At 57.4% G+C, this 115343-nt stretch carries 102 protein-coding genes (1 of these 102 only partly in view); 52 read left to right on the top strand and 50 right to left on the bottom strand.

Features of this window, described 5'->3' with window-relative positions; translation table 11 throughout:
* Positions 1 to 912: the 5' portion of a transcription termination factor Rho gene (gene rho, locus EAO82_RS13420; RefSeq protein WP_218838599.1), read on the bottom strand. 108 nt of this gene lie to the left of the window's left edge; only the first 912 of its 1020 coding nucleotides appear in the window; the start codon lies at positions 910 to 912; its stop codon lies off the left edge, out of view.
* Between the two features lie 380 nt (positions 913 to 1292).
* On the opposite strand from rho, the gene EAO82_RS13415 reads away from it, so the two are divergent.
* Positions 1293 to 1541: a site-specific integrase gene (locus EAO82_RS13415; RefSeq protein WP_096346396.1), complete on the top strand. Its 249-nt coding sequence runs from the start codon at positions 1293 to 1295 to the stop codon at positions 1539 to 1541.
* A 289-nt stretch (positions 1542 to 1830) separates the two neighbouring features.
* Here the strand turns inward: EAO82_RS13415 and rimO are convergent, their stop codons facing one another.
* Both rimO and EAO82_RS13405 read right to left on the bottom strand, forming a co-directional pair.
* Entirely contained in the window at positions 1831 to 3162 is a 1332-nt protein-coding gene (rimO, locus tag EAO82_RS13410; RefSeq protein ID WP_096346397.1) for a 30S ribosomal protein S12 methylthiotransferase RimO, read from the bottom strand.
* Between the two features lie 121 nt (positions 3163 to 3283).
* A complete protein-coding gene (locus EAO82_RS13405) occupies positions 3284 to 3706 on the bottom strand; it encodes a MerR family transcriptional regulator (RefSeq protein WP_096346398.1) in 423 nt (140 codons plus the stop codon).
* A 70-nt stretch (positions 3707 to 3776) separates the two neighbouring features.
* Here EAO82_RS13405 and EAO82_RS13400 point away from each other — a divergent pair, with 70 nt between their 5' ends.
* The gene (locus tag EAO82_RS13400; RefSeq protein ID WP_096346399.1) at positions 3777 to 4484 is read left to right on the top strand and encodes a cation transporter; all 708 of its coding nucleotides are present in this window, start codon (positions 3777 to 3779) and stop codon (positions 4482 to 4484) included.
* A gap of 60 nt (positions 4485 to 4544) precedes the next feature.
* Here the strand turns inward: EAO82_RS13400 and EAO82_RS13395 are convergent, their stop codons facing one another.
* From EAO82_RS13395 to acnB, 7 genes are all read right to left on the bottom strand, one after another.
* Positions 4545 to 6749 (bottom strand): xanthine dehydrogenase family protein molybdopterin-binding subunit, encoded by a 2205-nt coding sequence (locus tag EAO82_RS13395; protein ID WP_096346400.1) that lies wholly within the window; start codon positions 6747 to 6749, stop codon positions 4545 to 4547.
* Complete coding sequence (locus tag EAO82_RS13390) at positions 6749 to 7732, bottom strand: FAD binding domain-containing protein (protein ID WP_096346401.1); 984 nt, start codon at positions 7730 to 7732, stop codon at positions 6749 to 6751. Before EAO82_RS13390 ends, EAO82_RS13395 begins: the two co-directional genes overlap by 1 nt.
* Positions 7729 to 8268, bottom strand: a complete 540-nt coding sequence (locus EAO82_RS13385) for a (2Fe-2S)-binding protein (protein WP_096346402.1) — start codon at positions 8266 to 8268, stop codon at positions 7729 to 7731. Before EAO82_RS13385 ends, EAO82_RS13390 begins: the two co-directional genes overlap by 4 nt.
* A gap of 115 nt (positions 8269 to 8383) precedes the next feature.
* Positions 8384 to 8992: an NTP transferase domain-containing protein gene (locus EAO82_RS13380; RefSeq protein ID WP_096346403.1), complete on the bottom strand. Its 609-nt coding sequence runs from the start codon at positions 8990 to 8992 to the stop codon at positions 8384 to 8386.
* Complete coding sequence (locus EAO82_RS13375; RefSeq protein ID WP_096346404.1) at positions 8989 to 9981, bottom strand: XdhC family protein; 993 nt, start codon at positions 9979 to 9981, stop codon at positions 8989 to 8991. Before EAO82_RS13375 ends, EAO82_RS13380 begins: the two co-directional genes overlap by 4 nt.
* 342 nt (positions 9982 to 10323) lie before the next feature.
* Positions 10324 to 10542 carry a YgdI/YgdR family lipoprotein gene (locus EAO82_RS13370; RefSeq protein ID WP_149331781.1) on the bottom strand — a complete coding sequence of 73 codons (219 nt, stop codon included), beginning with the start codon at positions 10540 to 10542 and terminating at the stop codon, positions 10324 to 10326.
* 156 nt (positions 10543 to 10698) lie between these two features.
* Positions 10699 to 13308 carry a bifunctional aconitate hydratase 2/2-methylisocitrate dehydratase gene (gene acnB / locus EAO82_RS13365; protein WP_231703208.1) on the bottom strand — a complete coding sequence of 870 codons (2610 nt, stop codon included), beginning with the start codon at positions 13306 to 13308 and terminating at the stop codon, positions 10699 to 10701.
* A gap of 370 nt (positions 13309 to 13678) precedes the next feature.
* On the opposite strand from acnB, the gene EAO82_RS13360 reads away from it, so the two are divergent.
* On the top strand, positions 13679 to 14140 hold the full coding sequence (locus EAO82_RS13360) for a DUF1289 domain-containing protein (protein ID WP_096346576.1): 462 nt from the start codon (positions 13679 to 13681) through the stop codon (positions 14138 to 14140).
* A gap of 20 nt (positions 14141 to 14160) precedes the next feature.
* On the opposite strand, the gene EAO82_RS13355 is transcribed toward EAO82_RS13360, so the two are convergent.
* A complete protein-coding gene (locus EAO82_RS13355; protein ID WP_096346575.1) occupies positions 14161 to 15021 on the bottom strand; it encodes a universal stress protein in 861 nt (286 codons plus the stop codon).
* 175 nt (positions 15022 to 15196) lie between these two features.
* Between EAO82_RS13355 and EAO82_RS13350 the strand changes: the two genes are divergently transcribed.
* The 3 genes from EAO82_RS13350 to EAO82_RS13340 all read left to right on the top strand — a co-directional run bounded on the left by EAO82_RS13350 (position 15197) and on the right by EAO82_RS13340 (position 18374).
* A complete protein-coding gene (locus EAO82_RS13350) occupies positions 15197 to 15832 on the top strand; it encodes a tRNA-(ms[2]io[6]A)-hydroxylase (RefSeq protein WP_096346580.1) in 636 nt (211 codons plus the stop codon).
* Positions 15833 to 15899: 67 nt separating this feature from the next.
* Entirely contained in the window at positions 15900 to 16766 is an 867-nt protein-coding gene (locus EAO82_RS13345; RefSeq protein WP_231703207.1) for a substrate-binding periplasmic protein, read from the top strand.
* A 150-nt stretch (positions 16767 to 16916) separates the two neighbouring features.
* Complete coding sequence (locus EAO82_RS13340) at positions 16917 to 18374, top strand: PLP-dependent aminotransferase family protein (protein WP_096346574.1); 1458 nt, start codon at positions 16917 to 16919, stop codon at positions 18372 to 18374.
* 124 nt (positions 18375 to 18498) lie between these two features.
* Here EAO82_RS13340 and EAO82_RS13335 read toward each other — a convergent pair whose 3' ends face one another.
* From EAO82_RS13335 to EAO82_RS13305, 7 genes are all read right to left on the bottom strand, one after another.
* Positions 18499 to 19401 (bottom strand): hydroxymethylglutaryl-CoA lyase, encoded by a 903-nt coding sequence (locus EAO82_RS13335; protein WP_096346573.1) that lies wholly within the window; start codon positions 19399 to 19401, stop codon positions 18499 to 18501.
* The gene (locus EAO82_RS13330; RefSeq protein WP_096346572.1) at positions 19398 to 21347 is read right to left on the bottom strand and encodes an acetyl/propionyl/methylcrotonyl-CoA carboxylase subunit alpha; all 1950 of its coding nucleotides are present in this window, start codon (positions 21345 to 21347) and stop codon (positions 19398 to 19400) included. The genes EAO82_RS13335 and EAO82_RS13330 overlap by 4 nt, the downstream gene beginning before the upstream one ends.
* Before the next feature lie 7 nt (positions 21348 to 21354).
* Positions 21355 to 22155, bottom strand: coding sequence for a gamma-carboxygeranoyl-CoA hydratase (locus EAO82_RS13325; protein WP_096346571.1), 801 nt, complete (start codon positions 22153 to 22155; stop codon positions 21355 to 21357).
* Between the two features lie 145 nt (positions 22156 to 22300).
* Entirely contained in the window at positions 22301 to 23908 is a 1608-nt protein-coding gene (locus tag EAO82_RS13320; RefSeq protein WP_096346570.1) for a carboxyl transferase domain-containing protein, read from the bottom strand.
* A 63-nt stretch (positions 23909 to 23971) separates the two neighbouring features.
* Positions 23972 to 25135 carry an isovaleryl-CoA dehydrogenase gene (locus EAO82_RS13315; protein WP_096346569.1) on the bottom strand — a complete coding sequence of 388 codons (1164 nt, stop codon included), beginning with the start codon at positions 25133 to 25135 and terminating at the stop codon, positions 23972 to 23974.
* Between the two features lie 39 nt (positions 25136 to 25174).
* Complete coding sequence (locus EAO82_RS13310; RefSeq protein WP_096346568.1) at positions 25175 to 25570, bottom strand: MerR family transcriptional regulator; 396 nt, start codon at positions 25568 to 25570, stop codon at positions 25175 to 25177.
* A gap of 178 nt (positions 25571 to 25748) precedes the next feature.
* Complete coding sequence (locus EAO82_RS13305; RefSeq protein WP_096346567.1) at positions 25749 to 26690, bottom strand: LysR family transcriptional regulator; 942 nt, start codon at positions 26688 to 26690, stop codon at positions 25749 to 25751.
* A gap of 187 nt (positions 26691 to 26877) precedes the next feature.
* On the opposite strand from EAO82_RS13305, the gene EAO82_RS13300 reads away from it, so the two are divergent.
* Positions 26878 to 28086: an acyl-CoA dehydrogenase family protein gene (locus EAO82_RS13300; RefSeq protein WP_096346566.1), complete on the top strand. Its 1209-nt coding sequence runs from the start codon at positions 26878 to 26880 to the stop codon at positions 28084 to 28086.
* A gap of 77 nt (positions 28087 to 28163) precedes the next feature.
* Here the strand turns inward: EAO82_RS13300 and EAO82_RS13295 are convergent, their stop codons facing one another.
* From EAO82_RS13295 to aat, 6 genes are all read right to left on the bottom strand, one after another.
* Positions 28164 to 29261, bottom strand: coding sequence for an ABC transporter ATP-binding protein (locus EAO82_RS13295; RefSeq protein ID WP_096346565.1), 1098 nt, complete (start codon positions 29259 to 29261; stop codon positions 28164 to 28166).
* Entirely contained in the window at positions 29254 to 29928 is a 675-nt protein-coding gene (modB, locus tag EAO82_RS13290; RefSeq protein ID WP_096346564.1) for a molybdate ABC transporter permease subunit, read from the bottom strand. Before modB ends, EAO82_RS13295 begins: the two co-directional genes overlap by 8 nt.
* A gap of 8 nt (positions 29929 to 29936) precedes the next feature.
* Positions 29937 to 30722, bottom strand: coding sequence for a molybdate ABC transporter substrate-binding protein (modA, locus tag EAO82_RS13285; protein WP_096346563.1), 786 nt, complete (start codon positions 30720 to 30722; stop codon positions 29937 to 29939).
* A 167-nt stretch (positions 30723 to 30889) separates the two neighbouring features.
* Positions 30890 to 31108 carry a translation initiation factor IF-1 gene (gene infA / locus EAO82_RS13280; RefSeq protein ID WP_036989719.1) on the bottom strand — a complete coding sequence of 73 codons (219 nt, stop codon included), beginning with the start codon at positions 31106 to 31108 and terminating at the stop codon, positions 30890 to 30892.
* Positions 31109 to 31263: 155 nt separating this feature from the next.
* Positions 31264 to 31971: an arginyltransferase gene (locus EAO82_RS13275; RefSeq protein ID WP_096346562.1), complete on the bottom strand. Its 708-nt coding sequence runs from the start codon at positions 31969 to 31971 to the stop codon at positions 31264 to 31266.
* A gap of 30 nt (positions 31972 to 32001) precedes the next feature.
* Positions 32002 to 32712 (bottom strand): leucyl/phenylalanyl-tRNA--protein transferase, encoded by a 711-nt coding sequence (aat, locus tag EAO82_RS13270; protein ID WP_096346561.1) that lies wholly within the window; start codon positions 32710 to 32712, stop codon positions 32002 to 32004.
* Positions 32713 to 32948: 236 nt separating this feature from the next.
* On the opposite strand from aat, the gene EAO82_RS13265 reads away from it, so the two are divergent.
* The 11 genes from EAO82_RS13265 (at position 32949) to EAO82_RS13215 (ending at position 45169) form a co-directional block, all read left to right on the top strand.
* A complete protein-coding gene (locus EAO82_RS13265; RefSeq protein ID WP_096346560.1) occupies positions 32949 to 35366 on the top strand; it encodes a DNA translocase FtsK in 2418 nt (805 codons plus the stop codon).
* Between the two features lie 53 nt (positions 35367 to 35419).
* Entirely contained in the window at positions 35420 to 36055 is a 636-nt protein-coding gene (lolA, locus tag EAO82_RS13260) for an outer membrane lipoprotein chaperone LolA (protein WP_096346559.1), read from the top strand.
* 49 nt (positions 36056 to 36104) lie between these two features.
* Positions 36105 to 37397 (top strand): replication-associated recombination protein A, encoded by a 1293-nt coding sequence (locus tag EAO82_RS13255; protein WP_096346578.1) that lies wholly within the window; start codon positions 36105 to 36107, stop codon positions 37395 to 37397.
* On the top strand, positions 37387 to 37758 hold the full coding sequence (gene crcB / locus EAO82_RS13250) for a fluoride efflux transporter CrcB (RefSeq protein WP_096346558.1): 372 nt from the start codon (positions 37387 to 37389) through the stop codon (positions 37756 to 37758). Before EAO82_RS13255 ends, crcB begins: the two co-directional genes overlap by 11 nt.
* Before the next feature lie 38 nt (positions 37759 to 37796).
* Positions 37797 to 39080 (top strand): serine--tRNA ligase, encoded by a 1284-nt coding sequence (gene serS / locus EAO82_RS13245; protein ID WP_096346557.1) that lies wholly within the window; start codon positions 37797 to 37799, stop codon positions 39078 to 39080.
* Position 39081: 1 nt separating this feature from the next.
* Entirely contained in the window at positions 39082 to 40533 is a 1452-nt protein-coding gene (cysG, locus tag EAO82_RS13240; RefSeq protein ID WP_096346556.1) for a siroheme synthase CysG, read from the top strand.
* Between the two features lie 121 nt (positions 40534 to 40654).
* A complete protein-coding gene (locus EAO82_RS13235; RefSeq protein WP_096346555.1) occupies positions 40655 to 42529 on the top strand; it encodes a diguanylate cyclase in 1875 nt (624 codons plus the stop codon).
* Between the two features lie 47 nt (positions 42530 to 42576).
* A complete protein-coding gene (corA, locus tag EAO82_RS13230) occupies positions 42577 to 43638 on the top strand; it encodes a magnesium/cobalt transporter CorA (protein WP_096346554.1) in 1062 nt (353 codons plus the stop codon).
* Between the two features lie 59 nt (positions 43639 to 43697).
* A complete protein-coding gene (locus tag EAO82_RS13225; protein ID WP_096346553.1) occupies positions 43698 to 43919 on the top strand; it encodes a penicillin-binding protein in 222 nt (73 codons plus the stop codon).
* A gap of 27 nt (positions 43920 to 43946) precedes the next feature.
* Positions 43947 to 44651 (top strand): type 1 glutamine amidotransferase, encoded by a 705-nt coding sequence (locus tag EAO82_RS13220; RefSeq protein WP_096346552.1) that lies wholly within the window; start codon positions 43947 to 43949, stop codon positions 44649 to 44651.
* On the top strand, positions 44648 to 45169 hold the full coding sequence (locus tag EAO82_RS13215) for a lipocalin family protein (RefSeq protein WP_096346551.1): 522 nt from the start codon (positions 44648 to 44650) through the stop codon (positions 45167 to 45169). Before EAO82_RS13220 ends, EAO82_RS13215 begins: the two co-directional genes overlap by 4 nt.
* Before the next feature lie 39 nt (positions 45170 to 45208).
* Here EAO82_RS13215 and EAO82_RS13210 read toward each other — a convergent pair whose 3' ends face one another.
* Complete coding sequence (locus EAO82_RS13210; RefSeq protein WP_218838601.1) at positions 45209 to 46438, bottom strand: serine hydrolase domain-containing protein; 1230 nt, start codon at positions 46436 to 46438, stop codon at positions 45209 to 45211.
* A gap of 208 nt (positions 46439 to 46646) precedes the next feature.
* Between EAO82_RS13210 and EAO82_RS13205 the strand changes: the two genes are divergently transcribed.
* Positions 46647 to 47015, top strand: a complete 369-nt coding sequence (locus EAO82_RS13205; RefSeq protein ID WP_096346550.1) for a YkgJ family cysteine cluster protein — start codon at positions 46647 to 46649, stop codon at positions 47013 to 47015.
* Here the strand turns inward: EAO82_RS13205 and EAO82_RS13200 are convergent, their stop codons facing one another.
* The 3 genes from EAO82_RS13200 to EAO82_RS13190 are packed head-to-tail and all read right to left on the bottom strand — an operon-like array spanning position 47016 to position 50630.
* Complete coding sequence (locus tag EAO82_RS13200; protein WP_174958870.1) at positions 47016 to 48161, bottom strand: putative zinc-binding metallopeptidase; 1146 nt, start codon at positions 48159 to 48161, stop codon at positions 47016 to 47018. It lies immediately after the preceding gene.
* A 49-nt stretch (positions 48162 to 48210) separates the two neighbouring features.
* Positions 48211 to 49173: an alpha-E domain-containing protein gene (locus EAO82_RS13195; RefSeq protein ID WP_096346548.1), complete on the bottom strand. Its 963-nt coding sequence runs from the start codon at positions 49171 to 49173 to the stop codon at positions 48211 to 48213.
* Positions 49174 to 49175: 2 nt separating this feature from the next.
* Positions 49176 to 50630, bottom strand: a complete 1455-nt coding sequence (locus EAO82_RS13190) for a circularly permuted type 2 ATP-grasp protein (RefSeq protein ID WP_096346547.1) — start codon at positions 50628 to 50630, stop codon at positions 49176 to 49178.
* A gap of 255 nt (positions 50631 to 50885) precedes the next feature.
* On the opposite strand from EAO82_RS13190, the gene EAO82_RS13185 reads away from it, so the two are divergent.
* The 3 genes from EAO82_RS13185 to EAO82_RS13175 are packed head-to-tail and all read left to right on the top strand — an operon-like array spanning position 50886 to position 57795.
* A complete protein-coding gene (locus tag EAO82_RS13185) occupies positions 50886 to 54215 on the top strand; it encodes a DUF2126 domain-containing protein (protein WP_096346546.1) in 3330 nt (1109 codons plus the stop codon).
* Positions 54216 to 54274: 59 nt separating this feature from the next.
* On the top strand, positions 54275 to 56869 hold the full coding sequence (locus EAO82_RS13180) for a circularly permuted type 2 ATP-grasp protein (protein WP_096346545.1): 2595 nt from the start codon (positions 54275 to 54277) through the stop codon (positions 56867 to 56869).
* Between the two features lie 14 nt (positions 56870 to 56883).
* On the top strand, positions 56884 to 57795 hold the full coding sequence (locus tag EAO82_RS13175; RefSeq protein WP_096346544.1) for a transglutaminase N-terminal domain-containing protein: 912 nt from the start codon (positions 56884 to 56886) through the stop codon (positions 57793 to 57795).
* A gap of 420 nt (positions 57796 to 58215) precedes the next feature.
* Here the strand turns inward: EAO82_RS13175 and EAO82_RS13170 are convergent, their stop codons facing one another.
* Positions 58216 to 59880 carry an electron transfer flavoprotein-ubiquinone oxidoreductase gene (locus EAO82_RS13170; protein ID WP_096346543.1) on the bottom strand — a complete coding sequence of 555 codons (1665 nt, stop codon included), beginning with the start codon at positions 59878 to 59880 and terminating at the stop codon, positions 58216 to 58218.
* Positions 59881 to 60181: 301 nt separating this feature from the next.
* Here EAO82_RS13170 and EAO82_RS13165 point away from each other — a divergent pair, with 301 nt between their 5' ends.
* On the top strand, positions 60182 to 60931 hold the full coding sequence (locus EAO82_RS13165; protein ID WP_149332801.1) for an electron transfer flavoprotein subunit beta/FixA family protein: 750 nt from the start codon (positions 60182 to 60184) through the stop codon (positions 60929 to 60931).
* 1 nt (position 60932) lies between these two features.
* The gene (locus EAO82_RS13160; RefSeq protein ID WP_096344995.1) at positions 60933 to 61862 is read left to right on the top strand and encodes an electron transfer flavoprotein subunit alpha/FixB family protein; all 930 of its coding nucleotides are present in this window, start codon (positions 60933 to 60935) and stop codon (positions 61860 to 61862) included.
* A 497-nt stretch (positions 61863 to 62359) separates the two neighbouring features.
* On the opposite strand, the gene EAO82_RS13155 is transcribed toward EAO82_RS13160, so the two are convergent.
* Together EAO82_RS13155 and EAO82_RS13150 are read right to left on the bottom strand one after the other, a co-directional pair.
* A complete protein-coding gene (locus EAO82_RS13155; protein WP_096344996.1) occupies positions 62360 to 63082 on the bottom strand; it encodes a UDP-2,3-diacylglucosamine diphosphatase in 723 nt (240 codons plus the stop codon).
* A gap of 11 nt (positions 63083 to 63093) precedes the next feature.
* Positions 63094 to 63588, bottom strand: a complete 495-nt coding sequence (locus EAO82_RS13150; RefSeq protein WP_096344997.1) for a peptidylprolyl isomerase — start codon at positions 63586 to 63588, stop codon at positions 63094 to 63096.
* A gap of 166 nt (positions 63589 to 63754) precedes the next feature.
* Here EAO82_RS13150 and EAO82_RS13145 point away from each other — a divergent pair, with 166 nt between their 5' ends.
* The 3 genes from EAO82_RS13145 to EAO82_RS13135 are packed head-to-tail and all read left to right on the top strand — an operon-like array spanning position 63755 to position 67589.
* Complete coding sequence (locus tag EAO82_RS13145) at positions 63755 to 65422, top strand: glutamine--tRNA ligase/YqeY domain fusion protein (protein ID WP_096344998.1); 1668 nt, start codon at positions 63755 to 63757, stop codon at positions 65420 to 65422.
* On the top strand, positions 65422 to 66807 hold the full coding sequence (gene cysS / locus EAO82_RS13140) for a cysteine--tRNA ligase (RefSeq protein WP_096344999.1): 1386 nt from the start codon (positions 65422 to 65424) through the stop codon (positions 66805 to 66807). The genes EAO82_RS13145 and cysS overlap by 1 nt, the downstream gene beginning before the upstream one ends.
* 17 nt (positions 66808 to 66824) lie before the next feature.
* A complete protein-coding gene (locus EAO82_RS13135) occupies positions 66825 to 67589 on the top strand; it encodes an SDR family NAD(P)-dependent oxidoreductase (RefSeq protein WP_096345064.1) in 765 nt (254 codons plus the stop codon).
* 55 nt (positions 67590 to 67644) lie between these two features.
* Here the strand turns inward: EAO82_RS13135 and EAO82_RS13130 are convergent, their stop codons facing one another.
* Positions 67645 to 69057 carry an alanine/glycine:cation symporter family protein gene (locus EAO82_RS13130; protein ID WP_096345000.1) on the bottom strand — a complete coding sequence of 471 codons (1413 nt, stop codon included), beginning with the start codon at positions 69055 to 69057 and terminating at the stop codon, positions 67645 to 67647.
* Positions 69058 to 69267: 210 nt separating this feature from the next.
* Here EAO82_RS13130 and EAO82_RS13125 point away from each other — a divergent pair, with 210 nt between their 5' ends.
* The 5 genes from EAO82_RS13125 to EAO82_RS13105 all read left to right on the top strand — a co-directional run bounded on the left by EAO82_RS13125 (position 69268) and on the right by EAO82_RS13105 (position 74098).
* Entirely contained in the window at positions 69268 to 70092 is an 825-nt protein-coding gene (locus EAO82_RS13125) for a metal-dependent hydrolase (RefSeq protein ID WP_096345001.1), read from the top strand.
* 125 nt (positions 70093 to 70217) lie between these two features.
* Positions 70218 to 71126 (top strand): AEC family transporter, encoded by a 909-nt coding sequence (locus EAO82_RS13120; RefSeq protein ID WP_096345002.1) that lies wholly within the window; start codon positions 70218 to 70220, stop codon positions 71124 to 71126.
* A gap of 82 nt (positions 71127 to 71208) precedes the next feature.
* Positions 71209 to 72336, top strand: coding sequence for an NAD(P) transhydrogenase subunit alpha (locus EAO82_RS13115; protein WP_096345003.1), 1128 nt, complete (start codon positions 71209 to 71211; stop codon positions 72334 to 72336).
* Between the two features lie 2 nt (positions 72337 to 72338).
* Complete coding sequence (locus EAO82_RS13110; protein ID WP_096345004.1) at positions 72339 to 72671, top strand: NAD(P) transhydrogenase subunit alpha; 333 nt, start codon at positions 72339 to 72341, stop codon at positions 72669 to 72671.
* Between the two features lie 2 nt (positions 72672 to 72673).
* Complete coding sequence (locus EAO82_RS13105; protein WP_096345005.1) at positions 72674 to 74098, top strand: NAD(P)(+) transhydrogenase (Re/Si-specific) subunit beta; 1425 nt, start codon at positions 72674 to 72676, stop codon at positions 74096 to 74098.
* Positions 74099 to 74420: 322 nt separating this feature from the next.
* Here the strand turns inward: EAO82_RS13105 and EAO82_RS13100 are convergent, their stop codons facing one another.
* Positions 74421 to 75857: an aldehyde dehydrogenase family protein gene (locus EAO82_RS13100; RefSeq protein ID WP_096345006.1), complete on the bottom strand. Its 1437-nt coding sequence runs from the start codon at positions 75855 to 75857 to the stop codon at positions 74421 to 74423.
* A 271-nt stretch (positions 75858 to 76128) separates the two neighbouring features.
* Between EAO82_RS13100 and EAO82_RS13095 the strand changes: the two genes are divergently transcribed.
* The 10 genes from EAO82_RS13095 (at position 76129) to EAO82_RS13050 (ending at position 84343) form a co-directional block, all read left to right on the top strand.
* Positions 76129 to 76611: an Rrf2 family transcriptional regulator gene (locus EAO82_RS13095; protein ID WP_096345007.1), complete on the top strand. Its 483-nt coding sequence runs from the start codon at positions 76129 to 76131 to the stop codon at positions 76609 to 76611.
* 125 nt (positions 76612 to 76736) lie between these two features.
* A complete protein-coding gene (gene sufB, locus EAO82_RS13090; RefSeq protein ID WP_096345008.1) occupies positions 76737 to 78173 on the top strand; it encodes a Fe-S cluster assembly protein SufB in 1437 nt (478 codons plus the stop codon).
* A gap of 52 nt (positions 78174 to 78225) precedes the next feature.
* On the top strand, positions 78226 to 78981 hold the full coding sequence (gene sufC / locus EAO82_RS13085) for a Fe-S cluster assembly ATPase SufC (protein WP_096345009.1): 756 nt from the start codon (positions 78226 to 78228) through the stop codon (positions 78979 to 78981).
* Between the two features lie 4 nt (positions 78982 to 78985).
* Complete coding sequence (sufD, locus tag EAO82_RS13080) at positions 78986 to 80296, top strand: Fe-S cluster assembly protein SufD (protein WP_096345010.1); 1311 nt, start codon at positions 78986 to 78988, stop codon at positions 80294 to 80296.
* Positions 80289 to 81536 carry an aminotransferase class V-fold PLP-dependent enzyme gene (locus EAO82_RS13075; RefSeq protein ID WP_096345011.1) on the top strand — a complete coding sequence of 416 codons (1248 nt, stop codon included), beginning with the start codon at positions 80289 to 80291 and terminating at the stop codon, positions 81534 to 81536. The genes sufD and EAO82_RS13075 overlap by 8 nt, the downstream gene beginning before the upstream one ends.
* 31 nt (positions 81537 to 81567) lie before the next feature.
* Positions 81568 to 81924, top strand: coding sequence for a HesB/IscA family protein (locus tag EAO82_RS13070; RefSeq protein WP_096345012.1), 357 nt, complete (start codon positions 81568 to 81570; stop codon positions 81922 to 81924).
* A gap of 2 nt (positions 81925 to 81926) precedes the next feature.
* A complete protein-coding gene (gene sufT / locus EAO82_RS13065; protein ID WP_218838554.1) occupies positions 81927 to 82460 on the top strand; it encodes a putative Fe-S cluster assembly protein SufT in 534 nt (177 codons plus the stop codon).
* Positions 82461 to 82482: 22 nt separating this feature from the next.
* Positions 82483 to 82899, top strand: coding sequence for a SufE family protein (locus EAO82_RS13060; protein ID WP_096345014.1), 417 nt, complete (start codon positions 82483 to 82485; stop codon positions 82897 to 82899).
* A gap of 207 nt (positions 82900 to 83106) precedes the next feature.
* Entirely contained in the window at positions 83107 to 84111 is a 1005-nt protein-coding gene (locus tag EAO82_RS13055; RefSeq protein WP_096345015.1) for a GGDEF domain-containing protein, read from the top strand.
* A gap of 70 nt (positions 84112 to 84181) precedes the next feature.
* A complete protein-coding gene (locus EAO82_RS13050) occupies positions 84182 to 84343 on the top strand; it encodes a hypothetical protein (protein ID WP_153274294.1) in 162 nt (53 codons plus the stop codon).
* Here the strand turns inward: EAO82_RS13050 and EAO82_RS13045 are convergent.
* The gene (locus EAO82_RS13045; RefSeq protein ID WP_096345016.1) at positions 84327 to 84779 is read right to left on the bottom strand and encodes a DUF411 domain-containing protein; all 453 of its coding nucleotides are present in this window, start codon (positions 84777 to 84779) and stop codon (positions 84327 to 84329) included. The genes EAO82_RS13050 and EAO82_RS13045 overlap by 17 nt on opposite strands.
* Positions 84780 to 84908: 129 nt before the next feature.
* Here EAO82_RS13045 and EAO82_RS13040 point away from each other — a divergent pair, with 129 nt between their 5' ends.
* Positions 84909 to 85682 (top strand): CHAD domain-containing protein, encoded by a 774-nt coding sequence (locus EAO82_RS13040; protein ID WP_096345017.1) that lies wholly within the window; start codon positions 84909 to 84911, stop codon positions 85680 to 85682.
* Between the two features lie 22 nt (positions 85683 to 85704).
* Here the strand turns inward: EAO82_RS13040 and EAO82_RS13035 are convergent, their stop codons facing one another.
* The 9 genes from EAO82_RS13035 to EAO82_RS12995 all read right to left on the bottom strand — a co-directional run bounded on the left by EAO82_RS13035 (position 85705) and on the right by EAO82_RS12995 (position 96882).
* Positions 85705 to 85863 (bottom strand): YqaE/Pmp3 family membrane protein, encoded by a 159-nt coding sequence (locus EAO82_RS13035; protein ID WP_096345018.1) that lies wholly within the window; start codon positions 85861 to 85863, stop codon positions 85705 to 85707.
* Positions 85864 to 85901: 38 nt separating this feature from the next.
* A complete protein-coding gene (locus tag EAO82_RS13030) occupies positions 85902 to 87182 on the bottom strand; it encodes a benzoate/H(+) symporter BenE family transporter (protein ID WP_096345019.1) in 1281 nt (426 codons plus the stop codon).
* 123 nt (positions 87183 to 87305) lie between these two features.
* Complete coding sequence (locus tag EAO82_RS13025; protein WP_096345020.1) at positions 87306 to 88190, bottom strand: metallophosphoesterase family protein; 885 nt, start codon at positions 88188 to 88190, stop codon at positions 87306 to 87308.
* Positions 88191 to 88266: 76 nt separating this feature from the next.
* Entirely contained in the window at positions 88267 to 90246 is a 1980-nt protein-coding gene (locus EAO82_RS13020) for a PhoX family protein (protein ID WP_096345021.1), read from the bottom strand.
* Between the two features lie 3 nt (positions 90247 to 90249).
* Entirely contained in the window at positions 90250 to 91086 is an 837-nt protein-coding gene (locus EAO82_RS13015) for an energy transducer TonB (RefSeq protein ID WP_096345022.1), read from the bottom strand.
* A gap of 4 nt (positions 91087 to 91090) precedes the next feature.
* Positions 91091 to 91531 (bottom strand): protein TolR, encoded by a 441-nt coding sequence (gene tolR / locus EAO82_RS13010; protein WP_096345023.1) that lies wholly within the window; start codon positions 91529 to 91531, stop codon positions 91091 to 91093.
* Positions 91532 to 91536: 5 nt separating this feature from the next.
* A complete protein-coding gene (gene tolQ, locus EAO82_RS13005; protein ID WP_096345024.1) occupies positions 91537 to 92223 on the bottom strand; it encodes a protein TolQ in 687 nt (228 codons plus the stop codon).
* A gap of 82 nt (positions 92224 to 92305) precedes the next feature.
* Positions 92306 to 94300 (bottom strand): phytase, encoded by a 1995-nt coding sequence (locus EAO82_RS13000; protein WP_174959140.1) that lies wholly within the window; start codon positions 94298 to 94300, stop codon positions 92306 to 92308.
* Positions 94301 to 94356: 56 nt separating this feature from the next.
* Positions 94357 to 96882: a TonB-dependent receptor gene (locus tag EAO82_RS12995; RefSeq protein ID WP_096345026.1), complete on the bottom strand. Its 2526-nt coding sequence runs from the start codon at positions 96880 to 96882 to the stop codon at positions 94357 to 94359.
* 357 nt (positions 96883 to 97239) lie between these two features.
* On the opposite strand from EAO82_RS12995, the gene EAO82_RS12990 reads away from it, so the two are divergent.
* Positions 97240 to 98157, top strand: a complete 918-nt coding sequence (locus EAO82_RS12990) for a GGDEF domain-containing protein (RefSeq protein WP_096345027.1) — start codon at positions 97240 to 97242, stop codon at positions 98155 to 98157.
* Entirely contained in the window at positions 98154 to 99206 is a 1053-nt protein-coding gene (locus EAO82_RS12985; protein WP_096345028.1) for an AraC family transcriptional regulator, read from the top strand. Before EAO82_RS12990 ends, EAO82_RS12985 begins: the two co-directional genes overlap by 4 nt.
* A 54-nt stretch (positions 99207 to 99260) precedes the next feature.
* On the opposite strand, the gene EAO82_RS12980 is transcribed toward EAO82_RS12985, so the two are convergent.
* Positions 99261 to 101519: a TonB-dependent receptor domain-containing protein gene (locus EAO82_RS12980; RefSeq protein ID WP_096345029.1), complete on the bottom strand. Its 2259-nt coding sequence runs from the start codon at positions 101517 to 101519 to the stop codon at positions 99261 to 99263.
* A 281-nt stretch (positions 101520 to 101800) separates the two neighbouring features.
* On the opposite strand from EAO82_RS12980, the gene EAO82_RS12975 reads away from it, so the two are divergent.
* A complete protein-coding gene (locus EAO82_RS12975; protein WP_096345030.1) occupies positions 101801 to 102727 on the top strand; it encodes a LysR family transcriptional regulator in 927 nt (308 codons plus the stop codon).
* 7 nt (positions 102728 to 102734) lie between these two features.
* Here the strand turns inward: EAO82_RS12975 and EAO82_RS12970 are convergent, their stop codons facing one another.
* Entirely contained in the window at positions 102735 to 103553 is an 819-nt protein-coding gene (locus tag EAO82_RS12970; protein WP_096345031.1) for a pyruvate, water dikinase regulatory protein, read from the bottom strand.
* A gap of 152 nt (positions 103554 to 103705) precedes the next feature.
* Between EAO82_RS12970 and ppsA the strand changes: the two genes are divergently transcribed.
* The 6 genes from ppsA (at position 103706) to EAO82_RS12940 (ending at position 109437) form a co-directional block, all read left to right on the top strand.
* Positions 103706 to 106084 carry a phosphoenolpyruvate synthase gene (gene ppsA / locus EAO82_RS12965; RefSeq protein WP_096345065.1) on the top strand — a complete coding sequence of 793 codons (2379 nt, stop codon included), beginning with the start codon at positions 103706 to 103708 and terminating at the stop codon, positions 106082 to 106084.
* 1 nt (position 106085) lies between these two features.
* A complete protein-coding gene (gene rraA, locus EAO82_RS12960; RefSeq protein WP_096345032.1) occupies positions 106086 to 106571 on the top strand; it encodes a ribonuclease E activity regulator RraA in 486 nt (161 codons plus the stop codon).
* Between the two features lie 88 nt (positions 106572 to 106659).
* Positions 106660 to 106923 (top strand): CrfX protein, encoded by a 264-nt coding sequence (locus tag EAO82_RS12955; protein ID WP_096345033.1) that lies wholly within the window; start codon positions 106660 to 106662, stop codon positions 106921 to 106923.
* A 2-nt stretch (positions 106924 to 106925) separates the two neighbouring features.
* On the top strand, positions 106926 to 107747 hold the full coding sequence (locus EAO82_RS12950; protein WP_096345034.1) for a mechanosensitive ion channel family protein: 822 nt from the start codon (positions 106926 to 106928) through the stop codon (positions 107745 to 107747).
* Positions 107748 to 107784: 37 nt separating this feature from the next.
* Complete coding sequence (sigX, locus tag EAO82_RS12945) at positions 107785 to 108372, top strand: RNA polymerase sigma factor SigX (protein ID WP_096345035.1); 588 nt, start codon at positions 107785 to 107787, stop codon at positions 108370 to 108372.
* Between the two features lie 102 nt (positions 108373 to 108474).
* Complete coding sequence (locus tag EAO82_RS12940; protein WP_096345036.1) at positions 108475 to 109437, top strand: OmpA family protein; 963 nt, start codon at positions 108475 to 108477, stop codon at positions 109435 to 109437.
* A gap of 78 nt (positions 109438 to 109515) precedes the next feature.
* Here EAO82_RS12940 and EAO82_RS12935 read toward each other — a convergent pair whose 3' ends face one another.
* From EAO82_RS12935 to EAO82_RS12915, 5 genes are all read right to left on the bottom strand, one after another.
* Positions 109516 to 109965 carry an acyl-CoA thioesterase gene (locus EAO82_RS12935; protein WP_096345037.1) on the bottom strand — a complete coding sequence of 150 codons (450 nt, stop codon included), beginning with the start codon at positions 109963 to 109965 and terminating at the stop codon, positions 109516 to 109518.
* Between the two features lie 186 nt (positions 109966 to 110151).
* Positions 110152 to 111747 carry an isocitrate lyase gene (locus EAO82_RS12930; RefSeq protein ID WP_096345038.1) on the bottom strand — a complete coding sequence of 532 codons (1596 nt, stop codon included), beginning with the start codon at positions 111745 to 111747 and terminating at the stop codon, positions 110152 to 110154.
* Positions 111748 to 112243: 496 nt separating this feature from the next.
* On the bottom strand, positions 112244 to 113062 hold the full coding sequence (locus EAO82_RS12925; protein WP_096345039.1) for a secretin N-terminal domain-containing protein: 819 nt from the start codon (positions 113060 to 113062) through the stop codon (positions 112244 to 112246).
* Positions 113059 to 114078 (bottom strand): GNAT family N-acetyltransferase, encoded by a 1020-nt coding sequence (locus EAO82_RS12920; RefSeq protein WP_096345040.1) that lies wholly within the window; start codon positions 114076 to 114078, stop codon positions 113059 to 113061. Before EAO82_RS12920 ends, EAO82_RS12925 begins: the two co-directional genes overlap by 4 nt.
* Positions 114071 to 115243 carry a cupin domain-containing protein gene (locus tag EAO82_RS12915; protein WP_096345041.1) on the bottom strand — a complete coding sequence of 391 codons (1173 nt, stop codon included), beginning with the start codon at positions 115241 to 115243 and terminating at the stop codon, positions 114071 to 114073. Before EAO82_RS12915 ends, EAO82_RS12920 begins: the two co-directional genes overlap by 8 nt.
* Positions 115244 to 115343: the final 100 nt, after the last annotated feature.

The raw sequence follows: 115343 nt of genomic DNA, 5'->3' as shown, positions 1-115343 counted from the left end.
AAGCGCCCGGCGCAATGCTCTTATTTTGTCCAAATCTGTCGGATCTAACAGCAGCTCTTCACGGCGTGTACTGCTTTTCGAAATGTCCAGCGCGGGGAAGATTCGCTGATTCGCAACGTCCCTTGATAAAACCAGCTCCATGTTCCCCGTGCCCTTGAATTCCTCAAATATAACCTGGTCCATACGGCTGCCGGTATCAACCAAAACGGTTGCCAGAATGGTAAGCGAGCCGCCATTCTCAAGGTTTCGTGCAGAGCCAAACAACCTTCGCGGGATCTCCATCGCTCGAGCATCAACCCCGCCAGACATAGTACGACCGCTGCTCTTTCGCTCCGCATTGTGCACACGCGCAAGCCTCGTCAGAGAATCAATCACAATCATGACGTTGTGACCCTCGCCAGCTTGTTGGCGGGCAATATCAAGAAGCTCATCGGCAACGCGAGCGTGATGAGCATAGCTTTCATCCGAAGAAGAAGCGTGTACCTCAGCCGGGACGCTACGCTTGAAATCAGTGACCTCTTCGGGTCGCTCATCTATCAATAACGCGTAAAGTTTAATGTCGGGATACGCCTTTCCCACCGCCTGGCAAATATCTTTTAAAATCGTCGACTTTCCAGACCCCGGCGGTGCAACTATCAAACCTCGCTGCCCCATTCCAATCGGCGTGATCAAATCCATCGCGCGCACCGTGAGTTTTTCTGAACCTGACTCCAAGCGAATCCCCGGCGTTGGATTGATAGCCACACCGTTTAAAAAACGTTTTTGTGGATCAGCCTCAAACACAGCTTCGGCTTCCTCAGCCACTGGTTTAGCGTCTTGATTTGGGTTCCGGGTTAAGCCTAATGTCTTTCTCGTCATAGCTGTCTGATAGCTCTTGTTTGATAGATATTTTTCGAAATGGGCTGATAACACAAAAAAGCCCTAACAGATTGCTGAAGACCATTTTCGACAAAGCCAGCCCAAGGCAAAAAAGACCAGTGTGCACAAAATAGGTCTGTCCCGGTTTTTACATCCTGCATAAACGCATGTTGCCAGAAGGGCATCTGCTTTAAGGCATAACATTTATATAGTGTTCATACCGACCAATATGTCGTGATCGTTTTGTCTTTTTGAAATTTAACTCAAGCGTGCCTGGAAGTCCCGTCATCCAAAGCTCCTAGCCCAAAACTCTATTTACAACCTCCTGACAAAACGATCACTGCGCCTCATATCTCCGAAAACCGCTCAGCCTTCAATTCATTGAAATCCAATACTAAACCCCGGTTCCTCTCCCATCCCAACCTGTACGCTTTATGGATCGTTTTCGCGCGCATATGCGCGCCAAACACCTGGCTTATCGCACGGAAAAGACCTATTGCCTCAGGGTGCTTGATTTTATTCGCTTCCATGGGCGGCGCCATCCGGAGGCGATGGGTGCGGAGGAGGTCGATGCCTGGTTGAGCTATCTAGCCAATGAGCGCAACGTGGCGATCAATACCCAGAAAACAGCGCTGAACGCGGTGGCTTACCTTTACCGGCAGTTCCTTGACCGCGACTTTTAGTTAAGTCCGCTGGACAGAGGGTGAATGGTTTGGTCGTTTTTTTGAAGACGCTACCGACCCACCTGTGCACGTTGTTTTCGCGCAGGGTGTAGCCGTTTGGAATTATTTGATGCAAGAGGGATGTCCGGCGTCCATGCCTAGGAGGAGGGGTGCTGACTGTCATCCTTGCTTTGGACTGATATTGCCGCAGTTTCGCGGTGTTGCTAAGGGGTGTTCAGGCAGGGATTGGTGTTACGGGTAGGGTGCTGGCCGAGGTAAGCTCGGCCATTCCCAGGAGACGGTGAGAATATTAGATCTGTTCAGCCCAAAGATCATATTCATCAGCGTCGGTGACTCTGACGGTGATCATGTCGCCGGGCTGCAGATCCTGTTCGGTGTCTATATAGACGTTGCCGTCGATTTCCGGGGCGTCGGCCATTGAGCGGCCGATGGGGCCGTCTTCGTCTACTTCGTCGATCACTACCTGAATCACGCTGCCGATCTTCTGCTGCAGGCGCGCGCTGCTGATCACTTGCTGATGAGCCATAAAGCGTTCCCAGCGTTCTTCCTTGATCTCTTCGGGTACCGAGTCGGCTAGCAGATTGGCGGGGGCGCCTTCGACGGCGGAGTATTTGAAGCAGCCGACACGGTCGAGCTGGGCTTCGGTCAGCCAGTCGAGCAGGTACTGAAAGTCTTCTTCGGTTTCGCCGGGGAAGCCGACAATAAAGGTTGAGCGGATGGTCAGCTCGGGGCAGATCTCGCGCCATTTCTTGATGCGCGCCAGGGTCTTGTCTTCAAATGCGGGGCGTTTCATCGCCTTGAGCACTTTCGGGCTGGCGTGCTGGAAGGGGATATCCAGGTACGGCAGGATCTTGCCTTGGGCCATCAGCGGAATCAGCTCGTCCACGTGTGGGTAGGGGTAAACGTAGTGCAGGCGTACCCAGATGCCCAGTTCGCTGAGCGCTTCGCACATTTCGGTCATGCGTGATTTGACCGGGCGGCCATTCCAGAAGCCGGTGCGGTATTTGATGTCCACGCCGTAGGCGCTGGTGTCCTGGGAGATAACCAGCAGTTCCTTCACGCCGGCCTTGGCCAGGCGTTCGGCTTCACCCAGCACATCGCCAATCGGTCGGCTGACCAGTTTGCCGCGCATGCTGGGGATGATGCAGAAGCTGCAGCTGTGGTTACAGCCTTCAGATATTTTCAGGTAAGCGTAGTGACGGGGCGTGAGCTTGATGCCCTGCGGTGGTACCAGATCGATCAAGGGATTGTGATCAGCGCGGGGCGGTACGACTTCGTGCACAGCGTTGACCACTTGCTCGTACTGCTGCGGGCCGGTCACGGCCATCACGCTGGGGTGCACGTTGCGGATCACGCTCTCATCCACACCCATGCAACCGGTGACGATCACCCGGCCGTTAGCGGCGATAGCTTCGCCAATCGCATCGAGGGATTCAGCCTTGGCAGTGTCGATAAAGCCGCAGGTATTGACCACAACCACATCGGCGTCCTCATAGGAGCCAACAACGTCATAGCCTTCCATACGCAGCTGGGTGAGGATGCGTTCCGAATCAACTAACGCCTTGGGGCAGCCGAGTGATACGAACCCGACTTTGGGGTTGGTCGATGCGGAAGTAGACATATTGCTCCTCAGGGGCGCGCGGCCGTGGCCACATAATAAAGACGGCGTATTCTAGCGGCGAGGTCGCCGACTGACCAGCACAGGGTGCTGCCGCTGGTCAGGTGTGCGTAGGTGCGACACTTTACCCGCGCCCGGAGAGCGACTCGACAATCCGGCAGTCACTGATTACGCCGCCTGCGCAGCATCCGCTAAGCCGTTCCAGCTCCTGCTCCATGGCCCGCAGATCGCGCAGGCGCAGGCGTACCTGTTCCAGCTGTTCTTTGACTTTGGTATCGAGCGCGGTGCAGGGCGCTTCACTGCGGTCGGCAAGGCCGAGTAGCCCGCGAATATCTTCGATGCTAAAGCCCAACCCGCGGCTACGCCGGATAAACAACAGCCGGTCATGTTCCCTGGTGGTGTAAAGGCGATAGCCGGCGGCGCTGCGGCTCACGGTGGGCAACAGGCCCAGTCCTTCGTAGTAGCGAATGGTGACGGCCTTGGTACCGGTAGCCTTGGCAAGCTGCCCGACGGTGTATTGCGAGGTGCTATTGGATGCTGGCGGCATAGCGCTTGACCTTATAGTAACTATAACCATCACTCTAGCAGCTAATGGCAGCTTGAGAGAGGAGTAGATGATGGACAGTTGTTGCGATGACAAGGGGAGCGAACTGGCCCAACTGCGCGGTCGGCAGGCGCGGGTGCTCTATATTGTGCTGGCGATCAATGCGCTGATGTTCGTCGTGGAGTTCAGTGCCGGGTGGATACTGAGTTCCACCGCGCTGCTGGGCGACTCACTGGATATGTTCGGCGATGCGCTGGTGTATGCGATTTCGTTATTTGTGCTGCACCGTGGCACCCGCGCCCGGGTAGGCGCTGCGCTGTTCAAGAGCGGTTTTCTGCTGTTGTTCAGCTTGTTGATTATCGCTGAAGCGGTGCGCAAGAGTGTGCTGGGCGTGGTGCCGGAGGCGGGTTGGATGGGGCTTATCGGTTTTATGGCCCTTGCTGCAAATTTGAGTTGCCTGCTGCTGCTTTACACTCATCGCAGTGACGACATTAATATGAGCTCGACCTGGTTATGTTCGCGCAATGATGTGATTGCCAATCTCAGCGTGCTGGCTGCAGCCGGGCTGGTGATGTTCAGCGGATCCTTCTGGCCGGATCTGATAGTCGGGGTGTGCCTGGCGCTGCTTTATCTGCACTCTTCGGTGCAGGTTGGACGGAAGGCATGGCCGGAATGGCGGCGTGGTGATATTCCGCCTGCGGATTGCTGTGCAGGTGATGGAGAGGTTCAGGCGCAGGCTTCATCGGCCGGGTGTTGCGGTTCGAGTGCCAAGAAACCGTAGCCTTTGACTGACCGGCGACGCATGGGTCACCGGTCAGTCAAGCCAGTTCTGTGGGTAGAATTACATCAGTTTATCCAGAGTAACCGGCAGGTCGCGGACGCGTTTGCCGGTGGCGTGGAAGATGGCGTTGGATACCGCTGCGGCGACGCCGACGATACCAATTTCACCCACGCCCTTGGAGCCCAGTGCATTGACGATTTCGTCGTGTTCTTCAACGAAGATCACATCGATATCGCCAATGTCCGCCTGCACCGGGATGTGATACTCGGCAAAGTTGTGGTTCATGAAGCGGCCCAGTTGATGATCCATCTGGGTTTCTTCATGCAGGGCCTGGCCGACGCCCCAGACCACGCCGCCAACAATCTGGTTGCCTGCGGTTTTCGGATTGACGATGCGCCCAGCAGCAATGGCGCTGACTACGCGGCTAACCTTGACCATGCCGGTGTCTTCATCCACTTTCACTTCGACGAATACCGCAGAGTGCGTGCCGGTGGCGTAGCCGTCGCGCTCTTCACCGGGTTCGACACTGGCCTCGGCCTCCATCGTACCGGTTTCGACGGCGATATCTGTCAGCCTGACCTTCTGCTCGGGGTCGTTCTTGACGAACAGCCAGCCGTCGGCGAAGTCGATTTCTTCCAGCGTTTTGCCGCTGAACGGGGAAGCCGGGCTTTGCTGAACGGTATCCAACAGTTTGCGGCGCAGCTCCAGGCAGGCTTTCTGCACTGCACTGCCGACTGAAGACACAGTGAAAGAGCCGCCCTGCAATGGCGCTTCAGACATGCTTGAATCGCCCAGCTTGAACTCCACCTGCTCCATCGGGAAGCCCATTGCCTCGGCGGCGATCTGGGTCATCACGGTGTAGGTGCCGGTGCCGATATCCGTAGTCGCGCTGCTGACGATCAGCTTGCCGGTGGCGTCGATGCAGGCCTTGGCGCTGGCGGGCATTTGCATGGCTTCCCATACACCGCTGGCCATGCCCCAGCCAACCAGTTGGTGGCCATCCTGCATGCTACGCGGCTGCATAATGCGCTTGGACCAACCGAAGCGCTCGGCGCCTTGCTCGTAGCATTCACGCAGTGCCTTGCTGGAGTAGGGCTTGTCTTCATTGGCGTTGTGAGTGGTAAAGTTCTTCAGGCGCAGCTCGACCGGATCGATATTGGCGGCGTAAGCCAGTTCATCCATTGCGCATTCCAGCGCATATACGCCGATGGTCGCGCCGGGTGCGCGCATATCCAGCGGGGTATATACATCCAGCGGCACCAATTGGTAATCCAGCTCGACGTTCGGGCATTTGTAGAGCATGCCGGACCATTCGACTTCCTGCTCGGTGAAATCCTCGAAGGTAGAAGTCTGGGCGATGGCCTGGTGGTAAATCGCCTGTAGCTGACCGTCGCTTGCAGCGCCAATAGTTAGACGCTGGATGCTACGCGGGCGATAGCCGAAGGTGAACATTTGCTGACGTTTGAGCGTGACCCGCACCGAGCGCTTGAGCTTGAGCGCGGCCATGACCGCCAGCGGCAACTGATACTGCGGCCGCAGACCGGAGCCGAAGGCGCCGCCTACATAGGGCGAGAGGATGCGGATCTGGTCTTTCATGTCGAACACGTCTTCCAGATACCGCATGCAGTTCTGCACGCCCTGGGTCTTATCGTAGATTTCCAGCTTGCCATCCACCAGGTAATGCACGGTGGAGGCGTGGGGCTCCATCGGGTTGTGATGCTCGACCGGCGTGGTGTATTCGACCTCGACTTTGACTGCAGCGCTATTCAGCGCTTGCTGGGTATCGCCGCGCGGGTCGGGCAGGTCAGCCGGGGCTTCGTGCATCTGTTCGAGATTGGCCAGCAGGTCGGTGGCGTGATTTTCTTTCTCGTATTCAACCTTGATCAGGCTGCCGGCATAGCGTGCCAGCTCCAGATTCTCAGCCACAACCAGGGCTATCGGTTGGCCGCTGTAGAGGATACGGTCGTTGAATAGCGGGCGAAACGGCGAGCCGTCTGCAGCGTCATCGTCTTCATAGGGTTTATCGTAGCCGGCAATCGGCGGACGATTTTCGTGGGTCAGCACCAGCTCGACGCCGGGTACGGCTTCTGCCGCGCGGGTGTGGATATGCGCGATACGACCGCGGGCGATGGTGCTGTTGACCACGCTGCCATAGAGCAGGCCTGGCAGAGCAAATTCACTGGCGTATTGCGCCTGGCCCTGGACCTTCAGCGGACCATCTACACGGTCCAGCGGCTTGCCGACCGGGGAGGTTTTCGCGTTCATCATGCGGCTCCTTCTACGGCGTCGCTCAGCGCGCGCACAATGGCGCGGCGGGCCAGCTCGATTTTGAATTCATTGTCTTTAAAGCCGCTGGCACCGGCCAGCAACGCATCAGCCAGTTCGGCAAAGGCGGCCTTGTCTGCCGGCTTGCCGACCAATAGCGCTTCTGCTTCAGGGCTGCGCCAGGGCTTGTGGGCGACTCCGCCGAGTGCTACGCGGACGCTGCGGATCACACCGCCGTCCAGCTCCAATGCCGCCGCGACGGATACCAGTGCAAAGGCGTAGGACGCGCGGTCCCGAATCTTCAAGTAGGCATAGTGGGTGGCATAGTTTTCTGCGGGCAGCTCAATGGCGGTAATCAGCTCGCCATCCGCCATGGTGTTATCCAGCTCGGGCGCGCTGCCGGGCAGGCGATGGAAGTCGGCAAAGGTGATGCGACGTTCGCCCTGGCGACCTTTGACAATCACGGTAGCGCCCAGTGCCGCGAGCGCTACGCACATATCAGAGGGGTGCACGGCGATGCATTGGGCGCTGTGACCCAGGATCGCATGGATGCGGTTCAAACCGTCACGCGCTGGGCAGCCGGAGCCGGGCTCGCGCTTGTTGCAGGGCGTGCCGGCGTCGTAAAAGTAATAGCAGCGGGTGCGTTGCAGCAGGTTGCCACCGGTGGTGGCCATGTTGCGCAACTGCGGCGAGGCGCCGGCGAGAATGGCTTTGGACAGCAGCGGATAACGCTGTTCGATGCGTTCGTCCCAGGCCAGATCGGAATTGCTGACCAGTGCGCCGATGCGCAGGCCGCCGTCTTCAGTTTCTTCCATGTCTTTAAGCGGCAAGCGGGTGATATCGATCAACTGCTCTGGGCGCGTGACATTCTCTTTCATCAGGTCCAGCAGGTTGGTGCCGCCGGCGATATAACGGCTGTTGGCCTTGAACAGGCCGATAGCTTCATCCACACCGGCGGGGCGTGCGTATTCAAATGGGTTCATCGGCTCACCTCGCTGCTGTTGGCCAGTTGTTTGCGGGTGTCCGGCATGGCGTCCTCAATGGCCGAGAGAATATTCGGGTAGGCGCCGCAACGGCACAGATTGCCGCTCATCTGCTCACGTAATTCGTCCCGCGTCATTACGTGGCCTTCAGCGGTCATGCCGACGGCGGAGCATATCTGCCCGGGCGTACAGTAGCCGCACTGGAAAGCGTCGTGTCTGACGAAGGCGGCCTGCATCGGATGCAGCTCATCGCCGTTGGCTAGACCTTCTACCGTCGTCAGCTTGGCACCGTCATGCATGACCGCCAGGGTCAGGCAGGAGTTGATACGCGTGCCATTCAACAGCACGGTACAGGCGCCACACTGGCCGTGGTCGCAGCCTTTTTTGGTGCCGGTCAGGCCGATCTGATCGCGGAGCAGATCCAGCAAGGTGGTCCACGGGTAGACGTCGAGTTGACGGGTTTCGCCGTTGATTTCAATGCTCAGCGGGCAGGTCGCAATCGGAGTTGTGCCCTGGGGATCGGTTGTTGAACTCATGCGTGCCTCACGGTAGGAGTGGGCGCCAAAGGCGGCGCGCCGAAATTGCGCAGTGTGTGCGTCTAGAAATTACGACTGGGGGGCGAGCAATTCGTTCAGGTATTTCTGAGGGCTGTTATGGCGCAAGGCGATCAGTTGGGACATCGATATCGAGCAGTATGCCGCGGTCTTCTACGGCGATCTCCTGCACCGCAGATAGCGCGAATAGCTCCTGGGCGCCCTGGTCGCCCTGCAGTTCGCGCAGGTAGCTGGCGTAATGGCTGCCGATGATCCGAGGATGCCCGCGCCGACCCTGAAATGTAGGTGCTGCAAGAGCGTGCGGTTGAATGGCCTGGGCCATGCGCTGCCAGGTAGCTGTTTGTATGTAGGGCATATCCGCCAGAACGACCAGCCAGCCAGTGGAAGATCCGGTGGCAGCAACGGCCTGTGCCAGGCTGTGGCCCAGGCCGTTGCTGCTGATACACAGCAGCTCAATACCTAACGCCGGCGCGTGTTGCTCGGCAAACTTGAGCCGGGCTGGTTGATCATCGGGCAATACCAACACGCAGCGCTCGGTCAGGCCGGCACAGGCGCGCAGGGTGGCCAGTAATATCGGGACGGATGTACTTTCTGCATTGCTGCTGGGTGCAAGCAGCTTGTCTTCACCGCTGTGCTGGCGATAACGCTGACCCTGTCCTGCCGCGAGAATCAGGGTGCAGCCTGCGGCTGGCGTCCAGTCACTCATGCGCAGCTACGCTGTTGCTGATTGGTTTGATTTTCTCGCTCACCTGCCAGGATCGCGTTCTTGATGGCGACGACCTCGGCCATCATCGACAACGCAATTTCGGCCGGAGTACGGCTACCAATCGCCAGACCGATTGGGCCATGCAGGCGTTCAACCTTGGTGCTGGAGATGCCCAACGAGATCAGCCGCTCCTTGCGTTTGGCGCTATTGCCGCGCGAGCCAAGCGCGCCGACGTAAAAGGCATCCGACTCCAGCGCCGTGAGCAACGCCATGTCATCCAGACGCGGGTCGTGGGTCAGGGCGACGATGGCGGTGTGTGCGTCTGGCTCAATGGCCAGCACCGCGTCATCCGGCATGCCGTCAACAAAGCGCACGCCGGTCACTGGCCAATCCTGACTGTAAGCCTCCCGCGGATCGCAGATCAGCACCTCAAAGCCCAGACCTATCGCCAGATCGGCCGCGTAACGGGATAACTGGCCGGCGCCAATCATCAATATACGCCAACCAGGGCCGAAGGGCGCGCGCAGGGTTTCGCCATCAAACTGGAAGGTTTCATCTCGCGTGACCGGGTGCAGCTGCACTGCGCCGGTGGATAGTTGCAGCTCTCGACACACCCGTTGATGCTGGGTGCAGCGGGCCAGCAGGGTATCGATCCATTCGGATGAGGTGAGCGGCTCGCGCACCAGGCGCAAGGTGCCGCCACAGGGTAGACCGAAGCGTGCCGATTCCTCGCGGGTGATACCGTAGGTGATGAGTTCGCAGCCGGCAGGGGGGGCATCTGCGTCAGCCTGGCGGGCGAGTAGATCGTCTTCTATGCAGCCACCAGATACCGAGCCTTCGATACGCCCGTCGGCACGCAGCGCCAGCAATGACCCGACCGGCCGTGGCGCGCTGCCCCAGGTCTGAATGACGGTGTACAACGTCACAGCGTGACCGCGATGCAGCCAGTCACTCGCGCGCTTGAGTACTGCGAGATCTACGCTATCCACGCTGGTGCTCCGTTCAAGGGTCTTGCTACGTTCATCGTTAAACCGCTCACCGTTATTAATGCTCATGCGGAAATCGATTCCGACATGCAGCATAGGTTCGGTACCCGGCCCTTAAACCCGAAAATGGATCCCCGCGTGCGCGAGGATGACGGGGTTGCGGCCGCATCGCCACCACGATATCTGGCCGTGCCTCACTCCTGTAATCACGGCCACTTGAAGCCTCGTCATTCCCGCGCACGCGGGAATCCATTTTGACCTTCATGTCGCTGCCATTTACCCAACCGCCAAAAACAAAAAACCGCCAGCCACTGAGTGGGCGGCGGTCGAGAAGGCTGGCGAAACTCAGCGCTCCTTGATTTCCTTGACGTCAGATTGCGGGATCTGATTTTCCCGGCCCTCTTCATCTTCGTACATGATCATGCCGGTGTCTTCGTCGATCTCGGGCTTGTCCTGGCTATCGATCATGCGGCCATCGTTGGTGCTGATTACATAATCGCTGGCACAACCAACCAGAGTCAGCATACCAAGAGCGCAAATACTCGCCAGAATGGATTTCTTCATATCGTGTTCTCTCACATTAGGTTGTTCCAAATTGTCAGAATTATTGACCCAAGAGATTTTAAAACGTTCAATCGAATTGCTCTGTAGACCCTTTGGCAGGGCCTTGCAGGCATAAAAAAACCCCGCACGAGGCGGGGTTTTTGACGTGCTTTTTGCTTACAGCTGGGCGACCGGAATGGACGCTGCGGCTTTCTGGTAAGACTCGATTTCGTTGAAGTTCATGTACCGATAGATATCGGCGGACATGCTGTTGAGTTCAGCAGCGTAGCCCATGTATTCCTCAACGGTCGGCAGGCGACCCAGGATCGAAGCAACCGAAGCCAGCTCGGCAGAGGCCAGGTACACATCTGCGCCATCACCCAGACGGTTCGGGAAGTTCCGTGTGGAGGTGGACACTACGGTGGACTTGGCAGCCACACGTGCCTGGTTACCCATGCACAGCGAGCAACCGGGCATTTCCATGCGCGCGCCAGCTTTGCCGTAGATGCCATAGTAGCCTTCTTCGGTCAGCTGGAACTGATCCATCTTGGTTGGCGGAGCCAGCCACAGACGGGTCGGCAGGGCACCCTTGTTTTTCTCCAGCAGTTTACCGGCGGCGCGGAAGTGACCGATGTTGGTCATGCAGGAGCCGATGAAGACTTCATCAATCTTCTCGCCAGCTACCTGAGACAACAGACGGGCATCGTCCGGATCGTTCGGTGCACACAGAACCGGCTCTTTCACGTCGGCCAGATCGATTTCGATCACGGCGGCGTATTCGGCATCTGCATCGGCTTTCATCAGCTTCGGCTCAGCCAGCCAGGCTTCCATGGCCTGGGCGCGACGCTCCAGGGTACGTGGATCCTGATAACCGTTGGCAATCATCCAGCGCAGCAGGACGATGTTGGACTTCAGATACTCGGCAACCGACTCTTCGCTCAGGTTGATGGTACAGCCGGCAGCAGAGCGCTCGGCGGATGCATCAGACAGTTCGAAAGCCTGCTCGGCAGTCAGGTGATCCAGACCTTCGATTTCGAGAATCCGGCCAGAGAACACGTTCTTCTTGCCTTTCTTCTCGACGGTCAGGTGACCTTGCTGGATAGCGTAGTAGGGGATGGCATGCACCAGATCACGCAAGGTGATGCCAGGCTGCATCTCACCCTTGAAGCGCACCAGAACGGATTCCGGCATGTCCAGCGGCATAACGCCAGTGGCCGCAGCAAAGGCAACCAGACCGGAACCGGCCGGGAAAGAAATGCCCATCGGGAAACGGGTGTGCGAGTCGCCACCGGTGCCGACGGTGTCAGGCAGCAGCATGCGGTTCAACCAACTGTGGATGATGCCGTCACCAGGACGCAGCGCAACACCACCACGGTTGTGGATGAAGTCAGGCAGCGTGTGGTGCGTGGTCACGTCGATGGGCTTGGGGTAAGCCGCAGTGTGACAGAACGACTGCATCACCAGGTCAGCGGAGAAGCCCAGGCAAGCCAAGTCTTTCAGCTCGTCGCGGGTCATCGGGCCGGTAGTGTCCTGGGAGCCGACGGTGGTCATCTTCGGTTCGCAGTAGGTGCCAGGGCGAACGCCTTCGACGTTACAGGCTTTGCCGACCATCTTCTGCGCCAGGGTGAAACCCTTGGTGCTTGCAGCCGGTACGTCGGGCAGGCGGAACAGGTTTGCAGCGGGCAGACCCAACTCGGCGCGGGCCTTGTCGGTCAGGCCACGGCCAATGATCAACGGAATACGCCCACCGGCGCGTACTTCGTCGAGCAAAACCTGAGTCTTGAGTTCGAAAGTAGTGATGACTTCGTCAGTACCGTGCTTGCATACCTTACCGTCGTAAACATAGACGTCGATCACGTCGCCGGTGTTCATGTCGTTGACATCGAACTCGATCGGCAGAGCGCCAGCATCTTCCATGGTGTTGTAGAAGATAGGGGCGATCTTGTTACCAAAGCAGAAACCGCCTGCGCGCTTGTTCGGCACGTAAGGAACGTCGTCGCCGAAGAACCACAATACCGAGTTGGTGGCAGATTTACGCGAGGAGCCAGTACCGACCACGTCACCGACGTAAGCAACCGGGAAGCCTTTGGATTTGACCTCTTCGATCATCTTCAGCGGACCGATGGCGCCTTGCTCGTCAGGCACGATACCGTCACGGGCCATTTTCAGCATGGCCAGGGCGTGCAGTGGGATGTCAGGGCGTGACCAGGCATCCGGAGCGGGTGACAGGTCGTCGGTGTTGGTTTCGCCAGGCACCTTGAATACGCTCAGGCTGATTTTCTCGGCAACGGCGGGGCGGTTGGTGAACCATTCGCCATCGGCCCAGGATTGCAGTACTTCCTTGGCGTGGGGGTTGCCATTCTTGGCACGGTCGGCGACGTCGTGGAAGGCATCGAACATCAGCAGCGTGTGCTTGAGTTCCTTGGCAGCGGTTGCGGCCAGCTCTTCGTTATCCAGTAGCTCAACCATGGTGACGATGTTGTAGCCACCCTGCATAGTACCCAGCAGCTCAACGGCACGCAGTTTGGTCAGCAGTGGAGAGGAGACTTCGCCCTTGGCGACGGCGGACAGGAAGCCAGCCTTGACGTAGGCAGCTTCATCTACGCCCGGAGGTACACGGTTGGTTAGCAGATCGAGCAGAAACTCTTCTTCGCCAGCCGGTGGATTTTTCAGCAGGTCAACCAGACCAGCAGTTTGTTCGGCGTTCAGCGGCTGGGGCACGATGCCCTGTGCTGCGCGTTCTTCTACGTGTTTGCGATAGGCTTCAAGCACAATTATTACCCTCATCAGTCTGTTCTGCTTGTGGCGGAACGGTCATCCTCACGGACCCAGAGAAGCACTGAATAAGCATCTTTGAACAGCTTGATGAAGGGAGTTATTCAGTGCTTCCCCTTACGTGCCGGATACGGCTGGGTGCAGGCATGAGCCTGGTGCGGGTGGCGGGCAACCCGGTAACTGACCTGATGGTGGCGCGGCAGATACGGATGGGGTTGCGGTGACGCCTGACACACAGCCCTAACGGCGGGCTGATTCTACAGTAAGCGCCGGGTAAAGTTAAGCGGCCAAGTCCTATGACCTTAGTTTAAACGGCCCTGATAGAGTTCAAGTAGAGCGCCGCCTGGTTTACCCTGTGCATCCTGCCTGCTGGAGAGAGTGCATGTCTGACCCCGCCTATACCGATAAAACACCCTGCATCGGGCTGTGTTCGACCGTTTACGGCGATCAGGTATGCCGGGGCTGCAAGCGCTTCAGCCATGAAATCATCCTGTGGAATGGCTACGCCAGCGATGAGAAGGCTGCGGTATGGCAGCGCCTGGAGCAATTGCTGGAGCGGGTGGTCAATGCGCGGATCGAGATTGTATCCAGCCTGGCTCTGCATCAGGCGCTGAGCGCACGCAAGGTGGTGTATTGGGGCGAACAGCCGTTGGCGTGCCAGGCTTACCGATTGCTGACACGATGCGTGGAGGAGGGGTTGCAGGGTACCGGGTTACGATTGCGTCCGGCCTATGCCAACGTCAGTCTCAAGCAGTTGCGCGACGACATCGACCAGACTTTCTTTGATCTTTCGTTGGCCTATTACCAGCGGCATGTCACTCCCCAGCCAGGCTCCTGCGATTAAGCCTGGCTGAAGGCGAGCCGTTATTTTTCCAGAATCCTTTCCAGATGAGCCAGGGTATCTTCCGGCTTGAGCACCAGAATGTCTGAATCCAGTTGGTCGAGGATCACCTCGGCGGTATTGCCAATCAAGGCGCCGGCGATGCCCTTGCGTGCGACCGTGCCAATGACCGTGACGCTGGCGCCGATCTGCCGGGCAACCTTGGGAATCAAGGTGTCTGCCGGGCCTTCAGCAATGTGCATGTGCTCCAGATCCAGCCCGTTTGCCTCGGCGTAACGCTGAGCCTGATCGCGGTAGCGCGTGGCGATGTTTTCGCGTAACTGATAGATCGGGTCGGCCGCAGAGAGCATCGGCGCGGGGTGGGCGCTGACCAGGTGCAGCTCGCCGTTGATCATCTCGACTATGTCAGCGGCGTGGCTGACGATAGTGTCGTGCAGTACATGGTGCTGATCATCGTGATTACCCACATCCACCGCCGCCAGTACATTACCTTTCATCCAGGATGCAGTGGTTTTCACCAGCAGAACCGGGGCAGGGCAGTAGCGCAGCAGCTTCCAGTCATCCGGTGTCAGCAGCGCCTTTTTCAGCGGGTTGTCCGGCAGATGCTGCTTCACCACCAGCTCGCAGCCCTGGCTGCTCAGTACATGAATGACAGTGTCGGTCAGGTTGCTGTGCCAGGCTTGGCTGGAGGTGGCCTGCAGGCCTGCGGCCTTGAGGTCGGCACAGTGCTTGTCCAGAGTGCGCACGTGATCGTCGCGGTCTTCGCAGACCAACAAGTGCAATTCCGCATCGATGACGCCGGCTATGAGCTTGGCTCGATTGAGTGCCAGTTGATCCGTTTGGGTAGGATCGATGACGACGAGAATTCGTTTGATCGCTTGCATGGCTTTCTCCGTTACTGCGCGTGAGTTGCTATTTTGATTTCTTCCCTTAAATGTAGCCTGTTTTCGCGTGTCCGCTGTTGATATGGATCAACCCAGGTAGGTGCGTTCGCTGCAGTTGTCATGGATAATCAAACCCTTATCCCCCGTTACCGCTGCCTGGGACCTGATTACGCTGATGAATTTGCCGCAAGAATTAATTGATTTTTTGCCCTGCCGTACACCCGATGCCTGGGTTGATCAGGCGCTGGCGCATCCAGAAGAACTGTTGATTGATCACGCCAATTGCGAAAAGAAGGCGGCTTCAACGGCGCTCAACCTGATGTTTCGTTACATCGACAAACCTGTGCTGCTACAGAAAATGTCGAGGCTGGCGCGCGAGGAGCTACGGCATTTTGAGCAGGTGACTGCGCTAATGCAGAAACGCGGTGTGGTTTATCGCGGGCTGTCTGCCAGCCATTACGCCCAGCGACTACGCCAGCATGTGCGCACCGTGGAGCCCGGCAGGTTGGTGGATACGCTCATCGTTGGCGCTTTTATCGAAGCGCGCTCCTGCGAGCGTTTTGCTTGTCTGGCGCCGCATCTGGATGCCGAGCTGGGCGATTTCTATCGTTCGTTATTGAAGTCGGAAGCGCGGCATTATCAGGATTATCTGGGCCTTGCTCGGCAGTTTGCCGAGGGGCCGATTGATGACCGCATCGCCCTGTTTGCACAGCTGGAAGGTCAGGCGGTAATGGAAAATGATACCGAGTTTCGCTTTCATAGCGGCGCGCTTGATACGTCTGCGAAGCACGCGGCAGGCACAGCGCTATAAATCAGCCGTGAAGTGTCTATACTGAGGCATTGGATACGAATTCCAGACCCCCATTCAAGGAGTTCAGATGGCGATCAAGCGAACGGCCAAAGCTGGGATTCATCGCACATTAGTAATGCCCGCTTTGTTACTTGGGCTACTGAGCGCCGGCGCAGCGCAGGCGGCCAACGGCCTTTGCGAGCGTATTGTTGTCACCGGCAACCCGCAGTACCCACCGATCCTCTGGGTTGATCCCGCGGACGAAAAGCACCTCACCGGTGCTGCCGTCGAGCTGTTGGGCATGGCGTTGGAGGGTACCGGCGTCAAGGCGGAAGTGTTGAATGTTGGCCCCTGGTCCCGCGCGCAGGAAGAAGTCCGCAGCGGCCGGGTGGATATGCTCGCTGGAGCCTTTCTGACCCGTGAGCGGCTGGGGTTTATGGATTATGTTTACCCGCCCTATGTCGAAGTTCCGAGCGTGCTGTTCGTCAAGCGAGGGGAGGTGTTCCCTTACAGCGGGTGGGATGACCTGCGCGACAAGAAGGGCAGCACTCTGTTGAATAACAGCTACGGTATGGCCTTCGATACCTTTTCCCGTGACCATCTGCAGATCGACAAGGTGTCGTCCATCGAACAGTCTTTTCAGACCCTGGTGCGCGGACGCGTGGATTACGTGATTTATGAGCGCTATCAGGGATTGGCCCTGGCTCAGCAGTTGGGCATCGAGGGTGAGTTGGAAATTCTCGAAGGCTCGCTGATCAATGAACAGTTGTATTATACCCTGTCGCACAACTCGGCCTGCAATTCCCCGCAGTTGCGCGCGATTCTCGCGCAGAACATGCAGGACCTGACCAGCAAAGGTGAGCCCCGCCGACTGCTGGAAAAGTATCGGGAGCTCTGGGCTGCTCAGTTTGCCCCTGATCCCGGGTCGATCACCGAGGAGCCGTTGGCGGAATAGGTTGCTGAACAGAACAGTTTGTTTCTAATGGTTTTGCACCTGCACACTTGGTGGCTTTGCTATTCTGTACAGGCTCATTCTCGAGCAACTGTACGGTGATCACTGTTCCCTCCCTGCGTTAGGGTATCCAGTGACGCAGGGAGAGACGCCATGACCAGCCTTTTATACCAGCAGATAGCCCGTCAGCTGGCCGACGATATCCACAAAGGTTTTTATCAGCCCGGTGAGCGCGTGCCCTCGGTACGCAAGCTGAGCACGCAGAAGGGCGTCAGCCACGCCACTGTTCTGCATGCCTACGCCACTCTTGAAGACCAGGGCCTGATTCGTGCACGCCCACAGTCCGGGTATTACGTGCACCAGACCCCTGCATTGACCGCCCCGACGCCGCCCATTTCACGCGTCGAGCCGCCTTACGCGGTTACCCGTAGCGGTATTATCAGCGAGATTCTCAGCCTCTCGCGCCGCGGCGATATGATGCCGCTTGGCGCCGCAGTACCGTCCAGCGAATTTTTACCGCTGCGGGCGCTGCATCAGCAGATGAGCAAGGTCACGCGCTTTCATAGCAGGCAGGCCTATAGCTATATCTTCAGCCCGGGTTACGAGCCGTTACGGCGCCAGATTGCGATTCGCATGCGTGATGCCGGCGCGGTCGTTGAACCGTCCGAGATCGTGATTACCAACGGCTGTGTCGAAGCGCTGCAACTGTGCCTGCGCGCGCTGACCAGCCCCGGCGATCTGATTGCCAGTGAGTCGCCTAGTTATTACGGCCTGGTGCAGTTGTGCCAATTGCTGGGCTTGAAAGTCATCGAAATTCCTACCGATCCTGAGACCGGCTTGAGCCTGGAGTCGCTGGAAAAGGCTGCGGAGAAATGGCCTATCAAGGCGCTGGTGGTCACCACCCGTGCTGGCAACCCGATGGGCGCGACCATGTCTGAAAGCCGCCAGCGCAAGCTGTTGAGCATGATGGCCCAGCGCGGTATTCCGGTGGTGGAGGACGACATTTACGGCGAACTGATGTTTGACCCAGGCCGCTCTAAAGCGCTCAAGGCATTCGATTGCTCGGATACCGTGCTGTATTGCTCAAGCTTCTCCAAAACCATCTCGCCGGGTCTACGTACCGGTTGGGTGATTGCTGGCAAGCATCAGGACACCATCGAGAAGTTGCAGACCTTTACCACGCTGTCCGCCTGTAGCGTTAGCCAGATGGCGGTGGCCGCGTACCTGGAGAACGGCGGGTACGACAGACACCTGCGTTATATACGCCAGGAATACCGGCGCAATCTCAGCCATTTCCAACTGGCAGTTCAGCAGTACTTTCCTGAAGGCACGCAGATCACTCGGCCCCGCGGTGGGTTTATTCTCTGGGTCAGTCTGCCAGGTAATATCGACGCGCAGCTGTTGTTTACCCAAGCGCTGGCGCATGGCATCAGCATTGCGCCGGGTGCGGTGTTCAGTAATTCCGACCAGTTCAATCACTGTTTGCGGCTGAATTGTGGCGTGCCTTGGAATCAGGAAACCGAACGAGCGGTCATGACGCTGGGGGTTTTGGCTAAAGGTTTATTGAGCAAAAACAAAATAGTAGAGGAGGTTGGTGAGGAAGTGGCTTAAGTTTTTATTGGCTCTTTCGCGGCGGGGCCGCCGCTCCCACAGGCCGCCGCTTCTGTAGGCTTTGGCACCAGTCTGGGTAGGAGCGGCGGCCCCGCCGCGAAAACGGACCCGAATCCATCGCGGGTCAGCGCGCCGCCAATACAGCCCGCGCCACCCTCGAGCCATTCTCCCGGCCAATCACCTGGCTGATCCGCGCGCCGGCATCAACCAGCAAATCCAGATCAATCCCGGTTTCAATGCCCAGCCCGTTCAACAGGTAGAGCACGTCTTCGGTGGCCACATTGCCTGTCGCGCCCTTCGCATAGGGGCAGCCGCCCAATCCTGCGACTGAACTGTCGAATACGCTGACACCTTCAAGCAGGCTGGCATAAATATTCGCCAGCGCCTGGCCGTAGGTATCATGGAAATGCCCGGCCAAACGGTCACGGGGTACATGGGCAGCGCAGGCTTCAATCATTTTTCGCGTCGCGCCTGGCGTACCGGTGCCGATGGTGTCACCCAGCGACACCTCATAACAGCCCATGGCGTATAGATCGCGGGCGATACAGGCGACCTGGTCTGCACTGACCTCGCCTTCGTACGGGCAACCCAGTACGCAGGAGATATAACCACGCACTTTGATCCCCGCGGCCTGCGCGGCCTCAAGCACCGGTGTAAAGCGCTCAATGCTCTCAGCGATGGAGCAATTGATATTGCGCTGGGAGAACGCTTCGGAGGCGGCAGCAAATACTGCGACTTCTCGCACGCCAGCTTCCAACGCTGCTTCCAGACCCTTGAGGTTGGGGGTCAGTGCTGAATAGGACACGCCGTCACGTTGCTTAATACCCGCGAATACCTCAGCCGAGCCGGCCATTTGCGGCACCCACTTGGGAGATACAAAGCTGCCTACCTCAATATGGCTGAGCCCGGCAGCGCTCAGATCGTCAACCAGACGCACCTTGTCGGCCACGCTGATCGGCTGCGACTCATTCTGCAGGCCATCCCGCGGGCCGACGTCGACCAGAAGCACCTTTTGCGGCGTTGTCATTCACTTTCCTCCAACTCGACCAGCACGGCGCCCTCGGCGACGAGATCACCTTCGCTGCAGAACAGCGTGGTGATATTGCCTGCGTGCGGCGCACGGATGCTGTGTTCCATCTTCATCGCCTCAAGCACCAGCAACACGCTGCCCGCTTCGACCTGATCGCCCACCTGGACCATCAGGCGCACAATACTGCCATTCATCGGCGCCTGAAGACCACCGCTGTGGTGATGAGCCTGTTCTGCTTCGCTAATCGGATCGAAGGCATCGAGTTGCTGCCACTGGCCGTGCCAGCGAAGAAACACCGATTGGTCGGTGGCCAGCAGGGGGTAACGTTGGGTGACGCCATCCTGCATCACAGTCAGCATTTGCTCCGGGTAATCAAACTGACAGCCCTGCGGGATTTTCACATCCAGCTGCCGATCTTGCTCACCACAACGCAGGTGCAATCGGCTGATTGCTGGCAGGCCGCTACGCCAGCCAAGGTTCAGTGTTTGCCAAGGGGAGGGCATGGCTTGTGTTGTCCGCCTGCTCAGCAGCCAGGCGCAGCCGGCCAGAGTCCAGAAGTCATCGTCCAACGCCGGGCGATCCGGGATCAGCGCGGTTTCATGGCGAGGAATAAAGCCGGTATCCAGCTGTGCGTCGGCAAAGGCCGGGTGTTCGATAATGCGGGTCAGAAAGCTCAGGTTGGTCTGCAAGCCGGCAATGGCCGTTTCCCGCAACATGCCAAGCAGGTTGAGGCGAGCCGCTTCTCGGGTGTCACCCCAGGCAATCAGTTTCGCCAGCATCGGATCGTAGAAGGGAGAAACCTCATCGCCTTGGTCCACGCCGCTATCCATACGCCGGCCGGGTCCGTCAGCCGGTTCGCGGTAGAGTGCCAAGCGTCCGCTGGCGGGTAGAAAGCTGTTGGAGGGATCCTCGGCATACAGCCGCGCTTCGATCGCATGGCCATTGAGCGGCACCTGCGCCTGCTCCAGGGGCAGCGGTTTGCCCTGAGCAATATCCAATTGCCAGGCGACCAGGTCCTGGCCAGTGATGGCTTCCGTCACCGGGTGCTCGACCTGCAGCCGGGTATTCATTTCCATAAAATAAAAGCGCTGCTGCTCGTCCAGCAGAAACTCGACGGTGCCGGCGCCTACATAGCCAATGGCTTGGGCGGCCTTGACCGCAGCGTCGCCTATGGCGGAGCGTAACTCGGGGCTAAGACCCGGGGCGGGCGCTTCTTCAATAACTTTCTGGTGGCGGCGCTGGATCGAGCAGTCACGTTCATTCAAATGAATGCAGTGGTCATGCTGATCAGCGAATACCTGGATCTCGATATGCCGGGGCCTGATCAGATAGCGCTCAACCAGCATCCGGCTGTCGCCAAAACTGGCCTGGGCCTCACGTTGGGCGGACGCCAGCGCGTCTGCCAGGTCGGCGTCACTATCCACCACCTTCATACCTTTGCCACCGCCGCCCGCTACCGCCTTGAGCAGCACCGGATAGCCCATCGTTGCAACTTCACGGCGGAAGCACTCCAGGCTCTGGTCTTCGCCATGGTAGCCGGGCACCAACGGCACGCCAGCTTTCTCCATCAGGTTTTTCGCGGCAGATTTGCTGCCCATGGCATCGATGGCGCTGGCCGGTGGGCCGATAAAGATCAGGCCTTGGCTCTCGCAAGCCCTCGCAAAATCGGCGTTTTCGGACAAAAAGCCATAACCTGGGTGAATTGCCTGAGCCCCGGAGGTTTGTGCCGCCGCCAGAATCAGTTCGGTGCGTAGATAGCTATCCGCGGGTTTGGCGCCGCCGAGATTGATAGCCATATCCGCTTCACGCACATGTCTTGCGTGGCGGTCGATCTCGCTGTGCACGGCCACGGTACGAATGCCCATGGCCTTGGCGGTGCGCATGATGCGGCAGGCGATTTCGCCGCGGTTAGCGACCAACAACGTGGTGATGGGAGTGCTCATCGTGGGCCTATTCCTGATTCTGTTGCCAGCTTGGCTTGCGCTTGTCGAGGAAGGCGGTCAGTCCTTCCTGGCCTTCAGGGCTGACGCGCACGCGGGCGATGGAGGCTTCGGTATAGCGGCGCAGAGCGGTGGTGAGGTCACCGTGCTTGACCTCCTGCATAAGGGCTTTGGTTGCGCGCATCGCGGCAGGGCCGTTGAGTAGGAGGTTGGTAGTCCAATCTTCCACTGCTTGGTCCAAGGCGTCAGCGGGGTAGGTGGCGGCGAGCAATCCAAGCTGTTCTGCGCGCAAGCCGTCGAAGCGTTCGGCAGTCAGGGCGTAACGTCGCGCGGCACGTTCGCCAATCGCCTTGACCACATAAGGGCTGATCACCGCCGGGAGAATGCCGATACGCACTTCCGAGAGTGAAAACAGCGCGTCGTCGCTGCCGATGGCCATATCGCAGCAGCTGATCAGCCCCAACGCGCCGCCAAAGGCCGCACCTTGCACTACCGCTAATGTCGGCAGTTTCAGCTGATACAGGCTGGCCATCACCTGCGCCAGCTCGCGCGAATCATTCAGGTTGGCGTTGTAGTCCAGCCTGGCGCTTTCCTGCATCCAGGTCAGATCCGCCCCTGCGGAAAAATGCTTGCCGCGGCCGCGCAGCAGCATGAAGCGCAGCTCCGGCCGAGCTTCGACTTCGTCAAAGGCCAGCAGCAGCTCGCGAATCATCTCGGCGTTGAAGGCATTGTTTTTTTCCGGGCGATTCAGCCAGAGGGTGGCGACGCCGGTGTGGCTGTATTCGAGTTCGAGCGTGTTGAAGGCAGTCATGTCTATCCAGTGTTTGGGGGAGCTTCAAGTTGCAAGCGGCAAGCTTCAAGCTGTCCTGCGTTGGTAATGAATACGGTTCTAGTCGGTTCTGATTTTAACTTATCGCTTGCAGCTTAGAGCTTGCCGCTCGCGCCTCCGGCGCGCCCTACATCCTGAAAACACCAAAGCGCGTCGGGTTTATTGGCGCGTTCAGTGACGCAGACAGCGCAAGCCCAAGTATGTCACGGGTCTGGGCCGGGTCGATGACGCCGTCATCCCAGAGCCGGGCGCTGGAATAATACGGATGCCCCTGGCGTTCGTATTGCTCCAGAATCGGGTCGCGCAGTTGCGCCTGCTGTTCACTGGGAAAGGTACCGCCGCTGCGCTCGGCCTGTTCCTGCTTGACCTGCACCAGCACACCGGCGGCCTGTTCGGCACCCATTACCGAGATCCGCGCGTTCGGCCACATCCACAGAAAGCGCGGGTCATAGGCGCGCCCGCACATACCATAGTTGCCGGCGCCGAAGCTGCCGCCAATGATCACGGTGAATTTCGGCACCTGAGCACAGGCAACAGCGGTTACCAATTTGGCGCCGTGTTTTGCTATGCCGCCGGCTTCGTATTTCTGCCCGACCATAAAGCCGGTGATGTTCTGCAGGAACAGCAGCGGAATGCCGCGCTGGCAGGCCAGCTCAATAAAGTGCGCGCCTTTTTGCGCCGACTCGGCAAACAGAATGCCGTTGTTGGCCAGAATCGCTACTGGATGCCCATGCAAATGCGCAAAGCCGCACACCAATGTGGTGCCGTACAGCGCCTTGAATTCATCGAACTGGCTGTCATCTACCAGCCGAGCAATCACTTCACGCACGTCGAAGGGCTGTTTGGGATCCGCCGGAATTACCGCGTATAGATCTTCTGCCGGATAGCGTGGCGCGATGGTCGCGCGCAGATTCAGTTCGCCCTGTTTGCGCCAGTTAAGATTGGCGATACAGCGGCGGGCGAGGGCGAGGGCGTGTTCGTCATTCTCGGCGTAGTGGTCGGCCACACCGGAGGTTCTGCAATGCACGTCGGCGCCGCCCAGCTCTTCGGCGCTGACCACTTCTCCGGTCGCAGCCTTGACCAGCGGCGGGCCGGCGAGAAAGATCGTTGCCTGATCACGGACCATGATGGCTTCATCCGCCATCGCCGGCACATAGGCGCCACCGGCGGTGCAGGAGCCCATGACCACGGCAATCTGCGCGATACCCTGGGCGCTCATATTCGCCTGATTGAAAAAGATGCGGCCAAAATGTTCCCGGTCCGGAAAGACTTCATCCTGACGCGGGAGGTTGGCGCCACCCGAATCAACCAGATAAATACAGGGCAAGCGGTTCTGCTCGGCGATGGCCTGTGCGCGCAGGTGTTTCTTTACCGTCAGCGGATAGTAGGAACCGCCTTTGACCGTGGCATCGTTAGCGACGATCATGCATTCCACGCCCTCAACCAGACCGATACCGGCAATGATTCCGGCCGCTGGCACCTCTTCACCGTAAACCTCATGCGCGGCCAACTGTCCGATCTCCAGAAAGGGCGAGCCCGCATCCAGCAATGTATCGATACGCTGGCGCGGCAGCAGCTTGCCGCGCGACAAGTGCCGCTCTTGCGCCGTTGTGCCACCGCCTTCAGCGACCTTGCGCAAAAGGGTTTGCAGTTCATCCACCAGTCCGCGCATGGCATCACGATTCACTGAGAACTCGGCCGCCGCTGGGTTAAGCTGCGTACGCAACACACTCATCGCACCGCCTCCAAGCCTGCTCTTAACCACTTGCAGCTGATAGCTTGCCGCTTGCCGCTGGTTTTACCGTGTTTCATTAAACAGCTCCCGCCCGATCAACATCCGCCGAATCTCGCTGGTGCCAGCACCGATTTCGTAGAGCTTGGCATCGCGCAGCAGGCGTCCGGTGGGGTAATCGTTGATATAGCCATTGCCGCCAAGGATCTGGATTGCTTCCAGGGCCATCTGCGTGGCGCGCTCGGCGGTATATAGAATCACCCCGGCGGCATCCTTGCGCGTCGCTTCGCCGCGATCACAGGCCTCGGCTACCGCATACAGGTAAGCGCGGCTGGCGTTGAGTTGGGTATACATGTCGGCCACCTTGCCCTGGATCAGCTGAAACTCACCGATGCTCTGGCCAAACTGTTTGCGGTCGTGAATATAGGGCACTACTTCATCCATGCACGCCTGCATGATGCCGACCGGGCCGCCGGACAGCACAACGCGCTCGAAATCCAGACCGCTCATCAGCACCTTGACGCCAGCATTGACGCTGCCCAGCACGTTTTCTGCGGGCACTTCGACGTTGTCGAAGATCAGTTCACAGGTGTTGGAGCCGCGCATGCCGAGTTTGTCCAGTTTGGGCCCCCGGGAAAATCCGGCCCAGTCCCGTTCGACGATAAAAGCGGTGATGCCGTGCGGGCCTTTTTCCGGCTCGGTCTTGGCGTAGATCACATACACATGCGCATCCGGGCCGTTGGTGATCCACATCTTGGTGCCGTTCAGCACGTAGTTCTCGCCACGCTTCTCAGCGCGCAGTTTCATGCTCACCACATCCGAGCCGGCGCTTGGTTCACTCATCGCCAGCGCGCCGATATACTCGCCACTGATCAAACCGGGCAGGTAACGGGCTTTCTGCTCCTGGCTGCCATTGCGATTGATCTGGTTCACGCACAGATTGGAGTGTGCGCCGTAGGAGAGCCCGGCCGAGGCAGAGGCGCGGCTGATTTCTTCCATGGCCACCACATGCGCCAAGTAGCCCAGGCCGGCACCGCCGAACTCTTCGCTAACGGTAATGCCGAGCAGGCCCAGATCGCCAAAACGGCGCCACATCTCGGCGGGGAACAGGTTGTCCTTGTCGATCTGCGCGGCGCGCGGCGCCAGTTCACTGCGGCAGAAGGCCTGGACCTGCTCCCGTAGCATGTTCACGGTATCGTCCAGGCCGAAGTTCAAAGAGCTGTAATGCATGTGGTCACCTGTGCAGCATTGTTGTTGTCGGGGCGAAGCTCAAGCGCTGATCGGTTGGCCCGCGCGGGCGCTGATCAGTGCCGCGTGGCAGCGTTCTTCGGCGGTGTCGAGTTCGATCTGCATCTGCTGAATATCCAGCATCTGCTGGTCCAGTTGCGCGCGGCGCTCGGTAATCTTGTCGAGCATGGTCTGCAACTGTTTATGGTTGCCGCCGGCCGGGTCATAAAGACTGATCAGTTCACGGCACTCGGCCAGGGAGAAGCCAATGCGTTTGCCGCGCAGAATCAGCTTTAGGGTGACCTTGTCACGGGCAGCGTAGATTCTTTCCTGGCCGCGGCGCTCCGGGCTGAGCAGGCCTTGTTCTTCATAGAAACGGATCGCACGGGTGGTGATATCCAGTTCGCGGGCGAGATCGGAGATAGAGTAGCTGGTCATGGGTGGGCGATCCTTTGGTTAACCTTTACGTTAACGTAAAGAAGCGCGCGAAATCTGTCAATTGATCATTAGTGGGTAAGGACGATGCTGAAGGACGAAATTTGAACGGGGCGGCGGCAAGTGGCAAAGGCAGTCAGCAGAGCCGCAGGCTAAACACCTGCGGGCATCTGCTTGAATATTACTCGGTGGCGGCAGCTTCGCGCTCGCGCATGATCTTGCGCTCCAGCTGCTGCGACAGCTCGATGATCTGTTCACGCATCCAGCGGTTGGCCGGATCCTGGTCGGTGCTTTCGTGCCAGAACAAGTGCGTTTCGATCGGTGGCACGTCGTCGATCGGCAGCTCGGAGTAATGCAGCTGATGACGGCGGGCGAAGCGCTCGGGCACAGTCATGACCATATCGGTTGATTCCAGCACCAATGGCGCCATCTGGTAATGCTGCGAGCGCAAAACCACGCGGCGCTGCAGGCCGATTTTACCTAGCGACAGATCCACATGCCCCAGGCCATTGCGGCGGCTGGAGATATGGATGTGCGATTGACTCAAGTAGTCATCCAGAGTGATCTTGGTTTTTGCCGTCAGCGGATGGTCGCGGCGCATAACGCAGACGTAGCGATCTTCAAAGAGTTTGACGTGACGCACCTGGGTATCGGTATTCAGCGGCGCGTCGATAGCGAAATCCAGACGGCCGGCAGCCAGCTCCTTGGTCGTTTCACGGCGCTTGGTCAGGAAGCTGTCGATGTTGATATTGGCAGCCAGGCGGCGAATACGTGACGCCAGATGAGGCAAAATGACCGCCTCGGTCAAATCGGTCATGCTGATGCGGTAGGTCTTGGTCGCCTGATCAGGATTGAAGCTGCGGCTTTCCTGCACGGACACGCGCAGCAATTGCAGGGCGTGGCGCACCGGCGTAATGATGTTCTGCGCCATGGGCGTGGGTACCATGCCCTGGGCGGTTCTGACGAACAATGGATCATTGAAGGTCTCGCGCAGACGGGCGAGGGCGTTGCTCACTGCAGGTTGGGTGATGCCAACAATCTGTCCGGCGCGGGTCAGATTGGCTTCGGTATAGATGGCATCAAATACAATGAACAGGTTCAAGTCGACTTTACTGAGGTTCATCGCAACGTGTCCTTCGGTAGGGCTTCGGCAAGGTGACTCACTTCGAGACATCACCCAATCATAATAAGTGAAGTATATATTGCTTATACGGCTTTATACACGCAGAAAATAGGTTAGATAAATCGGGGAGCCTCATCTAGCATCATCAGGGTCGCTACACCATCGTCATCAAAAAAGGCCCGCAACTATGGATTTTGGATACTCACCCAAGGTTAATGACCTCCGCGAACGCGTTGACGCATTCATGCAGGAGCACGTGTTCCCCGCCGAGCACATCTTTCACCAACAGGTAAATGAAGGTGATCGCTGGCAGCCTACCGCTATTGTCGAAGAACTCAAGGTCAAGGCCCGCGCTGCTGGCCTGTGGAACCTGTTTCTTCCCGAGTCCGAGCTGGGCGCCGGCCTGACCAACCTGGAATACGCACCGCTGGCCGAGCTGATGGGCCGTTCCGGTCTGGCTTCCGAAGCCTTCAACTGCAGCGCGCCGGATACAGGCAACATGGAAACCATCGTTCGCTACGGCAACGAAGAGCAGAAAGAGCGCTGGGTCAAGCCGCTGTTGGCTGGCGAGATCCGTTCCTGCTTCGGTATGACCGAGCCGGGCGTGGCGTCTTCCGATGCAACCAACATGCAGGCCAACGCCCGTCGCGAAGGTGACGAGTGGGTTATCAATGGCCGCAAGTGGTGGACCTCCGGCGCCTGTGATCCACGCTGCAAGATCATGATCTTCATGGGTCTGACCAATCCTGATGCGCCGCGTCACCAGCAGCACTCGATGATTCTGGTACCCATGGACTCCCCCGGCCTGAAAGTGATTCGTCCGCTGCCGGTATTCGGCTATGACGATGCACCACACGGCCACGCTGAAGTGTTGCTGGAGAACGTGCGCGTTCCCTACGAAAACGTGCTGCTGGGTGAAGGTCGCGGCTTTGAAATTGCTCAGGGCCGCCTTGGGCCAGGCCGTATTCACCACTGCATGCGCTCCATCGGCGCCGCTGAGCGCGCGCTTGAGCTGATGTGCCGTCGCTCGGTTGAGCGTGAAGCGTTCGGTAAGCGTCTGGCTCAGCTGGGTGGCAACATCGACCTGATCGCTGAATCGCGTATCGAAATCAACCAGGCTCGCCTGCTGACCCTGAACGCGGCCTACATGATGGATACCGTGGGCAACAAGGTCGCGAAGAGCGACATCGCACAGATCAAGGTAGTGGCGCCGAACATTGCGCTGCGCGTGATCGACCGTGCGATCCAGATGCACGGTGGTGCTGGCGTATCGGAAGATACTCCGCTGGCACACATGTACGCCATGCAGCGTACTCTGCGTCTGGCCGATGGTCCTGATGAAGTGCACCGCGCCGCGATTGGCAAGCACGAGCTGGGCAAGTACATGGCTCGCTGATACAGCCATCGCAATAAAAAAGCCGCCCCCGGGACATCCTGGGGGCGGCTTTTTGCTTTCTGCTGGTGGTAGTTTTGTTAACCAGCAGGCTGGCGCGGCATGGCGTGAATCGTTTCACCCCGCAGCCGCACCTGGAGGCGCTGACCGACAGCCAACGCATAGCGCTGGGCGACATGCTGGGGTACGCGCATGGCCAACTCGGCGTCACCCGATTTAAGGCTGACGCGGCACTCATCACCCAACAGCAAGATACTCTGGACCATCACTTCGACAGGATTATCCAACTCGGTGCCAGGCCTTTCATTCAACGGCATCAGCAGTATGCCGGTCTCAGGTATAAACCAGTCCACCGGCTCGCCGATGGCAAGTTCATGGCAGGGCTTTGTCTTGATGCTCATGTTTTGCCAGCGCAGCAGGCTGTGGTCCGCTGTGTGGCTGATAATCTGCGCAGGAAACAGGTTACGGGCGCCCAGCAGTTGAGCCACTTGCGCGCTGGCTGGCGCCTGCAATAGCTGATTGGGTGTGCCGGTTTGCAGGCAGCTGCCGGCTGAAATGATGCACATCTGATCAGCCAACAAGGTCGCTTCCTGAACATCGTGGGTAACTAGCAGCACTGGCATGCGCAGCTCGCCGCGCAACTCTGCCAGCTCAAGGTACAGGGCCTCGCGGGTACGCCGATCCACCGCCGAGAAGGGTTCATCCAACAGCAGCACCTTGGGTTCTCGTGCTAGCGCCCGGGCCACTGCGACACGCTGTTGTTGCCCGCCGGACAGTTGGTGCGGCAGTCGATCACCCAGGCCATGCAGATGCACGCGCTCAAGCCAGGACTCGGCGATGGCCTGTCGCTGAGCGCGCGAGTGATCCTGCAAGGCTTCGATAATGTTGGCCCGGGCACTCAGGTGGGGGAATAACGCGAAGTGCTGAAAAACCATACCGATCCTGCGGGCCTGCGTGGGCAGGTTGATCTGGTTTTGGCTGTCGAACCAGGTTTCACCGGCGCACACGATGGTCCCGGCCTGTGGCTGGTATAGCCCGGCAATGCTGCGTAACAGGGTTGATTTTCCACTGCCGGAAGGGCCGATCAGTGCGGTCACTTTGCCAGGTTCGCAGCTGATCGTCGCGTTAAGCGGTATCCCGTCTTGCTGGCTCAGGCTCAGCCGTATTCCGTCAGACATGCCGTTGGCCTCGATAAAGCCGCGCCGTGGCCAGGTAGGAAAGACTGATGGCCAAAATCGAGATCAGTAGTAGAACGGCCGACATTCTGCTGGCGCCCAGATCATCAAAGGCCTGAACCCGATCATAAATGGCGATAGCGATGGTGCGGGTTTCGTCGGGAATATTGCCGCCGACCATCAGCACCACGCCAAATTCACCTAGCGTATGCGCGAACGTCAACACCAATGCGGAGAGGATGCCCGGCCATGCCAACGGCAGTTCGATGCGGCGCAGCGCGCGCCAGCGCGACATGCCGCAGCACCGAGCGGCTTCGCGCACATCACGGGGTATGGATTCGAACGCTCGCTGCATTGGCTGAATGGCAAAGGGCAAATTGAAGATGACTGAGGCGATCAGCAGGCTGCTGAAGGAGAAGGTCAGTTGCGAGCCAAACAGCGATTGCCAGAGACGCCCGACTGGTGAGTCCGCGCTCATCGCCAGCAGCAGATAAAAACCCAGCACCGTCGGTGGCAACACCAGGGGCAGGGCAAGCAAGGCTTCGACCAGAATCTTGCCGCGGAACTGGTGCCAGGCCAACGCGCGGCCGATCAGAATGCCGGCGGGCAACAGTATCACCAGCGTCCAGAACGCCAGTTCCAGCGACAGTTTGAGAGCCGACCAATCCATGGGTGTGTTTATTCTCCGCTATTCAAGTCAAAGCCGTAGCGCTTCATCACCGCCCTGGCCGCAGGCGTCTGCATATAGTGATAGAAAGCTTCGCTGACCGGGCCGGCCTTGTTCGTCAAAACCATACGCTGACGCAGGGGTTGGTGCCAAGCGGCCGGCACCAGCGCCATGCTGGTGTGTTTTTGAAGTGCCGGTGCCAAGGCCAGGGAGTAAGCCACTATGCCTGCCTGAGCGTTGCCGCTGGCGACGAACTGGGCGGCTTGGGAAACGTTTTCGCCGAGTACCAGGCGATCTTTCAGAACGTCCCAGACCCGGATATGGCGAAGCGCTTCTTCGGCACGCTGGCCGTAAGGCGCATGTTCCGGATTGGCTATCGCAAAGCGTTGAATGCTGCTGTCGACGTTCCCTTCGCGCATATCACCAAGCTGTTTGTCGGCATTGCGCGCGGCAGTATCCGGGACCACCAGGGCGAGTCGACCTAGCGCATACAGGGTGCCGGCATCTTGCGTCATGCCATTGGTTGCTAAACGCTCGACATAGGCTTCGTCCGCGGAGAGATACAGCTCGAAGGGGCCGCCCTGCATGATCTGACGGTAGAAAACACCCGATGATCCGAAGGCTAGTTTGATCCGTTGACCCGACTCCTGGGTAAAGTCCTCGGCAATCTCGGTCAGGGCAAATTGAAGATCTGATGCTGCGGCGATGACTGGGGGACTGCTGGCGGCTGAAACGGACCAGGAGATCAGAAGGCTCAATGCCGTTATCAGGGTGCGCCAGGTACTGAGTTTAAGCATAAACGCTGCCGTGGAAGGGGGAGAGGGTGGGGCGCTACCATTCTTCCACAATTTTCCGGCTTTCGGCAGACATAACAACGCCCACCCGAATGTTATTCGGATGCGATACAAGCTGGCGTTGATGTTGGCCGGGGGTGGCCAGGGCAACCGGGCAGAAACAGCCCGGATTAACGAGCGCGGTAGGTGATACGACCCTTGGTCAGGTCATAGGGCGTCAATTCAACGCGAACCTTGTCACCGGTCAGGATGCGGATGTAGTTCTTGCGCATCTTGCCTGAAATGTGGGCAGTAACAACGTGACCGTTCTCCAGTTCGACGCGGAACATGGTATTCGGCAATGTGTCTACAATGGTGCCTTCCATTTCAATACTGTCTTCTTTCGCCATTAAGGCCTCTCACATGTCGGAAAATCAGCGGGCGATTCAAGTCGTGCCCGCAAAAAAGGTGAGCAATTGTGCCTGAAAAGAGCACAACAGCCAAGTTTCATTGATAAAAACTGGTAAATATCGCTATCTGGCGGGCAATCTTGCCAAGAGTATTCTCAGTTGAGCCGCACCCAACGCTGGTTGACCAACATCTCCAGCGGGCGGTATTCGGTCTTGTAATTCATTTTCCGGCAGCCCTTGATCCAGTAGCCCAGATACACAGCATGCAATTGCTGGCGCCGCGCTTGCTCAATCTGCCAGAGAATCGCGTAACGCCCCAGGCTCCGGCGGGCGTGCTCGGGTGCGTAGAAGGTGTATACCGCGGATAGGCCGTTGTGCATCTGATCGGTCACGGCGATCGCGACCAGTTCGTTGCCCAGGCGGAATTCGTGAAACTGACTGAACGACCAGTCACGCACCAGGAAGGAAGCAAACTGCTCGCGGCTAGGTGGATACATGTCGCCGTCCCGATGACGCGACTCTATGTAACGCGCATAGAGCTGATAATTCTCTTCGGTCAGGGTGGGTGAATGCGCGCTGACGCGCAGATCACTGTTGCGCTTGAGAATGCGGGCCTGCTGACGGTTGGGAATGAAGTCGTCGACGGCAATCCGTGAGGCAATGCAGGCCGAACAAGCCTGGCAATGCGGGCGATAGAGGTGATCGCCGCTGCGCCGGAAACCCAGTTCGGACAACTGGCTGTAAGTTTCCAGATCAATCGGCTGTTGCGGATCGAGAAACAGGGTGGTTGCCCGCTGCTCCGGCAAGTAACTGCACGCATGCGGCTGCGTGGCATAAAACTTGAGGTGGGCAAGGTTAGTCATGATCGCGGGCTCTGCAAATTGCTGTATTCATTATAGGGGCAGTTTTTCACCTGATGAAGTTCCCCATGCGCTCTCGCTTCCTTCCGGGCACAGAGTGGTCAAACGCTGAATAAATTGGCTCCTGTCCAGGCTTTGAGCACCAAAGCTGAACAGGTGATCGGTGGGCATCTGACAGTCGATCAGTTCGAAACCCCAGTGTGCCAACTGGTCTGCCAGATGGATAAAGGCCATTTTGGAGGCATTGGTTCGCCGACTGAACATGGATTCGCCAAAAAAAACCCTGCCCAGCGCCAGGCCGTAGAGCCCGCCGACCAGTTGGTCAGCTTCCCAAACTTCTACCGAGTGAGCAATGCCGAGCCGGTGCAGCTCGCGGTAAGCCTGTTGCATATCCTGGGTAATCCAGGTGGCAGAGGTGTAATCTCGCGGCTCGGCGCAGCCTTGCATGACATCGGCGAAAGCGCTGTTGAGCGACACGTGAAAGTCCGTTTGCCTGAGGAATTTGCGCATGCTCCGCGATACGTGCAGTTGTGACGGCTGCAGCACCGTGCGCGGATCGGGGCACCACCAGAGCAGTGGCTGACCATCCTGATACCAGGGGAAGATGCCTGAGCGGTAGGCTTTCACCAGACGCGCAGGCGAAAGATCGCCACCAACGGCCAGCAGGCCAGGCGGGTCATCCAGCGCCAGATCAGCGGAGGGGAACTCCAGATCCTGTTCATCAAGCCAAGTCAGTTGAAGCATGTTGCGCCTGGTGGTGTTAAGCGAAAGGGTGGGTCCAGCCAATCGCCAGGTTTAAAAGGTTTATCAAGAAGCTGATATAAGTTATTGTCATTTATGAATATAGTTCCATAATACAATGGAACGCAAACTTGTTTAGGTAGTCAACCTAGCGACTTCTGGTAATCATCTGTCTTCAGTCTGTCGGCAGTGATTGTGAATTCTCCTGCCGGACTCGTACAATGACCGGCTGACCAACGATGGATACACCCGTTTTGAAGGATACCAAAGCCCGAACAGCGCTGCCCCTATGGCGTGAACAGTTAACATTGCGACTTCGCGAAGGCGCGTTGCTGGCCATGGTTGCCCTGTGTTTATACCTGTGTATGGCGCTGTTTACTTATCAGACGTCGGATCCCGGTTGGACCCGCAGTGGCGATGTGGACCAGGTTGGCAATGCTGCCGGCAGCATGGGTGCGTGGATTGCCGATGTGCTGTTACTCAGCCTTGGGTATCTGGCCTATCTGTTCCCGATCATCGTGATCGTCAAGGCCGTGCAGATGTTTCGCCGCCGTCATCTGCCGTTTATCTGGAACGGCTGGTTATTTTCCTGGCGCCTGATTGGCTTCTTCCTCACCTTGTTCGCCGGTACCGCGTTGGCTGCATTGCACGGTACGCCGCCGGAAACCTTCCCCGAAGGCGCCGAGGCGGGCGGGGTGCTGGGTGAGCTATTGTCTGATTTGTCCCAACCAGTACTTAACATGCAAGGCAGTACCTTGCTGTTCCTGACATTGTTCCTGTTCGGTTTGACGCTGTTTACCAACCTGTCCTGGTTCAAGGTGATGGAGCTGACTGGACGTATCACCCTGGATCTGCTCGATTTGCTCAAGCGTGCCTGGCACAGCTGGCGCGCCCGCCGGGCCTCTTCCGCAGTAGAGCGCGATTTGCCTGGCCGCCCGCACAAGAGCCCGCCACGCAACGAGCCGGTATTCAGCCCGGCTGAGCAGCGGCAGGCTGAAGCATCGCGGGCCCAGCGCCACGAGTCGCTTGCCAAACATGTGGCATCGCAGGAGAATCGCCAGCCGCCGGAAATCGTGCCCTTGGATACCAAGCCGGTAGAGCCGAGCGTGCGCCTGAACAAGGAAAAACAATCCAAGCTGTTCAGTGAAACAGTCGAGCCCGGTTCACTGCCGCCGATCTCGCTGCTGGATCCTGCGAGCAAGAAACAGAAGGGTTTTTCCGCCGAATCACTGGAAGGTATGTCGCGCCTGCTGGAGCTCAAGCTCAAGGACTTTGGCGTAGAGGCCGAGGTAGAGAAAGTCCAGCCAGGCCCGGTGATTACCCGTTTCGAAATTCAGCCCGCTGCTGGTGTAAAAGTCAGCAAGATTTCCAATCTGGCCAAGGATCTGGCGCGGTCGCTGGCGGTCATCAGCGTGCGCGTGGTTGAAGTCATTCCCGGCAAGACCACCGTGGGCATCGAGATTCCCAACGAGGACCGCGAAATCGTGCGGCTCTCGGAAGTACTGCAGACGCGCGAGTTCGACGAGGCTACGTCGCCGGTGACCCTGGCGCTGGGTCATGATATTGGCGGCAATCCAGTGATGGCTGACCTGGCCAAGATGCCGCACCTGCTGGTAGCTGGTACTACAGGCTCGGGTAAATCGGTGGGCGTGAACGCCATGCTGCTGAGCATACTGTTCAAGTCGCCGCCGGAAGAAGTGCGCCTGATCATGATTGACCCGAAGATGCTCGAACTGTCTATCTATGAGGGCATTCCGCATCTGTTGGCGCCGGTCGTAACCGATATGAAAGAAGCCGCTAATGCATTGCGCTGGTGCGTGGCGGAGATGGAGCGTCGCTATAAGCTGATGGCAGCGATGGGCGTGCGTAACCTTGCCGGCTATAACCGCAAGGTCAAGGATGCGGAAAAGGCCGGTACACCCCTGACTGATCCGCTGTACCGCCGCGAGTCCATGGAGGATGTCGCTCCGGAACTAGAAACGCTGCCGGTGATCGTAGTAGTGATCGACGAATTTGCTGACATGATGATGATCGTCGGCAAGAAGGTCGAAGAGTTGATTGCACGAATCGCGCAGAAGGCGCGGGCCGCCGGCATCCACCTGATCCTCGCGACCCAGCGGCCGTCGGTTGACGTCATTACCGGTCTGATCAAAGCCAACATCCCGACACGTATGGCTTTCCAGGTATCGAGCAAGATCGATTCCAGGACCATCCTTGATCAGGGTGGTGCCGAACAACTGTTGGGCCATGGCGATATGCTCTATATGCCGCCAGGGACCAGTTTGCCAGTGCGGGTGCACGGCGCTTTCGTTTCCGACGAAGAGGTTCATCGTCTGGTGGATGAATGGAAAAAACGCGGTGAGCCGAATTATATTCAGGACATCCTCGATGGCGCGGATGATGGCGCCGGTAGCGGTTTTGACACATCTGGTGGCATGGGCGGCGGTGACAGCGAAGAAGATGCGCTGTATGACGAAGCAGTACGCTTTGTCTGTGAAAGCAGAAGAGCATCGATTTCTGCCGTGCAGCGCAAGCTGAAGATCGGTTATAACCGCGCCGCAAGGATGATCGAAGCCATGGAGATGGCCGGGGTCGTAACCTCGATGAATACCAATGGCTCGCGTGAGGTCATTGCACCGCCACCGGTGCGTGACTGAGCGGGCCGACGCCCAATGAAGCTCGATAGAGCACTCGGAGAACCCACTCTGCCATGTTGAAAAGCCTTTTTCGTCACAGCCTCGCAGCGCTTTGCCTGTTCAGCCTGCCAGCCATGGTCATGGCTGACGAAGACGCTGCCGCGCAGCGCTTGAACACCTTGCTGTCTAACGCCAGCACCATGACCGCGGATTTTTCCCAGATGACCCTCAACGCCAATGGCGCGAGCATGCAGGAAACCACCGGTAATCTGGCGCTCAAGCGTCCAGGCATGTTCCGCTGGCATACCGATGCACCCGCCGAACAGGAGCTGGTATCCAACGGCCAGACAATTTGGCTCTACGATCCGGATCTGGAACAGGTGACCATCCAGGAAATGGACCAGCGTCTGACCCATACACCCGCACTGCTGCTCTCGGGCGATGTCAGCAAGCTGCAGGAAAACTTCACTATTACCTGGGAAGACTCGGGCAATGTGATCGACTTCACCTTGACGCCCAAAGTCAGTGACACGCTGTTCGACAGCCTGCGTTTGTCGTTCCGTGATGGCGTTATCAACGACATGCAGATGAGCGATGCCGTTGGCCAACGCACCAACATCCTGTTCCAGGACGTGCAGCTGAATCAGAGCATGAACGAGGAGCAGTTCACTTTCGATATTCCTGACGGGATCGACGTCATCAGTGAGTAAGGGCGGCCTGTTTCCGGAGCAAAAGTCCCATCAACCGCTGGCTGCACGCATGCGGCCGGCGAATCTGGAAGAGTACGCCGGGCAGGCGCATCTACTGGCTGCCGGCCGGCCGTTGCGCGTCGCGCTGGAGCAGGGCGCGCTGCACTCGATGATCTTCTGGGGCCCGCCCGGTGTCGGCAAGACCACACTCGCGCGCTTGATCGCCACACTGGCTGATGCGCATTTCGTTACGCTCTCGGCGGTGATGGCCGGGGTCAAGGATATTCGCCAGGCGGTAGATCTGGCGCGGCAGCAAGCCTCGCAGAATGGTCGTCAGACGATTCTGTTTGTCGACGAGGTGCATCGCTTCAACAAGGCGCAGCAAGACGCCTTTCTGCCTTATGTTGAAGACGGCACACTGCTGTTTATTGGTGCGACCACCGAAAACCCCTCGTTTGAATTGAACAATGCCTTGCTCTCACGGGCTCGGGTCTACGTGCTCAAATCCTTGGATGCCGAGGCGCTGGGCGATTTGCTCGAGCGTGCGCTGGCAGATAGCGAAAGAGGGTTGGGTAACCACCGGCTGACAATCAGCAGCGAGGCCAAGCATATCCTGCTTGAAGCTGCCGACGGTGATGCGCGCAGGGTACTGAATCTGCTGGAAATTGCCGCTGACCTGGTAGAGGACGGCGGCACCATCGATACCGCACTGGTCAGTGATCTGCTGAATGACACCCGTCGGCGCTTCGACAAGGGCGGTGAAGCCTTTTACGACCAGATTTCCGCGCTGCACAAGTCCGTGCGCGGCTCCAATCCGGATGCCTCGCTGTACTGGTTCGCGCGCATGCTCGACGGCGGTTGTGACCCACTGTATATCGCCCGCCGCGTGGTACGCATGGCCAGCGAAGATATCGGCAATGCCGATCCGCGAGCGCTGACCTTGTGCCTGAATGCCTGGGATGTGCAGGAGCGCCTGGGCAGCCCGGAGGGCGAGCTGGCGGTAGCACAGGCCATCGTCTATCTGGCCTGCGCGCCGAAGAGCAATGCGGTGTACAACGCCTTCAACGCGGCAATGAAGGACGTCGCCAGCCAGACCTCCCACGAGCCGCCGCTACACCTGCGAAACGCGCCGACCAAACTGATGAAAGAGCTGGGTTATAGCCAGGGCTATCGCTACGCGCACAATGAGCCGGAAGCCTACGCCGCCGGAGAGGATTATTTTCCTGAAGCCTTGGAGCCGAGACGTTATTATAATCCGGTCAATCGAGGGCTTGAGCTGAAGATCGGGCAAAAATTGCAGTACTTGCGCAGTCTGGATGCAGCAAGCCCGATGCAAAGGAGGCAGCCAAAGGATGTTGAGTAGCGTCGTAGCTATTGCAGTGGGTGGATCCGTCGGTGCACTGGCGCGATTCGGTGTGGCGCATTGGACCATGACTGCCTGGCCTAAGGCCTTTCCGCTCGCTACCTTTGCGGTCAACCTGATTGGTTGTCTGCTGATAGGTATACTTTACGGCCTGTGGTTGCATCGACCGGAATTTTCGCCGCTGCTGCGCCAGGGTTTGTTTATCGGTTTCCTTGGCGCCTTTACCACATTTTCGACCTTCTCCCTCGACGCCTTGCGGCTGATGGAGAACGGTGAGGCCTTATTGGCCATTGGATATATTCTGCTCAGCGTGTGCGTTTGCCTGCTCGCCACCTGGGCCGGCCTGGCACTGACTCGATAGTCACCAGGCTGCAACCCGCAACCATAAGATGATGACCCATGCTTGATGCAAAACTGGTTCGTAGCCAACCCCAATTGGTCGCTGAGCGCCTCGCCAGCCGCGGTTTTACCCTGGACGTCGCGCAGTTGGAAGCACTCGAATCGCGCCGCAAGTCGGTTCAAACCCGCACCGAAACACTGCAAGCCGAGCGTAATAGCCGCTCCAAGGCGATCGGTCACGCCAAGGCCAAAGGCGAAGATATTCAGCCTTTGCTGGCTGATGTCGAGCGCATGGGCAGCGAGCTGAACGACGCCAAACAGGAGCTGGAAAGTATTCAGGCCGAACTCGATGCCTTGATGCTGACCATGCCGAATCTGCCGGAAGAAGACGTGCCCGCCGGCAAGGATGAAGACGACAACGTCGAGATCCGCCGCTGGGGGACGCCACGCGAATTCGATTTTGCGGTCAAGGACCACGTGGCTCTGGGGGAGCAGCACGGCTATCTGGACTTTGAAACGGCGGCCAAGCTGTCGGGTGCACGTTTTGCCTTGATGCGCGGGCCTATCGCGCGCCTGCACCGGGCGCTAGCGCAATTCATGCTCGACCTGCACGTCAATGAACACGGTTATGAGGAAGTCTCTACACCTTATCTGGTGCAGGCCGAAGCGCTGCAAGGCACCGGGCAGTTGCCCAAGTTCGAGGCAGATCTGTTCAAGGTACCGCGTGGGGAAGGGCAGAGCGATCTGTATCTGATTCCTACAGCAGAAGTCACCCTGACCAATATTGTCAGCCAGAGCATTCTCGCTGCTGATCAACTGCCGATGAAAATGACCGCGCACACCGCCTGCTTTCGCAGCGAAGCCGGTTCTGCTGGCCGTGATACGCGCGGGATGATCCGTCAGCATCAGTTCGACAAGGTCGAAATGGTCCAGATAGTGCGCCCGCAGGATTCTGCCGCGGCGCTGGAAGAACTGACCGGGCATGCGGAGAACATCCTCAAGCTGCTCAATCTGCCGTATCGGGTGCTGGCCTTGTGCACCGGTGATATGGGCTTCAGCGCTACCCGTACTTATGATCTGGAAGTCTGGATTCCGACCCAGGACAAGTACCGGGAGATTTCGTCGTGCTCCAGCTGTGGCGACTTCCAGGCGCGGCGCATGCAGGCCCGCTGGCGTAATCCGGAAACCGGCAAGCCGGAGTTGGTGCATACTTTGAACGGTTCCGGCCTGGCCGTGGGTCGCACCCTGGTAGCCATTCTCGAGAACTACCAGCAGGCCGATGGCAGCATCAGCGTGCCTGAGGTGTTGCGCCCTTATATGGCTGGCCTCGAGACCATCGGCTGATATGGAATATCTACCGCTGTTTCATAACCTCCAGGGCCGCTGGGTGCTGGTCATTGGCGGGGGCGAGATTGCCCTGCGCAAATCACGGCTCCTGTCCGAATCCGGCGCCGTGTTGCGCGTGGTCGCACCGGAGATCGAGGAGCCGTTGCGTTTGCTGGTGGAGCAGGGCGGCGGTGAATGTGTGCTGCGCGGCTATCAGTCCGAGGATCTGAACGGTGTTCATCTGGTCATCGCCGCCACCGACGACGAGCCGCTTAATGCTCGCGTCTCCGCCGATGCGCAAGCACGCTTCCTGCCGGTCAATGCGGTAGATGCGCCGGATCTGTGTACGGTGATTTTCCCGGCGATTGTCGACCGCTCGCCGTTGATTATTGCCGTGTCCAGTGGCAGCCACGCGCCCGTGTTGGCCCGCTTGACCCGGGCGCGAATCGAGACGCTATTCCCGCATACCTATGGCAAGTTGGCGCAACTAGCCAAGCGATTTCGCAGTCAGGTGAAGGCCAGCTTTCCGCAGATCAATCAACGCCGGGTATTCTGGGAAAATGTGTTCCAGGGCGATATCGCCGAACGTATTTTCGCCGGCCAGGATCAGGCCGCCGAGGATCTGCTCGCAAGACGGTTGGCTGAGCAGGCCGGGCAGCATTACGTTGGTGAAGTCTATCTGGTCGGCGCCGGCCCGGGTGATCCGGACCTGCTGACCTTCCGTGCATTGCGACTGATGCAACAGGCGGATGTGGTGCTGTATGACCGTCTGGTGCCGACGGCAATCATTGATCTTTGCCGCCGCGATGCTGAGCGTATTTACGTCGGTAAAGCGCGCGCGGAGCATGCTGTGCCGCAGGAGCAGATCAACCAGTTGTTGGTGCGCCTCGCCCGCGAAGGCAAGCGCGTATTGCGGCTAAAAGGCGGCGACCCGTTTATTTTTGGGCGGGGCGGAGAAGAAATCGAAGAGTTGGCCGCGCATGGCATACCTTTCCAGGTGGTGCCGGGCATCACTGCGGCTAACGGTTGTTCGGCCTACGCAGGTATCCCCCTGACTCACCGTGATCATGCCCAGTCCGTACGCTTCGTCACCGGGCATCTGAAGGATGGCACCACCAATCTACCCTGGGCTGATCTGGTGGCGCCGGGCCAAACGCTGGTGTTCTATATGGGCCTGGTGGGGTTGCCGGATATCTGCCGGCAGCTGATCAAGCATGGTCGCGCTGCAGACACCCCCATGGCCTTGATTCAACAGGGCACAACAGCCAATCAGAAGGTGCTGATCGGCACCCTGAGCAGTTTGCCGGGCCTGGTGGAGAGCACCGAGATAAAGCCGCCGACGCTGTTGATTGTCGGCGAGGTAGTGCAGTTGCATGACCGGCTGAAATGGTTTTCTCCCGAGCAAGTGGAAGGCGAGGTGAAGGGTGTGATGAATCAAGCTGCGGGTCAGCCTGACAACGGCCAGAGTTGAACTAAAGTAGTAAGCAGGTCCGCATGGCGGTTTGATATCATGCAGCGCCCCCTGGCGCCAGCTATGATGGCAAATGTGAAATGGAGTTCTTTCCCTGTCTACTCTTGGTTTGTTGAGAACAATGAGACCTAGCTCTGGTGAGCGCACCAGCAAATCTTCCTTTGCCTGCAGAATCTGCTGGTTGTATTTCCTGCTTGCCAGTTGGTGCCTGGCATCACAGGCGGTTGCGTCGGAATTGCAGGTTGGCGGCGACAGCAGCTACGCGTTGTCAGGCCATCTGGCATCGCTTACGAACGCCGGTCCTGAATTGACTCTGGCACAGGTGCAGACGCGGCTTGATCAGTTCGATGCCGCCGAAGCTCAGTCGATTTCTGCCACCAATTTCGGTCTGACTCAGGACGAAGTATGGCTGCATCTGAACTTCAGTACGGCGGACGCTGTACCTGAGCGCTGGCTGCTTGAAGTCGCCCATGCTTCGCTGGATCGGGTCGATCTGTATTTTGCCGAACAGGATAGCGAGTACCAGTTGCAACAGGCTGGGGATCTTCTGCCGTTCTCAGCCAAGGCATTACCGCACCGTCATCATCTTTTCGAGTTGAACCTGCTGCCGGACCGGCAGTACAGCCTCTATTTGCGTGTCGCGTCTCAGGGTACGCTGTCGGTCCCGGTGACGCTGTGGCAACCTGATGCGCTCTGGGCCAGCGATCAGTTCAGCTACTCATTTCTGAGTCTGTATTACGGGCTCGCCTTAGGGTTGTTGATCTACAACCTGTTCCTGTTCTTTTCACTGCGGGAAAAGCTCTACCTGATCTATGTGCCCTTCGTCGCCTTCCTGGCGCTCGGCCAGGCGGGGCTGGCGGGGCTGGTTGGGCAATTCATCTGGCCGAACAATGCACTGCTGACTCATCTTTCGCCTACCGCCAGCGTGTCTCTTGCCGGGCTGTTTGGCGCGATATTCGTGCAGCGCTTTCTGGGCGCTACGCCGCGTAGCCTGAAGATGTATTGGGTAATGCCGGTAATAGGGCTGATTTACGCACTGACCTTCCTCTGCACGCTTTTCATATCCTATTTCTACGCAGCGCTGGTAGTGAATATCACCTCGATGATGTTCGCCGTTGCAGCGTTGATCATGGGCGGTGCGAGTCTTTATCGCCGGCATCCGGGCGCGCGCTTTTTCGTGCTAGCTTGGATATCGCTGCTGCTGAGCATTCTGGTCATGGCGTTGCACAACCTTGGCGTGCTGCCGTCCAACGCCTTTACTACCAACGCTCTGCTGTTCGGCTCTGCGGCGGAGATGTTGCTGCTGTCACTGGCGCTGGCCGACCGCATCAACAGTATCCAGCATACTCAAGACCAGGCGCAACAGGAGGCGTTGGCGGTAAATCGCACTATGCTGGGAGCCCTGCGCGACAACGAACGCCAGCTCGAAACCCGGGTGGCAGAACGTACCCTGGAGCTGGAAGCCGCTAATACGCAGTTGCAGGTGAGCAAGCAGCTGCTCGAGCAGCAGGCCAACCATGACACGCTGACCGGGCTGGCCAATCGCAAACTGCTTACCGATCGACTGGAAGGGGCGCAGTTGCGGGCCAGGCGGACCAACAGCAGTTTCGCGTTGATGATGATCGATCTGGACTGGTTCAAGGCTATCAACGACCAGCATGGACACCAGGCCGGCGACCGGGTGTTGATCGAAGTGGCTGGCAGGCTCAAGGCTGCGCTGCGCGACGTGGATACCGTGGCGCGGGTAGGGGGCGACGAATTCGTGCTGGTGATTGAGTCAGTTAGCAACCACGCGGCCCTTACCGTTATTCGAGAGAAATTGCTCCAGGCAGTGCTACAGCCGATACACCTGCACGATGAAATGTGGGTGTCGATCGGTATGAGCATCGGCGTGGCCATGTACCCTGACGACGCTCAGGACATTGATCTGCTGTACAGCGTGGCCGACCGCGCCATGTATTCTGCCAAGCCGGTGTCACCGATGAGTGTCAGATAATCTCCGCTCTGTCATGATGCGTCGACAATGATGCTGAGGGGATAGGTATGGCACGCAAGCTGGTAGTCAAGCGCGGTCGCAAAGCCGGTTCAGAGCCAGGCACGCTGATTCATATCGGCAGCCCTCGGGCGCAACCGCCCTCAATTCGGGTCATTGAGTATGACCAGCATGATATGGCTGATCGGCTTATCGACACGGCCGGCGATTACGAGGTTCGTCAGCGCGGCCAGGTTACCTGGTTGAACGTGGATGGCGTACATCAGGCGGATGTGATCGAGGCGGTTGGTCAGGCATTCAATCTGCATCCGCTGGTAATGGAAGATATCCTCAACGTTGACCAGCGGCCAAAGGTCGAGGACTACGATGGCTACCTCTACCTGGTTCTGCGCATACTGCGCTATGACGCGGCGAGCCAGGAAATCCAGTCCGAACAGGTCAGCCTGGTCCTGGGTGAGCATTTTGTTCTGTCCCTGCAGGAAGTAAAAAGCGAGATATTTGATGCGGTGCGCAATCGCCTGCGGGACGGGCGCCAGATCCGCTGCATGCCGGCCGACTATCTTGCCTATGCACTGCTCGACGCGGTGGTAGATCAGTACTTCCTTGCCCTGGAGGAACTCAGCGAGCAGATAGAAACGCTTGAGGATCAGCTGATTGAAAATCCGCAGCCGGCCAATCTCCGGCAGATTCATCACTACAAGCGGGAAATGCTCATTTTGCGCAAGGCGGTCTGGCCACTACGCGAGGTGCTCGGCCGGCTGTCCCGGGACGAGAGCCCGCTGATCAGCGCTGAAACGCGGGTGTTCTTACGCGATGTTTATGATCACACCATCCATGTCATGGATACCATAGACACGCTGCGCGAACTGCTGGTGGGATTGCTTGATCTTTACCTTTCCAGTATCAACAACCGCATGAACGAGGTGATGAAGGTGTTGACCATCATTGCCACTCTATTTATGCCTCTGACGTTTATTGCAGGTGTGTACGGGATGAATTTCGAGCTCATGCCCGAGCTTGAATGGCGCTGGGGATACCCCGCCGTGATGGCGCTGATGCTGTTGATTTCCGGCAGCCTGCTCTATTCATTCCGCCGCCGCGGCTGGATATAGACAAGCTTGCGCTTTAGACTTTAGCAATCTCAAAAGCCGCTTTCTGAGGGGATATGTTTATGAGCGACAAGATGAGCGACGATGCCCTGGCCGCGCTGAAAATTGCCTTTACCTACATGCCCAAGTCCATGGATGTTAATCGCTTCGACCATGGCGAAGACTTTCAGCGAATACTCGCCGATATCGAGCAGGTCAGAGAGATACTACTGCTCAATGATGTCGACCCTGATGAAGTCGAGGGCGAGTTACGACCGGACTCTGCACCCAATTCCTGCTATTGAAACTGTTATCCAACCTGGAGGTGACCGATGCATGCGCATTACCTGCAGCACGCCGATTTTGAACGTCTTGGCAGCATTCGCCCGTGGCTGGAAAGCCATAACTACAGTATTAGTTGCACGCGCTTGCACCGCGGCGAAGCATTGCCCGAGCTTGCCGATATTGATCTGTTGATCATTATGGGTGGCGTTATGAGCGTCAATGACGAACAAGAGCATCCCTGGCTAGTGGCGGAAAAAGCCTTTATTCGCCGGGCGATCAATGATGGCAAGGCGGTCCTGGGTGTTTGCCTGGGCGCACAACTGATCGCCAATGTGATGGGTAGTCAGGTAAGGCCCAATGCGGGGCGTGAGATCGGCTGGTTTCCTGTGCGAGCGATTAACCATCTGCAGGCGGGTGTATTCGCTTTTCCAGAGCAGATCAATGTGCTGCATTGGCACGGCGAGACTTTCGATCTGCCACCAGGGGCAGTGCAACTGGCGAGCAGCCGAGCCTGTGATAACCAGGCGTTTCAGTTAGGCGATCGGGTCATCGGTTTGCAGTGCCACCTCGAGTCCACGCCAGCGCAGGTGAAAGCCTTTGTCGAAGCAACGCCTGCGGCTGAACTGCAACCTGAACAATGGGTCCAATCTGCCGAACACCTGCTGAGCATCCCGGAGGATGAACTTGAGCGGGCGACGGAATTAATGGGCGAAGTGCTGGAATATCTGCACCGGAAAAGGAGCGGGACTTGAAGAAGATAGGATTATTGCTCGGCGTATTGGCTTTTGGCCTGGCCGGGTGCGTGAAACTGCCGGATAACGTCGAGCCGGTGACTGGCTTTGAGCCCAGCCGCTATCTTGGCACCTGGTATGAAATCGCCCGGTTGGATCATTCCTTTGAAGAGGGCCTGAGCAGAGTAACGGCGGAATACAGCCTGCGCGAAGACGGCGGCATCAAGGTGCTGAACAAGGGCTACTCGGAAGAGAAGGGCGAGTGGGAAGAGGCGGAAGGCAAGGCCTACTTTGTCGAGGATGAGCAGACCGGTTATCTGAAGGTGTCTTTCTTCGGGCCGTTCTACGGTGCTTATGGCATCTTCGGGCTGGATCAGGAGAACTATCAGTATTCCTGGGTCTCCGGCCCCAATACGGATTATCTGTGGCTGCTGGCCCGCGAGCCGCAGATCCCCGAGGAGGACAAGCAGGCGTTTGTCGAACGTGCGGCGGAACTGGGTTTCGATACCGAGGCGCTGATCTGGGTAGAGCACGAATAACCAGCCGTGCTGTGCTTCTGGCGCAGCACGGTCGACCAACTAGTCCACCAGTGCGCCATTGATGATGGCGCGCAGTTCCTGGCGTATCTGATAGCTCGACGAAGGTATCAGCTGGGTCAGGAAGATCATCAACAGGTCTTCCTGCGGATCGATAAAGAAATTGGTGCTGGCCATGCCGCCCCAACCGTATTCCCCCACCGAACCGTTGGTTTGTGACTTCGCCACATCGGTCTTCACCGAAAAACCCAGACCAAAACCGGAGCCTTCGTAGGGCGTTTCACTGAACGCACCCACGGAAACACCCGGCAGGTCCTGATTGCCTGGCAAGTGATTCATGCGCATGAACTCCAGCGTCTTGCGCCCGATGATCCTCGCGCCCTGATACTCGCCGCCGTTAGCCAGCGCCTGCGCAAAACGGTAGTAATCATCCATGCTGCTGACCAGGCCGCCGCCGCCGGACAAATAACCGTGTGCACGGGTAAACGCGGAATGCGCTGGATCGTCCTGCAAGCTGAACTGATCCCCCGGTTGGTATTGGTAACAGGCTGCCAGCCGATCAATCTTGTCGGTAGGCACGGTAAAGGCGGTATCGATCATGCCGAGGGGTTTGAACACATGTTCTGCCAGGTACTCGTCCAGGGTCATACCCGACAATACCTGAACCAGATAGCCGACCACATCGGTGGACACGGAGTAATTCCAGGCGCTGCCGGGAGAGAATTCCAGCGGCAAGCGCGATAACTCATCTACCAGCCGCTCGAGGGTATGCCCGGTGCCGCCGTCGAGTTTCAGTGCCCGATAAGCCGCGTCTACATTGGTGCGGTTCATAAAACCATAGGTCAGGCCGGACTGGTGAGTCAGCAGGTCGCGGATGCTCATCGGCCGGTCAGGTGCGGTGGTGAGAAACTGCGGGTGAATGCCGGACTTGTAGACGCGTAGCTTTGCCCACGAGGGAATGTACTTGTGCACCGGATCATCGAGTAGAAAGCGGCCCTGTTCGTACAACTGCATCAACGCAATGGAGGTGACCGGCTTGGTCATTGAATAGATACGGAACAGGGTGTCGCGTTGCACCGGCTTGTTGCGCTCCACGTCCATCAAACCCTGGGAGTGCAGGTAAGTGATTTCGCCTCGGCGGGCGACCAGGGTCATTGCGCCAGGCAGTTTGCCCGGCTGCAGATAAGCCCGGTCCAGGTGTGTAGCTATGCGCTCGAGGCGCTGGGTGTCCATTCCGGCAATCACGGTAGAGGGGGGCGTCTGGCTGTTCATGAGCTATCCATTGGCTGTACTGACAAACCTCGATCTTACCTGTTAACGCCTCGCAGGGGTGGCTGCAATGATGCTGGCTATGTCTTTTCATAAGGTAATGAATAGTGCCCGGAAAAAATACTTGTAAAAGCGCTGGAGCCCCTCTTGTGCGGCGCCTGCAGAGGTTGTACAAGTCATGGCTCCGAAGCCATGTGAGTACCGCAATTAAATGAGCCAACCTTCACCCTGTCTGAACTGCGGCGCGTGTTGCGCTACATTCAGGGTTTCGTTTTACTGGGGCGAGACGGACGACTCCCCCGACGGGCTGGTCCCGCAACATCTGACGGAACAGATCTCTCCCTTCTTGAGCTGTATGCAAGGCACCAATCAACCGATACCACGCTGCACTGCACTGATGGGGCAGGTGGGCGAAGGCGTGCGTTGCAATATTTATGAAAAGCGCTCAACGAGTTGCCGCGAGTTCGCCTGGCATGGCGAAAACGGGTTGGGCAATGAGGACTGTCAGCGGGCTCGCGCCCGACATGGGTTACCACCCTTGCCGGACGTATTGGAGCGCATTCCGATTGTGGCGGCCTGATTAGCCGACATCCGCCACGATGCTGTGCACCAGATAGAGCTTGCGCAAACTGGGGGTGGTCAGCACGAAGGGGTAGATATCGGCCTGGCCCATGCTGCGGGCCAACACGTTCAGCACACTGCTCAGCTGCACCCAGCGATTGATAAAGGCCAGGAACACCTCCTGATCGTCGTTACCTCTGGGGCAACCCTGCAAATGGCTAGCGTCGAATTCATCGATATGCAGCTTGAGAGTGTCCAGGCGGATGCCGAAATCCAGCGCCACGTTCAGCGTGTCGGTCATGTGCAGGTAATGCGCCCAGGTCTCTGCCCAGTCTTCCCAGGGATGCGACGCGGCATAGCTGCTGATAAAGGTGTGAAACCAATCTACCGGCGGGCCCTGGTAGTAATGTGTTTCCAGCGCTTGTTTGTAATCCAGGCGCTCGTCACCAAACAGGTCCCGGAATACTGGCAGCCAGGGCGTGTCCATGACCAGGCGATCCCAGTAGTAATGCCCGGACTCGTGGCGAAAATGCCCGAGCATGGTGCGGTAGGGTTCGTGCATGTTCTGCCTGACCGATTCGCGATGCGCGGGGTCAGCTTCTTCGATATTCAACGTAATCACACCGTCCATATGCCCGGTAAGCACTGCGGGGCCGTCGGGAATAGGGCGTAGCAGCTTGAAGCCGAGGCCCTGTTTCGCGTCCAGGTTTTTGGACACCGTGGGCAACCCAAGCATGGTCAGTTGGGCTATCAGCCGCCGCTTGGCTTGCTCAGTGGTAAGCCAGTAATCGGCATTGGTCGCAATGCTCAGGTCGGGGATAGTCAGGTTCAGCGCGCAGGCTACACAGTAAGGCGCGTTCTCTTCCTTGCTGACCAGCCAGTTGCATTGCGCCGCGCTCTGGCGGTGCTGGCAAAGGCTGAAGGACTGGCCTGCCAAAGGCCCGTCAGAGCGAATTACCCATTTATCGCTGTTGGGCTCCTGCTCAATGCTGCAGAGCTTGCCCTGCTCTGGATGATAGGCCAGCGCCGAACCGCAACGCAGACAAAACTGGTTGTCGAAGAACACCGTCTGGCCGCACTGGCAACGCTGCACATGGCCGTTGGGATGGTAATCAAATAACTGACTACCATCGCTGCGCTGAACCAACTGATCAAAATAGCTCATGGGTGAATATCCATGAAGGGATGCTCCGACCTGCGCCGGAGCGGGCAGGTCATTGCTCCTGTGATTGGGTTGCCTCTTCCGGTTCGGCAAAATAGGTCTTGCGAATGGCATCGTGCAATTCAGTGAAATCGATCTGGATCTCGTCCACGAATGCATGCAGCAGATCCGGCTCTGCTGCCATACGTATGATCTCTGCTTCGGCAATATGTTTCCTGCACGTTTCAACTTCTTCCAAAGCCAGCTCGTGCATCGGCAGATTCTTCAACGCAATGGCCAGACGCTCAAGGCTGCAAGCTACAGCGCGGGGGAACATCCGGTCCTGCAGAAGAAATTGCAGCACATCCGGGCCACGGATACGCAAGCGAACATGCTGACGGTACATCTGAAAACCGCTGAGTGATTTGAGCACACTCATCCACTGCAGAGTCTCGAATGGAGTCAGTTCTTCGGGACTGCGCGGGAGCAGGTTGGCCGAGCGCACGTCGATGATACGCGTGGTCATGTCCGCGCGTTCCAGCTGGCGGCCAATCATCAGGAAGGTACGAGCGGTGGTATAACTGAGCATGCCTTCGACCAGGCCATTCACCGTCTGGCAACTGCGAATCACCCGGTTGAGAAACGCGTCGCGCCGTCTTGGGGTAATTCCAGCTTCAACCTGTTCCTGAACATTGATGTATAGCTGATTGATTTCCTCCCATATTTCTCTTGGAATAACTTCACGTGTGGTTCGTAGGTTCTCCCTGGCGCCCGCCAGTGAACTGATGATCGAACCCGAATAGCGACGGTCGCCGCACATGAATGACAGCACGCTGGCTTCATCACGGGTTTCATAGTGCTCATCGAACAATTCGTCATTACCGGTGATGGCGATTATTTCTGACCAACCGAGTTTGGTGGAGCGGGGCAGGTCAAGCAGCAGGTGACTGTTGACGCTCAGCAGTCGGGCAGTGTCTTCAGCTCTTTCGATGTAGCGAGCCAACCAATAGATATTTTCCGCAACTCTTGAAAGCATAATCAGTTCCCCGCCATGTCGACGATCCAGGTGTCTTTACTGCCGCCACCCTGGGACGAGTTGACCACCAGTGAACCTTTGGTCAGGGCAACGCGGGTCAGGCCGCCGGTGGTTACCCACGGGGTCTCGCCGGAGAGGATGAAAGGACGTAGATCAACATGGCGCGGCTCAACGCCGTTTTCACACAGGGTAGGTGAGGTAGAAAGAGCCAAAGTAGGCTGGGCCATATAGTTGCGCGGATCTGCCTTGATCAATTCAGCGAACTTGTCGCGTTCCTTTTTCGTCGAGTGCGGCCCGATCAGCATGCCATAGCCGCCAGACTCATTGGCCGGTTTGACCACCAACTTGTCGAGGTTGTCGAGCACGTACTTGCGGTCGTCGTCGAACATGCACAGGTAGCTGGGTACGTTCGGCAGCAGTGGTTCCTGATCGAGATAGTACTTGATGATCGCCGGTACGAAGGCGTAGACCACCTTGTCATCGGCCACGCCAGCTCCCGGCGCGTTGGCCAGTGCGACCTTACCTTTGCGCCAGGCGCGCATCAGGCCCCTGACCCCCAGGGCTGAGTCCGGATTGAACACCTCGGGATCGATAAACAGGTCATCAACGCGGCGGTAGATCACATCTACCCGGCTCAGGCCGTCGATACGGCGCATATACACGCAGTCGTCATCACCGACCACCAGGTCGGAGCCTTCTACTACCTCAATGCCCATTTGCTGGGCAAGGTAGGCGTGCTCGTAATAGGCGGAGTTGTAGATGCCTGGCGTCAGAATGACGATACAGGGGTCATCGCCGGGGCGCGGGGACATGGAGGCGAGCATGTCATACAGCTGCGAGGTGTAATCATCCACCGGTTGGATGCGGCCGGTAGCAAACAGATCGGGCAACACCCGTTTGGTGACGTTGCGATTCTCCAGCATGTACGACACGCCAGAGGGTATACGCAGGTTGTCTTCGAGCACATAGAGCGTGCCGTCCTTGTCCCGTACCAGGTCAGAGCCGCAGATATGCGCCCAGATATTGTGCGGGGGGTGGACGCCGACGCATTGTTTGCGGAAGTTCACTGACTTGGCGAGGATTTCGGCAGGGAAGACCTTGTCCTTGATGATCTTCTGATCGTGGTAGAGGTCATCGATAAACATGTTCAGCGCCTGGACTCGCTGCTTCAAACCGGCTTCGGTCTTCTGCCATTCGGCCAGCGGTATGATGCGTGGCACGATATCGAACGGCCAGGCGCGGTCGATCATGTTGCCTTCGGTATACACCGTAAAGGTGATGCCCATCAGCTGGATGGCGACCTCAGCCGCGGTTTTATGCTCGCTGAGCTCGCGCGCGTCGAGATCGGCGAGATACTGGCAAAGCATGGCTGCTTCCGGTCTTGCCTGTCCCGAAGCAGAGATGAGTTCGTCAAAAAATCCCTTAGAGGCGTAGTCTTCCCAATTAACTTTGCTCATTAAGCCACTCTTGTGTGCTGGGGTGATGGGACGAAACGCTGCAATTGCTATACCAGACTAATACGCATTTGCTGCTTTAGCCATTAGGATTGATGTTAGTAGATATGTGCTGGTCCATGATTGTCATACTGCTGGATGGCAAAAGAGTTATCCTCAACACAGACCAGCTATATTCAAAAGAGTTTACCCAGGCCGCTTGGCACAGGCGTTGCTATGCTCTTGGGCTAACCTTGCCATTGCTTCGGGAAACGATTCATGACTATTCGTGTAGCGCTGAAACATTCCACTCGTTATGACTTCGATAGAACGGTAGCGGTTGGAGCTCACCATATTCGCCTGAAGCCCGCGCCACACTGCCGCACGCCGATTGACGCCTACAGCCTGAAAATAGAGGGTGGTCAGCACTTTATCAACTGGCAACAGGACCCCTTCGGCAATCATGTGGCCCGCGTCGTATTCCCGGACAAGATCGATCATCTGTATGTGGACGTAGAACTGGTGGTGCCGATGACGGTGGTGAATCCCTTCGATTTTTTCGTTGAGGATTACGCCGAGCAAATCCCCTTCGAATACCCCAAGGCGTTGAGCAAGGAGCTGGGCCCGTATCTGGAAAAGAACGAACCGGGCCCCTTGCTTGCGGCTTGGTTGACCACCGTCAGCAAAGAGCCCAGGTCCGTGGCGGACTTCCTGGTATCGATCAATCAACGTTTGTCGCAGGACATCGAATACCTGATCCGCATGGAGCCGGGCGTACAGAGCGCTGAGGACACCCTGACCCTGCAGCGCGGTTCATGCCGTGATTCGGCCTGGCTGCTGGTGGAGATATTTCGCCAGTTGGGTCTGGCGGCGCGCTTCGTGTCGGGCTATCTGATCCAGCTAACCGCTGATGTAAAAGCGCTAGACGGTCCCTCAGGTACCGAAGTGGACTTCACCGATCTGCACGCCTGGACCGAAGTATTCATTCCCGGCGCGGGCTGGATTGGTCTGGATCCCACCTCCGGCCTCTTTGCCGGGGAAGGGCATATTCCGTTGGCGGCGACACCAGAGCCTTCCAGCGCGGCACCTATCACCGGTGCTTCCGAGCCGTGCAAGGTTGAGTTTGATTTCAAAATGAGCGTCACGCGCGTTCATGAAGATCCGCGCGTGACCAAACCCTATACCGAAGACCAGTGGGCACGAATTGATGCGCTGGGCGATCAGGTTGATCAGCAACTTGAAGAGCTTGACGTGCGTCTGACCATGGGCGGCGAGCCCACTTTTGTATCGGTCGACGATATGGATGCACCAGAATGGACCATTGCTGCGCAAGGGCCGACCAAAAGAGGGCTCGCCGAGAAATTGCTGCGGCGTCTGCGCCCGCATTACGCGCCACATTCCTTGATGCACTACCAGCAGGGCAAATGGTATCCAGGTGAGCCTCTGCCACGCTGGGCCCTGGCCTGCTACTGGCGCCGCGACGGCAAGCCCATGTGGCAGGATGACCAGTGGCTGGCGGATGTGGAAAAGGACTACCAGTTCGGCGAAAAGGACGTGCAGCGTTTTGCCGCCGAGCTGACCAAGCGGTTGGAATTGGATGAGCGCTATCTGATTCCCTGTTTTGAAGATACCTACTATTACCTGTGGCTCGAGCAGCAACAGCCCAGCGACGTGAAACTCAGTGATCACGAACTCCAGGATGACGAGAGCCGCGCCAGACTGGTGCGGCTGCTTGAGCGCGGCCTGGACAAGATGACCGGCCTGGCGTTGCCATTGGCCCGTGATCTGAGCACCGATCGCTGGCAAAGCAGCCGCTGGCCGATCCGCCGGCAGAATCTGTATCTGGTGCCGGGCGACTCGCCCATGGGCCTGCGTCTGCCGCTTTCCGCTTTGCCGCTGCGCAAGCTTGATGAACCACAGCCGCGCTCGTTGTTCGACACGCCGCCGGCGCTGTCGGATGTGCATGGTGAGGTGGCCAGTCGCTACAGCGAAGTGCAGGCGGCCAGCAACCAGACAGACGGCCGACATCACCAGTCAGTTGGTCAGGATTGGCAGGAACAGTTGACCGACCTGAGTGAAGAGGGCGTTATCGGCACAGCGCTGTGCCTGGAAGAGCGTGACGGCAAACTGTTTATCTTCCTGCCGCCATTGGCTCAACTTGAGGAGTACCTGGAGCTGCTGGCCTCTATCGAGCAGACCGCTGCTCACCTGAAGATGCCCGTGTGCATCGAGGGTTATGCTCCGCCCTCGGATTCGCGCATCGAGAAGTTCATGATTACGCCTGATCCGGGTGTGATCGAAGTCAACGTGATGCCGGCATCCAACTGGCGCGATCTGGTCGATAATACGCATATTCTCTACGAAGAAGCGCGCCTGACCCGACTGGGCACCGAGAAATTCATGCTCGATGGTCGGCATACCGGTACTGGCGGTGGCAACCATGTCACGCTGGGCGGTAAAACGCCTGCGGATTCGCCGTTCCTGCGCCGCCCGGACTTGCTCGCCAGTATGTTGACCTTCTGGCAACACCACCCAAGCCTGTCTTACCTGTTCTCCGGGTTGTTTATCGGCCCGACCAGCCAGGCACCCCGGGTCGATGAAGCGCGTCATGAAGCTTTGTACGAGCTGGAGATCGCGCTCTCGCAGATGCCCGAAGGCGAAGTGCCCCAGCCCTGGCTGGTGGACCGCCTGCTGCGGCATTTGCTGACTGATATCACCGGCAATACCCACCGCGCGGAGTTCTGCATCGACAAGCTCTATTCGCCCGACACCGCCACCGGGCGGCTCGGTCTACTTGAGCTGCGCGGCTTCGAAATGCCACCGCATGCGCAAATGAGTCTGATGCAGCAGTTGTTGATTCGCGCGCTGGTCGCTCGCTTCTACGCCAAACCCTACCGCAAGCCACTGGTGCGCTGGGGTACAGCACTGCATGATCGCTGGATGATGCCGCATTTTATCTGGCAGGATCTACGCGATGTGATCACCGATCTGAATGCCCATGGCTTTGTCTTTGAAGCTGACTGGTTTGCACCCTTCCTGGAATTCCGCTTCCCGCATTGCGGCGAAGTGCGTTATGACGGTGTGGGTATCGAATTGCGCCAGGCTATCGAGCCTTGGCATGTGCTGGGGGAAGAGGTCAGCGGGGGCGGCACTGCCCGCTATGTGGATTCGTCAGTTGAACGTATGGAAGTGAAAGTCAGCGACTTCAATCCGTCACGCCACGTACTGACCTGCAATGGCTACAAGGTGCCATTGCAGTTTACCGGCATCCCTGGGGAGGGCGTGGCTGCAGTACGCTATCGTGCCTGGCAGCCGCCTTCGGCGATGCATCCGATGATTGAGGTACACGCGCCCCTGGTATTCGACCTGGTCGATAGCTGGAACAACCGTTCCCTGGGCGGCTGCACCTATCACGTAGTGCATCCGGCAGGGCGCAATTATGAAACCTTCCCGGTGAATGCCAATGAAGCAGAAGCTCGCCGTATGGCACGCTTCTGGTCGCATGGACATACGCAGGGAGAAATGAAACACATTGAACAGGCTCCCGGCCAGGAATACCCGCATACACTCGATCTGCGACGTGCTGCCGTGCCTGCCTCTGGTCTATAATAGTTTTTTGCTGCAGCGCACACCGGCGCTCGCTTCGAGCGCCGCTCAGGAACTAACTCATGCTGTTACCGGGTAATCTGGATCCATCGCTTAAATCGCTTCTCGGGGATTATCCCGGACATGAAGAGCATGACGAGCTGCTGGGCAGCGATCAGCAGCCGCGCAGCCATTGGCAGGCCCTTATCGAGGAGTTCTCCGCGCTGGGCCCAGACTTTCTGGTCAGCCGCAGCGAAGAAGCGCAGAACCTGCTGCATGAGAACGGTGTCACCTTCAATCCCTACGAAGACGACCCCGGCCAGCTGCGCTCCTGGCAGCTGGATTGCTTGCCCTGGGTGATCAATACCCATGAATGGCAGACTCTTGAAGCCGGGTTGAAGCAACGCAGTCGACTGTTGGAACACTTGCTCGATGATCTTTATGGTGACCGTAACGTCATCAATGAAGGGCTTTTGCCGCCGGAGCTGGTATTTACCCATCCAGGTTTCTTGTTTGCCGCTGCCGACTCGCCGTCGCAACTGGACCGCCCGCTGCTGATTTTTCATGGTACTGACCTGATCCGTGACGAGCAGGGGCAGTGGCAGGTGCTGGGCGACTGGACGCAGTCGCCGTCCGGTGCCGGCTATGCGTTGGAAAACCGTATTACCTTGGCTCGGGCGCTGCCGAGTATCTACCGGGAAGCGCCGATCAACCGTCTGGCTGGCTTCCATCAGGCCCAGCATCGCTGCCTTGCCGGTCTGGCCGGTTCCGGTCGCGAGCAGCCGAATATAGTGTTGTTGTCACCCGGCCCGGGCAGCCCCGGTTACTTCGAGCATGCCTGGCTGGCCAACTATATGAACTTTGCGCTGGTCGAGGGTGATGATCTGGTCGTGCGCGAGGGGCAGGTATCGGTACGTACGCTGGGCGGTTTGACCCAGGTTGACGTGATCGTTCGGCAGATCAATGACCCCTGGTGCGACCCGCTGGAGCTGCGCCCCGACTCCTTGCTTGGCGTGCCGGGCTTGCTGCAGGCGGCGCGCAATGGTGAAGTGCGGATTGCCAATGCCCTGGGCGCCGGGATCCTAGAGCATCCGGCACTCGCTGCGTTCCTGCCGGGTCTGTGCCAACGGCTGCTGGGTGAAACCTTGCTGTTACGCTGCCGTGAGACGCTCTGGTGCGGAAATAGCGAGGGCCTGGCGCAGGTTAACCAGTCGTTGGATGAATGGATACTGCGCGATATCAGCCAGCCCGGGAAAGTCTTCAGGGCAGGGCAGATGAGTCTGGAAGCGATCCAGGGACTGCGCCGTGATATGCAGCAGCGACCCTATCTCTTTACCGCGCAGCGACCGGTGGTGTCTTCGGTTACCCCAGGCTTTAATCCGCAGACCAGAAAGCTGGAGCGGCAACATACGACGCTGCGATTTTTCAGTCTGGTCGAGCCGGATGATCTGGGCAAGCCAGTGCACGAGCGGCATTTCCGCGTTATGCCCGGCGGGTTGGCCTGGGTTGGCGAGCCGGGCGCGCCGCTGATGCAAAGCCGCACGGTCAAGGATGTCTGGGTGCTGGCGCCGGTACCGCAACCGCATATCAGCATGTTGCGCCAGGCTCAGGGGCCAATAGTGGTCACCCGAGACGGCAAAGATCTGCCTTGCCGAGTGGCGGAGAGCCTGTTCTGGATGGGCCGCTATGGCGAACGTCTGGATACCCGTGCGCGCCTTTTGCGCGAAGCTCTGGGGCGGCTGCTGCAGGATGATCGGCACGAGAGTAGCAGTAATATTCTGCCTGACTTGCTGGCGGCGCTGGATATCAGTCTGGATCCGGAGACCCTGGAAGAGGAGCTTGATGCGGCCCGCGGTCATGCCCGGTTTTCACCTGAACACATCCTCACGCGGGATCGTCTGTTGCTGTTGTTCGCCGATGATCAGCCGGAAGGCCTGCCGATGCTTTTCGGTCATTTCGTGCGCAACAGCAGAGCAGTGCGTGACCATCTGGGTGATGACAGCTGGCGTGCGATCAACAGCCTGCGTCAGCGTTTCAACAGCATGCCCCGAACCCGTGGCGTAGTGGTTGGCCAGCGTTTGCTGGAGGCCATGGTGCTGGATCTTTCGGCGTTTTTCGGCCTGTGTAATGAAACCATGCCGCACCATTACGGCTGGCGTTTTCTGGATATGGGGCGTTTTATCGAACGCACGTTGGGCAGTCTGCAACTGCTCAAGCTGGCGCTGTTGACCGCAACTCAACCGGGTATTCCATTATGGGAAGTGGTGCTAGCGTCTACCGACAACTTCACCGTGTACCGTCGCCGCTATCGTTCCCAGCTGCATCCTGCGGCGATTCTAGACCTGCTGCTGTTCGATGAAACCAACCCACGCTCCGTCGGTTATATGCTCAAACGCTTGGAACGGCAGATCACCCGATTGCCGTCCCAGGGCAGCTCGCCTTATCGCAACCTGGAAAAGCGCCTGATCATCGAAGCGACCAGCAAGTTGCATCTGGTGGATATCAACATGCTGGCAGATCTGGAAAATTCCGAGGAAGCTCGCGAGGTGCTCAATCAGTTGCTGGATCAGTTGATTGAGCCGATGTCAGAGTTATCCAATGCCCTGTCGCACAGTCATTTCAGCCACGTGGAACCGCCTCGCCAGTTGGTCACCATGCAATACAGCAACAACTCCTAATAGGGCTTCGGCAAATGAAATACCAGTTACGCCACAGCACGCTCTATGAATACAGCGGCCCGGTCAGTCTGAGCCATAACGAGGCGCGCATTCTGCCGCGCAATCTGCCTTGGCAATGGTGTACCAACGCCAAGCTGGATATCTCACCGAATCCGGTGAGAATGCGTGAACGTATCGATTTCTTCGGTAACCGGGTGGTGTATTTTTCCCTCGAGTCGCTACATGAAGAGTTGCAGGTAAACGTCACCAGCGATATCGAAACCCGACCGCGGCCGACGCAGGATTTCTTTTCTACCATTGCCTGGGAACAGGCCGTGCGCGAAACCGCAGCTGATATTCGCTACAGCAATCGTGATTGTCTGGAAGCGCGGCTGTTCATGCTCGACTCGCCCTTTATCCATCAGCACGAAAGTCTGGCCAACTATGCGCTGAGCAGCTTTGCTGCAGGGCGCAATTTGCTGGATGCAGTGCTGGATCTCAATCAGCGCATATTCAACGAATTTGTCTACGACCCGGACTTCACCACAGTGGCTACGCCGCTCAAGGAAGTGCTCGCCAGTAGGCGCGGTGTTTGCCAGGATTTCGCTCATCTGGCCATTGGCTGCCTGCGGTCGCTGGGACTTGCCGCACGCTATATCAGCGGTTATATGGAAACCATGCCCCCAGCAGGCCAGGAAAAGTTGCTCGGCGCCGATGCTACCCATGCCTGGTTGGCGGTATTTATTCCCGGCTGGGGCTGGCTGGAGATCGATCCCACCAACGGCTGTGTACCGGATGAGCGCTACATCGTGCTCGGCTGGGGCCGGGATTTTGCCGATGTGACTCCGCTCAAGGGGGTGATGACCGGTGGTGGTGAGCATAAGCTGACAGTGGCGGTGGATGTTTTGCCGGTGCGGGAAGAGGCTTTGGTGTCCTTGCCGATTTAGAAGCGACAGGCTGCAAGCATGCATGGTCAGGGTTGGAATCATTAGGATCGTTCTGAAACCGCTTGGATTCCCGCCTGCGCGGGAATGACGTAGTCTGGTGTATCGGTACTGTTGCTGCTGCGTCGTCTTTGATACGCCGCTCTTTCAGCAACCCCAGTCATTCCCGCGCAGGCGGGAATCCAAGCGGACTGATGACCCTGTAACGGAGCATATTAAGTCCTCGAACCTGGTTCAAACTCGTTCCCAGCACCCAGCACCCAGCACCCAGCACCCAGCATCCGCCCAGCTGCTCCTCCGACCCTATCCCGTCATTCCCGCGAAAGCGGGAATCCATTTTGACTTTGCCTTTCCAGCAGCGCATAAAAAACCCGGCTCTCGCGAGCCGGGTTCTCTTCAAACTAATAGCTTCTAGCTTGCCGCTTACATATTAGGGTAGTTCGGTCCGCCAGTACCTTCAGGCGCTACCCAGTTGATGTTCTGCGAAGGATCCTTGATGTCACAGGTCTTGCAGTGAACACAGTTCTGAGCATTGATCTGGAAGCGCTTGTCGCCGTTATCAGCGGTGACGACTTCGTAAACACCGGCCGGACAGTAACGCTGAGCTGGCTCATCGTATAGCGGCAGGTTTTTCTCGATCGGAATGCTTGGGTCCTTGAGCTGCAGGTGAACAGGCTGATCTTCTTCATGGTTGGTATTGGACAGAAATACCGAAGAGAGCTTGTCGAAGCTGATCACACCATCCGGCTTCGGGTAGGCAATCTTGGGTGCGTCGGCAGCCTTTTTCATGCAGGCGTAATCCGGCGTAGTGTCGTGCAGGGTCATCGGGATCTTGCCGCCGAAGAGGTTCTGGTCGACAAAGTTGAACGCGCCACCCAGCAAAGGACCGAACTTGTGAATCGCCGGACCGAAGTTGCGTGAACCGAACAGCTCATCGTACAGCCAGCTGGACTTGAAGCCGTTGACGTAACCGGTCAGCTCATCACCACCAGTACGACCTGCTTTCAACGCGTCCAGTACCGCGTCTGCTGCGAGCATGCCGGACTTCATGGCCGTGTGGCTGCCCTTGATCTTGGCAAAGTTCAGCGTGCCCAGATCGCAACCGATCAATGCGCCACCGGGGAAGACCATTTTCGGCAGCGAGTTCAAACCACCTTTGCAGATGGCGCGGGCACCATAGGAAACGCGCTTGCCACCTTCCAGGTATTGCTTGATCACCGGGTGGTGCTTGTAACGCTGGAACTCATCGAAGGGTGACAGGTGTGGGTTACTGTAGGACAGGTCAACGATCAGGCCGACAACAATCTGATTGTCTTCGATGTGATACAGGAAGGAACCACCTGTATTTTCATTCTTGGTGATATCCAGCGGCCAGCCGGCGGTGTGCACTACCAGGCCTTCTTCGTGCTTGGCTGGGTCGATGTCCCAGATTTCCTTGATGCCGATACCGTAATGCTGGGCATCTGCGTCGGAGTCGAGATTGAAGCGCTTGATCAGCTGCTTGCCAATGTGGCCGCGGCAGCCTTCAGCGAACAAAGTGTACTTGGCACGCAGTTCCATGCCTGGAGTGTAAAAGCCTTCCTTCGGGTTGCCTTCACGATCAACGCCCAGGTCGCCCGTGAGGATGCCGGTCACTACGCCATTTTCATCGATCAGCGCTTCCTGAGCGGCAAAGCCCGGGTAGACTTCTACGCCCAGGTTCTCGGCCTGCTGAGCCATCCAGCGGCACAGATTGCCCAGGGAGATAATGTAGTTGCCTTCGTTGTGCATGGTCTTGGGTACGAACAGACCGGGCACTTTGCTTGATTTCTCTTCGCTGGTCAGCATGTAGATATCGTCACGGGTGACGGGGGTGTTCAGCGGAGCACCCAGCTCTTTCCAATCGGGGAAGAGCTCTTCCAGAGCGCGCGGCTCGAAGATTGCCCCAGAGAGGATGTGAGCGCCAACTTCGGAACCCTTCTCTACAACGCAAACGCTGACTTCCTGGCCGGTTTCGGCTGCTTGTTTCTTGATGCGACAAGCGGCGGCAAGACCAGAAGGCCCTGCGCCTACGATGACAACGTCAAACTCCATGAATTCGCGTTCCACTATGTATCTCCTACTCTAGGCCTAATCTGAATCGATTGTGTGAGTGATCTTCCGTGATCGTGTAACCCGCGAGTATAACAGCCTGCAGGGCATGCTCCAATGCATAGATATGTCTCATCAGCTTTGACAATGCGACTTTATGCGCAGATGCATGTATGCCAATATTGACCCGACGCGGTGGGCGGGGCAAGATCACGGTGCGTACATAATCTGCTGTAAAAGTCTAACTGTGAACGATTTATTTTATTTGGTCACGGTTAATTGCAATTAGTTCCAGCCATTCAATCCAAGGGAGGCTCCTGTGAAGATACTCGTCGCCGTTAAGCGCGTGGTCGATTACAACGTCAAGGTTCGCGTCAAAGCGGACAATTCCGGTGTCGATCTCGCCAACGTCAAGATGTCCATGAACCCCTTCTGCGAAATCGCCGTGGAAGAGGCCGTGCGCCTGAAAGAAAAAGGCGTTGCGACTGAAGTAATCGCCGTTTCCGTCGGCCCCGTGGCCGCCCAGGAGCAACTGCGTACTGCACTGGCTCTGGGTGCTGACCGAGCCATTCTGGTCGAGTCCGCCGATGATCTGAGCTCGCTGGCCATTGCCAAGCTGCTCAAGGCCGTTGTCGACAAGGAGCAGCCCCAGCTGGTCATCCTCGGCAAGCAGGCTATCGATTCCGACAACAACCAGACCGGCCAGATGCTGGCTGCGCTGAGCGGCTACGGCCAGGGCACCTTTGCCTCTGCTGTCGAAGTCTCCGGCGAGAGCGTCAAGGTCACCCGTGAAATCGACGGCGGCCTGCAGACCGTTGATCTGAAACTGCCAGCGATCGTCACCACTGACCTGCGCCTGAACGAGCCGCGCTACGCGTCGCTGCCGAACATCATGAAGGCCAAGAAAAAGCCGATGGAGAACCTCAAGCCGGAAGATCTCGGCGTGAGCGTGTCTTCTACCGTCAAGACCATCAAGGTCGAAGCGCCGGCTGCCCGCAGCGCGGGTATCAAGGTCAAGAGCGTCGACGAGCTGGTCGACAAACTCAAGAACGAAGCCAAGGTGATCTGAGATGACGATTCTAGTTATTGCTGAACACAACAACGCCGAACTGAATGCCGCGACGCTGAACACCCTGGCTGCCGCTAAAGCAATAGGTGGTGATATCGACGTACTGGTCGCTGGCGAAGGCTGCTCTGCCGTCGCTGATCAAGTCGCCAAGGCCGAAGGCGTGACCAAGGTCCTGCTGGCGGACAACGCAGCCTACGGCCACCAGTTGCCGGAAAACCTGGCGCTGCTGATTGCCGAAGTGGGCAAGAGCCACAGCCACATCCTCTGCGCTGCCAGCACCAACGGCAAGAACTACGCCCCGCGCGTTGCTGCGCTGCTGGACGTGGATCAGATCTCCGAGATCATTGCGGTCGATAGCGCTGATACCTTCAAGCGCCCGATCTATGCCGGTAACGCGATTGCCACCGTGCAGTCCAGCGCCTCGGTCAAGGTCATCACCGTGCGTGCCACCGGCTTTGACGCCGTGGCGGCCGAAGGCGGTAGCGCCAGCGTAGAAGCGGTTTCCAGCGTCCAGGATGCCGGTGTATCGAGCTTTGTTGGCGAAGAGCTGGCCAAGTCCGACCGTCCCGAACTGGCCGGTGCCAAGATCGTCATCTCCGGCGGCCGTGGCATGCAGAACGGTGACAACTTCAAGCACCTGTACTCGCTGGCCGACAAGCTCGGCGCCGCTGTGGGCGCTTCGCGTGCTGCGGTAGACGCAGGCTTCGTACCCAACGACATGCAGGTCGGTCAGACCGGCAAGATCGTCGCGCCGAACCTGTATATCGCTGTCGGTATCTCCGGTGCGATTCAGCACTTGGCCGGTATGAAGGACTCCAAGGTGATCGTCGCGATCAACAAGGACGAAGAAGCGCCGATCTTCTCGGTAGCTGATTACGGTCTGGTAGCGGATCTGTTTGAAGCGATTCCGGAGTTGGAAAGCAAGGTTTAAAGGTAGCTTCAAGCGGCAAGCTTTAAGCTGCAAGCCTTAAGAAAACCCCGGTTCGCGAGAGCCGGGGTTTTTTGTGGGCTGTTGGAAAGTCAAAGTCAAAATGGATTCCCGCTTTCGCGGGAATGACGAGATTGGGGTGGGTTTGTGGGCGTAAGGGCTAGCCTGAACGATTCGGACAGGAGTGTAGGTTGGGTTCTGTGATTCTGGACATGAGTCCGCTTGGATTCCCGCCTGCGCGGGAATGACGGAGGTGTTGAAAATGTGGAGGAGTTGGGCGGGACAGTAAGAAAGGCGTAGCAGGATAATACCGATATCCCAAACTACGTCATTACCGCGAAAGCGGGAATCCATTTGGCTTTTCAGACCCATACCCGGGGCGGGAAAAGTCTGACTCGATTTTGAATGCTTGTAACTTGCGGCTTGCCGCTCCCACAGCGTCATTCCCGCGCAGGCGGGAATCCATTTTGACCTTCGTCCCGGATCATTAAACCACCGACCTAAAGCGGAAAACTCTCCAGTCGCTTGCCATCCTCATCGACCTCCAATACCCAGCCAGCCTTGTCCCAATCCCCGAGCACAATCCTCTCGGCCGGCTCGCCATCAATCATCAAGGTATGCACCGCGGGTCTATGGGTGTGGCCGTGAATCAGGGTGCGTACCTGATGCTCGCGCATCACCTGCGCTACCTGACCGAGATTGACGTCGGTAATGTCGCTGGGTTTCTGGCGGGTTTGAATCTGGCTTTCCGAGCGTAGCTTGCGGCCGATCTTGTGGCGCTGCTTGAGCGACAGATTACGCAGAATAAACAGGCTCAGCGGGTTGCGCAGCAGGCGGCGCATCTTCATGTAGCCCAGGTCATCAATGCACAGGCTGTCGCCATGCATCAGCAGCACGCGCTCGCCATTGAGGTTGGCGACATAGGGATCGGGGAGCAGGGTGCAGCGGGCGGCGCGGCAAAAGCGTTTGCCGATCAGAAAATCGCGGTTGCCATGCATCACAAACACTTTAACCCCGGACTCAGCCAGTTCGGCAAGCACGCTGATTACCTGGGCGGCTAGAGGGTTAGGGTCATCGTCACCGAGCCAGACTTCAAAAAAATCGCCGAGAATATACAGCTCGTCGGCCTGGCGGGCACGATGTTCCAGGCAATACAGAAACGCCCGGGTGATGTCCGGGCGTTCTGTTTCAAGATGCAGGTCTGAAATAAACAGATAGCGCATCAGTAGCGGCTTTACTCGGTCAGTTCGGCGCGTTCGATGATCACATCGTCAGCGGGAACGTCCTGATGGCCGGCGCGCATGGTAGTGGGAACGGCCTTGATCTTGTTGACCACGTCCATACCTTCAACCACCTTGCCGAATACCGTGTAACCCCAGCCTTGGACAGTAGGCGCGCTGTGGTTGAGGAAGCCGTTGTCAGCCACGTTGATAAAGAACTGCGCGCTGGCGGAATGTGGCTCCATGGTACGGGCCATGGCGACGGTGCCCATAGCGTTGGCTACGCCATTGTCGGCCTCGTTCTTGATAGGCGCGCGGGCTTCTTTCTGCTTCATGCCTGGTTCAAAACCGCCGCCCTGAACCATGAAGTTGGAGATGACGCGGTGGAAGATGGTGTTGTCGTAATGACCGTCACGCACGTACTGCTCGAAGTTTGCGACAGTTTCCGGCGCCTTGTCGGCAAAGAGTTCCAGGGTGATGACACCGTGGTTGGTATGCAGCTTGACCATGTAAGGCAATCCTCGGACAAATAAAGTTGAATGAATCCAGCGACTGAGGCACAGACCACGTTCAGGCGCTTGACACTTTGCGGTATGATAAGCGTTTTGGCCACTATGGCCTAGCCAAAATCCGTGATGCCCGATGGCGTCACCCGTAACGAGCCTCGCACACCTTATGAACAAACCGGAAACTACCGCACCCGCCCACTTCCTCAGGCAGATCGTTCGGGCTGACCTGGAAAGCGGCAAGCACAGCAAAATAGTGACCCGTTTCCCGCCTGAGCCAAACGGCTATTTGCACATTGGTCATGCCAAATCCATCTGCCTGAACTTCGGCCTGGCCCAGGAGTTCGGTGGTGACTGTCATTTGCGCTTCGATGATACCAACCCGGCCAAGGAAGAGCAGGAATACATCGATGCGATCAAGCAGGATGTGGAGTGGCTGGGTTTCCAGTGGGCTGGCAACGTGCGCTACGCCTCGGATTATTTCGACCAATTGCATGCCTGGGCCATCGAGCTGATCAAGTCTGGCAAGGCCTACGTTTGTGATCTGACGCCGGAACAGGCGCGCGAATACCGCGGCAATCTGACCGAGCCGGGCCGCAACAGCCCGTTCCGTGATCGCGCTGTGGATGAAAACCTGGATCTGTTCGCGCGCATGACAGCGGGTGAGTTTGCCGATGGTGCCAAGGTGCTGCGGGCGAAGATCGACATGGCTGCGCCGAACATGAACCTGCGTGATCCGATCCTGTATCGCATTCGCCATGCGCATCATCACCAGACCGGTGACAAGTGGTGCGTGTACCCCAGCTATGACTTTACCCATGGTCAGTCGGATGCGCTGGAAGGGGTTACCCACTCCATCTGTACTCTGGAATTCGAAGATCACCGGCCGTTGTATGAATGGTGCCTGAACAACCTGCCGGTGCCGGCCACGCCGCGTCAGTACGAATTCGCGCGCCTGAATCTGAATTACACCGTGACCAGCAAGCGCAAGCTCAAGCAATTGGTCGACGAAGGTCATGTGGATGGCTGGGATGATCCGCGCATGTCGACCCTGAGCGCGTTCCGTCGCCGTGGTTATACACCCGGCTCGCTGCGCGAATTCTGTGAGCGTATCGGTGTGACGCGCTCCGATGCAGTCGTGGATATGGGCGTGCTCGAGTTCTGTATCCGTGAAGATCTGGATGCCAGCGCGCCGCGCGCCATGTGCGTGCTGCGTCCGTTGAAAGTGACTATCACCAATTACCCGGAAGGCCAGACCGAGCAGCTGCATCTGCCGCGTCATCCCAAAGACGATATGGGCGTACGCGAGCTGCCGTTCAGCCGCGAGCTGTATATCGATCAGGACGACTTCATGGTCGAGCCGCCCAAGGGCTACAAGCGCCTGGTGCCAGGCGGCGAAGTGCGCTTGCGCGGCAGTTACGTGATCCGTGCCGATGAGGCGGTGACCGACGAGCAGGGCAATATCGTTGAGCTGTTGTGCTCATACGACCCGGAAACGCTGGGCAAGAACCCCGAAGGTCGTAAGGTCAAGGGCGTTATCCATTGGGTGCCTGCAGCGCAAAGCGTCGAATGCGAAGTGCGGTTGTACGACCGCCTGTTCCGTGCGCCGAATCCGGACAAGAACGAGGAGGGTAATACCTTCCTGGAAAACATCAATCCTGATTCTCTGGTGGTGCTCAAGGGCTGTCGCGCCGAACCGTCATTGGCGAGCGCCGAAGCGGAAGAGCGCTTCCAGTTCGAGCGTGAAGGCTATTTCTGTGTTGATCGCAAGGATTCCAGACCGGGCCAGCCGGTATTCAATCGTACCGTGACACTCAGAGACTCCTGGGGCCAATAATGACGCTGTCGATCTACAACACCCTGAGCAAGACCAAAGCGCCACTCAAGCCGCTGGAAGACAACCACGTACGCCTGTATGTGTGCGGCATGACCGTGTATGACTACTGCCATATCGGTCACGCCCGGGTGATGGTGGCCTTTGACGTGGTCGCCCGCTGGTTGCGCTTTCGCGGTTACAAGCTGACCTACGTGCGCAATATCACTGATATTGACGACAAGATCATTCGCCGCGCCAACGAGAACGGTGAAAGCTTCCTCGACCTGACCGGCCGCATGATCGCTGCCATGCACGAGGACGAGGCGCGGCTGAATGTGCTGCGCCCGGACATGGAGCCCAAGGCCAGCGATCATGTGCCGGGTATGCATGCGATGATTCAGACGCTGATCGACAAGGGCTACGCCTACGCGCCGGGCAACGGTGATGTTTACTATCGGGTCGCCAAGTTCGTGGGCTACGGCAAGCTGTCGCGCAAGAAAATTGAAGACCTGCGCATCGGTGCGCGGGTGGAAGTTGATGAGGCCAAGGAAGACCCACTGGATTTCGTGCTCTGGAAGGGCGTGAAGCCCGGTGAGCCGAGCTGGGCATCGCCCTGGGGCGATGGGCGTCCGGGTTGGCACATCGAATGTTCGGTGATGTCCAATTGCTGCCTGGGCGACACCTTCGATATTCACGGTGGAGGGCCGGACCTGGTGTTCCCGCACCATGAAAACGAGATCGCCCAGAGTGAAGCGGCCAACGAAAAGCCCTACGCCATGGCCTGGATGCATGCCGGTGCGGTCCGGGTAGACGGCGAGAAGATGTCCAAATCACTGGGCAACTTTTTCACCATTCGCGAGGTATTGGAGAAATATCACCCGGAAGTGGTGCGTTATTTGCTGGTCTCCAGCCACTATCGCAGCGCGATCAATTACTCCGAAGACAACCTCAAGGAAGCCAAGGGTGCGTTGGAGCGTTTCTATCACGCACTGAAAGGCTTGCCCCAGGCGCCTGCCGCTGGCGGCGAGGCTTTTGTCGAGCGCTTTGGCGCGGCCATGGATGATGACTTCAACAGCCCTGAAGCCTGCGCGGTCCTGTTTGATATGGTCCGCGAGGTTAACCGCCTCAAGGACACAGACATGGAGGCAGCGGCTGGCCTGGCTGCGCGCCTGCGTGAATTGGCCGAAAGTCTGGGCCTGCTGCAGCTGGAGCCGGATACCTTCCTGCGTGCCGGCGCCGAGGGCCGGGTAGATGCCGACGCTGTTGAGCTGCTGATCAAGCAACGCCTGCAGGCACGCGCGGACAAGAACTGGGCCGAATCAGACCGTATTCGTGACGAACTGACTGCGATGGGTGTGGTACTGGAAGATGGCAAGGGCGGTACTACCTGGCGACTGGCGGACTGACTGTGGCGACGCACAATATGCAAGGCAAGGTAGCACTGGTCACCGGTGCCGGGAGTGCCGAGGGCATTGGTTTCGCTACCGCGCGGTTGCTGTTCGAGGCGGGTGCCAGTCTGGTGCTGACCTCGACCACCAACCGGATATTTGATCGCCAGCGAGCGCTGGATGACAGTGGTGAGCGCTGTCTGGCGCACGTCGCCGATCTGACAGATGCCGATCAGGTGGAGGAATTGGTCCAGCGGGCAATGCAGCAGTTTGGCCGCATCGATATCCTGATCAACAATGCCGGGATGACCCAGACCGGTGTCGACACACCGCTACCCGAACTGTTTCATAAACTGCCCTTTCTGCAATGGCAGCGCGAATTCGATCTGAACCTGAATACCTGCTTTCACGTAACCCGCGCGGTGCTGCCGCATATGCTGCAAAGCGGCTACGGGCGCATAGTGAATATTGCATCGGTCACCGGGCCCCTGGTGACTTTCCCCGGCACCGCCGGTTACAGCGCAGCTAAATCCGGCATGGTCGGGTTAACGCGTGCGGTGGCGCATGAAGTAGCAGGGCAGGGTGTAACGGTGAACGCCGTGGCGCCAGGCTGGATAGCGACTCATTCCAGTCAGCCGGAGGAAATCGCAGCGGGTTTGCATACGCCGGTAGGGCGGCCAGGCACGCCGGAGGAAATCGCGCGTGTGGTGGTGTTCTTGGCAAGTGAAGGTTGCAGCTATCTGACCGGGCAAATGCTGGTGGTGGATGGCGGTAACAGCCTGCGGGAAATCAAGGGCTGAACTCTTTCCTTGAGTTCAGGTTCGGTGAGTTCGCCCTTGATTCCCGTTACTTAGCTTAACGCCAGATATCGTTCTTGATCTTTTCTTTCAGTTCGGGGTAGTCGGTTGCCTTGAACTTCGGCACCACCCCTGCCTTGCGCTGCGCCATATAATCCTTGGTCAGCTTCACTACGGTGCCAGAGAGCATCACGATAGCGATCAGGTTGATGGTTGCCATCAGGCCCATGGACGCATCCGCGGCATTGAACACCGTGGCCACCGCCTGCATCGCGCCCCAGATCACCATGCCCAGTGCCGCCACTCGCAATACGGTAAGGCCGGCAGTGTTACCGACGCCGAGAAAGATCATCGCGTTTTCGGCATAGGAGTAATTGGCAACGATTGAGGTGAAGGCAAAAAACAGGATCGCAATGGCGATAAAGTAAGTACCCGCAACACCGATATGCGACTCCATGGCTTGCTGGGTCAGTTGGGTGCCGGTAATGCCGGAGCCAGGCTCAAGCACGCCGGACAGCAGAATCATCACCGCGGTGGCGGTACAGATGACGATGGTGTCGATAAAGACACCCATCGCCTGCACCAGACCTTGTGATGACGGATGATGCGGGGCGGGTGTGGCCGTCGCAGCGACGTTGGGCGCAGAACCCATGCCCGCTTCGTTGGAAAACAGACCGCGCTTGATGCCGTTGAGCATCGCCGCAGTAACGGAGCCTGCCGCGCCACCTGCTGCTTCTTCAAGGCCGAAGGCACTCTTGACGATCATCGCCAGGACGCCGGGCACCTCGGTAAAGTGCAACGCCATGACCACCAGCGCCATCAGCACATAGGCGGCTGCCATGAAAGGCACAATCAATTCGGCGAAGCGTGCAATTGAGCGCAGCCCACCAAAGATGACCAGTCCGGCGAAAAAAGCAATTGCCAAACCGACCCACATTTTCGAGAAGCCGAAAGCACCTTCCATGGCATCTGCGATGGAATTGGCCTGTACCGCGTTGAATACCAACCCGAAGGAAATGATCAGGCAGACGGAAAATATGCCACCAGCCCAAGGCGCCTTGAGGCCACTGGAAATATAAAAAGCCGGGCCCCCGCGGTACTGGCCCTTGCCATCACGGACCTTGTACAGCTGCGCCAGGGTGCTTTCCGAGTAGGCTGTGGCCATACCCACCAATGCGACCATCCACATCCAGAAAATCGCGCCTGCGCCACCCAGGTAGAGCGCCACGGCTACGCCGGCAATGTTGCCCGTACCCACTCGCGAAGCCAGGCTGGTACAGAGTGCCTGAAAGGGTGAAATGCCCGATTCGTCGCTCTCTCGCGAGCCACGGATGGCTCTGATCATTTCACCGAAATGCAGGAACTGCAGAAATCCCAGCCTGATGGTGAAGAACACACCCACTGCCAGTAGCCCGTAAATGAGCACATAGCCCCAGAAGATATTATTCAGAAAGTCGATGATCGCCGTCATGTAGCGTCCTGCGTAAGTTGAGGTAAGGATTTGAACCAATATTAGTTGTGCACGGCTAAAGCGCCAGCCTGAGCGTCAAACATCCTCGAATCGAGCCAGAAATAGCCTGCTAATTGGCTGTATCCGACCTGTTGCCAGGCACCTGCGCAGCTTATATTTAGCCTAGGCACCCGTCCGAGATGCCATTTCGAATTAGCAACCGGAGTTGCCATGTCCAGTCTGACGCCCGCGAACCTGAGCATACGACCGCGCCATATGGATTTTGATCTGCCCAATCCGCTACCGCGGCATTGGCACAGTAATGACCCATTCAAGACGCATTTTTTCAACGCCATGTCGGTGTTGTTTCCCGATGGCGAGCGCTACTTTATCGAATCAGTGAGGCATTTTCGCGACCAGATTACCGACCCTGCGCTCAAAGAGCAGATTCGCGGTTTTATCGGTCAGGAAGGCCATCACAGCCGTGAACATGTGGAGTATAACAATCGCTTGCGCGATCTGGGGTATGACATAGACCGCCTAGAGATCACGGTGAAGAAGCGTATTCGTTTTGTGCAGAAGCAGTTTTCCGCTGAGAGGCAACTGGCCGGCACTGTGGCCATGGAGCATTTCACCGCGATCATGGCCAACGCCATGCTGCGCGACCCGCAATGGATTCAGGGTGCGACTCCGCAATTGCGCCAACTATGGCGTTGGCATGCACTGGAAGAGACCGAGCACAAGGCCGTCGCGTTTGACGTGTATATGCAGGTCTGTGGTGACCGTAGCATTCTGCGCAAGGCCATGCGCCAGGCGACCTTCTTCTTTCTCAAAGACGTTACCGTGGGCACCTGGCACATGCTGAGAAAAGATGGTGCCCTGAATGTGAAGACCTGGTGTAAAGGCATGTACTGGCTGTGGGGACCCCATGGGTTTTTCTCCCACCTGATCAGCGATTACCGGGATTTCTACAAGGAAGATTTTCACCCCTGGCAGCATGACAATGCACAATTGATGGCGTCTGTAGCAGAGGAGTTCCAGGGCCATCCGGCCTGAGCAGGTGGTTGCATCCTAGATGCAACGGTGTGTTCCCCATGACGTAAGCGCTCCACGGGGAATGCACTGGTAGACTGCGCGCTTGGCGGTGTTGCCTTTCGCAACCCGCCTTTCAGGAGCGCAGCATGGTCGTCATCCACGCCCTTATTCCCGTTTTTGGTCTGATCCTGCTTGGCTATTTGCTCGGCTGGCGTCGTTGGGTACCAAGTGATGCGGGCGGCTCCCTAAACGCAGTGACCTTCAAACTGTTCATGCCGGTGCTGCTGTTCTCTGGATTGGCCAAGGCCGATTTGGGTCAGGCACTATCGCCCTTGCTAGTGCTGGTCTACTTTTTACCTGCTCTGGCGATCTTCAGCGTGGTCAATCTGATCATGCATCGTCGCCTCGGTCACCCGACCAGCATGGGTCTGGCTGCCAGTTATTCCAATAATGTGCTGGTGGGCATCCCTGTAATAACGCTGGTATTAGGGCCTGAATACCTGGTGTATCTATTTGCCATTCTGATTTTCCATAGTCTTGTCTTGTTTACTGCGCAAAGCCTCTACAACGCCTTCTGGGTCAAGGAAGACGGCAAGGGTTTTGATCTGCGTAGCACTCTCAAGAGTCTGGCCAATCCGCTGATCATCGGCTTGCTGCTGGGTGCGCTATTGAACCTGTCCGGTTGGCAAGTGCCTGCGCCCCTGTGGAAGGCAGTAGAATGGCTGGCATCGGCTGCATTGCCTTGCGCGCTTTTGGTACTTGGCTTGAGCCTGTCTCACTACCGTTTGCACTTGAGTACAAGCATGAGCCTGCTGACCCTGAGCAAGCTGGTGTTGTTTCCCATATTGGTTTTGATTGCTGGCATCGCCATACCCGGGCTGGAACCGGAAGCCCGCACCGTGCTGGTGATCATGGCCGCGTGCCCAACCGGCGTAAATGTACTGGCCTTTCACATGGGTCAGCAGGATAACCGCATCATCAGCTCGGTCATTTTCATGTCGACGCTGCTCTCTGTGGTAACGCTACCGTTGTGGTTACTGTTGTTGGGAGGCTAAGCGGCGTTGTTGGCGTTGTGGTGCCTTTGTGTGCAGTCTTGGTCTATGCTTGGACAAAACAAGACTCGTCAAAGGAGCATCCATGCCAGTCAAGCTGTACGTCCCCAGAGAAACTCGCCTGCATGAAAAGCGCGTTGCCCTGGTTCCCGCCGTAGTAGAGAAACTTCAAAAGCTAGGAATCGAGATCAATCTTCAGCCAGGCGCCGGTTTGGCCGCGCGCATTCCTGACGCTGCCTACGAAACCACCGGAGTGACCCTGGCCAATCCGGAAGGCGAGATAGACCTGATTTTCAGCGTACAGCCCCCTTCAATTGCGGAAATCGGGCAGATGAAACCCGGCACTGTGCTCTGCTGTTTCGTCTACGCGCATAGGGAGCTGGCCACAGTCCGCGCGCTGCGCGATGGCAATATTACCTGCTTCGCCATGGAGCTGGTGCCGCGCATTACCCGAGCTCAGGCTATGGATGCACTATCTTCCCAGGCGGCACTGGCAGGTTATTACGCAGCGTTGCTGGCCGCCACCAACTTGAATCGCATTCTGCCGATGATGACGACCGCTGTAGGCTCCCTGCGCCCGGCTCGGGTGCTGGTCATGGGCGCTGGCGTCGCCGGCTTGCAGGCGCTCGCTACTGCCAAGCGCCTGGGTGCGATGGTAGAAGGCTACGATGTGCGGCCTGAAGTGAAGGAGCAGGTGGAATCCGTCGGCGGCAAGTTCGTCGATACCGGCGTGTCCGCCAGTGGTCAGGGTGGGTATGCCCGCGAGCTGACAGAAGAAGAGCAGGCCAAGGTCGCGGAAGTATTGACCCGGCATATTCAAAGCGCCGATGCGGTGATTACTACCGCATCGATCCCCGGCAGGCCCAGCCCTAAAATCATCAGCGAGGCGCAGATCATGGGCATGAAGCCCGGATCGGTCATCATCGACCTGGCAGCGGAGGGCGGCGGTAACACGCCACTCACGCAGCCAGGCGATACGGTAGAAATAGGCCCGACGACCATAGTCGCGCCGCTGAATATTCCCAGCCATTTGGCCGAGCATGCCTCGGAACTCTATGCGCGTAATCTGCTGGCGCTGGTGGGGCTGATGGTCAAGGACGGCGCACTGACACTGGACTGGGAAGACGAAATTCTCGCTGGCGCGGTGCTTACTCACGACGGGCAGATCAAAAACGAGACAGCCAGAAAGGCTGCCGAATCAGGGGGGGAATGACTATGGACGTGACCACAACCATTACCGGTTTCGTTGCACTCTACATCTTTATGCTGGCTGCCTTCACCGGTTACGAAATCATCGGTCGGGTGCCGGCGATCCTGCACACGCCACTCATGTCCGGTTCGAATTTTATCCACGGCATTGTTGTGGTTGGCGCCATGTGGGCGCTGCTTAATGCGGCTACTCCGCTGGAGCAGGTGATTGGCTTCTTTGGCGTACTCCTGGGTGCCGGCAACGCTGCTGGTGGCTATGTGGTCACCGAACGCATGCTGGAGATGTTCAAATCCAGCGACAAGAAAACGGATCAATCCTCTTCGGCAGACAAGGAGTAGTTATGGATACCAGTCTGATTATCGAGGGGGCGTATTTCACAGCGGCATTGTTGTTTATCTACGGTCTCAAGCGTATGGCCAGCCCAAAAACCGCGCGCTCAGGCATTGTCGTTGCGGGCTGGGGCATGGTGCTGGCTGTGGTGGTGGCCTTTCTATACGGCCTGGACGTCAATGAGCGGGCACAGCCGCATGTGGTCTTGAATCTGGCCCTGGTGATGATTGCTCTCGGGCTTGGCGTCGGCTGGGCCTGGTATAGCGGTAAGAAAGTCGCGATGACTGACATGCCGCAGATGGTTGCGCTGTATAACGGTATGGGCGGCGGCGCCGCAGCGGCGATTGCCGCCATCGAGCTGTTCTCGGGCAATGCCCAGTCACATGGTGTGGTGGTCAGTGTGCTGGCGGTACTCGGCGGTTTGATAGGCGCGGTTGCGCTGTCCGGTTCGCTGGTCGCCTGGGCCAAGCTCGATGGGCGCATGAGCAAAACAATACGCTTGCCCGGCCAACAGGCGATCAATGCTGTGCTGTTTTTCGCGGCCCTGGGTCTGGGCGCCGCTATCACCACTGCAGGCGTGACCGGCGGCGAAGTCTCCATGTTGATGATTTCGCTGTTTTTCATTCTTGCCCTGGTGTTGGGTGTCATGTTGACGACGCCTATCGGCGGTGCCGATATGCCTGTGGTGATCTCGCTGTACAACGCTTTCACCGGCCTGGCAGTTGCCTTTGAAGGTTTTGTGCTGCAGAACCCGGCAATGATCATTGCCGGTACCGTGGTGGGTTCGGCGGGCACCTTGCTGACACTGATGATGGCCAAGGCCATGAACCGCCCGGTGTCGAATGTGATTTTCAGCCAGTTTGGTGAAAGCGGCGGGGAGGGTGATTCGGATATCGAAGGCAGCATGAAGTCGGCGGAAGCTTCTGATGCCGCTATCGCCATGTACTACGCCAGCAAGGTAATTATCGTGCCAGGCTACGGCCTGGCCGTAGCCCAAGCCCAGCACAAACTGTACGAGTTCGTGAAGCTGTTGCAAAAGCAGGGCGTAGACGTGAAATTCGCTATTCATCCGGTGGCCGGGCGGATGCCTGGACATATGAACGTGCTGTTGGCGGAAGCTGGCGTGCCCTACGACATCATCCACGATCTGGAGGATATCAACGAAGACTTCGCCCAGGCCGATGTCGCCATCGTGCTCGGCGCCAACGACGTGGTAAACCCCGCCGCCCGCACACGCAAATCCAGCCCGATTTACGGCATGCCAATTCTGAATGTCGACATGGCCCATCAGGCCTACGTGGTTAAACGCGGGCAAGGCAAAGGCTATTCCGGGGTCGAGAACGAGCTGTTCTATGCCGAAAATACTTCAATGGTTTACGGCGATGCACAAAAGGTAATGTCACAGATGATCGAGGCGGTGAAGTCGCTGGGATAGCCTAGCGAGGGTAAAAGCGGAGAGGTGAATGACGAGGTCAAGGCCACACATGGAGTTCCCAGTGCCTTTGACCTTGGGAAAGCATCCTCTGCATCACCCAAATGTACACTGAGCCTTCGGCGTGTCAGGGTGGAGAAAATGTATAAAACAGGGATGTTTTATCCAAGCCTACAAGGACGTATTCACGGCGTTTTTCGGAACCCTGGCACGCCGAAGGCGACCAAGCTCCGAGCTAATAGTAGTCTCCCGCCCGCTAAGACAAAAAACCCCGGCACGGAGCCGGGGTCTAGATACCACTTAACGGTTAAGCAAGAAGCGGTAGTTAAGCCTGCTTCACGTTATACCCATAGATGGACTTGACCTCCAGGAAGTCCTCAAAGCCGTAGTGACCCCACTCGCGGCCATTGCCTGACTCTTTGTAACCACCGAAGGGCGCCTTGTTGTCCAGCGGGGCACCGTTGAGGTGAACCATGCCGGTGCGGATACGGCGGGCTACGCTGCGTGCGCGATCCAGGTTGGCTGAAGACACATAGCCGGACAGGCCGTAGTTGGTGTCATTGGCAATGCGTACAGCGTCATCGTCATTCTCATACCCAATGATCACCAGTACCGGGCCGAAAACTTCTTCCCGGGCAATGGTCATGTCGTTGGTGACGTGGCTGAAAATGGTTGGCTTGACGTAATAGCCCTTGGTCAGACCATCCGGACGATCCGGGCCACCTGCAATCAGCGTGGCTTTCTCTGCGATGCCATCCTGGATCAGGCCCTGGATCTTGCTCCACTGCGCCTTGGAAACCACTGGACCGATAACGGTATCTTCCGCATCGGGATCACCGGCCTTCACCTTGGCAACAACGGCCTTGGCGATTTGCGCGACCTCATCCATGCGGCTGTTAGGCACCAGCAGACGCGTAGGGGCGTTGCACGACTGGCCGCTGTTGTTCATGCAGGACATGACCGCGTGGCCAACCATTTTCTCGAAGTTGACGTCATCCAGCAAAATATTGGCCGACTTGCCGCCCAGTTCCAAGGCCACACGCTTGATGGTATCTGCACCGGACTTCATCACCTGACGACCCGCACCGGTGGAGCCAGTGAACGACATCATATCGATACCCGGGTGCGAAGACATGGCCGCGCCCACGGTTGGGCCATCGCCATTGACCAGGTTGAATACGCCGGCGGGAACGCCCGCTTCCTCAAGAATCTCGGCCAGAATCAGCGCGGACAGCGGCGCCACTTCGGACGGCTTCAGTACCATGGTGCAACCGGTTGCCAAGGCAGGAGCGACTTTGCAGGCCATCTGGTTCATCGGCCAGTTCCAGGGTGTGATCAGACCGCAGACGCCGATAGGCTCCTTGACCACCAAGGTGGTACCGATCTCTTCTTCAAACTTGAACTCTTTCAATGCATCCAGCGCCGCGGAAAAATGCCCGATGCCGGATGGAGCTTGCGCTGCCTTCGCCAGCTTGGCGGGTGCGCCCATTTCGATGGAGATGGCTTTGGCTAGGTCGGGCTGACGCTTGGTCATCACCGCAAGCACTTTTTCCAACAGCGCAATACGCTCTTCGCGGCTGGTCTGCGAATAGGTTTCAAACGCCTTGCGCGCGGCTTCGACAGCCAGATCAACATCTTCCTTGTTGCCCAGGGCAATGGTCGCAGCCACTTCTTCGTTGGCCGGATTGATAACGTCCAGGGTCTGCTCGCCCTTGGGTTTAACCCATTGGCCGTTGATAAAGAACTCGGTGTAGTGACTCATGGTAAAAGGACTCCTTATTGTACTGTTCGCAAATCAGCCAAAACGATAGCACTACCTGCGGCATACCTGCACCTAAGTATCAGCCATTTTATGTTTTAAGCGGTGTCCTGGATAAAAATAGCCTCTCGCTATCAGGGCAATGGCTGTTCAGCCGAGGGCCAAATGTCTTTATAATGCCCGCATTTAGCGCTTCCTGGGCCAGCCGAATACTTGACTAAATTGCTTGGCTATTGCATCATTGCAAGCATGTTCAACCGGCTCGGGATTGCCAATGCGATTGACCACTAAAGGCCGCTACGCGGTCACAGCCATGCTGGATCTGGCGCTGCACGAAGATCAGGGCCCTATCACTCTGGCCGATATTTCGCAGCGTCAGGGCGTGTCCATCTCCTATCTCGAACAGCTGTTTGCCAAGCTGCGCCGTTGCCGCCTGGTAGAAAGCGTCAGAGGCCCGGGTGGTGGTTATCGTCTGGCAGGTGGTCCAGCGGCGATCAGTGTTGCGCAGATTGTCGAAGCTGTGAATGACTCCATGGACGCTACCCGCTGCCTGGGTCGGGGTGATTGCCAGCAGGGCGAGGTTTGCCTGACGCATCACTTGTGGTCCGATCTCAGCGACCGGTTGCATCAATTTCTGAGCGATATCAGCCTGGCTGATCTGGTGTCTCGCGAAGATATTCAACGTGTGCGCAACCGTCAGGACAGGGCAGGCGCGATCAGTAGCCAGACCGTGTCCGAGCTACAGCGCATTATCTGAAGCGGCCTGCAAGAGCCGCTCTATCTTTGCTGGCAGTAGTCTCGAAACCGGGGCAGTAGCGCCAGCAAGCCTGATTTGACGTAGCAGCCGGGCCGTTTGCCCGTCTGCCTGATTGAGGTGATACCGTGACTGAACAAGTCGAGAGTCTTATCAAGAAGGACTATGCGGCTGGATTTCATTCAGCCATTGAGTCCGATACCTTGCCGCCCGGTCTGGATGAAAGCGTTGTGCGTTTCATTTCCGAGAAGAAGGGCGAGCCGGAATGGTTGCTTGAGTGGCGACTGAAAGCCTTCCGCGCCTGGCAGGAAATGGAAGAGCCGACCTGGGCGCACGTGCATTATCCGGAGATCGACTTTCAAGCGGTTTCCTATTTTTCCTCGCCCAAGAGTATGGCTGACAAGCCCAAGAGCCTGGCCGAAGTTGATCCTGAACTGATCGCTACCTATGAAAAGCTGGGCATTCCGTTGCACGAACAGGAAATGCTCGCAGGTGTGGCTGTAGATGCGGTATTCGATTCTGTCTCTGTGGTAACCACCTTCCGCGCCAAGCTGGAAGAAGCGGGCGTTATCTTCTGCCCGATCAGCGAGGCAGTACATCGTTGCCCCGAATTGGTGAAAAAGTACCTGGGTAGTGTTGTTCCGCAAAAAGACAACTACTACGCCGCCCTGAACTCCGCGGTGTTCTCGGACGGTTCCTTTGTCTACATCCCCAAGGGCGTGCGTTGCCCGATGGAGCTTTCAACCTACTTCCGTATCAACGAAATGAACACCGGGCAGTTCGAGCGCACGCTGATCATTGCCGAGGAGGGCTCGCATGTGAGCTACCTCGAAGGTTGCACCGCACCCATGCGCGATGAAAACCAGCTGCACGCAGCTGTCGTCGAGCTGGTGGCGCTGGATAACGCGACCATCAAGTACTCGACCGTGCAAAACTGGTATCCGGGCAATTCCGAAGGCAAGGGCGGGATCTACAATTTCGTTACCAAGCGCGGCATCTGCCATACCAATGCGAAGATTTCCTGGACTCAGGTGGAAACCGGCTCGGCCGTAACCTGGAAGTACCCCAGCTGCATCCTCAAAGGTGATAACAGCGTCGGCGAGTTCTACTCGGTGGCGCTGACCAATAATTTTCAGCAGGCCGATACCGGCACCAAGATGATCCATCTGGGCAAGAACACCCGCTCGACGATCATCGCCAAGGGTATTTCGGCGGGTCGCAGTAACAGTGCCTACCGCGGGTTGGTGCGGTTCAACCCGGGTGCGGACGGTGCGCGCAACTTTACCCAGTGCGACTCGCTGCTGATCGGCGATCAGTGTGGTGCGCATACCTTCCCGTATATCGAAAGCCGCAATCCGACGGCTGTGGTCGAGCACGAAGCGACCACCTCCAAGGTCAGCGACGACCAGATGTTCCTGTGTCAGCAGCGCGGCCTGGATGCGGAAAAGGCCATCTCCATGATCGTCAACGGTTTCTGCCGTGAGGTGTTCAAGGAGCTGCCGATGGAATTTGCGGTGGAAGCGGGCAAGTTGCTGGAAGTCAGTCTGGAAGGTTCGGTGGGTTAACCCGAATCAACGACTGGCGTCCCTTTAATTCAACAGTTATCAGGCAGTGAATATGTTACATATCAAGGATTTGTACGCGAAAGTGGGTGATAAGGATGAAGATATTCTCAAGGGTTTGAGTATCGACATCAAACCGGGTGAAGTGCACGCCATCATGGGCCCTAACGGTTCAGGCAAGAGCACGCTGGGCAATGTATTGTCTGGCCGCCCCGGTTATGAAGCCACCGGCGGTACCATCACGTTCAAGGGCCAGAACCTGCTGGAACTGGATACCGAAGAACGTGCCCGTGAAGGGTTGTTTCTGGCGTTTCAGTACCCGGTCGAGATCCCCGGCGTCAGCAACATGGAATTTCTCAAGGTGTCGCTGGATGCCAAGCGCAAGCACGCGGGTTTGCCGGAGCTGTCTTCGGTGGAGTTCATGAAGCTCGCGCGTGAGACCAGCAAGCGCGTAGATCTGGATGCAAGCTTTCTCAAGCGCGGCGTCAATGAAGGTTTTTCCGGTGGCGAGAAGAAGCGCAACGAGATCATGCAGATGATGCTGCTTGAACCGTCACTGTGCATTCTTGACGAGACCGACTCAGGGCTGGATATCGACGCCCTACAGGTAGTCGCCGATGGCGTGAACAGCATGCGTGACAGCGAGCGCAGCTTTATCGTCGTGACTCATTACCAGCGTCTGCTCGACTATATCGTGCCGGACTACGTACACGTGCTGGCCGGCGGCCGCATCGTCAAATCCGGCGACAAGAGCTTGGCTCTGGAGCTGGAAGCCAAAGGCTACGGCTGGCTGGAAAACGAGGTTGCTTGAATCTATGACAGATTTTCAACGACATGCGCTGGCACTGGCTCAGCAGCAGACCAGCCCCGAGTGGTTGGCGCCGTTGCGTGAGCAAGGTGCTGCCCATTGGGCGGCGACCGCCTGGCCGACGCGCAAGACGGAAATGTGGAAATACACGCCGCTGACGCCGCTGCAAAATGACTGCCCCAGCCAATGGGCCGTCAAGCCCGGTGGCGATTGGCAGCAGGGCATCGAGCCGATTGAAGAGCTGGATGCCACGCGCCTGGTGTTTATCAACGGACAGTTTTCTGCCGAGCATTCCAGCGCCTTGCCTGAGGGTGTGGTGCGCTTCGCCGACGCGGACTCAGCACAAAGCGAACTGATCAAACAGCATCTGGGCAAGGTTGTTGACGCAGAGCGCCACCTGTTTGCTGCGCTGAGCAACGCCTGGGCTGCGGACGGTATCCTGGTGCATGTGGCGGCCGGGCAGAAACTTGCCAAGCCGGTGTATGTACTCAATATATCCACCCCTGAAGCGGAGCCTGCTGTGAGTAACCAGCGGCTGTTGATGGTGCTGGATGACAACAGCCAGGCTGAAGTCATCGAACACTTTCTGTCCAGTACCGAGCAGCAGAATGGCTTCGTCAATACCCTGACCGAAGTGGTGGTGGGTGCGAATGCCCAGGTACAGCATTACCGCATCAACCTGGAGCAGGAAGACCTGCTGCATGTGGGTGGCGTACATGTTGACCTGCATCGTTCGTCACGCTTCTACGGCTTTACTCTGGCCCAGGGCAGCCGCCTCAAACGCATTGATTATCAGGTCAATCACCGCGGCGAAGGTGCGCATCTGGAATTGCACGGCGTTTATCTGCCGCGTAATAAGCAGTTGATCGACTATCACACCAACGTTGAGCACTGCGTACCGCACTGCACCACCAATGAAGTGTTCCGCGGCATCGTTGGCGATTCCTCAAAAGCGGTATTCAACGGGCGGATTCATATTCATCCGCAGGCGCAGAAAACCCTGGCCGAGCTGAGCAACAAGAATCTGCTGACCTCACATCAGGCCGAAATCAATACCAAGCCTGAGCTGGAGATCTACGCCGACGATGTACGTTGTGCCCACGGTGCAACCATCAGTCAACTGGATCAGACGTCGCTGTTCTATCTGCAGAGCCGCGGTGTGTCAAAGGCCGATGCGATGAGCATGCTCAGTTTCGGCTTTATCAATGAACTGTTGAACGATGTGCCAGAGCCTGCGATTCAGCATTATCTGCGCCCACGTTTGGCTGCGCTGTTCGGGCGTGAAGACACCGAGATGGGGCAGTTGGCCTATGAGTGAGCAGGTGTCGCTGAAAGGCGCTCCGGCTTTTGATGCCGAGCGTATTCGCGCGGATTTTCCGATTCTTGATCAGCAGGTCAATGGCCATCCGCTGGTGTATCTGGATAACGCGGCGACGACGCAGAAGCCCGAGGCGGTGATTCAGGCGATTGTTGATTATTACCGTCACGACAACAGCAATGTGCACCGCGGTGCGCATGCGCTGGCCGAGCGCGCGACCGAGAAGTTCGAGAACGCACGCAGCAAGGTGGCGGCATTTATCAACGCGGCTGAATCGCGTCAGGTGATCTGGACCAAGGGCACCACCGAAGGGTTGAATCTGGTCGCTGCCACCTGGGGCCGGACCAATCTGAAACCGGGTGATCGGGTGCTGGTATCGGGAATGGAGCATCACTCGAATATCGTGCCCTGGCAGATGGTAGCGGCAGAGAAGGGCGCCACAGTCGAAGCGATCCCAGTGGATGCTACCGGCACCATCGACATGGATGCTTACGCCGCCATGCTGGATGAGCGGGTAAAAATGGTTTCCTGTGGGCATGTGTCCAACGCCTTCGGCACCATCAATCCGATTCAGGACATCATCCGCTTGGCCCATGAAGCCGGTGCGCTGTGCATGATCGACGGTGCGCAAGGGATCAGCCACTGGGCGGTGGACGTGCAGGCGCTGGACTGTGACTTTTACGTGTTTTCCGCGCACAAGCTATTTGGCCCGACCGGCCTGGGTGTACTCTATGGCAAGGTCGAACTGCTCGAGAGCATGCCGCCTTACCAGGGCGGTGGCGAGATGATCGAAAGCGTCAGCTTTGCCGGCACTACCTATAACCAGTTGCCCTACAAGTTTGAAGCCGGTACGCCGGATATCGCCGGGGTGATCGCCCTGGGCGCGGCGGTGGATTATGTCAACAGCTATGACCGTGTAGCCGCAGCGGCCCACGAGCAGGCGTTGCTGGCGTATGCTGAAGACAAGGCACGGGCCATGCCCGGCTTGAAACTGGTGGGTACGGCGGCGAACAAGACTGCTGTCATGAGCTTTCTGCTGGAAGGGGCGCACCCGCATGATGTCGGCATGCTGCTCGACCAGCAGGGTGTGGCGGTGCGTACCGGTAACCATTGCGCGCAGCCGATCATGGATCAGTACGGCATACCCGGTACGGTGCGCGCCAGTTTCAGTATCTACAATACTTTCGCAGATGTTGATCGCTTGTTTGAAGCGCTGACCAAGGTCAGGCAGTTTCTATGATCAGTATCTGTATTCCAAAAGGAGTCATGGCATGAGCGTTGAATCCTTCGATCCAGGCAGTCAGGTAGTCACTGTGACACCCGCAGCACTGGAGCATTTCCGTCGGCAGCTGGGCTCAGAGGCCGGCAAGTCCGTGCGCTTGAGTGTGAAGAAAAGCGGCTGCACCGGTTTTATGTATGTGATCGACATGGTCGAGCAGGGCGCTGAGAGCGACCTGCATTATCGCCTCGATGAGCAGGTTGAATTGCTGATTGATCGCGACAGCCTGAACGTGCTGTCCGGCACCGAAATCGATCTGGTCAAAGAGGGTATCAACCGTCAGATCAGGTTCATCAATCCCAACGTCAAAGACCAGTGTGGTTGCGGCGAAAGCTTTAGTGTGAGCTGATAATGGAAAGACGTATGGTGGTGGCGCAGGCGGATTGTCCTGCGCGCCGGGTTCCGGACGGCACTCCGCTGACCATCCCCAAGGATACCTTTGTAACTATTACCCAGGCGCTGGGTGGCAACTATACTGTGACCTATAACGGTCAGATGGTGCGCGTGGACGGGACTGACGCGGCTAGTCTGGGCCTGGAGCCCGAACTGCTGAGCTTTCCCGAGCCCAAGGACGACTCCATCAACGAGGACCAGGTCTGGGAAGCCCTGCGTACCGTTTATGACCCCGAAATCCCGGTGGATCTGGTCAATCTTGGACTGATCTACGCAGTGGAGGTAGACCAGGCAGCCAAGCGTGTGGATATTCGCATGACCTTGACTGCTCCTGCCTGCGGTATGGGTCCGGTACTGGTCGGCGATGTGGAATACCGCGTGCGCCGCGTACCCAATGTGGATGTGGTCAAGGTCGAGCTCGTGTTTGATCCGCCCTGGAGTCGCGACATGATGAGTGAAGAGGCTCAACTGGAAACCGGGATGTTCTTTTGAGCGGATTTAAGGTGATATTGGCATGAGCGAGTTTGGGACTGACATTAGTAGCGAAGACATCGTAGATACCCTGGCGTTTTTTGATAGCTGGGAAGATCGCTACAAATACATTATCGACCTGGGTCGCGAGCTGCCGCCGATGGATGATAGCCAGCGTACCGAGGAGCATATTGTGCGCGGCTGTCAGAGTCAGGTGTGGTTGGCCAGCGAAGAGCGTGACGGGCGTCTCTATTTCGCCGCTGACAGCGATGCTTTTATCGTCAAGGGCTTGCTCGCCGTGGTGCTGGCGGCTTATAACGGCAAGACTCCCGCGGCTATTCGTGAGTTCGATATTGAAGACTATTTTGAACAATTGAATCTGATCAAGCATTTGAGCGTGACCCGCGGTAACGGCTTGCGTGCCATGGTCAAACGTATTCAGGCTACGGCGGCCGTCTAAACAGGACTATCAGGGATTGATGTGCAGGCAATTGTGCCATGCTGGCGTTGGGCTATTGTAGGCAGCGGTAACAGATTATAAAGTGCGGCCATCCTGATGATGGCTCAGGCGGAAAGTCCCAGGCGGGCAATCCGAGATGGGCTATCCCAGAGGGGAGTCTCGGGCACAACAATAATAGCGCTACTTTAGAATTCTACGCAGGATTCCATGCAGAGCATCTTGATACGTCTCAAAGAAGACTTTCAACTTTCCATCATCACCCTGGTCGGGCTGTGCTCGCTGATTGGTATTACCCCCTATATCGTCTTTCGGCTGCTTGAAGGGAATCTGTGGGTAGGGCTGGTCGATGCTTTCCTCGTTGTCAGTACCGGGCTTGCGGTCCTCTATGCCTGGCGTACCGGCGATACCATCCGACCTGGCCAGTTTCTTGCTCTGATCTACTCTGCCGGCGCGGTACTGGTGTCGATCAAGCTCGGGGTCAACGGTCTGTTCTGGTTCTATACGCTGATCCTGTTCAATTTCTTTGTAGTGCCGCCTTTGCAAAGCGCGATCGCCACGGTGGCGTCTCTGATCGTGGTTTGTACCTACGGCTATCTGCATCCCGGTATGGTTTTTGAAAGCCATTACCAGATGACTTCTTTCGCCGTCACTTGCCTGATCGCCAGCTTGTTTGCCTCGGTGTTTGCCTACCGTGGCCGACGTCAGCGCGAGCAACTGATCGAATTGGCGACACTGGATCCGTTGACACGAGCCGGCAACCGCAGGGCCATGGACGCGGAGCTGGATATCGCCATGGCTGATTATCAACGACATAAAACCGCTTACGGTTTGCTGGTGCTGGATCTGGATCTATTCAAGGAAGTAAACGACGCACACGGGCACAAGGCCGGCGACCACGTGCTGACTGAATTTACCCGGATCGTCAAACTCAGTTGCCGCCAGTCTGACCGCTTGTTTCGCATGGGCGGGGAAGAATTCGTACTCTTGCTGCCAATGGTAGACCGCAGCGGGCTGGAGCAGGCCGCCAGCCACATTCGCAGCACCGTGGCAGAGCAGTTACAAACGCCCGATGGCCCGGTGACCGTATCCATTGGCGGTTGCATGTTGCATCAGCACAGCAACAGTGATGAGTGGATGCACGAAGCGGATCAATGTTTATATAAGGCCAAAGAGCTGGGTCGTAATCGCTATATCATCAGCCCCAAGGGTTGAGCGAGCGCCTCTGCCGGCGCACGGATGATTTCATGTTAGGCTTTCGTTAACTTCAAGCGGAGGTGTCATCATGACGCTGGCTGAAAAATATACGGACGCGGGTTATTCCGATGACCTCGGCGCTTTGGCCGGTGCGCTGGGCTTGGTTTCGCTGTATATCAACGATGAGGTTAAACAGCGCGCACGTCAAACGCTGGCGCGCTGGTTTGGCCCAGTCAAGGGTAAGAGCTGAACACCGAAGTGTCGTTATTTTGATCAAGACTAATGACATCATAGGCGTCGACCCGATCGCCCATCTCCATCCCGGGTGAGCCCGCGGGCATCCCCGGAACCGCCAAGCCAATAATGTCCGGCTGCGGACGCATTGCTAGTATGTCAGCGGCGGGAACATGTCCCTCTATAAACCGACCATCCAGCACCGCGGTATGACAGGAAGCCAGTTCTTGTGGTACTCCCAGCTTGCTCTTGAGCGCACTCATATTGTTCTCGACGTGATCTGTCACGTTGAAACCATTATCTTCAAGATGTGCTATCCAGGCCTTGCAGCAACCACAATTAGGGTCGCGATAGACGTCAATCGCCACCGGGTCTGCGGCGTGAAGCACAGTAGAAAACGTGACGACGAACAGGCTGGCGGCGAGCGCAATCGATTCGAGCAAAGGTTTCATGCAGTTACTCCTAAATTCTTATCAAGTTACCTGGCCACATTTTTACTGACAATTTTACTATTTCGGCATCTTCACTGTCACGATGCGGGCAGGCTAATGTGGTAAATCATACCTTTGGAGTGGAGCTGCATGGGCGATAATGTGTTGCAGTATTTGCAAGACTCTCTGGTAGATCAGTATCGCGTTCTGGATCTGAATATTCTGCAGCTGGCGGATCCATCAGCCACTGAAGCGTTACATCAGACACGCATAGCGATGCGCAGGCTGCGTAGCCTGTTGCGGCCATGGAGGGAGCAAGGTGATTGGTTTTCCAGTGTTGATAGCCTCTCGGCAGAGTTAGGTCGAGAAACCGGGCCGTTACGGGATCGACAGGTGCTGGTGCAGGAGCTGGAGAAGCGCGGTGCGCGTTATCAGGCCGTCTCCCGTCAGGAAGCCATGCAGACCAGCTGTGCGTTGCTCGGTGGCGACTTGCGTTACAGGCTGCTCCAGCTGGCGATCATCAACCTGGAGCAACGATTGACTGTCGGATCGGATGATTACCGGCTGGAGCCTGACACGCTCGACAGCTACGCCTACAAGCTGACGCGAAAACTGCGTAAAACGCTAGGAAAAAAGAACCCAGACTTGCATGAGGTTCGTAAAGAAATCAAAAAGTTGCGTTATCTATATCAAGCGTATTCAGAATATCTGTTGCCCAGTTCCGAACTAACCAAGGCGCTGAAGCGTGCGCAGAATGAGTTGGGCGAATGGCACGATAACCTGCAATGGTTGATGATCTCGGAGCGTGAAACTGACCTGTACTGTTGTCGGGATCACTGGCAGACGCAGATTGATAAAAGGGCGGAGCGTGCGCGGAAAAGGCTTAAAAAGCTGCGCAAGTTGCTGCGCAGCACTAAAGGCTAGTAAAAATCTCATAGCCTGAAACCTAGCGGCGGGCGATAACCCATACCGCGTGAACAATACCCGGAATATAGCCGAGCAGCGTCAGCAGAATATTCAGCCAGAATGCGCCACCCAAGCCCACTTGCAGAAACACGCCGAGCGGCGGCAGCAGAATTGCTATAAGAATGCGGATCAGATCCATTGGTTTACTCCTGTCATTGGCTTCACCCCTCCGACGCATTATTGCTGTTTTTGTTCCCCGGCCAATTCCGGGTCTTTGGCCGATTGTGGCGGGTTCTGCAGCGGCTGTTCGGGCATTTGCCGGGTTACCCCGGGAAGCAGCAACAGGGTTGCGGCCCCCGCGACCAGACCCCAGAAAGCCGATCCGATCGAGAAAAGAGTGAAGCCGGATGCGGCGACCATAAAGGCAATCAGTGCCGCCTCACGCTCGCCCGGGCTTTCCATTGCTTTTGCCAGGCCACTGGCAATTGAGCCTAACAGCGCCAGGGCGGCAATGGAGATAACCAGCGCTTGCGGCAGGGCCATGAACAGCACCGTCAGGGTGCCGGCGAACAGGGCAATGGCGCCGAACAAAGTACCGCAGAAGAGCGCTGCGGTATAACGTTTGGCCGGATCAGGATGCGCTTCTTCACCGGTGCACACCGCGGCACTGATGGCTGCGAGATTCAGACCGTGAGAGCCAAAAGGTGCCAGCAACACAGACATGATTCCGGTCAGCGAGAGAATCGGCGCAGGGTTTACTTCGTAGCCATCGGATTTGAGGATCGCCAGGCCCGGCAAGTTCTGCGAAGTCATGGCCACGATATACAAAGGCAGGCCGATGCTGATCATCGCGCTAAGGGAAAAGCTCGGTGTGGTCCATTCTGGCAACGTCATTTGCCATTGCACATCAGGCAGATCCAGCATGCCGGTCGCCCAGGCGGTCAAAGTGCCGCAGAGCAGTGCCAACAGTACGGCGTAGCGCGGCGCCCAGCGTTTGGCCAGCAGGTAACTGACGAACATCACCAGCACCAGGCCGATCTGCTCCTGCGCAGCCTGAAGAATCTGGCTGCTAATCCGAAACAGGATGCCGGCTAACAGGGCCGCAGCGAGAGAAGCGGGAAGCCAGCGCATCAGCCGGGCGACGGTTGAGCTGATTCCGCTGAGTAGCAACAGCAGCCCGCAAAATATAAAGGCGCCAATCGCGTCACTGTATGACACGCCGGGCAGGCTGGTGATCAACAAAGCCGCACCGGGCGTAGACCAGACCACCACCAGCGGCAGGCGATAACGCAGCGACAGCAGCAACGTACAGACTGCCATGCCGATGGAGAGAGCCCAGATCCATGAGGCGATCTGGGCATTGCTCAAACCCGCTGCCTGTCCGGCCTGCACCATCAGTACCACCGAGCTGCTGTAGCCGGTCAGCATGGCAACAAAGCCGGCGGTCAAGGTGGACAGATTGACATCGCGCCACACCTGAAGCGGGCGATCAGTAGAGGATGGTTTCGACGGGCGCATAGTGAACAGCTCTAAAAGGTGAGGGCGGTTCAATGCATGATAGTGGGAACGCCCGGCCAAGCGGTGATACAGCAAGGCCGGGAGTGGTAGCAACAGTTGTAAACACACTGCGCCGGTGCGCGTTTAGCGGTGCAGCGAAAACCGATAATCATGGCGCTCGAGTGGGGTATTGCCGGCACCGCTTTCAAAGGTATCTACCACTACCTCGCCGTTGTTATACAAAGAAACCACTCTAAACATCGCTGTGTGGTTGCTTTCATCCGGAATTTTGGTGCGCTCCAGCGCCGGAATGTGCAAATAATGTAAGTCGCCGATCTTTTTCGAATGATCGACCCGGTCCATATCCATGTGCAGATCGCCGGAAATGACCGCTGCAAGATTGTCCATGCGCGTGATCTTTTCAAAGGTGGGATTGGTTATGCCTTTCTCGGCATTTTCTGGAAAGGCGCCCGCCTGGGCGCCATGCACTATCAGAAATACCGGCTTGGGATGCAGCCGATCTATCTGCTCGGCAATCCAATCAACACCACTGTTGTCGAAATCACGACCGTGATCCGGTGACGCAAACACCAGGGCGACTTGCTCCTGCTCGACGACGTAACGGGCGTCAGCGATATGCGCCTTGCCCGCATTCCAAAGGTTTGCGTAATGCAAAAAACGAGCAACGCTCGAACCGTGCTCCTCGTTACCCATGATGGGGTAGAAGGGTAGGTCAAGGCGTGCCAGCTCCTTGGTGGCGTTGTCGTACTGCACTAGCGTGCCTTTGTGGGCGATGTCGCCTACGCCGACGACGAAATCCATTGGCTGAGCGGCGGCCAGTGCGTTCACATGATCGACAGACCTGGCCAGGTGTGGGAACTCCGCCAGCGGCTTGGGCTCGGCATCCCCCAGTACGGCAAAGCTTAATACTGGCTGCGCATGCACAGAGCTGCCTGCCGATAAAAGCGGGGAAAATATCGCCAGCATTGCGGCGATCAGACAAAGACGCGTGTAGGTAAAAATACTCATGTGGCTCCAAGGTTCTGTTGAAAAGGGTCAGATGTTGATTAACTGCTGTGCAAGCGGATTGGCGAGGGGCTCAGACTCACGTCCCTATTACGCCGCCATCGTCCTTGGTAATCAGCACCGTTGTGCTTCGTGGCCGGGACTGACCATCGCTGGCGGGGTAGCTAATGCCGGGGTGCTGCACATTGATCCACATGCTGCGATAGTCTGGCGTCCAGGTAAGGCCGGTGATTTCGGCGCCCCAGGGGCCGACCAGAAAACGCCGTACCTCGCGGCTGACCGGGTCGGCGCAGAGCAATTGATTGCAGCCGGTGTTAGCGGTGTGCGCGGCATCCTCATCAGAGTCGGTCTGGATCCACAGCCGGCCGCTGGCATCAAATGCCAAACCATCCGGCGATGAAAAAATATCGCCTTTGATCGTGCCAGTCAGGTGTTCCGGAATAGGATGACCTTCGTTATCCAGAGACCCAGGCTTGTCCCCGGCGAGCAGGAACAGTTCCCAGGTAAAGCGAGTGGCAGTGGGATCACTGCCGGCTTCATTCCAGCGCAGAATCTGGCCGTGCAGATTTTCCGGCCGAGGGTTGGCGGCATCTACGGCAAAGCGCTCGCCGCGCTCGTTATTGTTGGTCAGTGTGACGTAGACCTCCAGGCTTTGCGGATGCACTGCCACCCACTCCGGGCGGTCCATTGGCGTCGCCTGCAATACATCGGCCGCGCCACGAGCGTTCAGCAATACCGCTTGCTGGTCAGCAAACCCATTCTCAGCGGTCAAACCATTCTCACCCCATATCAGAGCCAGCCACTCGCCAGATCCATCGGCATTGAACCGCGCCGCATAAAGGGTCCCAGCATCTAGCAACTGGCGATTTGCTTCTGGTTGAGCCGGATCAAACAGACCTTGAGGAACGAATTTGTAGACATATTCTCCGCGGCTGTCGTCTCCGGAATAGAGCGCCATGCTGCCGTTGGCATGCCGAGAAAGCACTGAACATTCTCGCCCCAGGCGACCCATGGCCGTACGCTTGACCGGTGTGCTGTCTGGATCAAAGGGATCTATCTCTACTACCCAGCCAAACCGATTGGGTTCGTTGCAGTGGCCATTATGGTGTTGGCCCGCGTAGGGCGTGGCATCGAAGCGCGCGTCCACTGACTCCCAGGCGTAGTAGACGCTGCTGAGGCCGCTGCCAATCCCATAACGGCGGTGCTCTGCACGCTGCTGATAATCCTCGGCATCGCGGTTGACGAAATAGTTATGGAAATTTTCCTCGCAGGCCAGATAAGTACCCCAAGGCGTAACGCCCATAGAACAGTTGTTTAACGTGCCCAGAACCTGGGTGCCGCTCGGGTCGCTCAGGGTTTTCATCCGCGTGTCGGCCTTGAGCGGGCCAGCAATGTTGATCGGCGTCATGCCGCTGATTCGGCGGTTATAGTCCGATGAAGCGACTCGCTGCCAGGCGCCAAGAGCGTCGCGGCGGACTTCAATAATGCTGATACCGTGCGCCGCCTGCTCTTTGCGCACCTGATCGATTGGGCGCTGCTTTGCGCCGGTTGCGTCTTGGGTAAAGGTCAGTCCTTGGGGATGCAGCGTAGGATTGATGTACTCGTGGTTGATGACCAGCAGACCGTGGCTATTGGGCGCCTGGGCAAAGGGAAAAAAGTGCATGCCGTCGTGATTGTCTCCAGCCTGCTGCAATTGCGCCTGCCAATCATCCGAGGCATCTGGCCGCCAGGCCGGGGCTCCGGCCAATACCGCATCACCCCAGCTAAAAAACGCTTTAGCGGTGTACCCCGGTGCGACGATGACCCGGTCAAAAGTAGGCGACGTTTGCGCAGCGACGCCGCTGAAACCCAACAGCGGAGTTTCTCCGGCGAGGGCTTCCCGGCTGAAAAGTAGATTGCCGCCAAAAAAACCGAAAGCGGCCACCGCGAGACCACCCTTCAGCAGGTTGCGCCGGCTCTGATTGACGATGCTGTCCAGGCTGGGGGCCGTACTGGGGTTGATGCTCTGGTCATCCACTGCTTCAAGACTGGCGTGATAGAGCTGATGTTCCTGTCGCATGGGTTATCGCTCCAGGCGAAAACGAAAGGTATTGCGTACGCCAGGCACGGCCACTGCCACGCCATCGACGACACGCGGTTTGTAACGAAAGCTTTTTGCCGACGCCAGGGCGGGGCGAGCGAACACGGGGTCATCACAGCCGCCGTCGACCACCACTGGATTGTCCACCTTGCCCTGTTTGGTGACCGTGTACTCCACGGTACAGTCGCCTTCCTTACGTTGGTCAAGCGCCCGCTTTGGATAGGCTGGCGGCTTTTTACTGACAGGTTGATACTGGCTGATGCTCGCGGCTTCAGCCGCTTGTTTCGCCTGTGCTGCATGCAGACGCTGCGCCTCAGCCTGCTGGCGTTGCCGCTCGCGCTCCTGTTCTTGCGCTTGGCGCTGCAGTTCTTCCAGGCGCGCCTGTTCCTGGCGTTGCTGTTCCGCTAGCCGGGCTTGGCGCTGCTGTTCCAGCTGCTCTTGCTCCTGGGCCCGCTTGCGAGCTATCGCCGCATGATCGACTGTCGGCTTGGCTGGCTCTGCTGGTTGCGCCACCTTTGCAGGCGGAACAGGGGCGGGCGGTGGCTCGGGTGGCGTTTTCGGCGCCACTGGCACTGGCTCTGGGACTGGCTCAGGAGCGGGCTCGACAGCCGGCTCAACGCTGAGGGTCACCAGTCGTGTTTTCAGAACCTTTTCCTTGTCCACAGCCGGTGCTGCCGGCGACCAGTTGCCCAACAGCAGCGCAAAAACCGCAGCATGCAGAATGACGGTGGTCACGGCGGGCCACACATAATGGCCGACCGTTTCAGTTTGCGCTGCAGGAGAATGCAGTGGCGTGGTAGGGGGGAGCATGGCAGTCATCGGCTCAAGGCGCCTCCGTGATCAGGCCTATCTGGGTTACACCGTTCTGCTGCAGTGAGGCCATACCGGCGACTACCAGCCCATAACCAGCTTGGCTGTCGGCACGGATGAATACCTGCGTGTCAGGATCGGCGGCAACCAGTCCGGACACGCGTGCGGTCATGTCCTGGAGGCTGCTAGCACTATTGCTGTACTCCTCTGTGTCTACCGTCTCGCCCTGATTCCAGTGGTAGGTGCCGTCTGCCTCGACCGACAGCGTGACAATGGACTGCGTGTCTTCGCTGGGCAGAGCTTCACTGGCCACTTTCGGTAGCTCGATCTGAATGCCCTGGGTCAGCATGGGTGCGGTGACCATAAAGATCACCAGCAGAACCAGCATCACATCGATATAGGGCACCACATTCATCTCCGCTTTTGGCTTGCGTTTGTGCCGGACTGGGCGCATGCGGATTACCTCTGGCCAGGGGTGTGCAGACGGCGATGCAGCAAGGTGGCGAGTTCATCTGCCACCGTGTAGTAGCTGGCGATCAGATCTTCACTGCTGGCGGCAAAGCGATTGTAGGCGATGACCGCGGGTATCGCTGCGAACAGGCCGATTGCGGTGGCGATCAGCGCTTCGGCAATCCCTGGCGCAACGGCGGCCAGGGTTGCCTGCTGCACCTGGGATAAACCGATAAAGGAGTTCATGATCCCCCATACGGTGCCGAACAGGCCGATATAGGGGCTTACTGAGCCGACAGTCGCAAGAAATGGCAGTTGCTTCTCCAGGCGTTTCTCTTCCCGGGCGATGGCCGTCATCATTGCGCGCTGACTACCTTCCATTACCGCGGTCGACTCGGTGTCAGCATGCTGGCTCAGATGCCGGTATTCACTGAAGCCGGACCGGAACACCTGCTCGGCGGCGCTGTGTTGTTCGCTGGGTGTGGAGAACAATTGATCGAGGCTGGCTTCAGTCTTGAAGCGGTTCTCGAACTGGCGCAGCGAGCGTCTGGCAGACGCCATCAGCGCGCTGCGTTGAACGATCACGAACCAGGAAGCGATGGACGCTGCGACCAGGATCAGCATGACGATCTGCACCAGCACGCTGGCTTCTTCGACTAATCCCCAAATGGACATACTGTCTACCGTAGTAGGCATGGCTTGGTTTCTCCGGCAAGGGGCTGTCGACGACAGCCCGTACACTTATTGAATGATGGTTGTATGACGCTTTGTGGCGGATTCAGTCCAGATTCAACGCTTCTGCGACAGCCTGCCAAGGCACGTACTTGTAGTTCTGGTTGCCCTCTGGCATGCGTTTGCGGCCGTCCTGAAGCACCAGCATGCCGGCACCCCATGCGCCGCCCAGATTGCGGGAGCTGACTTCCAGGCCGTCGGTTTCAGAAACGCCATCGATGCCTTGTTCGGCGTTCAGCCCGACTCGGAAAGCGCCGCGTAAGGCATAAGGCGCTTCGCCGTCCAATACCACGTAACTGTTGTTACCCTGGCTGGAGATCACCAGATAGGGATGTTCGGGATCTTGATAAAAGGCTAGGCCTTCGATGTCGTCCTTGATCAACCCACCAATACCGACTACCTGCTGCAGATCGACCGGGGCATCAGCGCGGGCATCCAGCGCCCATACCGCTACATCCTCTTCACCGATAAACAACATCTGGCGTTGATCATCGGCAACACAGCCTTCCGGCTGGCTTTGCGTGGCGAATTCGCGCACCAGTTCACCCTTGACCTGTTTGCCTTCGGAACTGATCCGGTATTGCAGGAAACGGCCACTTTTGTCGTTGGGGATGGCGTAGATATCACCGTCAGGCGACTGGCTCATGCACAATCCGTAGATCTCACTGAGCGGCGTGGCGATCTGGCCGATATCACTCAATTCACCGCTGGCTTGATCAATGGCAAACAGATGCAGGCTGTTTTTGTCGCGATTGCTGGCAACGGCCAGGTCGACGGTGCGACCGTTAAAAGCAAAGTCGTGACGCAGATCGACATTGTTCAGCCTGCCCGCCGGCAGAAATTGCAGCTCCTTGCCTTGCAGGTCATAGACTCCCAGGCCTGCACGCTTGTCTGTGCCCAGTACCCGGCTGTGCTCAGGCTCGCTGGCATGCGCCCAGATCGCCGGATCATCTGCGGCATCACCAGCGCTAGGCACTGGCTCGGTGTGCACTGCGGATATCAGTACTGGCACAGGTGCGGGCTGTTTGAACGGCTCCGGTTGCCACTGCAGTTCGCCGACGTTAAGCGTTGATTCACCGTCGTTGACCAGCAGCAGCTCCACGCCGTTATCGGTGAGTCTGCTGCTGATCCGCTCTGGTTCTTCCAGTTGATCGAGCAGAATCGGCGGCAGGGCATTCCAGCGCTCATCGGTTTGCTGATAGCGGTGCAACTGCTGGCTTTCGGCGTCCAGTACCAGCAATCCGCCGGGAATGGACGAGACCCCCGCAACGCTCCCGGCAATCGAACCAAAGGGCGCGACCATATCGATCGCCTCGCGGCTCAGCTCGGCTTCCGGATGGGCTCCATAGGCCCAGACCCCTACTGATTCTTCATTAACGAACAGCAGATGCTGTTGTTCATCAACTGCGCAAAACTCGCTTTCTGGCGGCATGCTCAGCCGCCGCACCGGCAGACCGGTGTCGAGCAGGCGCTGATCAGTGGCTACCAGCCATTGTTCACCAATACCTTCTTCGCCGAGCAGAAAGACAAACAGGTTCTGGCTTTCGTCGCGGTACAAGCAGAGGTTTTCAACCTTGTAATCGGTAGCGGGCAGATACAGGGGTTGGCCAAAGCTCAGGTCTTCGCTATTGAATCTGATCAGCATGGGCCTGGCTGTGAGGCTGTCAACGGTGGCCAGGGTCAAGCCCTCTGCATGCTCGCGCGCATCCAGTGTGGTAAAGCGACCAGGCAACTGGGCTTGTACTTGGCCTTGGGCATTCATTAACCACAGACCTTTACTATTGGCAGCAGCGCGATCGATATCAGCATCGTCGCTTGCTAAAGTCAGCATTTTCCAGCTTTCCGCTTTCCCCGCAGCATCGGGTTCCCAGCCTGCGAGCGCCAGCGCCGGTTGTTCCTCAGCGGTAGCGCTGCTGGCTATTGGCGCGACAGCATGCTGCTTCTCGCCACTGGCCTGGCTTTCGGCCGGAGCGCAGCCGCTCAGCATGATTCCCGTAGAGACCAGCGTAGCGGCCAATGAGAGTGTGAAACTGTTAGTCATCATGTGCTTCCAATATCGGATGGGCCCCGGCCTGCGTTGACCGGGGCGGTAAAGGGTCAGAACTGGCTGAGCGTCAGGCCAACTTTGTAGGTCGGGCCGTATTCTTCGTATTGGGCGTTGAAGCGGCGGCTGCCGGTGTAGACGTAATAGGATTCGTCGGTCAGGTTCTGCGCCTCGAAAAACACCTGAAGACTCTCAGTGAGGAAGTAGCTGGCGCTGAAGTCGATAAACAACTGGTCGTCGACCTGATAGTCGTAACGCTCATCCAGCACATCGCCTACTTCATCCAGGTAGTCAGACTTGTAATTGCTGGACAGGCGCAGACTGAGCTTGTCGTTCTCCCAGCCGAGCGTCAGGTTGCCGGTGACGTCCGACTGGCCAGGCAGGCTGATGGTGCGGCCGCGCTCCGCGCCCAGGTCTTGGTCGAACTGATCTATGCGTGCCTTGGAGCGAGTAAAGGTAGAATTGGCATTGAGCAATAAACCGTTCCAAGGGCTGGGCAGCCAGTTGAATTTTTGCGAGTAGGCCAATTCAAGGCCATAGACTTCGGCTTTGTCGCCATTGACTGAGGTGAAGGCCTCATCAAAGCCGACGTAGTCACCCGTGCCGGCGACGTCAGCGGTATAGATGAAGTTTTCAATATCCTTGTAGAACACAAACGCTGATACGGCGCCCGCGCGGCCCATGTAATGCTCGATTCCCAGGTCGAAATTGCGCGCTTCGAGGGGATCGAGTTCAGGGTCGCCAAACTCCGCTTCATCGCCATCCAGTACGAAGCCGGGGAATAGCTGGCCAAAGGTGGGTCGTACTACGCTGTTAGTCCAGGCGGCGCGAACCTGAGTATCGGCGTTGAGCTGATAGATCGCATGCAGGCCCGGCAACCAATGATGATAACCGTTGGTCGTGTTGCTCTGTTCAAATACCCCGTCCGTCAAACCAGTACCACGCGCATCGAGCTTGGTGCTTTCATAGCGCACCCCGGCAATGATGCGCAGAGCATCTATATCCAGGGTGTTCATGATGTAGCCGGCGTTGATGTCTTCATTAATATCAAAGTCATTAATGCGCGACTCTTCTTCCGCGTAAAAGCTGTCGCGATCCAGCCCGCCTATCAGGTTCCGCACCGCCTCCGGAGAAGCTCCGGGCCCGAAGCGCCCAAGCCCGCTATCGACCTCCCCGTTAGTGAAATTGGTCATGTTCAGCTGTTCATCGGTGAAACCCTGGTCGGCAAAGTCCTCGTAGATCCAGACATCCAGATCGTTATCCTTCTTGCGCCGGCTGGCTTTGCCACCGAACTGCACCTGGGAGGGCAGGTTGTTGACGTAGAAATCACGGGTCAGATCAATACGGATATTGCGTTCGGTATCTGTGGTCGTCTGCTTTTCCCACTCGACTTCCTCGAGGGTGTAGCTGGCAGGGTCGTAGAAGCTGTCGCCGATGTTCAGCTGCGGTTTACGGGTGTCGCTGAAGCCAGCATCAATATCACCGGTATTGCCTACGAAGGCGGCGTTGGCGATGCCTTCCGGGCTTTTCTCGCTGGCCTGGCTATAGCCGCCCTGGGCGCTGAGGGTCCAATCACCCATTCGGCGCTTGCCGCCGAGCACCAGACTCTTGACCTCCTGGGTATCTTCGCGGGCCTTCAGTTCACGGACTGCTTCGGCTTCGCCGATCTGACCCTCCTGCTGAGGATCGGCAAACTCGACGATGCTGGCTTGGCGCACTTCATCGTCCTTGAATCGGCTGTACAGCGTACGCAAGTACACTTCCGTGTCTTCGTCAGGCCGGTAATCGAAATTGAGTCCGGCACCAGAGCGCTCGCGGGTAATGTCATAGCGGCGTTGGGCGATCTCCTCGAGCGCGGCACCATTGTCGAAATCCCAGGCGCCTCCGGTCTCAACGTTATCTGAACCGAAGTCGCGATCCTGCCAACTGACCGCGGCTGCCACGGCAAAGTTGTCGATTCCATCGCCGAGGCTGAAGCGATTGCTGAATGAGCCCGATACTTTCGGGCTGGTCTGGCTGGTGTTGTCGTCGTAACTGCCTTCGGCATTCAGGCTGTAGAACATGTCGTCGTGATCGAAGCCGGAGAGGCTCTCCACTTCGATGGTGCCGCCGAGGGAGTTGGCGTCCATGTCCGGGGTCAGGGTTTTAACCACAGAGAGTGATTGCACCAACTCACTGGGCAACACGTCCAGCGCCACTGCGCGACGGTCGTCTTCCGGAGCAGGCACCAGCGTGCCATTGATGGTCACGCTGTTGAGATCCGAGCTCAGGCCGCGCACTCGAACGAAGCGTCCTTCGCCCTGGTCGCGTTCGACCGAGAGGCCTGGTACGCGCTGCAGCGCTTCTGCCGCATTGTCGTCAGGCAATTGACCGATGGCGTCGGCATGCACGACGCTCTTGATCGAGCTCGACTGGCGCTGTTCTTCGAGCGCCTTTTCCAGTTGCGCGGCCTGACCGATGACTTCGACAACCTCTGGCTGAGTCTCGGCGGCCCACACCTGTGTGCAGGTGCTGATCGCCAGCGCCATGATGCTGATTCTGAAGCCTCTGTTTTTAATCGGTTGCTTCGGTCCTGACATGATTTGTTCTCCCCTGGTTGGCTGCTTATGAGCATCACGTGGTTAGCTAACGTGGCTGGCTTGCTTAGCTGCTAACGGACCTTAGGGAGCGCAGATGTCACTTTGGTTACAGCTGCGCCGCCACGGGACGGATTCCGGGGGTTCTGGAGGGATATGGTGGCGGTTTTGAGCTGATATGACTCGTGCGGCCTAGCCTAAACCAACGCATTCACGCTGTTCTGCGCTAGCGGCGCAGGGTATTCAGCCGAACTAAGCTAAAGGTGTTGCATTGGCCTGAGCCGAAATGACCCAGGTGCTGCCATCTCTCTGTCATATGCATCTGTTGTTCTGGGCGGACTCTTATAGTCGGAGGCCAATATGCCCTCGTTGTTTGCGCTGCACCGTATCAAGCTGTTGTCACTGCTGGTGATATCGAATCTCGGGTTGATCCTGCATTTGTCTCTCGGTGACGTGAAGTCCGGTGCCGCCTGGGCCTGGCTGGATATAGCAGGCGAGGGCGGCTCTGCGGCTCTGGTGTTGATCTGGATCTGCCTGCTGCTGAAGAGTCGGCCGGCAGGGCGTGTGACGGATCTGCTGTTTCTGGGGCTGGCTTGCCTGTTCTTTTCGCTGTGGATGGATGTCACCGACGAATTCGTGCAGATGGCGGATAGCGTCAGATGGGACGCGTGGCTGGAATCAGGGCCAATGCCGGTGGGGTTTGTCCTGTTGACGTTGGGGATCTATCACTGGCATCGCGAACAGCTAGCCATCAGCGCACAAATGCGCAACCGAGAGCGGCTTTACCGCGAGCACCGACAGTTCGACAAGCTTACGCCTCTAGGCGGCGCAGCCTACCTCAAAACCCAGATTGAACTGACCATCAAGCAAGCGGTGATAGACCGGCAGCCCTTGTCGTTGATCATGCTGGACATGGACCGCTTCAATATGATCAACCGCGATTACGGCCAGAAAGAGGGGGACCGCGTATTGCAGGTGGTGACCCAACTGGTATTGCTGAACCTGCGCGAGCATGACCTGCTCTGTCGTCTGGCGGGCGATCGTTTCGTCGTTGTACTACCCAATACATTGGAGTCGCAGGCCGTGATCGTGGCGACCGAACTGTCTTTGGCTATAGCACATCTTGCCTACCGGACAACCGGTCAGGGCGAGCGGCTAACACTCAGCGCGACTACCGTGGCGGCTATGGCGCGGCAAGAGAGCGCAGAGCGTTTGCTTGAGCGTTTGAACATGACGATGGCACGCGCCAAGCAAACGCCGCTGGCGCGTAGCGCATGAGTGCTCAGACAAACCCTTGGTACGAGCGTGACGAGCGATTTATTCAGGCTCATCATCAGCCTGCATGCTTGATTGATCTGGCGCTGACCCGCGGTATAGACAGCCATCGTCTGTTGCGTGGTACTGGGCTTTTCTATCAGGATATTCTGACCGGCCAACAACGCATCTGCGCCGAGCAATTCCTGCGCTTGATCGACAATGCCCAGCAATTGCAAGGCAGTGACGATTGCAGCTTTCTATTTGGCCAACAACTGCTGCCAGGCCATTACGGCCATGCCAGCCACGCGCTGCGGCATGCGCAGAACCTGAGTCAGGCGCTGGAGCGCCTGGTGTTGCTGCGGCGGCGAGTCTCACCTCTGCTTACACCGCGCGTCAGACTGGACGGCAAGTTCGTCTACCTGCATTGGTTCGACAGTTGCGGCGCCGGAGCACGTGAAGTCTTCCTGGTAGAGGCGGCGATGACCGCAGTGACCGCAATGTGTCGGTGGCTTTCCGGCGAGCCTTTGCCATGGCAGTACCAGTTACGACACACACAGCCGGGCTACATTGAACAGTATTGGGTCCATCTGGGGGAGGACGTGCGTTTCAGCTGCCCGCAAAATCTGATGCGCTTGCCGCGTGAATATCTAGTCAAATCATGGCCGCATGCCTCGGTGACAGCCGGCCAGGTCGCCGAGCAGGCCAGTCTCCATGAACTGGCTGCGGCCAATGAACTGGCGCCAAGCATTCTTGATGCCCTGTTCGATCACATCCATGATCACATCAGCCAATCCAGGCTTCGCCAGCCATTGGGGCTGGAACGTTTGGCCGAGGCATATGGAATGAGCGCCGCGACGCTTAAGCGCAAATTGAAACGCCACGATACGCAGTTTCAACAGCAGCTGGATCAAGTGCGAACCTTTATCGCGCTCGACTTGTATCTCAGCAAAGGCTTCACCAGTGATGAAGTGGCGACTTACCTCAACTTTAATGACCGGGCCAATTTTCGTCGGTCCTTCAAGCGTTGGACCGGACACCTGCCCAGCGATTTGATTGGCAGGCTGGCGTAAAAATAAAACGCCCCGGCCAACCAAGTTAGACGGGGCGTTTTGGTCGCCGTAGGTTTAGAACTGATAGGTGGCAGACAGCCAAAGGCGCCGACCTTCTTCCAGTGTGCCGTCAGTTGACCGTCCGCTCTGAATGTAATCTGATGCCCAGCTAGTGGCACCGGTGTTGGTGGTGTAGTAGCTGCCCTCGGTGAAATCTTTCCCCAGCACGTTGTAGATGGTTGCGTTCAGGGTCAGATCATCGGTCGCTTGTAATGAACCACCGAGGTGAAAGACTTCGTAGGCTTTGAGATCGCCCGCTGCGTCCTGTAGCGCCTGATTGCCTGCGCTCAAATTGTCATAACGGTCAATAAACCTAGCACGTTCACTGCGATATTCACCCTTGAGCCAAAGATTGACCCGCTGAGTGGCTGCCCAGTTCAAACGCGCGAATAGCAGATGGTCCGGGGTATTGGTCAGGGGCGCACCCTTGTTATCGCCGCTCTTTTGCTCACTATCGGTATAGGTGTAGTTGGCACTCAGGCTCCAGGCCGGAGCGAACTCCCAGCGGCTGCCCAGTTCGATACCCTGGGTTTCTGCTTCGCCTATATTGGTGCTTTGCGCGAAGCTACCCTGGGTAAAGCCGGGTCCAAATTCAATACAGCCAGGCTGGCCCGCGGGCACGTCGGCATCAGCTGAAAAGCAATTGGGTAGTGCCGTGCCGTCGTCGATCTTATCCTCAAATTTATTATGGAATACGGTAACGTTGGCACTGAAATTATTCAGATTGTCGTAGTACACGCCGAATTCAGTATTTGTGGTGGTTTCAGGCTCTAGGTCGGGACTACCGATCGTCAGCGTTGAACCCTGGCCGGTGACACCGCTGATACCGTCATGCAGCTGGTTCAATGTGGGGGTCTTATATCCTTGGGTTACCCCGCCCTTCATAGTCCAGCTATCAGTGGTATTCCAGACCAAATAAGCGCGTGGGCTGAAGTTACCGCCGAAGGCTTCGTGATCTTCGTACCGGCCACCCAACGTCAGCGCCAAGTCGTCGCGAATACGCCATTCGTCTTCAGCAAATAACGCCCATGAGGTCTGCTGAAATGTCTCGTCAGCAATGCCGTCGGTGACTTCGGCATCCCACCACTGGGCGCCAACGGTGGCTATATGCGCCTGTCCCAGCGGGGCGACGAGCTTGGTGTCCAAAACCAGATCACGCGATTTCAGTTCGCGGTCATCCCCTACGACGATCTGCGGATAGCCGTCGTAACTGTCGCCAATGGGCGTGCCTGGGATGGTTCGCCCAAGGGTTTCGGTAGTGCTGTGCGTCAGACTGCTGGTGGCGGTGCCGAAGCCCAGGCGACCCTGGTGGGCGAGGGCAACCTGCTCGCGCTCAAAACGAAGTTCGTCGCTATAGCCATTGGCTCGGGTCGGTGCCGCGACGTTACAGCCGGTGACAGCGCTACCACCCGTTCGGCCGTCCAGATTGCCCAATTGGCAATCGTCGTTCTCGTATCGCTGGATGCTGCGGTCCAAATCCAGTGAAAAATCGTGGTTAGCCGTCGGCGTCAAGTTAAGGCGCGCACCGACGGTGTAGTTGCCACCCTCAACAGGTGAAGCGCCGCGCTTGCTAACGGTGCTGTCGTCAGCAAAAGTCAGGTCCGATTCCTGGCGGTCAAAGATGCTGCCGCGCACCGCTAGCCCTAGCAGGCCATCGATCAGCGGGCCGCTGCTGTACAGATTTGCATTGCTGGTGGCGCCGTAATCGCTATCTTCCTGGAAGGTACGATCGACGGTGACGGAGCTGCCCCATTGCGTCCCGACTTTTTTGGTGATGATGTTGACCACGCCGCCCATGGCATCAGAGCCATACAAGGTGGACATTGGGCCGCGGATAACCTCGATACGCTCAATCGCGGACAGCGGCGGCATAAAGCTGGTAGCCGTGTCGTTGAAACCGTTCGGTGTCACGTTGCCTGCGGTATTCTGCCGGCGGCCATCGATGAGTATCAGTGTGTATTCGCTCGGTAGGCCGCGGATACTGATATCCAAGCCGCCCGTTTTACCCGTGCCTTGACGGATATCCACGCCTTCGACACCGTCCAGCGCCTGGGCTAGATTTGCATAGCGATTCTGTTGCAGGTCTTCATTACTGATGACGCTGATGCTGGCGGGGGCATCGGTGATTTTTTGCTCAAACCCAGACGCTGTCACTACGGTATCGGCCAGCCGAATAGTGTTGTCATTGGCAATGGCTACGCTGCTGGCAAGTAATGACAGCCCGGTAATAATCCCGGTAGATAACGGTGTTTTGAGAAAAGTTCTATGCGTCATGTGCTGTGCTCTCCTAGCGGCGCCGTGCTGGCGTCATACGATTCGCTCTTGAATGCAATCAAGAATGGTTACCATTTAGGTGGCGTGAATTCTATTCAGGCGGGGATCAAAGTTCGACAGCGCTTTTCGCAACGCAAGGTTGATAAAAACGCAACAAATGCCATCGTTTCGCAATTGACAACACTTCCCATTATCTGCAGGATTCAGTAGCACTGCCGCAGTGACAGCCACTCGTCGGCACTCATCCGTTGTATGCATTGAAGGCCGGGAGTGGTTAGCGAGTGGTACATCATGATTTCAGCGAGTTGACAGTATTTGCGCTGGTGGTTGAGCAGGGTGGTTTGACACCCGTAGCGTCCAGCCTGGGTTTGCCCAAGTCGACGCTCAGCCGGCGCATCAGTCAGCTTGAAAACCGCGTAGGCCAACGTCTGCTACTCAGACATTCCAATCGTTTGACGCCAACCGAAGCAGGCAATCTCTTTTATAGGTACTGCAAGCAGTTGATCGAGCTGGCCGAGCACAGTCAGCAGGCGCTGGACGAATTACGCGAGGAGGCCAGTGGACGGTTGGTGCTGCATGTTCACAATGCCTTTGAAAGAGGTTGGTTGCCGACCGTCCTGGATGCATTTCTGCAGCGCTATCCGGATATTCTGCTGGATGTGCAAGTCAGCTCCAGGGCGCCTGCTTTCGAGCAGGAGAGTGCAGGGGATCTGTGGTTATGGCTGGGCGAAGTTGAAGCAAGCGGCTTGCGCTCCGAAATTATCGGTACCTGGCAGGCGGGTTTATTCACCAGCCCAGGTTACGCCGGTGAACACGGCTTGCCACTGCACCCGACAGAGCTTAAGCAACGCGCTTGGGTAGATGTACTGGAGGCGGGGCGGCAGCCAGTGGCGCTGGTACATACAGAGGAGGGCGAGTACGTGTTTCAGCCGCCGGTCTCGCGGATGAAGGTCGATAGCCTGGTATTGCAGGCTGACGCGGTCGTGCGCGGTAAAGGCGTTGGGGTGCTGCCCAGTTGGTACGCCCAGCGCTATGAGCAAGCGCATCCGGGCAGTTTTGTCTCGTGCTTGGAGGGCTGGCAACCGGCGAGCTTGCCGGTGACCTTGTTGTGTAATTTTGGCCATCCGGCAAAAAAGGTCTCGGCCCTGCAGGACTGGTTACGTGAATCTGTGCCGGATGCCTGGCGCGAGACCGTCGCGCGGGTCTGACGGGCGTTTATTTAAGTCGACGCTCGATACCCATCTGCACCAGGATTTTCGCGGATATTTCTTCTACGGAAAAAGTAGTGGAATTAACGTAGGAGATATTTTCCCGGCGGAACAGGTTCTCTACTTCGCGCACTTCAAATTCGCATTGGGCGAAGCTGGCATAGCGACTGTTGGGGCGACGTTGCTCACGGATACTCGCCAGACGTTCGGGGTCGATGGTCAGCCCGAAGAGCTTTTCCTTGTGCTGCTTGAGGGCCGGCGGCAGTTGCAGCCGCTCCATGTCGTCTTCAGTCAGTGGATAGTTCGCAGCGCGGATGCCGTATTGCAGAGCCAGATAGATACAGGTGGGTGTCTTGCCGCAACGCGATACGCCGACCAGAATGATATCGGCGTTGTCATATTGTTGGGTCCGGGCGCCATCGTCATTGTCCATCGCAAAATGCACCGCATCAATGCGATCCTGATAATGATGATTGTGCTGGATAGAGTGGGACTTGCCGACTGAATAGGACGATCCGTCGCCCAGCTCCTGCTCAAGTGGAGCGAGGAAGGTGGCAAAAATATCGATCATGTAGCCGTTGCAACTGGCCAGCTCCGCACGGATCTCACGGTTGACCACGGTGTCAAAAATGATCGGCCGCTCACCGTCACGCTCGGCAGCTGCATTGATTTGTTGTACCATGTTCCGCGCTTTTTCGACGGTATCAACGTAGGGTCTGATCAGCTTGATGAATTCGATGTTCTCGAATTGAGACAGCAGACTCTGACCCAGTGTTTCGGCGGTAATGCCTGTGCCATCGGAAATGAAAAAAGCGGTGCGTTTCATGCGTGAAGCCTTAAGATGTCAGTGGCTGAGTGCAGCTGGCAAGTAAAGCGCCAAGCTGGTCTCTGTGCCGGCATTGTGGCGCATTTGTGTCAGACAGGCCAGATACCGCCATCCGGCGGAGCTAAAATTCATTGATTTACGGAGAGATCACCTTGTTAGAGTACGTAGTGTCCTTCGAGCATCTGGGCGTTGATGACGTCGAGCGGGTAGGCGGCAAGAACGCGTCCCTTGGCGAAATGATCAGCAACCTGGCCCACGCCGGTGTTTCTGTCCCCGGCGGTTTTGCCACCACGGCTGAAGCCTACCGCGAATTTCTGGAACAAAGTGGTCTGAACGAACGCATCCATGCCGCGCTTGATGCGCTGGATGTGGAAGATGTGAATGCGCTGGCCCGTACCGGAGCACAGATCCGCGAGTGGGTGATGGAAGCACCGTTCCCTGACGCACTGGATCAGGCAATCCGTACTGCCTTTGCCGAGCTGTCCAACGGTAATGACAATCTCGCCGTAGCCGTGCGCTCTTCCGCCACCGCTGAAGATCTTCCGGACGCCTCCTTTGCCGGCCAGCAGGAAACCTTCCTTAATATACGCGGTGTGGACAATGTGATCCGCGCGGCCAAGGAAGTGTTTGCCTCGCTGTTTAATGATCGTGCCATTGCCTACCGCGTGCACCAGGGCTTCGACCACAAACTGGTCGCCTTGTCGGCTGGCGTGCAGCGCATGGTTCGCTCGGAAACCGGTACTGCTGGCGTCATGTTTACCTTGGATACCGAATCCGGTTTCCGTGACGTGGTGTTTATCACCGGCGCCTACGGTTTGGGTGAAACGGTAGTGCAGGGCGCAGTCAACCCTGACGAGTTCTATGTTCATAAGCCCACCCTCGAAGCAGGTCGCCCGGCCATTCTGCGTCGCAATCTGGGCAGCAAAGCAATCAAGATGATCTATGGCGAAGTCGCCAGTGCCGGTCGCTCGGTCAAGACGGTGGATGTCGACAAGGAAGAGCGCTCACGTTTCTGCCTGAGTGATGAGGAAGTCACCAACTTGTCCCGCCAGGCGCTGATCATCGAGAAACATTATGGTCGGCCGATGGATATCGAGTGGGCCAAAGACGGTGACGACAACCAGCTGTATATCGTCCAGGCGCGCCCCGAAACGGTCAAGAGCCGCAACAACGTCAACGTCATGGAACGCTACCTGCTCAAGGAAAAGGGCGAAGTTCTGGTGGAAGGTCGTGCCATCGGCCAGCGTATTGGCGCAGGGCGAGTGCGGATCATCCACAACGTCAGCGAAATGGACAAGGTCCAGCCCGGTGATGTGCTGGTCTCCGATATGACTGATCCCGATTGGGAGCCGGTCATGAAACGCGCCAGCGCTATCGTGACCAACCGCGGCGGCCGTACCTGCCATGCGGCGATTATCGCTCGTGAGCTGGGTATTCCTGCGGTAGTGGGTACCGGTAACGCCACTTCCGAATTGCGCGATGGTCAGGAAGTGACTGTCTCCTGTGCTGAAGGTGACACCGGCATGATCTACTCCGGCCAACTGTCTTTCGACATCCGCACTAACAGCGTCGACGCCATGCCTGACCTGCCGTTCAAAATCATGATGAACGTCGGTAATCCGGATCGCGCCTTTGATTTTGCCAACCTGCCTAACGAAGGCGTGGGTCTGGCACGCCTGGAATTCATCATCAACCGCATGATTGGCGTGCATCCCAAAGCCTTGCTGAATTTCGACAGCCTGCCTGCAGATGTGCGCGACAGTGTCGAAAAACGTATCGCCGGCTACGATGATCCGGTCGGCTTCTATGTCGAAAAGCTGGTCGAAGGCATTAGCACGCTGGCCGCTGCATTCTGGCCAAAGAAGGTCATCGTCCGGCTTTCCGACTTCAAGTCGAATGAATATGCCAACCTGATTGGCGGTCGCTTGTACGAGCCGGAAGAAGAGAACCCGATGCTCGGCTTCCGCGGCGCGTCGCGTTATATCAGCGATACCTTCCGCGACTGCTTCGAGCTGGAATGCCGCGCGATGAAATATGTGCGCGACGTCATGGGCCTCACTAACGTCGAAATCATGGTGCCCTTCGTGCGTACCGTCGGCGAAGCCAAGCAGGTAGTTGAGCTGCTTGCCGAGAATGGCCTCAAACGCGGTGAAAATGGTCTGCGACTGATCATGATGTGCGAGCTTCCTGCCAATGCGTTGCTGGCCGAAGAGTTTCTTGAGCACTTCGATGGATTTTCGATTGGCTCCAATGACCTGACCCAGCTCACACTGGGTCTGGATCGTGATTCCGGCATCATCGCTCACCTGTTCGACGAGCGTAATGCAGCGGTCAAGAAGCTGCTGGCCATGGCGATTTCAGCTTGCCTCGCTGCGGACAAGTACATCGGGATTTGCGGGCAGGGTCCATCCGACCATCCCGATCTCGCCCGTTGGCTGATGCAGCAGAGCATCGAAAGCGTCTCGCTGAACCCCGACTCGGTCATGGATACCTGGTTCTTCCTGTCAGAAAACGCCCTTGAGGAGAGTTGACATGCATTATGTTACCCCCGATCTGTGTGACGCCTATCCGGATGTTGCGGTGGTAGAGCCGATGTTCAGCAACTTCGGTGGCCATGACTCCTTTGGTGGCCAGATTGTCACGGTCAAATGTTTTGAAGACAACTCTGTGGTCAAGGAGCAGGTCGATCAGGATGGCCGTGGCAAGGTCATGGTGGTTGATGGCGGTGGCTCGCTGCGGCGAGCACTGCTCGGCGACATGCTTGCGGAGAAGGCTGCCAAGAATGGCTGGGAAGGCATTATCGTCTATGGCTGCGTGCGTGATGTGGACGTACTGGCGCAAACCCCGGTGGGGATTCAGGCGCTGGCCAGCCATCCGATGAAAACCGACAAGCGCGGCATTGGTGACCTTAACGTAGTGGTGACCTTCGCTGGCGTGACGTTCCGCCCCGGCGAGTTTGTGTACGCCGATAACAACGGCATTGTGGTGTCCGCGCAAGCACTGGAAATGCCTTCCTGACAGCAGATATGTCACCTGCCGTCAGGGAGGTGACATTCTGTCGCCTCCGTGCGTCCAAACCAGGTAACCCGACCTAGCGGAGGTGATGATGGAAGATCCTATCGAAAGCCGGCTGCGCGAATTGATGCGCGCTGAAGCCGACACATCTACACCGGTTGACGCGCATCGCCTTGACCGGGTCCTGCATAAAGCCCACATGCGCGCCGGTTTTTTTGACTTGATCAATCTGTTTGCGCATTGGGGATGGGTGCTCTCCGAAGGAGGCGCGCGGGCAATGAAACATTCGCGGCCTGTTAGTCGGCGCGCAGTGGACGATCATTTAGTCACACCTGAATCACAAGAGAAGAGCTGATCATGGAATTGGATATCTGGAGTCAGAGCTTTGTAGGCGCCATGGCGACGCTATGGAACAAGATCGCAGCCTTTATACCCAACCTGATAGCAGCCTTGTTTATTGTCCTGCTCGGCTTTGTCATCGCCAAGGTCGTGGACACGCTGCTGAGCAAAGGTCTGGCTAAGTTGGGCCTGGACCGCCTGATGACCGGGGCGGGCGTAAACAAGATGCTCAAGCGCATTGGCATCAACGCTCCCATGTCGACTGTCGTTGGCAAGGTGGTCTACTGGTTCATTGTACTGACCTTTATTGTCTCTGCAGCCGAGTCACTTGGTCTGGCCCGGGTCTCGGCGACGCTGGACATATTTACGCTGTATCTGCCGAAGGTAGTGGGGGCGGCCTTGATCCTGCTCGCCGGCTTGTTGCTTTCCCACCTGGTCAGCGGCGTGGTTCGCGGAGCAGCAGAAAGTGTCGGTGTCGATTACGCCAGCGGGCTTGGGCGCTTCGTGCAGGGCCTGTTGGTGATCATTACCGTATCTCTGGCAATCGGGCAGTTGCAGATTGAAACCGCGCTGCTCAACACCGTTATCGCTATAGTACTGGTCTCCTTCGGCGCAGCTGCCGCGTTAGCGTTGGGCCTGGGGAGCCGGGAAATGGTCAGCCAGATCATTGCCGGGATCTATGTCCGCGAGCTCTATCATGTGGGCGATCGCATCAAGATGGACGAGCTGGAAGGTGTGATTGAAGAAATCGGCACAGTGAAAACCCAGTTGCTCGACGATGATGGGCAGATCGTCTCTGTCGCCAATCGCACGCTGATAGCCCAACGCGTTTCGCGCTAATGCTGCCGGTCCTGGTCTACTTTGGTGATTGCGCACATTGACTAACCCACACCAGACAACCCGTTACAATCCCGCCGAGCTTACGGACGAAGAATTGGTCGCCAGGGCCAATCGGGAGTTGTTGCATACCACGGTGGCTTATGAAGAGTTGATGCGCCGCTACCAGCGCACTCTGTTCAATGTCTGCGCACGGTATCTGGGCAATGACCGCGATGCGGACGACGTTTGCCAGGAAGTGATGCTCAAGGTATTACATGGATTGCGTCAGTTTGAGGGTAAAGCCAAATTCAAAACCTGGTTGTACAGCATTACTTACAACGAATGTATAACGCAGTACCGCAAAGAGAAACGCAAAAGGCGTTTAATGGATGCGTTAAGTCTGGATCAGGACGAGAGCGAAGAAGTTGTAGAAAGTTCCATAAATATTGTCACGGACCGGGCCAGCCTTGATCGCTGGCTGGTCCATGTAAATCAGGTAGATCGAGAGATCCTGGTGCTGCGATTTGTGGCCGAACTGGAATTTCAGGAAATAGCTGACATTATGCATATGGGGCTAAGCGCGACAAAAATGCGTTATAAAAGGGCGCTTGAGAAATTACGTAAAAGCATAGACAACCCCTTTTAGTCGTTTTTAAACATATATACTTGCATTCTCAGTTTTCTGTTATACTTACCGGGAGTTTTGCGCAAGTTAACGTCCTAATATGGATTTGATGGGGATTTACAGATGAAATTGAAAAACACTTTGGGTATTGTTGTTGGTGCCGTTGTCGCTGCTTCTGCCTTGCCGGTCATGGCTCAGAGCGCCGGTTCCGTTGAAGTTGAGGCGTTTGCTGATCGCTACTTCACAGACAGCTACCGTGACATGAGCGACGGTACTCTGGTGGGCGGTGGCATTGGTTACTTTCTGACTGATGACGTCCTGCTGAACGTTAACCTGGGTACATACAAAAACCTTGAAGATGATGCTACCGGTGAAGACATCGACGGTCGCCTGATGGCGGTTGAAGCTGTTTACCACTTCGGTCAGAGCAACATCCGTCCTTACATCTCCGGCGGTTTCGGCCATCAGGAACTGGATCAGGTTGGCACTAGCCAGCGCGATCGTACCACCATGGCTATGGCCGGTGTTGGTATCAAGAACTACCTGAGCGAGAACTTCTTCGTTAAAGCCGGTGTTGATGCTCTGTACGGCATTGATAGCAAGAACACCGAATGGTCCGCTGGCGTTGGCCTTGGCCTGAACTTCGGTGGCGCTGCAGCTCCTGTTGCTCAAGCGGCTCCTGCACCAGCCCCTGCACCTGCTCCGGCTCCACAGCCAGAGCCAGAAATGCAGTCGGTCCGTGTTGAGCTGGATGTTAAGTTCGATTTCGATCGTGACTCCATCCGCCCTGAATACCGCAATGACATTCAGAGCCTGGCCGAGTTCATGAAGACTTATCCTTCAGTAACTACTACTGTTGAAGGTCACACTGACTCCGTCGGTAGCGACAGCTACAACCAGAACCTGTCCGAGCGTCGTGCCAATTCGGTCCGTGAAGCTCTGATCAGCGAAGGTGTTGACTCCTCGCGCGTTAGCTCTGTCGGTTACGGCGAAGCCCGTCCGATTGCTGATAACGAGACTGATGATGGCCGTGCCATGAACCGTCGCGTAGAAGCTGAAGTAGAAGCTGAAGTAGAAGTTCGTTAATAACGACTGCTTAGCTTAAGAAAAACCCGGCTTCGGCCGGGTTTTTTTATACCTGCTGTTTAACCAGCACGTTCAATATCAGCCGTTATGAATGTAATTCACGCCAGGGAAGCGGAAGCGAAAGTCATCCGGCATGGGGGTTACCTTGGAGGTGGTGAAGTCATAGAAAACGAATCCCGACTTGGCCAGAGCGACCAGTTCGCCACCAATGGCCTTGGTGATGCGAAAGATGATGTCCCCGCCATACTTGTTCAGATCCATCATGCCGACTTCAAAGATCAGCGCATCGCGGGCAAAAGCTTCGCGCTTATAAGTGGTGGCCAGGTCGGTGACAATAATGCCGGTATCCTTGTCGCTGACCTCTTCAATACCGAACTGATACAGAAAACGAGCGCGAGCTTCGGAGATCATCGATACCATTGAGTCATTCGCCAGGTGCTTGCCCGCATTGATGTCGGTAATGCGGACGGTAAGCTGTGTAGTGAAATAGAACTGATTGTCAGGAAACTCGAGGGTAAGGCGTGCCATGCTGTTAAACCTGTTACGACGTTAATGGTGCCACATGCTCCCCGGGAAGGTGGGAAGGTGAGGGCAGGCGTGAGGGAGGGCGCATTGTACTTGAGACCGCTATGGGCAGACAGCAGGAGCTGATAACTGGCACAAAAAAAGGCCACCCGAAGGTGGCCCTCTTTAAACACCCAACGTGCGCAGCTATCAGCCGAACTGGTTCATGGTGTTGTCTTTGCCGCCAGCTTTCAGAGCAGCTTCACCAGCGAAGTACTCTTTATGGTTGTCACCGATATCGGAGCCAGCCATGTTCTGGTGCTTGACGCAGGCGATGCCCTGACGCAGTTCCTGACGCTGAACGCCTTTAACGTAGGCCAGCATGCCTTGCTCTGCGAAGTACCCCTTGGCCAGGTTGTCGGTAGACAGCGCGGCAGTGTGGTAAGTCGGCAGAGTGATCAGGTGATGGAAGATACCCGCTTCGCGTGAGCCATCGGCCTGGAAGGTACGGATCTTCTCATCAGCGATCTGGGCCAGTTCAGTCTCGTCGTAATCGACGCTCATCAGCTTGGCGCGATCGTAAGCGGACATGTCCTTGCCTTCAGCAGTCATGTTATCGAATACCTGCTGGCGGAAGTTCAGAGTCCAGTTGAACGACGGGCTGTTGTTGTAAACCAGCTTGGCGGTCGGAATCACTTCGCGGATGCGGTTAACCATGGCAGCGATCTGGCCAACGTGCGGCTTCTCGGTTTCGATCCACAGCAGGTCAGCGCCGTTCTGCAGGGAAGTGATGCAGTCCAGGATAACGCGATCTTCGCCAGTACCAGCACGGAACTGGAACAGGTTGCTTGGCAGACGCTTGGGACGCAGCAGCTTGCCGTCACGGTTCAGAACAACGTCGCCGTTCTTCATGTCAGCAGCAGATACTTCTTCGCAATCCAGGAAAGAGTTGTACTGGTCGCCCAGGTCGCCTGGCTCTTTGGTTACAGCGATCTGCTTGGTCAGGCCGGCACCCAGGGAATCGGTACGGGCAACGATCACGCCATCATCAACGCCGAGCTCGAGGAACGCGTAACGAACGGCGTTGATCTTGGCCAGGAAATCTTCGTGGGGAACGGTAACCTTGCCATCCTGGTGACCGCACTGCTTCTCGTCGGACACCTGGTTTTCGATCTGGATGCAGCAAGCACCCGCTTCGATCATTTTCTTGGCCAGCAGGTAAGTGGCTTCAGGGTTACCGAAACCAGCATCGATGTCGGCAATGATCGGCACTACGTGAGTTTCAAAGTTGTCGATCTTGGCCTGGACTTCGTCCTGCTTGGACTTGTCGCCAGCGTCGCGGGCAGCGTCCAGATCCATGAACAGCAGATCCAGTTCACGGGCGTCAGCCTGACGCAGGAAGGTGTACAGCTCTTCGATCAGACCGGAAACGGCAGTCTTCTCGTGCATGGATTGGTCAGGCAGCGGGCCGAAATCGGAACGCAGCGCTGCAACCATCCAGCCGGACAGGTACAGGTAGCGCTTGTTAGTGGTCTTCAGGTGCTTCTTGATGGAAATCAGCTTCTGCTGACCGATGAAGCCGTGCCAGCAACCCAGTGACTGGGTGTAGACGGAGGAGTCGGCATCGTACTCGGCCATGTCTTTGCGCATGATGGCAGCAGTGTACTTGGCAATGTCCAGACCGGTTTTGAAACGGTTCTGAGCGCGCATGCGGGCGACGGACTCGGGGTTGATAGCGCTCCAGCTGTTGCCGGCAGATTCTTTCAGAGCGGCGACGGCTTTGATGTCGTTTTGATAAGCTGACATGGTCAATCCTTCAAGGTTTGCGTTTGGTTGAGCACAAATTTCCACCCAAAACCCACATGCTAAAGGTTATGCATGGGCGGTGCACCGCAGCGTGTCTTAACAGGACTGAAAAAAGAAATCCACTAGGGGAGGGGGTGTGAGCAGGTGAATGATCGAGGCTGCCAAGCATGAGCGGTGTCATGCATTACCCCGGACACAGATATATCCGCAGGTAGAGCAGTGAATCAAACAATCATTCAGACTGAGGCTAAATCGCTTCCCCGTCCCTCAGGACAACTTCGTTCCAGTCGCAACCTCGTCGAACGGCCTTGTGAGCTGTTGAGACACTGATCGATCCAATGGTTCATGGATCCGATCCGGAGAGCCCTTTCGGACCCCCTGGCTAGCGGGAGCGACGCAATGATGCGACTTGATCGGCAATAAGTCAATGCGCATGTAGTGTTTTTTTAAGCGCACTACACTGGCGCTGATTGTCTTTTTCAGGCCTTAACCCGGGCTAGTTTGCGCGGTCTATCTTGAGCCGTACACTGCTGTCATTCTGGCTGCGGGTGCTGGTGCGCCGCCCGATGTCCGCGCCGCTACTGAGCTGGCTATCGGTAACGCCACCGACGGTAACCCACTCGCCGAGTCGCGCGGTTACCACGGTGTCGGTCTGCTGCACGTCAACTATTCGATTATCACTGCGGTTGACGTTGTCATTGTTGGCGCTGAGGGTAATGGTTGCCAGGTCGCCATTAAGTCGCACTGTGGCATAAAAGCCCTGGGTGACATCACGGTATTCGGTGTTTTCGATAACACGGCCGTATACGTCGGTAGTGGTGGACTGCAAAGGCACTGACTGGCCGGTTTGAATCAACACCGGGTAACCTTCATTGGCGGTGACCTGGCGGACTCCATCGTTCTGACCGCGGGTACTACGGTTGATGATCCGCGCCTGGTTACCATTGCGCGGATCTCCGACCACGATGTCCGCGGGTCCAGTGTCGAAACGCCCGTCAACCTGATAGCCACGCTCGTTGCTGGTGATGCCGCCGCTATTGGCGACACTGATCAACAGCCTCGCCGGCTGGCGGTCGAGTTCATTCAATAACGCGCGTATTTCCTTCAGCCGCTCGGGCTCGGCGCGTACTATCAATTGATTGCCGTAGGCTGAGACGCGCTCATCATCCCGGAGCATCGGCTGAATCGCGGGAATCATATTCTCAGCCATGTTGTAACCGAGACTGAATATCTCGGTTGTCGGTTCTGCCTGCACGGAAACGCTGCTGCAGAACATCAGTAGCGCGAGCAACTGGGCAAGGCAGAACCTGATCATAAAAGAAATCTCCGGATGGCTGGATCGCTCTGGCTGGTAGACCAGAGCTCATCGAACTCGCTGCTTTTGCGTCTCACCTGGTCGGAACTGTGATAGCGGGCAAACCCCTGGCGCAGCAGGGCCTTGGGTAGCATCAATATGCCGCAAGTATCTGCCAGCATATAGATCTGCGGCAGCTTTTCACGTTCTGGGTGCTGCTTGCGAATCTCAACTATGCTCGGGAAGCGGTGCATCAGGTTCAGCAGGCTATGGCCCTGAAGAAAAGATTTGCCAGTATCCTGGAGCAATACTCTGATCCGACACTTGGGCTGGCGGGCGATCAGTTGCTCCGCTGCGTTAAGCACATCGCGGCGATTGAACAGCCATACGGCTTGGTCGGCGGCGTAGATATGTATTTGCCGGCGGGCCTGGCCAAGCATATGGCACAGATGGTCGAGTGCATTGTTTTCGTCCAGCTCAATCAGCTCGGCTTGGTTACCCAACTGATAGGGCAGATCCACTGTGCGCGCCACCGGCAACTGTGTCGGTGGGTTGTGAATGCTGAATGTGCCGGGTGACTCAAACTCGATCGGCGGCAACTCCGATATATCCAGGAGCTCGGCCTGCCAGCGCATGGCGACGTGAAGGATCCCCGCTTCCATATAAGGTTCCGAATCGACTACGAAACCCAAGCGTTGGTACAGCGACTGCGCCTGGACCTGGGCGCTCAGTAGCAAGGTGCTCATGCCTTGCGCCTGGGCGTAGGCCATGACTTCGCGCATGAGTCGTTCGCCCAACCCCTTGCCACGCCACGCGGGCAATATAGCTACCCGGCCGATATGGCCATCGTCTAGCAAGCGCGCGGTGCCCAGTGGCTCGCTTTCAGCGCGCATGAGGAAATGCACCGCGGACTGATCCTCGGTATCCCACTCCAGCGCTTCCGGGACACCTTGCTCATCGATGAATACCTGCTTGCGGATCTCTCGCAGTGCTTCGGTGCTCAGCCAGTCAACTGCACTGACGTCAATCTCATTCATCCTCGCCCTCCAGTTGGAGATCCCCCTTGGCCAGAAGTTGCTCCACCAGTGTCCAGGCTTCTGGATTCTGTCGCCAGGGCAGCAGTGCTTCGCAATCCAGATAATCCTGTTCACAGATTAGTTGAACCAGCGGTAACAGGGTAATCGGCAGCAGACAGTGCTCGCCGCTGGCAAACAGCATCAGGTGTTCGGCTCCCTCCTGGCGGTAAGCCAGGCGCGCGCTTGGGTTGCGGATCAGCCCATAACCATTGCTGAGCTCTTCATCCACCAGGCTGGTCTCAACCTCCTGCACCTGGATCAATTCGGGATAGCGCGGTTCGGTCATGAAGCGGCCGAACCAGGTGGCCAGTGCTGCTTTGTCCTGAACCAGCTCCAGGACAATGCCCTGCAAGCGCTCGATGCTGGCATCGTCAATGCAAGAGGGCTCTGCCGGGACTGACATGCCTGCGTCACTATAGCGATCCTGGTCGCTGAGATACTGACCGAGAAAGTCAGTGAAATGATGCAATATCTCCTGATGGCTTGGTGCGCGAAAGCCGATCGAGTAAGTCATGCATTCATCTTCGGCAATACCGTAATGGGCAACGCCGGGCGGTATATAGAGCATGTCGCCGGGTTCGAGCAGCCATTCTTCCTGCTGCTGAAAGTCCTGCAGAATACGCAGGTCAGGGTGCTCCAAAATTGGGCTATCGGCATTGCAGTGCTGGCCGATCTTCCATCGCCGGTGTCCTTGGGTCTGCAGCAGGAATACATCGTAGTTGTCGAAGTGCGGTCCGACGCTGCCGCCTGGCGCCGCGTAACTGATCATGATGTCGTCGATTCGCCAGCTGGGCAGAAAGCGGAAAGCGGATATCAGTTCAGCGACGTCGGGCACGAACTGGTCTACTGCCTGTACCAGCAAGGTCCAATCCTTCTCGGGCAATACCTTGAAGTCATCCTCGGCAAAGGGCCCGCGTCGCAGCTCCCAGGGAATGTCACCCTGGGTCAGGACGATTCGCGACTCGACTTCGTCTTCCAGAGCCAGGCCAGCCAGCTCATCGGCGGATAACGGGCTTTGATAATCAGGGAAAGCCTGTCGAATCAGCAGCGGCTTTTTCTGCCAGTAATCCCGCAGGAATTCGGTGGGGGTGATATCACCAAGTGGGGACGCTGCGGTATGGGACATAAGAGCCTCTGGAACAATGTAGGTAACGTCATCCGGCCCGGAGTGGGGGTATTCAGCGTCTAGCTGAGCGACGACCCTGCTGAACTTTCCCGGGGCCGGG

Source organism: Halopseudomonas pelagia, assembly GCF_009497895.1.
Classification (GTDB): Bacteria; Pseudomonadota; Gammaproteobacteria; order Pseudomonadales; family Pseudomonadaceae; genus Halopseudomonas; species Halopseudomonas pelagia_A.
The sequence above is the reverse complement of the archived record's forward strand: the minus strand, read 5'-3'. Positions and strand labels throughout refer to the sequence as shown.

Excerpts from the sequence above, each read along its gene's own strand:
- EAO82_RS13295 (WP_096346565.1), bottom strand. The coding sequence starts at position 29,261 with ATGTCTGACGGAATACGGCTGAGCCTGAGCCAGCAAGACGGGATACCG.
- EAO82_RS13325 (WP_096346571.1), bottom strand. The coding sequence starts at position 22,155 with ATGACTGCCTTCAACACGCTCGAACTCGAATACAGCCACACCGGCGTC.
- EAO82_RS13015 (WP_096345022.1), bottom strand. The coding sequence starts at position 91,086 with ATGACTGCCATGCTCCCCCCTACCACGCCACTGCATTCTCCTGCAGCG.
- EAO82_RS13160 (WP_096344995.1), top strand. The coding sequence starts at position 60,933 with ATGACGATTCTAGTTATTGCTGAACACAACAACGCCGAACTGAATGCC.
- EAO82_RS13200 (WP_174958870.1), bottom strand. The coding sequence starts at position 48,161 with ATGAGCTATTTTGATCAGTTGGTTCAGCGCAGCGATGGTAGTCAGTTA.
- EAO82_RS13155 (WP_096344996.1), bottom strand. The coding sequence starts at position 63,082 with ATGCGCTATCTGTTTATTTCAGACCTGCATCTTGAAACAGAACGCCCG.
- EAO82_RS13380 (WP_096346403.1), bottom strand. The coding sequence starts at position 8,992 with ATGAGTGACTGGACGCCAGCCGCAGGCTGCACCCTGATTCTCGCGGCA.
- sufC (WP_096345009.1), top strand. The coding sequence starts at position 78,226 with ATGTTACATATCAAGGATTTGTACGCGAAAGTGGGTGATAAGGATGAA.
- cysS (WP_096344999.1), top strand. The coding sequence starts at position 65,422 with ATGACGCTGTCGATCTACAACACCCTGAGCAAGACCAAAGCGCCACTC.
- EAO82_RS13340 (WP_096346574.1), top strand. The coding sequence starts at position 16,917 with ATGACCAGCCTTTTATACCAGCAGATAGCCCGTCAGCTGGCCGACGAT.
- EAO82_RS13275 (WP_096346562.1), bottom strand. The coding sequence starts at position 31,971 with ATGACTAACCTTGCCCACCTCAAGTTTTATGCCACGCAGCCGCATGCG.
- EAO82_RS13370 (WP_149331781.1), bottom strand. The coding sequence starts at position 10,542 with ATGAAGAAATCCATTCTGGCGAGTATTTGCGCTCTTGGTATGCTGACT.
- EAO82_RS13345 (WP_231703207.1), top strand. The coding sequence starts at position 15,900 with ATGGCGATCAAGCGAACGGCCAAAGCTGGGATTCATCGCACATTAGTA.
- EAO82_RS13150 (WP_096344997.1), bottom strand. The coding sequence starts at position 63,588 with ATGGTCAAGCTGCATACCAACCACGGTGTCATCACCCTGGAACTCTTT.
- EAO82_RS13100 (WP_096345006.1), bottom strand. The coding sequence starts at position 75,857 with ATGAGTCACTACACCGAGTTCTTTATCAACGGCCAATGGGTTAAACCC.
- EAO82_RS13045 (WP_096345016.1), bottom strand. The coding sequence starts at position 84,779 with ATGAAACCTTTGCTCGAATCGATTGCGCTCGCCGCCAGCCTGTTCGTC.
- EAO82_RS13110 (WP_096345004.1), top strand. The coding sequence starts at position 72,339 with ATGGACGTGACCACAACCATTACCGGTTTCGTTGCACTCTACATCTTT.
- EAO82_RS13395 (WP_096346400.1), bottom strand. The coding sequence starts at position 6,749 with ATGAACGCGAAAACCTCCCCGGTCGGCAAGCCGCTGGACCGTGTAGAT.
- EAO82_RS13185 (WP_096346546.1), top strand. The coding sequence starts at position 50,886 with ATGACTATTCGTGTAGCGCTGAAACATTCCACTCGTTATGACTTCGAT.
- EAO82_RS13000 (WP_174959140.1), bottom strand. The coding sequence starts at position 94,300 with ATGACTAACAGTTTCACACTCTCATTGGCCGCTACGCTGGTCTCTACG.
- EAO82_RS13255 (WP_096346578.1), top strand. The coding sequence starts at position 36,105 with ATGCGGCCGGCGAATCTGGAAGAGTACGCCGGGCAGGCGCATCTACTG.
- EAO82_RS13040 (WP_096345017.1), top strand. The coding sequence starts at position 84,909 with ATGGGCGATAATGTGTTGCAGTATTTGCAAGACTCTCTGGTAGATCAG.
- sufD (WP_096345010.1), top strand. The coding sequence starts at position 78,986 with ATGACAGATTTTCAACGACATGCGCTGGCACTGGCTCAGCAGCAGACC.
- corA (WP_096346554.1), top strand. The coding sequence starts at position 42,577 with ATGGCACGCAAGCTGGTAGTCAAGCGCGGTCGCAAAGCCGGTTCAGAG.
- EAO82_RS13195 (WP_096346548.1), bottom strand. The coding sequence starts at position 49,173 with ATGCTTTCAAGAGTTGCGGAAAATATCTATTGGTTGGCTCGCTACATC.
- EAO82_RS13105 (WP_096345005.1), top strand. The coding sequence starts at position 72,674 with ATGGATACCAGTCTGATTATCGAGGGGGCGTATTTCACAGCGGCATTG.
- sufT (WP_218838554.1), top strand. The coding sequence starts at position 81,927 with ATGGAAAGACGTATGGTGGTGGCGCAGGCGGATTGTCCTGCGCGCCGG.
- EAO82_RS13115 (WP_096345003.1), top strand. The coding sequence starts at position 71,209 with ATGCCAGTCAAGCTGTACGTCCCCAGAGAAACTCGCCTGCATGAAAAG.
- EAO82_RS13030 (WP_096345019.1), bottom strand. The coding sequence starts at position 87,182 with ATGCGCCCGTCGAAACCATCCTCTACTGATCGCCCGCTTCAGGTGTGG.
- EAO82_RS12950 (WP_096345034.1), top strand. The coding sequence starts at position 106,926 with ATGGAATTGGATATCTGGAGTCAGAGCTTTGTAGGCGCCATGGCGACG.
- rimO (WP_096346397.1), bottom strand. The coding sequence starts at position 3,162 with ATGTCTACTTCCGCATCGACCAACCCCAAAGTCGGGTTCGTATCACTC.
- infA (WP_036989719.1), bottom strand. The coding sequence starts at position 31,108 with ATGGCGAAAGAAGACAGTATTGAAATGGAAGGCACCATTGTAGACACA.
- EAO82_RS12955 (WP_096345033.1), top strand. The coding sequence starts at position 106,660 with ATGGAAGATCCTATCGAAAGCCGGCTGCGCGAATTGATGCGCGCTGAA.
- EAO82_RS13300 (WP_096346566.1), top strand. The coding sequence starts at position 26,878 with ATGGATTTTGGATACTCACCCAAGGTTAATGACCTCCGCGAACGCGTT.
- EAO82_RS13305 (WP_096346567.1), bottom strand. The coding sequence starts at position 26,690 with ATGAACCTCAGTAAAGTCGACTTGAACCTGTTCATTGTATTTGATGCC.
- EAO82_RS12995 (WP_096345026.1), bottom strand. The coding sequence starts at position 96,882 with ATGTCAGGACCGAAGCAACCGATTAAAAACAGAGGCTTCAGAATCAGC.
- rraA (WP_096345032.1), top strand. The coding sequence starts at position 106,086 with ATGCATTATGTTACCCCCGATCTGTGTGACGCCTATCCGGATGTTGCG.
- aat (WP_096346561.1), bottom strand. The coding sequence starts at position 32,712 with ATGCTTCAACTGACTTGGCTTGATGAACAGGATCTGGAGTTCCCCTCC.
- EAO82_RS12990 (WP_096345027.1), top strand. The coding sequence starts at position 97,240 with ATGCCCTCGTTGTTTGCGCTGCACCGTATCAAGCTGTTGTCACTGCTG.
- EAO82_RS13035 (WP_096345018.1), bottom strand. The coding sequence starts at position 85,863 with ATGGATCTGATCCGCATTCTTATAGCAATTCTGCTGCCGCCGCTCGGC.
- EAO82_RS13075 (WP_096345011.1), top strand. The coding sequence starts at position 80,289 with ATGAGTGAGCAGGTGTCGCTGAAAGGCGCTCCGGCTTTTGATGCCGAG.
- EAO82_RS12930 (WP_096345038.1), bottom strand. The coding sequence starts at position 111,747 with ATGTCAGCTTATCAAAACGACATCAAAGCCGTCGCCGCTCTGAAAGAA.
- lolA (WP_096346559.1), top strand. The coding sequence starts at position 35,420 with ATGTTGAAAAGCCTTTTTCGTCACAGCCTCGCAGCGCTTTGCCTGTTC.
- EAO82_RS12935 (WP_096345037.1), bottom strand. The coding sequence starts at position 109,965 with ATGGCACGCCTTACCCTCGAGTTTCCTGACAATCAGTTCTATTTCACT.
- EAO82_RS12980 (WP_096345029.1), bottom strand. The coding sequence starts at position 101,519 with ATGACGCATAGAACTTTTCTCAAAACACCGTTATCTACCGGGATTATT.
- EAO82_RS13145 (WP_096344998.1), top strand. The coding sequence starts at position 63,755 with ATGAACAAACCGGAAACTACCGCACCCGCCCACTTCCTCAGGCAGATC.
- EAO82_RS12985 (WP_096345028.1), top strand. The coding sequence starts at position 98,154 with ATGAGTGCTCAGACAAACCCTTGGTACGAGCGTGACGAGCGATTTATT.
- EAO82_RS13405 (WP_096346398.1), bottom strand. The coding sequence starts at position 3,706 with ATGCCGCCAGCATCCAATAGCACCTCGCAATACACCGTCGGGCAGCTT.
- EAO82_RS13120 (WP_096345002.1), top strand. The coding sequence starts at position 70,218 with ATGGTCGTCATCCACGCCCTTATTCCCGTTTTTGGTCTGATCCTGCTT.
- cysG (WP_096346556.1), top strand. The coding sequence starts at position 39,082 with ATGGAATATCTACCGCTGTTTCATAACCTCCAGGGCCGCTGGGTGCTG.
- EAO82_RS12920 (WP_096345040.1), bottom strand. The coding sequence starts at position 114,078 with ATGAATGAGATTGACGTCAGTGCAGTTGACTGGCTGAGCACCGAAGCA.
- EAO82_RS13335 (WP_096346573.1), bottom strand. The coding sequence starts at position 19,401 with ATGACAACGCCGCAAAAGGTGCTTCTGGTCGACGTCGGCCCGCGGGAT.
- EAO82_RS13210 (WP_218838601.1), bottom strand. The coding sequence starts at position 46,438 with ATGAACAGCCAGACGCCCCCCTCTACCGTGATTGCCGGAATGGACACC.
- EAO82_RS13070 (WP_096345012.1), top strand. The coding sequence starts at position 81,568 with ATGAGCGTTGAATCCTTCGATCCAGGCAGTCAGGTAGTCACTGTGACA.
- EAO82_RS12925 (WP_096345039.1), bottom strand. The coding sequence starts at position 113,062 with ATGATCAGGTTCTGCCTTGCCCAGTTGCTCGCGCTACTGATGTTCTGC.
- serS (WP_096346557.1), top strand. The coding sequence starts at position 37,797 with ATGCTTGATGCAAAACTGGTTCGTAGCCAACCCCAATTGGTCGCTGAG.
- tolR (WP_096345023.1), bottom strand. The coding sequence starts at position 91,531 with ATGCGCCCAGTCCGGCACAAACGCAAGCCAAAAGCGGAGATGAATGTG.
- EAO82_RS13050 (WP_153274294.1), top strand. The coding sequence starts at position 84,182 with ATGACGCTGGCTGAAAAATATACGGACGCGGGTTATTCCGATGACCTC.
- EAO82_RS13055 (WP_096345015.1), top strand. The coding sequence starts at position 83,107 with ATGCAGAGCATCTTGATACGTCTCAAAGAAGACTTTCAACTTTCCATC.
- EAO82_RS13385 (WP_096346402.1), bottom strand. The coding sequence starts at position 8,268 with ATGAGTTCAACAACCGATCCCCAGGGCACAACTCCGATTGCGACCTGC.
- EAO82_RS13125 (WP_096345001.1), top strand. The coding sequence starts at position 69,268 with ATGTCCAGTCTGACGCCCGCGAACCTGAGCATACGACCGCGCCATATG.
- EAO82_RS13135 (WP_096345064.1), top strand. The coding sequence starts at position 66,825 with ATGCAAGGCAAGGTAGCACTGGTCACCGGTGCCGGGAGTGCCGAGGGC.
- EAO82_RS13360 (WP_096346576.1), top strand. The coding sequence starts at position 13,679 with ATGTCTGACCCCGCCTATACCGATAAAACACCCTGCATCGGGCTGTGT.
- EAO82_RS13355 (WP_096346575.1), bottom strand. The coding sequence starts at position 15,021 with ATGCAAGCGATCAAACGAATTCTCGTCGTCATCGATCCTACCCAAACG.
- EAO82_RS13320 (WP_096346570.1), bottom strand. The coding sequence starts at position 23,908 with ATGAGTGTGTTGCGTACGCAGCTTAACCCAGCGGCGGCCGAGTTCTCA.
- EAO82_RS13095 (WP_096345007.1), top strand. The coding sequence starts at position 76,129 with ATGCGATTGACCACTAAAGGCCGCTACGCGGTCACAGCCATGCTGGAT.
- EAO82_RS13265 (WP_096346560.1), top strand. The coding sequence starts at position 32,949 with ATGGATACACCCGTTTTGAAGGATACCAAAGCCCGAACAGCGCTGCCC.
- EAO82_RS13205 (WP_096346550.1), top strand. The coding sequence starts at position 46,647 with ATGAGCCAACCTTCACCCTGTCTGAACTGCGGCGCGTGTTGCGCTACA.
- crcB (WP_096346558.1), top strand. The coding sequence starts at position 37,387 with ATGTTGAGTAGCGTCGTAGCTATTGCAGTGGGTGGATCCGTCGGTGCA.
- EAO82_RS13235 (WP_096346555.1), top strand. The coding sequence starts at position 40,655 with ATGAGACCTAGCTCTGGTGAGCGCACCAGCAAATCTTCCTTTGCCTGC.
- EAO82_RS13130 (WP_096345000.1), bottom strand. The coding sequence starts at position 69,057 with ATGACGGCGATCATCGACTTTCTGAATAATATCTTCTGGGGCTATGTG.
- acnB (WP_231703208.1), bottom strand. The coding sequence starts at position 13,308 with ATGAGGGTAATAATTGTGCTTGAAGCCTATCGCAAACACGTAGAAGAA.
- modA (WP_096346563.1), bottom strand. The coding sequence starts at position 30,722 with ATGCTTAAACTCAGTACCTGGCGCACCCTGATAACGGCATTGAGCCTT.
- EAO82_RS13190 (WP_096346547.1), bottom strand. The coding sequence starts at position 50,630 with ATGAGCAAAGTTAATTGGGAAGACTACGCCTCTAAGGGATTTTTTGAC.
- EAO82_RS13020 (WP_096345021.1), bottom strand. The coding sequence starts at position 90,246 with ATGCGACAGGAACATCAGCTCTATCACGCCAGTCTTGAAGCAGTGGAT.
- EAO82_RS13180 (WP_096346545.1), top strand. The coding sequence starts at position 54,275 with ATGCTGTTACCGGGTAATCTGGATCCATCGCTTAAATCGCTTCTCGGG.
- EAO82_RS13220 (WP_096346552.1), top strand. The coding sequence starts at position 43,947 with ATGCATGCGCATTACCTGCAGCACGCCGATTTTGAACGTCTTGGCAGC.
- EAO82_RS13310 (WP_096346568.1), bottom strand. The coding sequence starts at position 25,570 with ATGACCAGCTACTCTATCTCCGATCTCGCCCGCGAACTGGATATCACC.
- EAO82_RS12970 (WP_096345031.1), bottom strand. The coding sequence starts at position 103,553 with ATGAAACGCACCGCTTTTTTCATTTCCGATGGCACAGGCATTACCGCC.
- EAO82_RS13390 (WP_096346401.1), bottom strand. The coding sequence starts at position 7,732 with ATGAACCCATTTGAATACGCACGCCCCGCCGGTGTGGATGAAGCTATC.
- EAO82_RS13025 (WP_096345020.1), bottom strand. The coding sequence starts at position 88,190 with ATGAGTATTTTTACCTACACGCGTCTTTGTCTGATCGCCGCAATGCTG.
- EAO82_RS13175 (WP_096346544.1), top strand. The coding sequence starts at position 56,884 with ATGAAATACCAGTTACGCCACAGCACGCTCTATGAATACAGCGGCCCG.
- EAO82_RS13330 (WP_096346572.1), bottom strand. The coding sequence starts at position 21,347 with ATGAGCACTCCCATCACCACGTTGTTGGTCGCTAACCGCGGCGAAATC.
- EAO82_RS13315 (WP_096346569.1), bottom strand. The coding sequence starts at position 25,135 with ATGCATTACAGCTCTTTGAACTTCGGCCTGGACGATACCGTGAACATG.
- modB (WP_096346564.1), bottom strand. The coding sequence starts at position 29,928 with ATGGATTGGTCGGCTCTCAAACTGTCGCTGGAACTGGCGTTCTGGACG.
- EAO82_RS12940 (WP_096345036.1), top strand. The coding sequence starts at position 108,475 with ATGAAATTGAAAAACACTTTGGGTATTGTTGTTGGTGCCGTTGTCGCT.
- EAO82_RS12915 (WP_096345041.1), bottom strand. The coding sequence starts at position 115,243 with ATGTCCCATACCGCAGCGTCCCCACTTGGTGATATCACCCCCACCGAA.
- EAO82_RS13415 (WP_096346396.1), top strand. The coding sequence starts at position 1,293 with ATGGATCGTTTTCGCGCGCATATGCGCGCCAAACACCTGGCTTATCGC.
- EAO82_RS13225 (WP_096346553.1), top strand. The coding sequence starts at position 43,698 with ATGAGCGACAAGATGAGCGACGATGCCCTGGCCGCGCTGAAAATTGCC.
- EAO82_RS13350 (WP_096346580.1), top strand. The coding sequence starts at position 15,197 with ATGAATTTGCCGCAAGAATTAATTGATTTTTTGCCCTGCCGTACACCC.
- EAO82_RS13400 (WP_096346399.1), top strand. The coding sequence starts at position 3,777 with ATGGACAGTTGTTGCGATGACAAGGGGAGCGAACTGGCCCAACTGCGC.
- EAO82_RS13060 (WP_096345014.1), top strand. The coding sequence starts at position 82,483 with ATGAGCGAGTTTGGGACTGACATTAGTAGCGAAGACATCGTAGATACC.
- tolQ (WP_096345024.1), bottom strand. The coding sequence starts at position 92,223 with ATGCCTACTACGGTAGACAGTATGTCCATTTGGGGATTAGTCGAAGAA.